Origin of the sequence: Cupriavidus sp. GA3-3, assembly GCF_000389805.1 — a bacterium.
Lineage (GTDB): Bacteria > Pseudomonadota > Gammaproteobacteria > Burkholderiales > Burkholderiaceae > Cupriavidus > Cupriavidus necator_D.
In genome coordinates this window covers 1-115,343 of record NZ_KB944501.1, presented here as the reverse complement: position 1 = coordinate 115,343, position 115,343 = coordinate 1, and the positions used below count along the sequence as shown (strand labels likewise).

The following is a 115,343-nucleotide window of genomic DNA, read 5'->3' as shown; positions in this document are numbered from 1 at the left end:
TGCGCATGGCCGTCGTTGACCAGCTTGATCTGCAGGTCCATCGCCGTGCTCCACAGCACGTCGGCGAAGGCCGCATCGGGCGCGGGCCGCTTGCCGCCCAGCGCCGCGGTCTCGGCCAGGAAGCGCTGGTTCAGCTCGATCGTGTTGAGATCCTGGTAGTGCACGCGGATGCCCGGGTAGCGCGCCTCGAACGCGGCGATCAGCGGCTGCGCCACTTTCAGGTCGGTCGATGCGTAGACCGTGACCATGCCTTCGCGCATGGCGCCGGCGATGGTGGCGTCATACCCGGACGGATACCCCGGCGGCGGCGCCGGGGGCCTAGACTGGGCATGAAGGGGCCACGCGGCCGGCAAGGTGGCGCCGGCCAGCAGCGATGCGCCCAGCAAGCGGCGGCGCTGCCCCGAGGCAGGCGGCTCGCAAGCGCACGGCAGGGACGGCGGGGGTGGACGCGTGGGCACGGTGGTCGGAAACGGAAGAACTGCCTGTGGAAGGGAGCGGGCGCACGGACAACACGCGCCGGGACCAGCGGGGCGGGGTTATTATAGGCGCCCGCGGCGGGCGCGCTCCATCGGTGCAGCCCCCTGTTCTCCGGACGATTTCCGCCGCCGCAACCGAAACATGGACCAAACCGGCAGAGGAGGAGACCGGCATGCGCATCCTGCTGGTGGAGGATGAAATCGAACTGGCACGCTGGGTCGCCCGCGCGCTGGAGCAGGGCGGCTTTGTGATCGAGCATGTCGCCGACGGGCTGCAGGCCGAGGCCCGCCTGCAGGCCGAGGAATACGACGCGGTGCTGCTCGACCTGCGCCTGCCCGGCAAGGACGGGCTGGCCGTGCTCAAGTCCATGCGCGCGCGCGACGACCGCACCCCGGTGCTGATCCTGACCGCGCAGGACACGCTGGACGAACGCGTGCGCGGCCTGAACCTGGGCGCCGACGACTACCTGCCCAAGCCCTTTGCCATTGCCGAGCTGGAAGCGCGGCTGCTGGCGCTGATCCGCCGCAGCCGCGGGCGCGCGCATCCGCGCCTGCAGTGCGGCACGCTGGTGTTCGACGGCGAGACCCGCAGCTTCACGCTGGACGGCGCCCCGCTGGCGCTGACCCCGCGCGAATCGACCCTGCTGGGCGCGCTGCTGGCACGCAGCGGCCAGCCGCTGACCAAGGCGCAGCTGCTCGACAAGGTGTTCTCGCTCGACGCCGATGTCTCGCCCGACGCGATCGAGGTGCTGGTCTACCGGCTGCGCAAGAAGCTGGCCGGGCACGGCGTCACCATCGTCACCCTGCGCGGCTTCGGCTACCTGCTGGAGCCCGAGGCCGGACGCTGAAGATGGCGCGGCGCCATCGCGTCCCGTCCTGGCGCCGCGGCAGCCTGCGCCGGCAACTGCTGTTGCTGCTGGTGCCGGCGCTGGCGGCGATGATGGCGATCGACACCTGGCTCACCTACGGCACCCTGCGCGACGCCGCCAACACGGCTTATGACCGCTCGCTCTATGGCTCGATCCGCGCCATCGACAGTGCCATCGGCATGGCTGGCGACAACGTCCAGCTGACCCTGCCCGATGCCGCCATGGAGATGTTCGAGACCGCGGCGCAGACCCATGTGTTCTACCGCGTGTCGACCGAGCGCGCCGGCCAGGTCGAGACCGTCACCGGCTACGACGACCTGCCGCTTCCTGCCGGCACCCTCGTCAACAACCAGCCGCGCTTCTACGACGCCGAATACCTGGGCGAGTCCGTGCGCATCGCCGCGATGGCGCGGCCGGTATACCGCCCGGACGCGCGCATGCGCGTGATCATCCAGGTGGCCGAGACCGCCGAGCCGCGCACCACGCTGATCGGCACGGTCTGGCGCAGCGCGCTGGCGCGCGACCTGCTGCTGATCCTGCTAAGCGCCGGCATCCTGGTGGGCGGCGTCACCTACGTGCTGCGCCCGCTGGCGCGCGTGCGCGACGACGTGGAAGCGCGCTCGCCGGATGACCTGACACCGCTAACGTTCGAGCGCGTGCCCGCCGAGGTGCGCCCGCTGGTCGACGCGGTCAACCTGCACGTGTCGCGCTCCGCGGCAATGGCGCAGTCGCAGGCCCAGTTCATCGCCGACGCCGCGCACCAGCTGCGCACGCCGCTGGCCATCCTGAAGACCCAGGCCGAATACGCCCAGCGCCAGCTGCGCGCCCCTGACCCCGAGACCGCGCGCCAGGCCGCCGGCGAAGCCGTGGGCGGCATCGTCACCCAGCTGGAACAGGCCGCGCGCCTGACCAACCAGCTGCTGGCGCTGGCGCGGGTACGCCAGCACCACGGCGAAGCCGCCCAGGAAGCCGATGGCATCGGCATCATCGACGCCGTCACCGTGGCCGAGCAGGTGGCACTGGACTACCTGCCGCTGGCGCGCGGCAAGCAGCAGGACTTCGGCTGGGAGCCGGTGCCGGGGCTGAAACTGCCGGTGCGCGCCGACCCCGCGCTGCTGCGCGAGGCGCTGGCCAACCTGGTCCACAACGCGATCCAGTACTCGCCACGCGGCAGCCGCATCACGCTGTCGGCCACGCGCGCCGACCAGACCGCCTGCCTGGTGGTGGAAGACGATGGGCCGGGCATTCCGGCCGAAGAGCGCGAAAAGGTCTTCGCGCGCTTCTACCGGCGCGTTGGCAATGCGGAGCCGGGCTCCGGGCTGGGGCTGGCGATCTCGCGCGAGATGGCGGCGCGGTTTGGCGGCACGGTGGAGCTTGGCGACGGCTTGCAGGGCACCGGCGTGCGCGCGGTGCTGAAGCTGCCCATCGGCGAATAACCCCTAACCATATAACTCCTCCGCCACCGTCGGATGCAGCTGCACCGTGGTCTGCAGGTGCGATTCGCGCACGCCCAGCCGCAATGCCACCGCCAGCGTCTGCACGATCTCGGGCGCGGCGTCGTCCATCAGGTGCGCACCGAGCACGCGCCCGCTGCGCGCGTTCAGCACCAGCTTGAACATCGACTGGTGGGAGTTGCCGGCAAAGCGGTTTTCCAGCGAGACAAAGCGCTTGACCACGGTGCGGATGCGCTCGGGCCTGCCGGCGGCTGCGATCGCCTGGGCCTCGGTCAGGCCCACGGCGCCGATGGCGGGCTCGCAGAACACCGCGGTCGGCACGAAGTCGAAATCGGCGCGTTCGCCGCGCCGGCCGTACAGGCGGTCGGCCAGCCAGCGGCCCTGCGCGGTGGCCACCGGGGTCAGGTGCAGGCCGTCGATGGCGTCGCCGAGCGCGTAGATGCCGCGCACGTTGCTGCGGAACTGGCGGTCCACGCGGATGCCGCCCTTGTCGCCAAAGTCCACGCCAAGCGCCTCCAGCCCGAAGCCCTGCACGTTGGAAATGCGCCCGATCGCCGCCAGCGCGGCCTGCGCGCGCACAGCCTCGGTCTGGCCGGAGCGGTCGGTGGGGCGGTAGCACACTTCAACCGCGCCGTTGGCCTGGCTCAGCAGGTGCACCCTGGCGTTCAGGTGCAGGCGCACGCCGCGCGCGGTCAGTGCCTCGGCCAGCGACCGGGAGATGTCGTGGTCGAAGTGGGGCAGCAGCCGGTCGCCGGCAACGATCAGGTCTACCTTGACGCCGTAGCGCGACAGGATCGAGGCCTGCTCCACGCCGATGTAGCCACCGCCGATGACCGCAATCGAACCCGGCACGGTCTGCCAGGTGAAGACATCGTCTGAACTGGCGGCCAGTTCGCCGCCCGGGACTTCGAGCGCGCGCGGGCGCGCGCCGGTGGCGATCAGGATGCGGCGCGCGTGAATGGTCTCGTCGCCGACGCGCACTTCGTCCTTGCCGGTAACCAGCGCATCGCCGCGCAGGATTTCCACGCCGGATTCGTGCAGGCGCTGGGTGTAGCCCGCGTTCAGCCGCGCAACCTCGGCATTGACGCGCACGATGGCGTCGCGCCAGTCCTCACGCCCACCGGTATGCGACAGGCAGCCCGACAGGATGGCCGACCAGCCGGCGCCGTAGGACAGCATCTTCTTGGGCACGCAGCCGCGGTTGACGCAGGTGCCGCCGATGGCATCGCGCTCGACCAGGATCACGCGTGCGCCGTGCGCGGCGGCACGCCGCGCGCAGGCCACGCCGCCCGAGCCGCCGCCGATCACCACCAGGTCTGCCTTGCGCACCTTGTCATTGCGCCGCGTGCGGCCGTCGCGCACGCGCGGCACCTGCTCCACCGGCGGCGCCGCGCTGACCTCGCGGGCGCGCCGCGGTTCCCTGGCCCCGGCGGGGGTTGTCTGGCGCTTAGTCATCCATGCCTCCTGTCGCGGCACACGGGCCGCATCGACAACAATCAGGCCAGCGCCAGCAAACAAGAAACTAGGCAGCGGGCCGCAGTTCGGTATTCAGGATCGACGGCCACTCGCGCAGGAAAGTTTCCCCGTCGCGGCGGCCCAGTTCGTAGGCGTGAGTCATGGCATCGGGCCGGGTGTAGTCCCAGCTCGAGATCGGCACGCGCTGCGAGGGCTGCAGGTACAGGCGGCGCTGGCCGCCTTGCTCAAGCACGAAACGGCGCGGGCGCGGATACAGCCTTGTCACCAGCACCAGCACATTGCCCGGGGTGGCATCGAGCGCGTCCACGGGCACGTTGTCGACCAGCCCGCCGTCCAGCACCGGGCGGCCGCCGCGGCGCAGCACCGGCGTAAACGGCGGCGTGGAAGCCGACTGCAGCAGCAGGTCGGCCAGCTGCTCGGGCGAATCGCAGTCCTGCGCGCGCACGAACTCCGGCCGGAAGCCCAGCTTGCGCCCCAGCCGCGGGTGCAGCGTCTTGAGCACATGCTTGTCGATGTTGTACGCCAGCAGCCCCGCTGCCACCGCCAGGCGCGGGCCGCTCCAGCGCGGGATATGGGCCACGCCGATGCGGATCTCCGGCGCCTGCTGCAGGTGCGAGAGGCGCCCGTCGGCGAAGATCGTCAGCAGCGCGGTGCGGTAGATGCCGTAATGCGGGAACACGCGCTCATTGCGCAGCAGGTTGCCCCAGTAGGCATTGCGGCGGTTGTTGGACAGGACCTCGCGGTAGTAGTCCATGGTCTGGTGCGAGTCGTGCGCATAGACCATGCACGCCGTCGCCGCGCCGGCCGAGATCGCGGCGATCACGCGCGGGCGCAACTGCAGTTCCGGCGCGACCATGTCCCACCAGCCCGCCTGCCACCAGCAGCGGTTGCCACCGCCGGCAAAGACGACCTGGTCGAAGGGATGGGCGTGGCCGGAAGTCATGGGCGCTGGCGTTGCGAGGGGATCAGAGCAGGGCGTAGGTGGTGGTGGCCTGCACCGCCAGCTTGCCGTCGGTGCCGGTCAGCTCGATCTCGCCGAACACCACGGTCTTGCCCAGCCGCAGCACGTTGGCGCGCACCAGCACGTCGCCGTCGATCACCGGGCGCATGAAATTGGTGGTGAGCGTGACCGTGGTCATCGGGCGGAAGGCGCCCAGCGCGCTGGCCACGGCGACGATCATGGCGGTATCGGCGGCGGACATCAGCACCTGGCCGCAGACCACGCCGCCCGCATGGCGGAACGATTCGCTGAACGGCAGGCGCAGCGTGACGCCCTGGGCATCGACGGCTTCGGCACGCAGGCCGAGCTGGCGCACCCATGGCGCCAGCACGCGCTCCAGCGTGGCGTCGATATCGGTGAGGCTGAATTGCGGTGCGGCTTCGGACATGGCGCTCCTGGTTCTGGCTGGCCGCACCGTAGCCGTCCTGTAACGGACCGCTACTCTGTCTCCTCCGGCGCGACGCGATGTTTGAGGCAATGATACAGGGGGCCGGTGGCCAGCACCACGAAGGCCATCCGGATCACGTGGAACGCGGTCACCAGCGGCACCCCCACCTCCAGCACCTTGGCCGTGATGCACATCTCGGCGATGCCGCCCGGCGTGGTGCCCAGGATCACCGTGGCCGGGTGCGCGCCCGACTGCGCCGACAGCCCCCAGCCCACCAGCGCCGATACCACCAGCGCCAGCACGGTGTAGAGCGCCACGCCCGACAGGAAGCGCGGCGCGGTATGCAGGAACTCGCGCGAGAAGCGCACCCCCAGCGAGACCCCGATCAGCAGCTGGCCGGCACGGCTCATCCAGGTGGGGATGGCCGACAGCTCGATCCCGGACGCGGTCAGCACCGCCGCGGCCAGCAGCGTGCCGATCACGAACGGGTTGGGCATGTTCAGCCGCTTCACCAGCAGCGCCACGCCCAGCGTGATCGCGACCAGCGCCAGCAGCCCCGGGGCGCTGACCACGCGCGGGCCGGGGATATAGGGGTCGAGCCCGTGGATGCCGCCGTACTGGAAGATGGCCGGCACGGTCACCACCACCATCAGCACCCGCAGTGAATGCGCGGCCGCCACCTGGTCAATGCGCGCGCCGTTGCGCTCGGCCAGGTTGGCCATCTCCGAGGCGCCGCCGATGGCGGTGGAGAAGAACGCGGTCTTGAAGGCCACGCCGGTGGTCCGCCGCAGCAGGATGGCACCGCCCGCGCCCAGCACCAGCGCGAACAGCGAGCCGGCAATGATGTAGGGCAGGTATTCCACCAACCGCGCCACCACGTCCGGCGTGAAGTAGAGCCCGAGCGACGCACCAATCACCCACTGGCCCGCGTTGCGGGCCTGCGACGGCGCCCGCAGGTCGGCCCCGGCCATGCGCGCTGCGGCCACGGCCAGCAGCGGGCCGATCATCCACGGCAGCGGGGTATGCAGCGCGGTGCAGAGCAGGGCGGCGGCCAGCCCGAGCGCCAGCGTGGGCAGCGCGGACAGCCAGGGGTTGGAGAAGAGACGCATGGTTCAGCGGCCTGGCACGGAAGCGCCGGCGCCTTGTTGTTTTGGAAAACGAGAGACGAAAGACAAGAGGCCCGCACACCATTGGCGTGCGGGCCTCGCAAAGCTTACCGCAAGATCGCGCGCATCAGGCCGCGTTGTCGGCCTGCGCGTGCGCCGAGGTGCGGGTCGCGTGCCAGCGCAACAGGCGCGGGATCACCACCACCGCCACGGTCAGCGCCAGGATGGTGGCCGAGATCGGCTGGCGCAGGAACAGGGTCCAGTCGCCCTGGCCGATCGACAGCGCATTGCGCAGCTGCTTCTCGGCCATCGGCCCCAGGATCATGCCCACGATCACCGGCGCGGTGGGGAAGTCGAAGCGGCGCATCACCATGCCGAGCAGGCCGACCACGAACAGCAGCAGCAGGTCGAACCACGACTGGCGGATGCCGTAGGCGCCAAGCCCGGCGAAGATCAGGATGCCGCCGTACAGCAGCGGCGTGGGCACCCGCAGCATGCGCACCCACAGCCCGATCGCCGGCAGGTTCAGCACCAGCAGCATGACGTTGCCGATATACAGCGACGCCAGCAGGCCCCACACCAGGTCGCCCGAGGTCTGGAACAGCATCGGGCCCGGCTGCAGGTTGTAGTTCTGGAACGCGGCCAGCAGGATCGCGGTGGTGTTGGAGGTGGGGATGCCCAGCGTCAGCAGCGGGGCCAGCGTCGCGGTCACTGCGGCGTTGTTGGCCGCTTCGGGGCCGGCCACGCCTTCGATCGCGCCGACCTTGCCGAAGTCTTCCTTGTGGTCGGACAGCTTCTTCTCGGTGGCATACGACAGGAAGGTCGGGATCTCGGCGCCGCCGGCGGGGATCAGCCCGAACGGGAAGCCGATGAAGGTGCCGCGGATCCACGCCGGGATCGAGCGCTTCCAGTCCGACTTGTTCATGTGGACCGAGCTGAGCTTGTTGAAGGTGCCCGCCGGCTGTGGGAAGAACGCGTTGAACAGCGCCTCGCCCACCGCGAACAGGCCCACCGCCACCACCACGATGTCGATGCCGTCGTACAGTTCCTGCACGTTCATCGAATAGCGGGTCTGGCCCGACAGCGAATCCATGCCGATCAGGCCGATGCCCAGGCCCAGGAACAGTGCGGTCATGCCGCGCAGCAGCGACGAGCCCAGCACGGCCGAGACCGTGGTGAAGGCCAGCAGCATGATCATGAAGTACTCGCCCGGGCCGAACTGCAGCGCAACGTCCGCCGCCACCGGCGCGAACATCGACAGCATCACCGTGGCGATGGTGCCCGCCACGAACGAGCCGATCGCCGCGGTGGCCAGCGCCGGGCCGGCGCGCCCGTTCTTGGCCATCAGGTTGCCTTCCATGGCTGTGACCATGGTGGAAGACTCGCCCGGCGTGTTCATCAGGATCGAGGTGGTCGAGCCGCCGTACATCGCGCCGTAGTAGATGCCGGCGAACATGATCAGCGCGGCGGTCGGTTCCACCTTGGCGGTCAGCGGCAGCAGCATCGCCACCGTCAGCGCGGGGCCGATGCCCGGCAGCACGCCGATGGCGGTGCCAAGGAAGCAGCCCACCAGGGCCCACATCAGGTTGATCGGCGTGATGGCCACGGCAAAGCCGTGCATCAGCTGGTTCAGGGTATCCATTCGAAGACTCCTTGCTGGACGGGCGGGCGGGCTCAGAAGCCGGCGATGGGCAGCAGCGGCAGGTTGATGCCGAGCAGGAACTCAAACAGCGCCCACATCGGCACCGTGATGCACAGGCCCATCAGCGCGTCGCGCACGATGCGGCGGCTGCCGTAGCCACGCGCCACGCACACCATCAGCAGCGTGGAAGCGATCACGAAGCCAAGCGTGCCGATCAGCGCCATGTTCAGCACCAGGCCCGCGGCCACCCACAGGAAGCCGCCGAAGTTGTGCGGCGCGTTGGGCAGCTCGGCATCTTCTTCCGGCATATTGCGGAAACCGCCGCGCACGCCCTGCCAGGTCAGCAGCGCGCCGCACACGGCCAGGCCGACGGCCACCAGCGTGGGCACGAAGCGCGGCGACAGGCCGGCGTAGCCCTCGTCGCCGGAAATGCCGGACAGCCCGAGGAAGAAAAACAGCGAGAGCGCCAGCACGGCAATGCCGATGGCGAGGTGCGAGGGTTTCATGGAGACTCCTTGGCCTTTGTCGCCAGCATGGGTGCTGGCGTCCGCGACGCTGGCAGGTGCTGCCCGCGCGGCGGCAGGGCCCGGCGACATATGATTATTTGTCTGGTATCGCAGGTGGACACCGGGCCCTGCGCCGTTTTCCTGCCGCCGGGTTCACCGGCGGGATTGGCAGGCACGACAGGTAAAGCAGGTTGATGCGGTACTGCCGGTTTGGGTGCCGCCGGCAGTTCTTACTTGGCCACGCCCAGTTCACGCAGCGAGCCGCCCAGGCGGGCCGATTCGCTGTCAACGAACTTGCCGAACTCGTCGCCAGTCAGCAGGAACGGGGTCCAGTCATTCTTCTGCAGCGTGTCCTTCCAGGCCTGGCTCTCGGTGGCCTTGACCACGGCGTCGATCATGGCCTTGCGCTGCTCGGCGCTGATGCCGGGCGCGCCGTACACGCCGCGCCAGTTATAGATCTCGACGTTCACGCCTTGCTCCTTGAGCGTCGGGATATCGGCGGTGCGGTCCTTGGAGGTCACCGCCAGCGCGCGCATCTTGCCGCTCTTGATGAAGGGCAGGAATTCCGACACGCCGGCGATGCCCACCGTCACGTGGCCGCCCATGATCGAGGCCGAGGCTTCGCCGCCGCCCTGGAACGGCACGTAGTTGATCTTCTTGGGATCGACGCCCGATTCCTTGGCGATCAGGCCGGCCAGGATGTGGTCGATCGAACCCTTGGAGCCGCCGCCCCAGCTGACGCTGCCCGGGTTGGCCTTGAGCTGCGTGGTCAGGTCCTTGACCGACTTGATCGGCGAGCTGGCCGGCACGGTGATGACCATGGTGTCGGCGAACAGGCGCGCGATCGGGGTGGCGTTCTTCAGCGTGACCGGCGGCTTGTTGGTCTCGATCGCGCCCACCATCACCGCGCCCACCACCATCAGCGCATTGGGGTTGCCCTTGTCGGTATTGACGAACTGGGTCAGCGCGATGGTGCCGCCGGCGCCGCCCTTGTTGTCGTATGAAGCGGTCTTGGCCTGGCCCGCGGCAATCATCGCGGCGCCCAGCGAGCGGCCGGTCTGGTCAAAGCCGCCGCCGGGGTTGGCGCCGATCATGACCTTGACGCTATCGAGCGCAAAGGCCGGCGCGGCGGCGAAGGTGGCGGCAACGGCGGCCGATGCCATCACGGCATGGGCCAGGCGGGAATAGGTACGGCGCATAGTGGTCTCCTGGTGTTACCGGGGATACGCCATGCCAGCCTGCTGGCAGCCGCGATCCGACCCGGGCGTTCCGGCTGCCACTGCGTTGCGGGGGACGGGAAGACAGCCTGGCGGACTGCGCGAAAGGCGCAGTGCCGGTGCTTGTCTCCTGTCCGGCGCGGCGGGGCGTGGCCGGGACTGTTCTTGGACTTTTGGTGAACGTCAGACCGGAATTACCGGTCATGGGGCGGATTCTAGGCGGGGGAAACTGTCAAAAGGCTGTCAATCGGGGGCAGAAAGGGTCGGGGTTTACGTGGATGGCGGATTGCAGCGCGGGCGCAGGCCCCTCAACCCGCCGGCTTCGCCTGCTGGCACGGGTCCTTGCGCGCCACCGCCGGCACCACCACGGCCATGTCGAACTCGCCGTCGGCAGGCGGGTTTTCCACATACCCCACGCTGACCACCTGCCCCACGCCCGCCCCCAGCCAGCGCGGCACGCCGATGTCGCGCCGCACGTGGCCGTTGCCGGCGATCAGCACCGCGCCGCGCTGCGCGTAGGGGCGCAGCGTCTGCGCCATCACCGCATCGCGCGCGGCCTGCGCCGCCAGCATCCCGGGCAGCATGGCCTTGGGGAAATTGCCGCAGTGGCCCCGGTCCAGCACCGCCGTCTGCGCGGCCACGAGGTCGCCGGGGAGCGCGTGGGACAGGCCCAGCTGCTGGCGCTCGCCGGCCGGGAACAGGCTGTCCAGTCCGCCGCGCACGATCTTGCCGGCGTCGGCGCGCGACAGGTTGGCCGCCACCAGCGGCAGGTCGTACTGCAGCGCCAGCGCCACCACCGGCCGGTACAGCGGCCATTGCCAGGCACCGCCGCCGGCCTGGGCGATCAGGTAGTCGGCATCGCGCGGGCGCTCGCGGCGGGCGCGCTCGATATCGGGCTGGCGCTCGCGGTCGAACTGTTCCATGGCGATGGCCGGGCGCCAGCCTTGCTCGACGGCGCGCGTCAGCGCGGCCAGGCGCTGCTGCTGCGCGGCGGCGTTGTCGTGGACCTCGCCCAGCAGCACGTAGGACTTGCCGGCGAAGGCGGCGCTGACCGCCTCGGGCGCGGGGCGCGTGGCCGCGCAGCCGGTGGCGAGCACAGCGACAGCGGCGGCCAGCATACCGGCAATGCGCAAACGGAATGACATCACGCAGTTCCTTTCCCTATCTCGTTGTAGTGGCGGGGTTGGCGGCCTGCGCTCCCGCTTGTTGCCCGGGTTGGTGTGATGGTCACGTCATCATTCCGTGACGATGCGCGGGCGTTCCAGCAGGCGGTGCGCGGCGACGTCGAGCGCGTCGGTGTTCGCAACCTTGTGCCGGCGCGCCCACGTCACCAGCACGTAGCCGCGCCCGCTTTCAGGCGGATGGCGCGTGCAGCCACTACATGTCGCTGATGTCCGACCCTGGCCGGCACCTCGAAAGCAAAGAGCCCGCAGCAATGCTGCGGCCTCCTCTTGTCTGCCGGTGCCTCAGCGCTGGTGCACGGTCTCGCCCGGAGCCTTGTCCGGCAGCTTGGTGCCTTCAGAATCAATCTGCAACGGCCCCGTCCCGGAGAACCGGTCCAGTGCGAGGTAGATCACCGGCGTGATAAACAGCGTGATCACCTGCGAGAACAGCAGGCCGCCGACCACGGCCAGGCCCAGCGGCTGGCGCAACTCGGCACCGGCGCCTAAGCCGAGCGCCAGCGGCAGCGCACCCATCACCGCGGCGAAGGTCGTCATCATGATCGGCCGGAAGCGCAGCAGGCACGCCTGCCGGATCGCCTTCGCCGGCGTCATCCCTTGTTCGCGCTGCGCGGCCAGCGCGAAGTCGATCATCATGATCGCGTTCTTCTTGACGATGCCGATCAGCATCAGCACGCCGATCACGGCAATCAGCGACAGCTCGACATTGAAGATGAACAGCGTCAGCAACGCGCCCACCGCCGCCGAAGGCAAACCCGCCAGGATCGTCAGCGGATGAATATAGCTTTCATACAGCACGCCCAGCAGCGTGTAGATCACCGCGATGGCCGCCACCAGCAGCACGATCTGCGTGGCCTGCGACGACTGGAATACCGCCGCGTCGCCGCCCCAGCTGGTGAAGATCGAGCTGGGCATGGCGATCTCCTGCCGGTAGCGGTCGATGCGTGCCGAAGCATCGCCCAGCGCCGCGCCCGGCGCCAGGTTGAACGATACCGTCACCGAAGGCAGCTGCCCCTGGTGGTTGACGGAGATCGGCCCGACCCGGCGCTCGGTGGTGGCGAAGGCTGAGACCGGCACCATCTGGCCGGTCTTGCTGCGCACATAGAGCTTGGAGAACGCGCTCTCGTCGGTGCGGTCGACATCGGCCGCCTGCAGGATCACGTAGTAGTTGTCGATCGGCGTATAGATGGTCGACACCTGCCGCTCGCCGAAGGCCGAGTACAGCGCGGTGCGCACGTCCTGCATCTGCACACCCAGCGCATTGGCCTTGTCGCGGTCGATCGACAGGTGCGCCTCCAGCCCGGACTGCTGCGAATCGCTGGTGACGTCGCGGAAGATCGGATCGGCGCGCATCTTTGCCATCAGCTGGTCGGACGAGTCCTGCAGCTGGCCGGCCTTCACGCTCTGCAATGTGTACTGGTAGCGGCTCTTGCTCTGGCGCCCGCCCAGCTGCAGGTTCTGCACCGGCGCAAAGTACACCGCCAGGCCCGGCACACCGGCAACATCGCGCCGCAGCGACTCGATCACCTTCGGCATCGCTTCGCGCTCGCCGCGCGGCTTCAGTTCGACAAACATGCGCCCGGTGTTGATGGCCGGCGACGGACCGCCGCCGATGGCGACCACGATGCTCTTGACCGCGGGGTTGGCGCGCATGCGCTCGGCGGCGTCGCGCAGGCGTTCCGCCATGGCGTCGAAGGAGATGTCCTGCGGGCCTTCGGCGTTGACGCGGATCTGGCCGATATCCTCTTCGGGGAAGAAGCCCTTGGGAATGGTGACGAACAGCACCGCGGTCAGCACGAAGGTCAGGCCCGCGACCGCCAGCACGGTGCGGCGGTGCGCCAGGCACCAGTCCAGCCCGCGCGCATAGCGGTGCAGCGTGAACTCGAACAGGTTCTCGAACCACTGCGTGGAGCGCATGCCGAAGGTCTGCTTCTGCACGATGGCGGGCTGCGCCGACGCGTGGTCGCCGTAGGCATGGTGCGATTCATCCACCGGCACGTTCTCGGCCGACAGGAAGCGCGCGCACAGCATCGGGATCAGCGTCAGCGACACCAGCGCCGATACCAGGATCGCCAGCGACACCACCGCGGCAAATTCATGGAACAACAGCCCGATCACGCCCGGCATAAAGAAGATCGGGATAAACACCGCCACCAGCGAGATCGAGATCGACAGGATGGTGAAGCCCATCTCGCGCGAACCCACCAGCGCGGCCTTCAGCGGCGCCACGCCTTCCTCGATATGGCGCACGATGTTCTCGAGCATGACGATGGCGTCGTCCACCACCAGGCCCACCGCCAGGGTGATGGCCAGCAGCGAGACGTTGTCCAGGCTGTAGCCGAAGGCCTTCATCAGCGCCACCGTGCCGATCAGCGAGATCGGCAGCGACACCGTGGGGATCAGCGTGGCGGCGGCGCGGCGCAGGAACAGGAAGATCACCATCACCACCAGCGCCACCGTCAGCGCCAGCGTGAACTGCACGTCGTGGATCGATTCGCGGATCGAGCGCGAGCGGTCGTTGACCACCGACACATTGACCGAGCCCGGCATCTGCTGGATCAGGCGGGGCAGGGCGGCGTTGATCGCATCGACCACTGCCACGGTGTTGGCGTCGGGCTGGCGCAGCACGGCCAGCACAATCGAGCGCTCGTTGTTGAGCCAGCTGCCGGTCTTGATGGTCTCGACGCTGTCCTCGACCTCGGCCACGTCAGAGAGCCGCACCAGCGCGCCGCTGGGCTGGCTGGCGACGATGATGTTGCGGAAGGCGTCGGCGCTGGTCAGCTGCCGGTTGGCCTGGATGGTCAGGGTCTGGCGCGCGCTGTCGAGCGTGCCCACCGGCGTGTTGGCGTTGGCGCGATTGAGCGCCGTGGCCAGCTCGTCCAGCGTCAGGCCGCGCGCGGCGAGCGCATCGGGGTGGGCGCGCACGCGCACGGCAAAGCGCTTCTGCCCGAAGATCTGCACCTGCGCCACCCCCGGCAGCGTGGCCAGCGTGGGCGAGATCAGGTTGTCGCCAAAGGCATTGAGGTCGGCCAGGCTCATCGCCGGCGAGTTGATCGCCAGCAGCAGCACCGGCGCGTCGGCCGGGTTGACCTTGCGGTACGACGGCGGCACCGTCATCTCGATCGGCAGCGAACGCTGGGCGCGGAACAGCGCCGCCTGCACGTCGACGGCCGCGTCGTCGATATTGCGGTCGTTGTTGAATTCGATGGTGATGCTGGAGTTGCCGAGCGTGTTCTGCGAGCTGATCACCGTCACGCCGGGGATGGTCGCGAACTGCTTCTCCAGTTGCGTGGCCACCGACGCCGCCATGGTCTCCGGGCTGGCGCCGGGCAGCGTGGCGGTGACCTGGATCACCGGCGAGTTGAAGCTGGGCAGCGCCGCGATCGGGATGGTCGGATACAGCACGATGCCGGCGACCACCACCGCCAGGCACAGCAGCACCGTCATCACCGGACGGCGGATGCAGAGTTCAGACAGCGTCATGGCTCAGTGCCCCGCGGTGGCAGGGGCCGGACGGGCGGCGGCGGCCGAGGCGCCGGCGGCCGGGGCCTCGCGCACCAGCGCGCCGGGGCGCAGGTTCTGCATGCCTTCCACGACTACGCGGGCGCCGGGTTGCACCCCCTCGACCACGGCGGCGGCGGCAGTGGTGGTCACCACCTGCACCGGCACGCGCGCCACCTTGCTGTCGGGCTGGACCACATAGACAAAGCGGCCTTCGGGGCCGGTCACCACCGCCTGCGGCGGCACCGACAGCGCGCCCTTCAGGGTCTGCACCACGGCGTTGACGTTGGCATAGGTGCCCGGCCACAGCCGCTGCTCCTCATTGTCGAACTGCGCCTTGACGCGGATGGTGCCGTACTGCGGATCGACGGTGTTATCCACAAAGGTGATCCTGCCGGTCACCGGGGTCTTGCTGCCGTCGTTGGGCAGCGCGGTGACCTGCACCGGGCCGGCGTGCAGCGCCTCGCGCAGCGCGCCCAGCTGCCGCTCGGGCAGGCTGAAGGTGACGGCAATCGGCTGCACCTGGGCGATGATGACCATCGGCTGGGTGCTGTTGGGCAGCACCAGCGAACCCGGGAAGGCGTTGATCACGCCGGTGCGGCCGCTGATGGTGGCGCGGATGGCGCCGTAGCTGACCGCCACGCGGCTGGCTTCGATCGCGGCCTGGTCGGCGCGCACGGTGGCGGCAAAGCCATCCACCTTGGCCTGGGCGGTGTCGACCGCGCTCCTGGAGATGAAGTTGCGCTGCAGCAGCTCCTGGCTGCGCGCGAGCGTGCGCCGGGCATCGGCCAGGTCGGCCTGGTCGCGCAGCAACTGGGCCTGAGCCTTGGCCAGGTTGGCCTCGTCCATGCGGGTATCGAGCGAGAACAGCAGGTCGCCCGGCCTGACGGTCTGGCCTTCCTTGATATGGACGGTGCGCACGGTGCTGGACACCTGCGGGCGCACCTCGACCGTGGACAGCGCGGTGACATTGCCGTTGGCCGTGACCTGCAGCGGCACGTCGCCCTGCTGCACGCGCGCGGTGGACACCACCACGGCGGCCGGCGCCTTGGGCGCGGGCTTGGGCGCAAACCAGGTACGCCAGGCAAACCAGCCCAGGCCGGCAATGACCAGCACCACGGCCACCACCGCCCACGGCGATACGCGGCCGCGCCCGGTTCCGGTGGCCGCCCTCCAGTTGCTGTCGACGAAGCCCTTGGGCTGGTCGATCCTGTCAGATTTCATATTTGTGTGGACCCTCTGCACCGCGTCTTCGCGCCACTCCCCGTAATCGCCCGGCTGGTTGTGCCCAGATGTTGCCGGTGCGCGTCGCGCAAAGACTCTACTAGTACCGCGCTTCGCCCACCGGAGCCAGCGCCGCGTATTACAGTCCGTTACAGGGTTGCAAGGGTCTGGTAATGCCCGGCACCGGCAAACGCCGTCCGGGCCACAGGGGAGGCCGGAGATGTGTTTAGCGGGGCGCTTGTATGGTTAGACAAACATTATCAGAAAAGCTGCCGCCGGCCATCGCGGCGCCACTGATTGACGCTGTCGACCGACAGTTCGCGTGGCCCGGCCTGCACAACCACGACATCGCCGGCGCGCACTTCTCCCTTCAGCACCACGCTGAGGTAGACCCCGGAGTAGCCGCTCTGGATCATGTCGCGCACCGCGTGGCGGTAGCCTAGCGCGGCATTGAACTTGTAGCAGGGCTTGCGCGGCGACTCCACCCGCAGCAGGGCCGTGCCCACGCGCACGAGGTCGCCGATCCAGAGTTGGGATTCAAGCAGCCCCTCCAGGGTCAGGTTCTCGCCGATGGCGCCAAACGGCAACGGCGGGCCTGACTCAGGCTGCCCGCACGCGCGGCGGCGCGCGTTCCACCACGGGTAGTGCTCGAAGGGATAGGCGTAGACCGCCTTGTCCAGGCCGCCGTGCACGGTCAGGTCACCCTGTTCGTCGCCGGCCAGGCCCAGCGGCTGCACCTGTACCCGCAACGGGTGCAGCAGGGTACTGACAGGGTGCTTGCGAATGCCCGACAGCACCACCGCCTCGGTGCCAGCCCCCGCGACCACCAGCGGGATGGCCTTGCCCAGGCTTACCGCCAGCACGCGCGCAAGGCCCGGCCGAGGTCTGGATTCGCTCACGTGCGCCCCCGCTTCGTGGTTACCCTTCCGGCTGTGGAAAGGGTTGTGGATAAGCTGCGGATATGCCTGAGGATAACGGGGCGGATAACACTGTGGACAAGTGCTTGGTGCGGTCCCTCACAAGGAAGCCGGCGGCGGGGAGCCGCCTCTGGTTTCAGCCTTGCATCACACCTGCTGCGCCGCCTGCGGCCGCTGCCACTGGCAGCCCAGCGCCCGGGCGCGTTGCGATACCGCCAGCGCCACCAGCATCAGCGCCGCCGCGCCCCAGTGCAGCGTATCGGCGCCGGCCAGTGTGTAGATGGCAGCCCCGGCCATGGCGCCGGCGGCCTGGCCCAGGTAGATCGACGAGGAATTGAGCGAGATCGACACCGATGCACGCTCCGGCGCCAGCAGCACCAGCCGCGCCTGCTGCGCGCTGTTGGTGGCAAACCCGCCCGCGCCCCACAGCATGAACAGCAACACCAGCGCAACGCTGCCCAACCCGGCCAGCGGCCACAGCACCATGGCCGTGATCGAGGTCAGCAGCGTGACCTGCACGATCCGGCTGGGCGTGACCCGGTCCATGCGCGACGCCGCCATGGCATTGCCGAATACGCCGCAGGCGCCGTAGGCCAGGAACATCAGGCTGAGCGCGCCACCGCTGATGCCGTAAACGTCGCGCATCAGCGGGGCGATATAGGTGAACACGGTGAACATGCCCGCCGACGAGATCATGGTGGTCAGCACCACCAGCATGATCGGCTTGTGGCGCAGCACCGCGCCCCAGGCCTCGCGCCCGGCCGGCGGCACCTTCAGCCCGCGCGGCAGCGCGCGCCAGACCGCCGCCGACACCAGCAGCGCCAGGGCCCCGACCAGCGCCATGCTGACGCGCCAGCCCAGCGTGCTGGAAATCCACGTGCCCAGCGGCACGCCCACCACGCTGGCAATGCTCCAGCCAAGAAACACAAAGCTGATGGCACGCCCGCGCGTCTGTGCGTTGACCAGCAGCGGCAGCGTGGCGGCGGTCTGGGGCGTATAGATGGCCGCGCCGATCGCGGTCAGGAAGCGGATCGCCATCAGCGCCGCAAAGCTGGGCGCAAACGCGGCGGCCAGGTGCATTACCCCGTAGATCAGCAGCGACCCGGCCAGCAGCAGCCGGCGGTCGATGCGCGAGCCCAGCGTGGCAAACAGCGGGGCGCCGATGCAGGTGGCCAGCGCAAACACCGAGATCAGCTGCCCGGCGCTGGCCGCGCCCAGCCCGAAATCGCCGGCAATGTCGTTCAACATGCCGGTAACGATCATCGCACCGGTGCCAATGACGAAGTTGCCGACGCAGAGCGTCACTAGCCTGGGGTCCATGCCGGCCTTGGGAATTGTGGATTGGCGCAGGGGGGCGCCTTGTTGTTGTCTGGGCTGCCGCGGGCCGTGGCAGGCCGGGCGGTAAGGGAAGTCCCGAGTGTAGCGGTTTCGTGGAATTCGCGTTTCCCGGAGGAAATGCCCGGCCAGATGTGAAACACCCCTGTCCCGCATGGCGGAACAGGGGTGTCGGGGGCGGGCCGTCCGGAGGCAATCCGGCCGCTGGTGACTCAGCGCGTCAGCACCGGCGCCAGCGCCTTCGGGTTGACGATGCAGTCATGGTTGCCGGCCAGCACGTCCAGGATGTTCTGGAACGCGGTGCGGAAGTACAGCTCATAGCTGTCGCGCTCAACATAGCCCAGGTGCGGCGTGCAGATGCAGTTTTCCATGCGCAGCAGCGCGTGGCCCTGCAGGATCGGCTCGGACTCGAACACGTCGATGGCCGCCATGCCCGGGCGGCCCCGGTTCAGCGCGGTGACCAGCGCGTTCTCTTCCAGCAGTTCGGCGCGGCTGGTGTTGACGAACAGCGCCGTGGGCTTCATCCGGGTCAGGTCAGTCATCTTGACGATGCCGCGGGTGTCGTCATTCAGGCGCAGGTGCATCGACAGCACATCGCTGTCGGCAAACAACTGCTCCTTAGATTCGGCCACGCCCAGCCCGTCGGCACGGGCGCCTTCGAGCGACGCCTCGCGGCCCCAGACCAGCACCTTCATGCCAAAGGCGCGGCCGTAGCCAGCCAGCAGCCGGCCGATCTTGCCGTAGCCCCAGATCCCCAGCGTCTGGCCGCGCAGCACCTGCCCAAGGCCGAAATTGGGCGGCATCGTCGTCGATTTCAGCCCCGATTGCTGCCAGGCGCCATGCTTCAGGCTGGCGACGTATTGGGGAATGCGCCGCTGTGCCGCCATGATCAGCGCCCAGGTCAGCTCCGCCGGCGCAACTGGCGAACCCACGCCCTCGAGCACTGCCACGCCACGGTCGGTGGCGGCATCCAGGTCGATATGGCTGCCGGGGCCGGCGCCGACCTTGCCGGTCTGGCTGATCAACTTCAGTTTGGGCAGTTTTTCCAGCAGTTGCCGGGTGATGCGTGTGCGTTCGCGGATCAGAACCACGGCTTCGACGTCTGACAGGCGTGCGGCCAGCTGGCCCACGCCCTTGACGGTGTTGTTGAACACCTTGACGTCGTGCCCCTCCAGCAAACTGAAGCAAGGCAGCTTGCGCACGGCATCCTGGTAATCGTCGAGTACGGCAATCTTCATCGGCAACTCTGGTTATCTAACGGTCTTGTGCCGGTTGGTGCGCGCGGCCACCGAGCAGCGCGCCGGCCAACAGTATTGTTGAGAAATATCGAAAAACCCGCGCCGGCCGGTGGCGGCGATTGTTGCATAGCAAAAAACAGGGGGGTGCGCCAGTGGTATCCTTGCCCGTTCCGGTGCCGCTGCGGATTGTCGGTCGAGCATTGCTCCCGCCACGCGATCGCACCCGGGCAAAGTCCGGCCAGCCCGCGCAGCCACCCCTGCGCGCGCGAAGCGCAACTGTAGCGCAGCCGCAGGGACCGCCGCGACCTTTTGCATAAACGGGGCCGCCGCGGAGTTGTAACGGGATGTGTCGATCCGAGTGTGACCATCACTCCGGGCGTGTGACGGCCCCATCTGCCCGCTGGCCAGGCTTTGCAAGGATTCCTTCCCTTCCTTCCCTTTACGAATCTGGAGTCTGCAGTATGAACCACCCCACGATGCAAGGTACGGCGCCCGTCAATGCGCCGGCCTGGGTCAAGCACCCCAAGCTGGTGGCCTGGGTCGCGGAAATCGCCGCCCTGACCAAGCCTGACAATATCCATTGGTGCGACGGCTCCCAGGAAGAATACGACCGCCTGTGCGAGCAGATGGTCGCCGCCGGCACCATGAAGCGGCTGAACCCGGCCAAGCGCAAGAATTCCTTCCTGGCACTGTCGGACCCCTCGGACGTGGCGCGGGTAGAAGATCGCACCTTTATCTGCTCTGAAAAGCAGGAAGACGCCGGCCCCACCAACAACTGGACCGCACCCGCCGAGATGCGCCAGACGCTGAACGGCCTGTTCGACGGCTGCATGCGCGGCCGCACGCTGTATGTGGTGCCGTTTTCGATGGGCCCGCTGGGTTCGCCGATCGCCCATATTGGCGTGGAACTGTCCGATTCGCCGTATGTGGCGGTCAATATGCGCATCATGACGCGCATGGGCCGCGCGGTGTACGACGTGCTGGGCAGCAACGGCGAGTTCGTGCCGTGCGTGCACACCGTGGGCAAGCCGCTGGCCGCCGGCGAGCAGGACGTGGCCTGGCCGTGCAATCCGACCAAGTACATCGTCCATTTCCCGGAAACGCGCGAGATCTGGTCGTTCGGCTCCGGCTACGGCGGCAACGCGCTGCTGGGCAAGAAGTGCTTTGCACTGCGCATTGCATCGACCATGGGCCGCGATGAAGGCTGGCTGGCCGAGCACATGCTGATCCTTGGCGTGACCTCGCCCGAGGGCAAGAAATACCACGTCGCCGCCGCGTTCCCGTCGGCCTGCGGCAAGACCAACTTCGCCATGCTGATCCCGCCCAAGGGCTTCGAGGGCTGGAAGGTCACCACCATCGGCGACGACATCGCCTGGATCAAGCCGGGCCAGGACGGCCGCCTGTACGCGATCAACCCGGAAGCCGGCTACTTCGGCGTGGCCCCGGGCACCAGCGAGAAGACCAACTACAACGCGATGGCGACGCTGAAGGAAAACGTCATCTTCACCAACGTGGCGCTGACCGACGACGGCGACGTGTGGTGGGAAGGCATGACCAAGGAAGCGCCGGCGCACCTGATCGACTGGCAGGGCAAGGACTGGACCCCGGAAATCGCCAAGGCCACCGGCGCCAAGGCTGCGCACCCGAACGCCCGCTTCACCGCGCCGGCATCGCAGTGCCCGTCGATCGACGACAACTGGGACAACCCGGCCGGCGTACCCATTGATGCGTTTATCTTCGGCGGCCGCCGCTCGACCACCGTGCCGCTGGTGACCGAGGCCCGCAACTGGACCGAAGGCGTCTACATGGCCGCCACCATGGGTTCGGAAACCACCGCCGCGGCCGCCGGCCAGCAGGGCGTGGTGCGCCGCGACCCGTTCGCCATGCTGCCGTTCTGCGGCTACAACATGAGTGATTACTTCGGCCACTGGCTCGAACTCGGCAAGAAGCTGGAAGCCGCGGGCGCGAAACTGCCGAGGATTTACTGCGTCAACTGGTTCCGCAAGGACGCCGACGGCAACTTCGTGTGGCCAGGCTTCGGCGAGAACATGCGCGTGCTGTCGTGGATGATCGACCGCGTGGAAGGCAAGGGGCAAGCCGCCGAGCATATGTTCGGCACTACCCCGCGCTACCAGGACCTGAACTGGAATGGCGTTGACTTCACGCCGGCGCAGTTCGCGCAGGTGACTTCAATCGACCGTGAAGCGTGGCAGCAGGAGCTGGTGCTGCATGATGAGTTGTTCACCAAGCTGCGGCATCGGCTGCCGCAGGCGCTGGCGGATGTGCGGGCGGCGCTGGGCAAGCGGCTGGAAGGCTGATCGCGCCACGGTTCGCGCAGTTCGCAATAAAGACGCCCGTCTCTGCCGAGACGGGCGTTTTTTATCCCGCCTCGCTATCCCCCAGCGTCTCCACTGCGTACTTCACCAACCCCGCCCGCCCCTCGATCCCCAGCTTGCGCTTCAGGTTCAGCCGGTGCGTCTCCACCGTGCGCACCGAAACCCCCAGCTGCGCCGCGATCTCCTTGTTGGCCAGGCCCCGCCCGATGCCGCGCAGGATGTCGCGCTCGCGCGGCGTGAGCGCATCGAGCGGCCCTGCGGCGGGGCTCTGCTCGGCCATGCCGCGCGCAATGCGGGCGCTGTAGAAGACCCGTCCGGCCAGCACGGACTGGATCGCCGCCATCAGCTCGTCGGCGGGCGCGTCCTTGAGCACATAGCCGCGCGCACCCGCACGCACCGCCTGGCGCACGTATTCCAGGTTGTCGTGCATCGACACGATCAGCACCGCCAGTTCCGGATAGCGGTCATGCAGCGCCGCGGCCAGGGCAATGCCGCCCATGCCGCGCATGCCGATATCGGTGATGACCAGGTCGGGCAGCTCGGCGGCACCGGCTCGGTCCAGCCACGCCAGCGCGGCCTCGCCGTCGTCGGCTTCACCGACCACGCGCAGGCCGGGCTGCAGCGCCAGATGCATGCGCATTCCGTCGCGCACCAGCGCATGGTCGTCGATCAGTAATACGCGGGCGGGCACTTCGGCGGAGTCGGCTAGCTGGGTCATGACGGCGAGGGTCCTGCTGAAACGGGATCGTGCGCAATGGCCGCGGGCCTGGCCAGCGGCAGTGAAGCGACCAGCTGGGTGCCGCCCATGCCCGAAACGATGTCGAACTGCCCGCACAGCGCGGCGATGCGCTCGCGCAGGTTGCGCAGTCCGATGCCGCGCTGCGGGTCCTCCTGCATGCGCGCCACGTCGAAGCCATGCCCGTCGTCGCGCACGGTGAGGCGCGTGGCATCGGCATCGAAGGCCAGCGCCACCACGACCCGGCGCGCGCCGGCATGGCGCTCGACGTTGGTCAAGGCTTCCTGGGCGATCCGGAACAGCGCCGTGGCCTGCTCGTCGGGCAGTTCGCGCGGGGTGCCGCTCTGAGTCACCGCAATTTCCAGCCCGCTGCCGCCCTGCATCTCGCGCGCCAGGTGCTGCAGCGCGGCGTACAGGCCCAGGTCGTCGAGCAGGGCGGGGCGCAGGTTGCGCGCCACGCGGCGCACTTCATTGAACACGGTATCGAGCCGGTTCAGCGCCATGCCCAGCACCGGCGCCACCGCGGCGCCTTCGGCCGGGGCCAGGCGCAGGCGGTTGGTGGCGGTTTCCAGCACCAGCTTGACCGACACCAGCAGCTGGCTGATGCCGTCGTGCAGCTCGCGCGAGAGCCGGGCGCGCTCTTCTTCCTGCGACTGCACCACGCGCTGCGCCAGCTGGCGCAGCTTGGCGTCGGCCTCGCGGTGCTCGCTGACGTTCAGCGCCAGGCCGCTGGCGGCGACCAGCAGGATGCTGATGCCGGCAATCACGCCGATCCAGGCCATGGTCTGACGGATATCGGTCTCGGCACGGGCATCGAGCTGGCGCAGCGTGCTTTCCACGTCATCCAGGTAGATGCCGGTGCCCACCATCCAGCCCCATTCGGGCACCGCCACCACATAGCCGAGCTTGGGCGCCAGCTGCTGCGACGAGGGCTTTCTCCACAGGTAGCGCACCGCGCCGCCACCACCCTTGGCTGCGGCAATCAGTTGCTGGATGGTCAGCGCGCCCTGCGGGTCGCGCAGCGTCCACAGGTCCTGGCCGACCAGTTCGGGCTGGCGCGGGTGCATCAGGTTGCGGCCGTGCAGGTCATACAGGAAGAAATAGCCGTCGGGGCCGTAGTCCAGCCGCGCAAGTGCCTCCATCGCGGCCTGCCGGGTGGCGGCGTCGGTGCGCCCGGAGCGCACCAGCGGCGCGATCGCGCTCTGCGCCAGTTCTACGTAGTGGCGCAGCTCGGTTTCCTTGCTCTGCAGGTAGGCGGCCTCGACCAGCGCGCGTTCATGCTGCGCGAGCTGCGTGGCCTGGAAGCGCACGGCAAGTGCGATGCCCAGCATGGCAACCGCAAGTGGCGCCACGGCTAGCAACAGGATCTTCTGGCGGAGTTTCATACGAGTGCGGGGGGACCGGGGGTAAACACCGATGCCGCGCAGGCGGCATGCCACCGTCGATTTGCGTAGTACTACGCAGAAGTGCTGCGTAGTTACGCGCTTGTGCGGGGTTTGGCGGGTGTCAATACTACACGCCGAACGCGCCGCCGCCTTAGTGGCCTGTTCCGCAGGTAACTTGCCAAGAATGAAATCGTCCAGTTGGTCGTCAGGCTAGGCGCGAGGAGGCGCCATAGCCGTAGCTATGGCAACGACGAGCAACGACGCATGGCGGCCAACTGGGCGGTTTCATGGCAAGGTACCTGCGGAACAGGACACGATCAGGGCGCATGCGCGGACGCAGCTGGTGCACCGTCCACACCCGGACGGTGCGTCGCCTGCCTGCAAGACGAGATCCGGAAACGACGACACAACCGGGCGCGCAGCAGCTATCCCAGGAGACACCCTCACCGCCGGATTGCCCCCGCTGCCCGCCCTCGGCGCACCCCCGCTGCCGATCCTGCCAGTTGCCTGTTACCAGTCTTTCGCCGCCGCAGGCTATCCATATCCCGGTCTGAGGAGACCCTTCACTATGAATCGCATCGGAGAACACCTGGTGTGGCTGGCTGTCGCCGTCCTTGGCGCGTTTGCCTTCGGCACTGTCGCGCTGGCGCGCGGCGAGGCCGTCAGCGCGCTGTGGATCGTGGTTGCCGCGCTCTGCATCTACCTGATCGCCTACCGCTACTACAGCCGCTTTATCGCCGACAAGGTGATGCAGCTCGATCCCAAACGGATGACGCCCGCGTGGCGCCATAACGACGGCCTGGACTACGTGCCGACCAACAAGGCGGTGCTGTTCGGCCACCATTTCGCCGCCATCGCCGGCGCCGGCCCGCTGGTCGGCCCGGTGCTGGCCGCGCAGATGGGCTATATGCCGGGCATGCTGTGGCTGCTCGCCGGCGTGGTGTTCGCCGGCGCGGTGCAGGACTTCATGGTGCTGTTCATCTCCACGCGCCGCGACGGCCGCTCGCTGGGCGACCTGGTCAAGTCCGAGATGGGCACGATCCCGGGCATGATCGCGCTGTTCGGCTGCTTCATGATCATGGTCATCATCCTGGCGGTGCTGGCGCTGATCGTGGTGAAGGCGCTGGCCGACTCGCCGTGGGGCACGTTCACCGTGGCGGTGACGATCCCGATCGCGCTGTTCATGGGCATCTATACGCGCTATATCCGCCCGGGCCGCATCGGCGAGGTGTCGGTGATCGGCTTCGTGCTGCTGATGCTGGCCATCATCGGCGGCCAGTACGTACACGAGAGCGCCGTGCTGGCGCCGCTGTTCACCTATGACGGCAAGGCGCTGACGTGGATGCTGATCATCTACGGCTTTATCGCCGCCGTGCTGCCAGTGTGGCTGCTGCTGGCGCCGCGCGACTACTTGTCGACCTTCCTGAAGATCGGCACCATCATCGCGCTGGCGGTCGGCATCCTGATCGTCGCCCCGGACCTGAAGATGCCGGCCTTCACGCAGTTCGCGCAAGGCGGCGGACCGGTGTGGTCGGGCAACCTGTTTCCGTTCCTCTTCATCACCATCGCCTGCGGCGCGGTGTCGGGCTTCCACGCGCTGATCTCGTCGGGCACCACGCCCAAGCTGCTGGAGAACGAGACCCACGCGCGCTTTATCGGCTACGGCGCGATGCTGGCTGAATCGTTCGTCGCGATCATGGCACTGGTAGCCGCCTCGGTGATCGAGCCGGGCGTGTACTTCGCCATGAACAGCCCGGCGGCCGTGATCGGCACCACGCCGGAAGCGGTGGCGCACGCGGTCTCGACCTGGGGCTTCGTGATCACGCCTGACGTGCTGGTGCAGACCGCCAAGGACGTCGGCGAAAACACCATCCTCTCGCGCGCCGGCGGCGCGCCGACGCTGGCCGTGGGCATCGCCCATATCCTGCACCAGGTGGTGGGCGGCCAGGCCATGATGGCGTTCTGGTACCACTTCGCCATCCTGTTCGAGGCGCTGTTCATCCTGACCGCCGTCGACGCGGGCACCCGCGCCGGCCGCTTCATGCTGCAGGACCTGCTGGGCAGCTTTATCCCGTCGATGCGCAAGACCGATTCGCTGGTCGCCAACCTGACCGCCACCGCGCTGTGCGTGGCGGCATGGGGTTACTTCCTGTACCAGGGCGTGGTCGATCCGCTGGGCGGCATCAACACGCTGTGGCCGCTGTTCGGCATCTCCAACCAGATGCTCGCCGCGGTGGCGCTGGTGCTGGGCACCTGCGTGCTGGTCAAAATGAAGCGCGGCCAGTACGCCTGGGTCACGCTGGTGCCGACCGTGTGGCTGCTGATCTGCACGCTGACCGCCGGCTGGCAGAAGCTGTTCCATGCCGACCCCAAGGTCAGCTTCCTGACCCACGCCGCCAAGTTCAGCGCCGCCATTGCCGAAGGCAAGGTGCTGGCCCCGGCCAAGTCGATGGAGCAGATGCACCGCATCGTCTTCAACGACTACCTGGACGCCGGCCTGTGCGCGCTGTTCATGCTGGTGGTGCTGTCGATCGTGTTCTACGGCTTCAAGACCGCGCTGCAGGCGCGCGCCGCGAAGCGCCCGACCGACAAGGAAACGCCGTTCGAGCCGCTGCCGGGCGCCGCCTCGGCCCAGTCCTGATACCGGAGCCCGCCATGCTGGAACAACTCGGAACGATGGGACGCTACCTGGGGCAGTCGCTCAGGCTGATGGTCGGGCTGCCCGACTACCAGACCTACGTGGCCCATATGGAAAGCACCCACCCCGACCGCGAGCCGATGAGCTACGAGGAATTCTTCCGCGAGCGCCAGGAGGCACGCTACGGCGGCGGGCAGGGCAAGTGCTGCTGAGCACACGCTGAACGCCGTCCTCCTGCGGAGGCCGGCGGCATACAAAGCAGACAGGCGATCACTTGATCGCCTGTCTTTTTATCAAGTGTTGCGTGTTTACCGCGCTTTTGTAATGCACGGATACCGTTTCTGTAGCGGGTTACAGGGCTTTACAGGTAGTTACAGCAAGGGTGCGGCTCCTTCTCTACACTTGCGACACATCATGGCAATTCGAGGAAAAAAGATATGACTCGCCATCCCGTTCGCAATCTGACCATTGCCCTCGCCCTGGCGGCCTGCGCGCTGCCGGCCGTCGCGAGTGACATGAACAACGCCCTGGGCGGCGCACTCGGCGGCGTCGCCGGTGCCGCAGTGGGCGGCGCGCTGGGCGGCAGCACCGGCGCAGTGATCGGTGGTGCAGTGGGCGGCGGCGCCGGTGGCGCAGTAACCTCCAACCGCCGCGAGCGCACCGGTGCCATCATCGGCGGCGCGCTGGGCGGCGGTGCCGGCACCGCGGCTGGCAACGCCATGGGCGGCCGCACCGGCGGCCTGATCGGCGCCGGCCTGGGCGGCGGCGCGGGTGCCGCGCTGGGCGGCAATGTCTCGCGCAGCAACTCGTACGACGATGACCACCGCCGCTATTACAAGAGCAGCTACAAGCGCAAGAAGCACAAGCACCATCGCCACCACTACGACGACTAAGAAGTCGTAGTGGTCAGCAAAACGGGCCGTCATGGCCCGTTTTTCATTTGCGGCGTCTGGCATAATCATTCGCCAGTGCTTGCAAAGCCGCCGGATGCAGAAACAAAGAAGCCCGCAACCGGAACCGGTGCGGGGCTTTTTCTCCAATAAAGGCGGAGAGGCTGCAAGGCGCTCCCCCAAGGACCTGTGGAGACCAGGTTTGAAGCAGGCGGGGCCGCACAAGCGGAGGAAGCGGCCCCGGGATCGCGCTGCCAGAGACCGCCGGGGAGGCAGGCCTGAGGCGGCCAGGCGGCCTTACAGCGGCGCGCGATCGGTAGTGGTGTCGTACTTGCCGCCTTCGGTGTAGGTGTCGAACTTGCCGGTGCGGGCGCCATCGACGTATGGATCGAACTTGCCGGTGCGGGCGCCGTCGGTGTACGGATCGAACTTGGCTACCTTGGCGCCGTCGGTGAACACATCGAACTTGCCGTTCTTGGCAAAGGCCGGTGCGGCCGACAGGGCGGCGGCGAGGGTGGCGACAGCGATCAGGGCGTAGCGGTTGGTTTTCATGATTCAGGCTTTCTCTATTGCATGGATGCCTGAGCCGTCACTTCGACGAAAGACTATGTTGCATTGCGGCATCCGATGGCTAGATATTAGGCATTTCCCTCATATCAATAAATATCAGGATCCACAATGATTAGTTTTGATTCGAACAATAAAATAGGCTGATTACGTAAGAATTCAGCGCAGAACCGGGAGACTGTGTCATGGATCGCCTGCAATCGATGCGTGTGTTTTCCAAGGTGGTGGAACTGGGAAGCTTCGCGCGTGCAGCGCAGCAGCTGGAAATGTCCAACGCAGTGGTGACGCGCTACGTGGCCGACCTGGAGAGCCACCTGGGCACGCGCCTGCTCAACCGCACCACCCGCAGCCTGTCGCTGACCGACGCCGGCGAAACCTACCTGCAGCGCTGCCAGCAGATCCTGGAAGACGTGGAAGAAGCCGAAAGCGTGGTCACGGCGCGCAGCCAGTCGCTGTCAGGCACGCTGCGGCTGGTCACCCCGGTGATGTTCGGCCTGCACCTGCTGCCGGAATTGCTGGCGCGCTTCCAGCAGCTGTATCCGGACGTGGTGTTCGACGTGATCCTGTCGGACCGCAACGTCGATATCGTCGAAGAAGGCCGCGACGTGGCCGTGATGCTGTCCGACCTGGGCCTGGGCTCGCACCTGGTGGCGCGCCCGCTGCTGTCGGCCGAAGTGATCCTGTGCGCATCGCCGGGCTATGTGGCGGCGCACGCGCCGATCCGCCATGCCCACGAACTCAGCCACCACCGCTGCATTGCCATGCGCCTGCCCAGCGCCGAGCACGAATGGACGCTGCTGGGCCCGGAAGGCGAGGTGACCGTGCCGATCCGCCCCGGGCTGCTGTGCAGCAATGCCGAGCTGGCCCACCAGGCGGCGCTGGCCGACATGGGCGTGGCCATGCTGTCGTCCTACCTGGCGCGTCCCAATATCGAATCCGGCAAGCTGGTGCATGTGCTGCCGCAATACCAGCTGCCGCGGCGCGATGTCAGCGTGGTCTACCCGAGCCGCAAGTTCTTGCCGACCAAGGTGCGCGCCTTTATCGACTTCCTGCTCGAAGAAGGGCAGGTACGCGGCAAGGAAGCGCAGCCGGCGCCAGCCGCCAGCCACGGCGCGCAAGCCGTGCGCACCTGAGCGGCTACCTAGGCCGATCCACCCAAAGCAAAACGCCCGGCGATGCCGGGCGTTTTGCCGTGACGCGCTGACGCTTACTCGCCGGCGGCCGCCGCGCGCGACTTCTTGGCCGCGGCGGTCTTGGCGGGGGCCTTCTTGGCTGCCGCCTTCTTGGCCGGTGCCTTGGTGGCCGGAGCCTTGGCGGCTGGCGTCTTGGCCGCGGTCTTCGCTGCCGTCTTGGTTGCCGGCGCCGCCTCGGCCGTGCCATTCGATGCCGCCTTGGCCGTGGTCTTCGCCGCCGTCTTGGCGCCCGCCTTGGGCTCGCGCGCCTCGAACTCGAAGCCGATCTTGCCGTCCGGCTGCTTGACCAGGAAGGCCTTGAAGTTGCGGCCGGTGCGCGACGACTTGAACCCCGTCAGCAGGTCGGTCTTGCCGTCGGTGAGCAGCTTGCCGATCTGCTCGCGGCTGATTTCCTGCTGCAGGATGATCTTGCCGGTGGTGAAGTCGCAGCTCTTGGGGCTGGTCGCGCTGTTCTCGCAGACGTACTTCATGCCGTGCTCGAACACCGAGCCGCCGCACTTCGGACAGGTGCCCACCGGCTCCTGGCCGCTGAAGTCGACCGGCTCGCCGTCGTTGTCGTCGTCGTTCTGGCCGAAGTCGAATTCCATCTTGTAATGGCCTTCGTCGTCCTTGCCCAGCTTGAGGATGGCGGCGAACGGACGGCCCATCTTGCTGCGGAAACCCTGCAGCGGACCGATTTCCTTCTTCAGCAGCAGTTCTTCGACCTCATCGATCTCGAACTGGCGCCCGCCCGGGATCTTGCTGATCGAGAACTCGCACGCGGTGCAGGCAAAGCGGCGGTAGTTCTCCTTGACCTGTCCGCCGCATTGCGGGCACGGCGTGTCCAGCGTGGCGTAGTCGCCCGGGATGGTGTCGCTGTCGTATTCCTTGGCGCGCTTGACGATCTGCTGGGTCATCTGCGCGATCTCAAGCATGAACTCGTCGCGCTTCAGGCGCCCGCGCTCGATCTGCGAGAGCTTGTGTTCCCACTCGCCGGTCAGCTCGGCCTGCGTCAGTTCCTGCACGCCCAGGCCGCGCAGCAGCGTCATCAGCTGGAACGCCTTGGCAGTCGGAATCAGCTCGCGGCCTTCGCGCACCAGGTATTTTTCCGTCAGCAGGCCTTCGATGATGGCCGCGCGCGTCGCCGGCGTGCCCAGGCCCTTGCCGGCCATGGCCTCGCGCAGCGCGTCGTCGTCCACCAGCTTGCCGGCGCCTTCCATCGCCGACAGCAGCGTGGCTTCGTTGTAGCGCGCGGGCGGCTTGGTGGTCAGGCCGACGCTCTCGACCTTGTCGGTCTTGACCTTCTCGTCCTTGGCCACCGGCACCAGGTTGGCGGCATCCTTGTCGCCCTGCGCCTCGCGGCCGTAGATCACCAGCCAGCCCGGGTTGACCAGCACCTTGCCTTCGGTCTTGAAGTGGTGGCCGGCGACTTCCGTGATGCGGGTGGTGACCTGGAACTCGGCCGCCGGGAAGAACACCGCCAGGAAGCGGCGCACTACCAGGTCGTACAGCTTCTGCTCCGGTTCGGACAGGTTCTTTGGCGCCTGCAGCGTCGGGATGATGGCGAAGTGGTCGCTGATCTTGCTGTTGTCGAAGATCTTCTTGTTCGGCCTGACCCAGCCCTGCGCCAGAATCTTCTTGGCGTGCGGCAGGTAGTTGGGCGAGCTGTCGGCCAGCATGTCCATGGTCTGCTTGACCGTGTCCAGGTAGTCCTCGGGCAGCGCGCGCGCATCGGTACGCGGGTAGGTCAGGACCTTGTGCTTTTCATACAGCGCCTGCGCCAGGCCGAGCGTGTTCTTGGCCGAGAAGCCGAAGCGCGAGTTGGCCTCGCGCTGCAGCGTGGTCAGGTCGAACAGCGCCGGCGACTGCTGCGTCGACGGCTTGGATTCCTCGGTGACGGTGCCCGGCTTGTCGCGGCAGGCGGCGACGATGCTCTTGGCCTCGGCCTCGCTCCACAGGCGCGATTCGCGCGCCTCGGGATCGAACTCGCTCTTCTTGAACTTGGGGTCGAACCAGCGGCCTTCATACAGGCCGGCGGCGGCGATGAACTCGGCCCGCACTTCCCAGTAGTCGCGCGGCACGAAGTGCTTGATCTTCTCTTCACGCTCCACCACGATCGACAGCGTCGGCGTCTGCACGCGGCCCACGGTGGTCAGGAAGAAGCCACCGCCCTTGCTGTTGAAGGCGGTCATGGCGCGGGTGCCGTTGATGCCGACCAGCCAGTCGGCCTCGGAGCGGCAGCGCGCGGCGTCGGCCAGCGGCAGCATGTCTTCGTCTTCGCGCAGGCTGGCGAAGCCATCGCGGATCGCCTGCTGCGTCATCGACTGCAGCCACAGCCGGCGCACCGGCTGCTTGGCCTTGGCCTGTTGCGCGATCAGCCGGAAGATCAGTTCGCCTTCGCGTCCCGCGTCACAGGCGTTGATCAGGGCGGTGACGTCCTTGCGCTTGATCAGCCGGTTCAGCACCTTCAGGCGCGACTCGGTCTTGGCGATCGGGCGCAGGTCGAAATGCGGCGGGATCACCGGCAGGTTGGCGAAGCTCCACTTGCCGCGCTTGACCTCGTATTCGTCCGGCGCGGCGATCTCGACCAGGTGGCCGACGGCGGAGGACAGCACGTAGTCGTCGCTTTCGAAATACTCGTCGTGCTTGGTAAACCCCCCGAGGGCACGGGCGATATCCGCCGCGACCGACGGTTTTTCCGCGATGATGAGGGCTTTTGACATGGGAAGGGTCCTTGCGAGCTGCATCCGGCAACCCGCGAATTGCACTACAAACGAAGTAATCAGAACGCCGGGGGGCTATGAGGCGCCAATAATAAGCGCGCTTTCAACGGCGGTGCAAGCAAGCCCCGCCGCCGACCCTGTCGCCGCCTAGGCGGCGCTGCTCCCCCCGGCAAGCAACCAGTCCAGCACCTGCGGCACGTCTTCGGCACTCGCCGGCATCGCCGCACCGCGGCTCAGCATGCGTTCCAGCACCTCGATGTGCGGCAGCAGGGTGCCATAGAACTGGGGCGTGCCGCCCGACGCAGACTGCACCAGCAGCGTCGGGAAATTCTCAATATCGATATCGCCAAGCGCATCCGCGTGCGTCTCGATGTCGATCCAGACGAAGCAATCCTCCGGATGGCGCGAGGCCAGCGCGGTCAGCGCCGCCAGGTAGTCCCGGCACGTGCCGCACCACTGCGCGCACAGGCAGGCCACCAGGCGGCCCTGCGGCCGCGCTGCCAGGCACCCGGCAATGGCGCCTGCGTCACGTTCTGGAAAGTAAACGGTCATGGCATCGGAAACATGAGGCGCCCGCGGCACGCGGGCTGCCGGCGATTGTATCGGTATTGCGCTGCGGCTCACCCAAGCCGCCGAAACACGTTTCCCGGTAGACGCTCGGCGTGCCCGGCCAGTTCCAGTTCCAGCAGGCGCGCCGCGACGGCTTCCGGCGGCTGGCCGCTGCGCTCGCACAGCGCATCCAGCGTAACCGGATCGTAGCCGAGAGCGGCCAGCAGGGGGTCGGCGTGGCCGGCAAAGTCAGAAAGATCTGGTTGCTCCGGTACGGACGCGGGAACGCGCGCGGCAGCGGGGCGGGCAGGTGCCGGCAGCAGGTTGATCTCTTCCAGCACATCCTCCACGCGCTCCACCAGCTTCGCTCCCTGGCGGATCAGCAGGTGGCAGCCGGCTGACAGCGGCGCGTGGATCGAGCCCGGCACCGCAAATACCTCGCGCCCCAGGTCGGCCGCCAGCCGTGCGGTTATCAGCGAGCCCGAGCGCGCCGCGGCCTCCACCACCAGCACCCCGCGTGCCAGGGCGGCGATGATACGGTTGCGGCGCGGGAAGTTGGCGGGCAGGCCCTGCATGCCGAGCGGGAACTCGGTGACGATCGCGCCGCGCGCGGCCACTTCGTGGGCCAGCGCCAGGTTCTCGGCCGGATAGACCCGGTCGGCCCCCGTACCCGTAACAGCGACGGTACCGCCGCAACCCTGCAGCCCGCCGGCATGGGCGGCGGCATCGACGCCCAGCGCCAGCCCCGAGACCACCGCCAGCCCCGACTCGGACAGCGCCCGCCCGAAGGCCTGCGCATCGCGCTTGCCCTGCTCGGTGGCGCCACGCGCGCCGACGATGGCCACCGCAGGACGCGCCAGCAGCGCGGGATCGCCCTTGATATATAGCAGCGGCGGCGGGTCGGGCAGGTCGAACAGGCGGGCAGGGTAGGCGTCGTCGCCAAACGTGACCACGTGGTTGCCGGGCGTGCCGAGCCAGCCGAGGGTGTGTTCGACCAGTGCCGGCAGCCCGGTGCCGGGCCTGGCCAGCACCGCGCGGGCGTGTTTCTTGGGGACGACGGACGACAGCGCTGCCACGCTCTGCGCCAGGATCTGCTGCGGCAACCCGAATGCGGTCAGCAGCAGGCGCACCGTGACCGGGCCGACCCCGGGCGCGCAGGCGAGCTGCAGCCACGCCTTCAGCTCGTCGGGATCGCGCGTGGTGAGCTGCCGGGCAGCGCCGGCATGGCAAAGAGAAGCGGCGGCCGCCAGGGCCGCCTGCGATGTCGCCAAGACCGGCTCAGCGCGGCGAGGTCGCCCGGTCGCCGACCGCGATCACGTTGGAGGCGTCGGTGACCAGCGCATACGACACCCCCGGGAACACGCGGAAGACAAAGGCCAGGCCGTAGCGCTCGTCGGGCAGGCGGATGGCGCGGTTGCTGTCGGTCTTGTCGGCGACGGTCTCGCCAGTGCGCGACAGCGCCAGCACATGCCCGGGCTCCACCCCGGCCTGGCTGCCGAGGTTGAGCACCACCACCTGCTTGGCGCCGCCGAACTCGACCCCGCCATAGACCTTGGCCACGCGGCCGTCGAGTTGCGTATCGGGCGCGTGCGGCACATAGCGCGCCGCTTCGCGCGCGGGCTGCGGCATCAGCAGCGTGCCCACGCCCATTTCCTGCCTGGCCTGCGTGACCTGCATGGTCGAGACCGCATCCGGGCCCTGCGCAGCGCGCGCCAGGCGCACGTTGCCTTCGTATTCGGCCTCGTAGCCGAGCACGGCATTGGAGACGGGGTCGCGCACCGGGGTGACCGGACGGTAGGCCTGCCAGTCGCTGCCTTGCGGCGCGTCGGCGGGGATGCCGCGCGCGTAGCCGGTATCGTCGCGGCCAAGGATGACGCGCGACTCGGACACGGCGACGATGCGTGCCGAGGTGGCCAGCGTATCCTGGTCGACCACCAGCGGGCGGATCAGGAAGGGCTCGATATCGGAAGACGCGATGCTCAGGATGGCGGCGCCGTCGGCGGCGTTGCCGCGTATCTGCGGCGACAGGCGCACCGTGCCGCTGCCGGCGGGCGTGGTCGACAGCCAGGCGCGGCCGTCGCGCTGGATCAGGTACAGGATCTGTCCCGGATAGATCAGGTGCGGGTTGCGGATCTGTTGCCGGTTCATGCCCCATAGCTCAGGCCAGCGCCATGGCTGGCGCAGGAAGCGGCCCGAGATCCCCCACAGCGTGTCACCCGTGCGCACGGTGTACTGCGACGGCGCATTGGCAGCCAGGTCTGAAACGGGGATGCCCTGTTGGGCCGTGCGCTGGGCTTCGGCCTGCTGCGCCGGCGTGACCGTCAGGTCCGCAGCCAGGGCCGGAAGCGCGGCCGCCGCAGTGATGCCGGCGGCACTCAGCAACGCATAGGCAAGCTTAGGGATGAACGCGTGCAGCCTGCGGCCCGACGCCGCCTGGTGTTCTTTGGTAAGATCGCGCATTTTCCTGACCGGCCGGTGGTTTCGGCCGGATTGACCCGGGAGAGCGTGCCTGTTTCGGCGCGCCTTGAATTTTTGTACTTGCGCCCCGATTCTGCATGTAAACACCCGCCGCCGCAACGCGGCCCGGTTGCCGGCAGCAGCCGGCGTTGCGCCTGAGCATCATGGCAAAACTCGATATCCTGACCTACCCCGATCCCCGTCTGCACACCGTTGCCAAACCCGTTGCGGCAGTGGACGACCGCATCCGCCAGCTGGTGAAGGACATGGCTGAAACCATGTACGAAGCGCCCGGCATCGGGCTGGCCGCCACGCAGGTCAACGTGCATGAGCAGGTGGTGGTGATCGACGTCTCGGAAACGCGCGACCAGCTCCAGGTCTTTATCAACCCGGAGATCGTCTGGGCCAGCGACAACCGAAAGGTGTGGGAAGAGGGCTGCCTGTCGGTGCCCGAGGTCTATGACCGCGTCGAGCGCCCCGACCGGGTGCGCGTGCGCGCGCTCAACGAGAAGGGCGAGAGCTTCGAGCTCGAAGCAGACGACCTGCTGGCCGTCTGCATCCAGCATGAGATCGATCACCTGCGCGGCAAGGTCTTTGTCGAATACCTGTCGCCGCTCAAGCTCAACCGCATCAAGAGCAAGCTGCAGAAGCGCGAGCGCACCCGCATGTAAGCGGCGCCCTGCCACAAAGATGTAACAGCCCGCCCGGATTCCCGCCGCCAGCGCGCGGCACCCGCGCGGGGTCTGTTATCTTTATGACTTCCGAAGAACAAAAGAACCGGCCGCGATAGCGGCCGGTCCTGTTTCAGGCCACGGAACCTGCCATGTCCCAAGCCAGACCCCTGCGTGTTGCCTTTGCCGGCACGCCCGAGTTCGCGCGCGTCGCGCTGGAAGCCATCCACGCCGCCGGTTTTCCCATCGTGGCGGTGCTGACGCAGCCTGACCGCCCCGCCGGCCGCGGCCTGCAGCTGCACGCCAGCCCGGTGAAGCAGTTCGCCGCCGCCAGCGGCCTTGGGCCAGTGCTGCAGCCGCGCTCGCTGCGCCGCCAGGGCAAGTACCCGGAAGACGCCGCCGCGGCCATCGACGCGCTCGCCGGCACTGCGCCCGACGTGATGGTGGTGGCCGCCTACGGCCTGATCCTGCCGGCCGAGGTGCTGGCCCTGCCGCGCCTGGGCTGCCTGAATATCCACGGCTCGCTGCTGCCGCGCTGGCGCGGCGCGGCGCCGATCCACCGCGCCATCGAGGCGGGCGATGCCGAGACCGGCATCACGCTGATGCAGATGGACGAAGGCCTGGACACCGGCGACATGCTCACGCGCGCGGCCGTGCCGATCGGCCCGGACGACACCACCGGCACGCTGCACGACACGCTGGCCGCGCTGGGCGCGCGCATGACCGTGGCAGCGCTGCAGGAGCTCGCCGCCGGCCGCGCGCTGGCCGCCACGCCGCAGCCGGCCGAAGGCGTCACCTACGCCGAGAAGATCGCCAAGGACGAGGCCCCGCTGGACCTGCGCCGCCCGGCCGCGGCGCTGGCCAACCAGGTGCGCGCGTTCAACCCCTTCCCGGGCGCGACGGTGCAGGTCGGCGATACCGTGATCAAGTGCTGGCAGGCCGTGCCGCTGGCCGCCGCCAGCAGCCTGCCGCATCCGCCCGGCACAGTGCTGGCGGCCGACGCCGCCGGCGTCCTCATCGCCTGCGGCGAGGGCAGCGCACTGCAGGTCACCGAGCTGCAGAAGCCGGGCGGGCGCCGCCAGCCGGCGCAGCAGTTCCTGCAGGCCCTGCCGCTGCCGCCGGGCACGCGCTGCGCGGTACCCGGCAACGGCGCCGCGCAGGCATGATCGGACGGGCCTTGGCCGCACATGGCGGCATAAGTGCCGGCGGCACCGCCCCGGCCGGCGCAAGCGGCCACGGCTCCCCCCTGAAACCGTTGAACAGCCGTTGAATTTTCGGGTATCGCCCCCTATCTAACGGTCATCGCGTCCGCTTTCCCCCGGGACGCGGCTCACGATTACACGGAGATCACCGCAATGTTCAACTGGGTCAAGACCTTCATGCTGATGGCGGCCATCACGGCGCTGTTCATCGTCATCGGCGGCATGATCGGCGGGCGCAGCGGCATGATGATGGCGCTGCTGCTTGCGCTGGGCATGAACTTCTTCTCCTACTGGTTCTCGGACAAGATGGTCCTGCGCATGTACAACGCGCAGGAAGTCGACGCCGGCAGCGCGCCGCAGTTCTACGGCATGGTGCAGGACCTGGCGCAGCGCGCCGGCCTGCCGATGCCGCGCGTGTACCTGATCAACGAAGACGCGCCCAACGCCTTTGCCACCGGCCGCAACCCGGAGCACGCCGCGGTGGCGGCCACCACCGGCATCCTGCGGGTGCTGTCCGAGCGCGAACTGCGCGGCGTGATGGCGCATGAGCTGGCGCACGTGCGCCACCGCGACATCCTGACTTCGACCATCGCCGCCACCATGGCCGGTGCGATCTCGGCGCTGGCCAACATGGCGATGTTCTTCGGCGGCCGCGACGAGAACGGCAACCGCAGCAACCCGATCGCCAGCATTGCCGTGGCAATCCTGGCCCCGCTGGCGGCATCGCTGATCCAGATGGCAATCTCGCGCGCACGTGAATTCGAAGCCGACCGCGGCGGCGCCGAGATCAGCGGCGACCCGCAGGCACTGGCCAGCGCACTGGACAAGATCCACCGCTACGCCCAGGGCATCCCGTTCCAGGCGGCCGAAGAACACCCGGCCACGGCGCAGATGATGATCATGAACCCGCTCTCGGGCGGCGCCATCGCCAATTTGTTCTCGACCCACCCGGCCACCGAGGAGCGCATCGCGCGCCTGATGCAGATGGCCCAGACCGGCACCTATCCCGCCTGAGCGGCCGGAAATCCGGGGCAGGGCCCCCGCACAGGGTAAACTGCCCGCTGTTCCGCATGGACCGGCGGGCTTTTTTTGTGCCCGCGCCGGCCTGCTTCCCGATTCCAACGCCTGACCCGCCGCCTGACCGATATGCGCCTGCCTCCCGATTCGCTTGCCTTCCAGATGCTTGGCGCCGCCGCCGCGGTGCGCGCCGTCAGCGAAGGCACAGCCTTGCCCCAGGCGATCGAGGACGCCGCCGCGCAGCTGCGGCTGGACCGCGTGCAGGATGCCGCCACGCGCGGCGCGCTGCAGGACATCGCCTATCGCACCATGCGCCAGTTCGGTACGGCACGCGCACTGGTGACAAAGCTGGTCACGCGCCCGCCGGGCGCGCAGGTCGATTCGCTGCTGGCGGTGGCGCTGGCGCTGCTGCTGGAACACGCACCGGGCCCGCGCGACAAGCAGGACGGCGCGGACGCCGGCCGCCCGGGCTACAGCACCTTCACCGTGGTCGACCAGGCGGTCAGCGCCGCCGCCTCCGAACCCAAGACTGCGCATGCGCGCGGCCTGGTCAACGCGGTGCTGCGCCGTTTCCTGCGCGAACGCAAGGCGCTGCTGGCCGAGGTCAACCGCGACGAGCAGGCGCGCTGGAACCTGCCGCCGTGGTGGCTGCGCATGCTGCGCGAGGCCTACCCGGACCAGTGGATGGCCCTGGCCGCCAGCGCCAACGTGCGCCCGCCGATGACGGTGCGCGTCAACACCGCGCGCGTGTCCGTGCAGCAGTACCAGACCGATCTTGCCAACGCCGGCCTGGCCGGCCACGTGGTTGGCCCGCAGGCCGTGCGCCTGGTGCGCGCGGTGCCGGTGACGCAGTTGCCGGGCTTTGCCGAAGGCGTGGTCTCGGTGCAGGATGCCGGCGCGCAGCTGGCTGCGCCGCTGCTCGAGGTGGCCGACGGCATGCGCGTGCTGGATGCCTGCGCGGCGCCCGGCGGCAAGACCGGGCACCTGCTGGAACTGGCCGATATTGAAGTCACCGCGGTGGAAAGCGACCCGCAGCGCACCACCCGCATCGCCGAGAACCTGGCGCGCCTGGGCAAGCAAGCCAGGATCGTGGTCGGCGATGCCAGCCGGCCCGCCGACTGGTGGGACGGCCAGCCCTTTGACCGCATCCTGGCTGACGTGCCGTGCTCGGCTTCGGGCATTGTGCGGCGCCATCCCGATATCCGCTGGCTGCGCCGCGAGACCGATATTGCCAAGCTCATCACCGAGCAGCGCCGCATCGTCTCGCAACTGTGGCCGCTGCTCAAACCGGGCGGCATCCTGGTCTATGTCACCTGTTCAATTTTCCCAACGGAAGGCGAGGAGCAGGCGCGCTGGTTTGGTGCGCAGCTGGCAGATGCGATACGATTGCAGGCGCCGGGGCAGCTGCTGCCCGGCACCCATGCCACGCAAGCCGCCGGCGCCAATGGCGAAAAGGACGCCACTGCCGGCACCAGCCTGCCGTCGGATCACGATGGCTTCTTCTACGCCCGCTTCCAGAAACGCGCCTGATCTGATCCGATGCTGAGCACGCCGCGCCTGTCAGACTTCCGCGTCATGGTGGACACGAACGTGGACACTGCCGCGGACTGGGCGTGCCTGCATCTGCGCCCCGGCGGCGCGGGCAGGCGTGGCCTGCTGGCGCGGTGGTGGCTGGCACTGGTGCTGGCGCTCGCCTCGCTACTGTGGCTGCCGCCCGTCGCGCGCGCGCAGGTCATCGAGGCCACCGAGGCGCGCATCGAATTCCAGGACGGCGGCTTCGAGCTTGCCGCCAGCTTCGACTTCGACCTGCCGCCCGCGCTGGAAGACGCATTGCACAAGGGCATCTCCCTCTATTTCGCGGTCGACTTCCAGCTCTCGCGCTCGCGCTGGTACTGGTTCGACGACAAGCCGGTCAACACCACCCGCAGCGTGCGCCTGTCGTACCAGCCGCTGACGCGCCAGTACCGTGTCTCCACCGGCGGCCTGCAGCTGCCGTTCACGCGCCTGAAGGGCGCGCTGCAGTTCATCCAGCGCGTGCGCGGCTGGCGCGTGTTCGAGCGCAATGTGGTCAAGCCGGGCGAGACCTACCACGCGGAAGTGCGCATGCGGCTGGACCTGTCGCAACTGCCCAAGCCGTTCCAGATCAACGCCGTCAACACGCGTGAATGGAACCTGGCCTCCGACTGGCGGCGCTTCGCCTATACGGTGCCGACGGACCTGAACGCAGCGCCGCCGCCGCCGCCGCCCGCAGCGCCGCCGCCCGCGCCGGCCCCAGGCCCCGCATCGCCGGCGCTGCCGGCCTCGCCCGCCGTACCCGCGCCTGCGTCGGCGCCTGCTGCTGCCATTGACTCACGCGGCCTGACCATGCAGACGGTGTCCTACGGACTGTCGCCCGCACTGCTGCTGCAGCCCGCCTCGAGCCAGCCATGAACAACTCGCTGTGGGACAGCCGGTTCCGGCGCGTGCTGTACCGCGTCGTGGCCGGGATCATCGTCTTCCTGGCACTGGTGCTGGTGGGCCTGCTGGCCGGCGCATCGGCCAACACCGAATTCTTCGATCGCTATTTCACGCTGCTGTTCAAGGTGAACCTGGTGATCGGCGCCCTGCTGGTGCTGATCGTGGGTGCGCTGGCGCTGACGCTGTGGCTGCGCTATCGCCGCGGCAAGTTCGGCACGCGGCTGATGACCAAGCTCGCCGTGTTCTTCGGCGTGGTGGGCGTGCTGCCCGGCGTGCTGATCTACCTGGTATCGCTGCAGTTCGTCTCGCGCAGCATCGAGTCCTGGTTCGACGTGCGCGTGGAAACCGCGCTCGAGGCCGGCCTGAACCTGGGCCGCTCCACCATCGACAGCTCGCTCGCCGACCTGCAGGTCAAGGCACGCCTGATGGCCGAGCAGCTCGCCGGCGCCTCCGGCGTGGCCACTTCGCTGCAGCTGAACCGGCTGCGCGAGCAGTATGGCGTCCAGGAAGCCGCCATCTTCACCGGCAGCGGCCGCGTGCTGGCCACGGCGTCCAGCAACTACGCGTCGCTGGTGCCGGACCTGCCTTCGGGCGTGCTGGCCGAACAGGCGCGGCTGGCCGGCGGCTACGCGGCGGTGGAGGGCGGCACCGACCCGTCGGGCGACGGCAGCCCGAGCCCCGAACGCGTCGACAGCAGCCACCTGTACCGGCTGCGCGTGATCATTCCGCTGGGCGCCAGTCCAACCGCGGCACAGGATGACGCCGCAGGCGGCAGCGCCCCGCGCGCGCTGGCCAAGCCGCCGCGCTGGGCCGGCTCCGGCCTGTCCGTGGAGCGCCGCCCGGAGGAATCGCCGTCGAGCGGCTTCGGCCTGGTCGGCGAGACCGTGCGCGAGGAACGCTACCTGCAGGTGCTGCACCCCGTGCCGGCGGTGCTCGCGCGCAATGCCGACGAGGTCCAGCGCGCGTACCAGGAATACCAGGAGAAAGCGCTGGGCCGCACCGGCCTGCGCAAGATGTATATCGGCACGCTGACGCTGACGCTGTTCCTGGCCGTGTTCATCGCGGTGATGCTGGCGCTGCTGCTGGGCGGGCAATTGGCGCGGCCGCTGCTGATGCTGCTGCAGGGGACCAAGGAAGTGGCCGAGGGCGACCTCTCGCCCAAGCGCGAACTGAAAAGCCGCGACGAGCTCGGCATGCTCACGCAGCAGTTCAACCAGATGACGCGACAGCTGGCCGAGGCGCGGCTGGCGGTGGAAGAGAACCGCACCGCGCTCGAGCAATCGAAGGCCTACCTGGAAAGCGTGCTGCAGAACCTGACCGCCGGCGTGCTGGTGTTCGACCGCCGCTTTGTGCTGATTACCGCCAATCCGGGCGCGGAGCGCATCTTCCGCCAGCCGTTCGGCGCGGTGCTGGGCCTGCCGGTTGAGCAGATCCCTGGCATGGGGCCGTTCGGCGAGATCGTGCGCCAGGCCTTCTCGGACCAGAACACCAGCGAGGTGCTGGGCGGCGCCGAGCACTGGCAGAAGCAGATCGAGCTGCCGCAGGGCGAGGAACAGCCGCTTACGCTGCTGGTGCGCGGCGCACGCCTGCCCGGCGGCGAGCGCGATGAGCCCGGCTACGTGATCGTCTTCGACGATATCTCCGATGTGATTTCCGCTCAACGCTCGGTGGCCTGGGGCGAGGTGGCACGGCGCCTTGCGCACGAGATCAAGAACCCGCTGACGCCGATCCAGCTCTCGGCCGAGCGCCTGCAGATGAAGCTCTCGCCCAAGCTCGAAGGCACCGACGCCGATGTGCTCAAGCGTGGCGCGGCCACCATCGTCAACCAGGTGGCCGCGATGAAGCGCATGGTCGATGACTTCCGCGACTACGCGCGCACACCGCCCGCGGTGCTGCAGTCGCTGCAGCTCAACAGCCTGGTGGCGGAAGTGCTGCACCTGTATGGCATCGATGATCCCGCGGTGCACGAGCATCCGGTGATTCATCCGACGCTGGGCACCGCGCTGCCCGAGATCAAGGGCGATCCGACGCAGTTGCGCCAGGTCATCCACAACCTGCTGCAGAACGCACAGGATGCCGCCACCGAGAACGTCGCGGCCGGTAGGGCGGCGCCCCATATCACTCTGAACACCGAGACTGTAGAATACAAAGATTCTGCCGGCGAAAACCGGCAGGCCGTCAAGCTCACCATTGCGGACAATGGTCCCGGTTTTGCGCCACGAATCCTGAGCCGTGCGTTCGAGCCCTACGTGACCACGAAAGCCAAGGGCACGGGCCTGGGGCTCGCGATGGTAAAGAAGATCATTGACGAACACGGCGCGCGAATCGAGATGCGCAATCGCATGGAAGGTGCGGAGATCGTCGGTGCACAGATCTCGATCCTGTTCGTTAAACTGACATAGTCAACAATGGCGTCCGGTCCCGGAACGCTGCGGTGGGGTTAAGAGGGGAAGTATGGCAACGATCCTCGTAGTCGATGACGAAATGGGAATCCGGGAGCTGCTCTCGGAGATCCTCAGCGACGAAGGCCACGTGGTTGAACTCGCGGAGAACGCGCTGCAAGCGCGCGAATACCGCGCGGCGGGTACGCCCGACCTCGTGCTGCTCGATATCTGGATGCCCGATACCGATGGCGTGACCCTGCTCAAGGAATGGTCCGCGCAGGGACAGCTGACGATGCCCGTCATCATGATGTCGGGCCACGCCACCATCGACACGGCGGTCGAGGCGACCAAGATCGGCGCGCTCAATTTCCTTGAGAAGCCGATCGCACTGCAGAAGCTGCTGTCCGCGGTCGAGCAGGGCCTGGCCCGCGGCATCGAACGCCCGCGCAGCAGCTCGGCCACCACCACTGCCCCCGCCACGGTCCCGTCTGCCGAACCCGGTTCGTCAGACATCGTGCCCGAGGCCACTGCCGAGGCCGCCCCCAACGGCAGCCCCGCGCGCGTGCCCGAGGCCGAGATGCAGTTCTCCTTCGACATGCCGCTGCGCGAAGCGCGCGACCTGTTCGAGCGCGCCTACTTCGAATACCACCTGCTGCGCGAACACGGCAGCATGACCCGCGTGGCCGAGAAGACCGGGCTGGAGCGCACCCACCTGTACCGCAAGCTCAAGCAGCTCGGCGTCGAACTGGGCCGCAACAAGCCCGAGCCGGCCGAGCAATGAGGCTGTGACGCACATGACGCTTGACTGACCAAAAAAGTCCAGTTATAGTTTCGCTTCTTTGGCCCGGTAGCTCAGTCGGTAGAGCAGAGGATTGAAAATCCTTGTGTCGGCGGTTCGATTCCGTCCCAGGCCACCAGAACAAGAAAAGCCCGGCTCCCGCAAGAGCCGGGCTTTTTGCTTTGTGGCATCGCATAGGCAGATTTGTGTACAGGCAGCGCTGGGCCCTGTGAACCGGCGTTGGTAACCCGCCGCGAGGTACTGAACCATGTCGACGAAACGCAAAATCCATATCCCATCTGATGCCGAGGACAAGGCGCTGACGCTTGCCGCGCGCGCGGACGCGGACAACCCCCCGCTCACCGCCCGGGAACTGGCCCGCATGCGGCCGGCGCGGGAAATCCTGCCGAGACTGGTAGGGGATAAGATGGCCCTGGTCATGCTGCAGCCCCGCTGCCGGCGTGCTTGACCAACGCGCAACAGCCAACCCAGAAGTAAATATCTTCTACTTGGCAGCCGATATATGTATCTCTACGATGGCCTGACGCGCTGCCGCCCGGCGGCGCGGACCGAGCCGGCCAAGCCGCACCCATAACGCGGACAGCCGGTCCAGGGCTTACTTTCTTACCGGGGGGTCTGATGGATACGTTGATCGGGACAGACAACCGCTGGCCGCCGCAGACTGCGGGCGAAGAGCGCGGATTGTGGAAGAGCACCATGGCCGCGGCCAGCCACGCGCTGGGGGCGGCGGGGCGGGTGCAGCAGGCGGTCTCGCAGACGCTGAAGCTGCAGCACAAGATCCGCGCGCTGCGCGACGAGCTGCACCAGATGGAGGCCGAGCGCGACGTCTACCGCGAGCTGCATGCGCGCACGGTCGAGGAGCTGCACCAGGCGATCGACCGCAGCCCGGCAGAGATCCGGCGGCTGCGTGCGGAGACCGAGGCCATGCAGGTGCGCCACCGCGCCTACAAGCTGCTGGTGCAGCACTACATGCGCCTGGGCACGCCGATCGATCCCGGGGTCTTTGCCGAGCAGCGCAGCCGTGTGCAGCAGCACATCCTGTTCCAGCGCCGCAAGGGCATTCCGGTGGCACAGATCCGCGTCGAGGACATCGCGTTCCTGCTGCGCTGAGGCGCGCTGCAGCCGTCAAGCCATGCGCTTTGCCGCGATGGGCCAGGCTGCACTAACATGGCGGCAGCGATGCATCCCGCACTCGCATCCGACACTGCCAGGCCACCATGTTCGACATCCAGAACTACACCAGCTTCGTGCTCGCCATCCTGGTGTTCCAGCTGATCCCCGGCCCGGGCACGATCGCCATTCTCAACGCCACCGCGCGCAATGGCATGGCGGCCGGCATGGGCGCGGTCTGCGGCACGCTGCTGGGCGACCTTGTGTACATGCTCGCCGCGGTGGCGGGGCTGGCGGCGGTGATGCAGGCCAATCCGCTGCTGTTCCACGGCTTGCAATGGTTCGGTGCCGCGTACCTGTGCTGGATGGGGGTGCAGCTGCTGCGTACACGCTTTGCCGCGGACGCCGGCGTGCCCGAGCCGCGCAAGTCCACGCGCGTATACCTGCGCCAGGGCTTCACGGTGAGCCTGACCAACCCCAAGGTGGTGCTGTTCTTTGTCGCGTTCTTCCCGCTGTTCCTGCGCCCGGATGCGTCGCCGGCCACGCTGGCGGCGATGATGGCCCACGTCACGGTGCTCAGCCTTGCCTACCAGGCGGCGCTGGTGCTGGCGGGCAACGCGGTGGCCAGCCGGCTGCGGGCGCTGCCGTTCGCGCGCACGCTGGCAACGCGACTGGCCGGGATCGCGCTGGTCGGCTTCGGCCTGCGGCTGGCGGCCAGCAACCGGTAACGGCCCGCGGCCAGCGCCGCGATTCGATACCGCGCGTCTGCACACAACAAAGCGGCCACGCATTGACGCGCTCCGTGCACGAACGGAACACTGTCGCGTCCGCGCTCACCGCATGTGCGCGGGCTTGCTACTGAACCGCCACCGTTCGAGGCGTCGTCTCAGGCGACGTTGTCCATCTTGCCGCTGCACGTTTTCCTTACTGCCTTTGCCGCGATCTCGCGGTCGCTCTCGTATCCCGTTCGTTGCTCCGCTTTATCGCTGCCGCGCGCCGTCAACGGAGCGCAGCGATGAGTACGCTCGTACGCCGCCTGGTGGCCGAAGGCCTGGGCACGGCCCTGCTGGTGGCGATCGTGGTGGGCTCCGGCATCCGTGCCGAGCGCCTCGCCGCAGGCGACACCGCGCTGGCGCTGCTGGCCAATTCGCTGGCCACCGGGGCTGGGCTGGTGGCGCTGCTGGTGTCGCTGGGCCCGGTGTCGGGCGGCCATTTCAATCCGGTGGTGAGCCTGTCGGCGCTGCTGCAGGGCACGCTGCCGCCGCGCGATGCGCTGCGCTATGTGCTGGTGCAGGTGGCGGGCGGAGTCTGCGGCGTGCTGGCCGCCCATGCGATGTTCGGCGAGCCGGCGCTGGCCTGGTCGGCCCAGAGCCGCACCGGCGCGGCGATGTGGTGGAGCGAGTGCGTGGCCACCTTCGGCCTGGTCGGCGTGGGCATCGGCACGCTGCGCAGCCGGCCGCAGCTGGTGCCGTTCGTGGTGGCAGGCTATATCACCGCGGGCTACTGGTTCACGTCGTCGACCTCGTTTGCCAACCCGGCGCTGACCATCGCCTGCGCGCTGACCGATACCTTCACCGGGATCCGGCCGCAGGACGTGCCGGGCTTCGTGCTGGCCCAGATCGGCGGCGGGCTGGCTGCCACGCTGCTGTTCCACTGGCTGTGCCGCAAACCCGCTGCGGCCGCCACGGCGCAGGCCGACTGGCGCGCTGCGCCCGCCAGCGCCCCTACCAGCGCCGATTGAGCTGCACGCCGAAGATCGAGCCGCTCGCCTGCGAGGCCCACGCGTCGGCCGGCGCGGTGTAGCCGATGCCGTCGACGTCGCTGGCACGGCTATAGGTGTAGAAGGCGCGCAGGTTGGCATTGCCGGCCGACTTGCCCAGCGTCAGCGTGGGCGCCACGGTCAGCGCGGTGCGCTGGCCGCTGACGCCGAAGCCGGACGAGATCTGGTCGTGCGAGACCTCGAAGTTCAGGCGGAACTGGTTGCTGGCCACGTAAGCAGGACGCAAGCGCGTGGTGGTCCACTGCAGCGTGCCGACCGGCGACCGGTCGAACTGCAGGCTTTGCTCCACCGCGCCGCTCAGCCCTGAACGGCCCCTCCATTCCATCGATTCCGCCACGCGCGTGCGCGACAGCGCCGGTCCCATGCCGGTGTAGCCGGTCATGGCGTTGCGCGATCCCGATCCGAACTGCACCCCGAACCGGTTGGTGCCGTACAGCACGCCTTTCTGCTCATGCAACGCAGACGCCCACCATGCACCGCCGGGGTCCTGCACCAGCGGCTGCGCCTCCACCCGCGTGAAGCCGAGCTGGATCGAACCCTGTTCGTTGGTGTTGATGGGCGCGGTGCGCAGCGAGTGGTAGCTGGGCAGGTTCTGGCCGTTCTGGTCGGCGCGCGCGGTGTACTGGTAGCTCAGGCCGATATCGCCGATCACCTTGGCGTTGTCGATGCCGAAGCGCATCGCCGTGGAATTGGGCGGCAGCAGGCCGGACGACAGCAGGAACGGCGCATTGTCGCGCCGGCCGGCCCACATGGTGGCGCCGTCCAGCACCGCCAGGCCGCTGACGGCGGTATAGAACTGCGGCACCAGGGCGTAGGGATCGATCGCCGCGGGGCGGCCATTGACTGTGGTGGCGTCGGTGCCGCGCGCCTGCGCGATCAGCATCACCTGCGCGCCGCCATCCAGGTCCAGCACCGATTCGCGGATCTTGACCTCGCCGGCGCTGCGGCAGGCCAGGCCGTTGCCGATGCCGGTGGAAAGCGCACCGCCGGGGCAGGCGCGCATGGTGGCCGGGCGTTCCTCGGCCGCGGCGCGGCCGCTGTAGCCGAGGCGCCACACGGAATCCCCGGCGGGGTCGTCGGCGGGCAGCTGCGAGTGCAGTACCGGCGGGGCGTCCGGCGGTATGCCACCGGTGGTGCTGTCCGCCGGCTCGGCGGGCGCCTCGGCCTGGAACTGGCCGAGCCGGGGCGGGAACAGCACCAGTGGCGGCGGCGGCTGGGGTGGCGGTTCAGGCGGTCCGACGAAGCTCGGGTCGGCAGCGGAGCTGGTGCCGGCCAGGGTTGCCGGCGCGCTGCCGTCAGGCTGCACGCCGGGCTGGGCAGCCGGCTCGCCCGTGGTACCTGGCGCCGGTGCCGCTGGCACGGTCACGCTGGCCGCGGGTGCCGCTTCGCCGGCGATCAGCGCCGCCAGTGGATCCTCCGTGCTTGCCGTGGCCGGCGTGGCAGGCTCGGCGGCTTGCGCCGAACCAGCGGTCACCACCGGCGGCACCGCCGGACGCGGTTCGATGCGGGGCGGCGGGGTGATCGCGCTGGTCGTCGCATCCCCGGTCTGCGCGCACGCGACCAGGCCCCACGCGGCCAGCACGGCAAAACCGAGGCGGCGCAGGGGCAGGCCACCGCGTCCGGCAGGGCCGGGACAAAGCGGGATGGCGGGAATCCGACGAGAGACTGGCGGCAATTCGGACAGCAATTCAGTCAAGCAACATCGATGGCCGGAGCAGGCAAGGGCTCCGGAGGCGGGACTGTTTTTTATCAGCCGACCCATTTGACCGCAAGCCGGGTTACAAAATCCATCACACTGTGCGCCGTCTCACAATGCGAAAAACCCCCGGATATGTCGCGATTGACTAGCGAAAACCCGCACTTGCGCGATACCCCGTGGCGAAAGAGCCACCGCTATAATCGGCTGGCTTGTCTTTCGGGTAAGACAGCCCTTTGCCGTGGCCCGCGTCCGGCGCCAGGCATGCTGGGCACGCCGCCGTGCCCGTTCGCAACAGGCACAGCGTTGCGCAAGCCGCTGTACCCCGGCGGCTGGTGCGTCACGGTCCGGCGCGCGGCATCATGCAAGCCGCGAGCCTGCATCCGAATCAATATCTATAAGAGGAGAAGTGGAGATGGAACGTCGTTCCTTTCTGTTGAAAGCGTCGGCCGTGGCCGCCACCGGGGCACTGGCCGCGTGCGGCAAGGGTGAAGAGAAGGCTGCACCTGCCGCCGCCAGCGGGCCGGCAGCGCCGGCCGTGGTCGGCAGCAACCCGGCCGTGGAATGGCGCCTGGCCTCGAGCTTCCCCAAGTCGCTCGACACCATCTTCGGCGGTTCCGAACTGCTGTCGGCCCGCGTAAAGGAACTGACCGACGGCAAGTTCAACATCAAGGTCTTTGCCGCCGGTGAAATCGTGCCGGGCCTGCAGGTGCTGGACGCGGTGCAGAACAACACCGTGCAGATAGGCCACACCGCCGGCTACTACTACTTCGGCAAGAACCCGACGCTGTGCTTTGACACCACGGTGCCGTTCGGCCTGACCGCACGCCAGCAGAACGCCTGGATGATGCAGGGCAACGGCATGAAGCTGATGCGCGAGTTCTTCAAGGAATACAACGTCGTCAATTTCCTGGGCGGCAACACCAATGCACAGATGGGCGGCTGGTTCCGCAAGGAAATCAAGACCGTGGCCGACCTGCAGGGCCTGAAGTACCGCATCGCCGGCTTTGCCGGCGTGGTGCTGTCGCGCCTGGGCGTGGTGCCGCAGCAGATCGCCGGCGGCGACATCTACCCTGCGCTGGAAAAGGGCACCATCGATGCAGCCGAGTGGGTGGGCCCGTACGATGACGAGAAGCTGGGCTTCTACAAGGTGGCGCCGTACTACTACTACCCGGGCTGGTGGGAAGGCAGCGCGCAGCTGTCGTTCTACGCCTCGGCCACCGAGTACGAGAAGCTGCCGGCGCTGTACAAGCGCGCGCTGGAAACCGCCACCATCGAGGCGCACACCAACATGATGGCCAAGTACGACACGGTCAACCCGCAGGCGCTGGCCCGCCTGCTGGAAAACGGCGTCAAGCTGCGCCCGTTCTCCAAGGAGATCATGGAGGCCTGCTTCAAGGCGACCCAGGAATCCTACGCCGACGAAACCGCCAAGAACCCGTCGTTCAAGAAGATCTACGACGACTGGCGCGTGTTCCGCAACAACCAGGCCGCCTGGTTCAACGTGGCCGAGCAGGGCTTCGCGCAGTTCAGCTTCGCGCGCAAGCTGTAAGCGGGACACTGCCCCGGGCCGCACGGGGCTTGCCGCAAACCCCATGTTCCCTCGGGAGCATGGGGTTTTTTGTTGGCCACGGCAGGCGGGCGCCCGCCGGGCGGGGATCGCGCGGCGCCGGTAGAATCGCCGGCATCTACCGGAAATCCCTATGCAACTCGGCATTCTCTACGCCCTCCTGGCCTACATCATCTGGGGGCTGCTCCCGCTCTATATCAAATCGCTGCCCGGCATTGCGCCGCTGGAGATCCTGCTGCACCGGATGGTGTGGTCGCTGGTATTCCTCGGCCTGATCCTGACCTGGCGGCACCAGTGGGCGTGGCTCGGCCGGGTGCTCAGGGACCGGCGCCTGCTGCTGTCGTTCGGCGCCAGCGCGGCGCTGCTGTGCGCCAACTGGTTCCTCTACATCTGGGCGGTGTCGGCCAACCGCGTGGTCGATGCCAGCCTGGGCTACTTCATCAACCCGCTGTTCAGCGTGCTGCTGGGCGTGGTCTTCCTGCACGAGCGGCTGCGCCTGGTGCAATGGCTGTCGATCGCGGTAGCCGCGGCCGGTGTGGCCTGGCTGACGGTGGCGGCAGGCCAGCTGCCGTGGATCGCGCTGGGGCTGGCGGCCAGCTTCGGCGGCTATGGCCTGCTGCGCAAGACCGGCGCGCTGGGTGCGCTGGAAGGGCTGTCGCTGGAGACGCTGCTGCTGTTCCCGCTGGCCGCGGCGGCACTGGCCTGGCTGTTCGCGACCGGCCAGGACAGCTTCACCCACGCAGCGCCGGGTACGCAGTGGCTGCTGCTGCTGGCCGGGCCGGTGACGGCGGTGCCGCTGCTGTTCTTTGCGGCCGGCGCGCGGCGCATTCCGCTGTCGTTGCTGGGCCTGCTGCAGTACACCGGGCCGACGCTGCAGCTGCTGCTGGGCGTGTGGCTGTGGAACGAGCCGTTCCCGGCGCAGAAGCAGGTCGGCTACGCGCTGATCTGGCTATCGCTGGCCTTGTATGCAGCCGAGGGGCTATGGATGAATACGCGGCAGAAGCCCGCTATCATCCAGTCGATCAATGAAACTAACTAAAAATCAACTCATTTCATTTGTCACACGCATAACTGATACGGTGCCTGGCCACCATGTCTGCCCCGCCTGATGCCACCCCCGCAGTCCAGCGCAAGATCATCCATTGCGACTGCGACTGTTTCTACGCCTCGGTCGAGATGCGCGACGACCCCTCGCTGCGCGGCCGCCCGATGGCCGTGGGCGGCTCGCCCGACCGGCGCGGGGTGATTGCCACCTGCAACTATGAAGCGCGCGCCTTTGGCGTGCGTTCGGCGATGCCGTCGGCGCAGGCGCTCAAGCGTTGCCCGGACCTGCTGATCGTGCGCCCGGCGATGGACAAGTACCGCGAGGTCTCGCGCCGGATCTTCGCGATCTATCGCGAATACACCACGCTGGTCGAACCGCTGTCGCTGGACGAAGCCTACCTGGACGTGAGCCTTTGCACCCGCCACGCCGGCAGCGCCACCCGCATCGCCGAGGAAATCCGCCAGCGTGTGCGCGATGAAGTGGGCGTGACGGTATCGGCCGGGGTGGGGCCGAGCAAGTTCGTGGCCAAGATCGCCAGCGACTGGAACAAGCCCGACGGGCTGTTCGTGGTCAAGCCGGCGGCGGTCGATGGCTTTGTCGCCGCGCTGCCGGTGGAACGCATCCACGGCGTAGGCAAGGTCACCGCGGCCAAGCTGCGGCGCCTGGGTGCCGGGACCTGCGGCGACCTGCGGCCGTGGTCGCCGGACCGGCTGCACCGCGAGTTCGGCGTCTTCGGGGCGCGGCTCTACAAGCTGTGCCGCGGGGTCGACGAGCGCGAGGTCACGCCCGAGCGCGAGCGCAAGTCGATCAGCGTGGAAGAGACCTATGCCGACGACCTGCCCGACCTGCAGGCCTGCATGGCCGAGCTGGAACCGCTCATCGCCATGCTGGAAGCCCGCATTGAGCGGGCTCAGGCACACGACACCATCGACAAGCTGACCGTGAAGCTGCGCTTCTCTGACTTCCGCCAGACCACGGTGGAATGCCGCGGCCACGCGCCGGACCGCACCGTCTACGCGCGCCTGCTGGCCGAGGGCCATGCGCGCCGGGGCTTGCCAGTGCGGCTGCTGGGGGTGGGGGTAGGGACCAGCGACCGGGATACGTCGCAGCTGGAACTGTTCGACTGAGCGCAGGATTATTCTAGCGAATAATCAACACCCCTTAAATCATGGTGCATTGATAAATCGCATCAATAGCCAAGCTATTGCAGGTCGTTGCGCATCACCAGCAGCCACGGCATATGCGAATTGGTGACGCCGTCGAGCCGGCCCGAATCGCCCAGCTCGATCTCCTCCATCGACACCGACTGCTGGACATTGCCGCCGATGGCACGCACCACGCGCGTGGCCGGATCCACGCCGACCACGATGTCGCAGTGCATAGGGGTGGTGCCGAAGCCGATTTCGGCGATGTCCTCCAGATAGCGGTCGCGTCCGCGCCCGGCGCAGATGATGTCGCCGGGCCGGGGCATGGCGGGGACGGGCTCGATATGGAAGGCTGGCCTGGGCAGGATGCCGTCGCGGGCATCGACCACGTACATCGAGTGCGACTGCCCGGTCAGGAACTGGCGCTCGTCCAGCCCCGCCTTGCGCAGCACCCATGAGATAAACACCGCCGACCAGGCCCAGGATCCCTGCGTCACCTGCCGGCAGCCGGGCGCTTCGCCGACGATGCCCCAGTAGCGGCGCGCCAGCGAGCAGCCCAGGGGCGTGGCTTCCATGCCGGTGCCGTCCGGAAAGGACAGGCAGCTGGCGGCCGGTGGCGGATTGCCGTTGGTCTTGGATTCGGTATCGGTGGTGGCGGCAGCGGGTGCCCCGGCCTCCGCGGGGGACGGTGGCTGGGCCTCCGGGATCTCTGGCAGTGGCGCAGGCAGTTCCGGTGCGGGCACCGGGCTGTAGGTGACGCAGGAGGTGTCATCCCGGCCCAGCCGCACCACCTGCCCGCCCCAGCGGGCCCATTCCTGCGTGGCGATCTCGACGATGCGTTCGCGCGGCGTGGCGCCCGGGCGCGTCACCGGCCTTTCGGTGTCGGGCAGCGCGCGCGCCTGCGGCCGCACCGGCTCGCTGACGGTGGTGCAGGCACTCAGCAGTGCCAGCGCCACGGCAACACAGGCCGCGCGCATGGTGCCTGCAGCCTGTGGAGAAAGCTGTGGAACCGGCTGTGGAAAGCGCTGTGCATAACGCTGTGGAGATCTGCGGCGCGGCGGACGGGCAAGCATGGAGGCCCCATGTGGCACGGCACCCGGTCCGGCCTGTCACGGCCACGGCTGGACGCCTGTTGGAAGACTTCGCGCGCGATCGCTCCGGCGACGGATTCAGCGATGCGGCGGATACTGCAGAAAATCAGCTTACCGCTGTGGATAACGTCCCCCGCCTGGCGCTCGCCTGCGCCCTCGGGCACCGGGCGGCGGCATGGCGGGGTCTGACAATTCGGGCCCTGCAGTGCAGCCCGTCAGGCTCACTGGTTGACAGCGTCCTTGAACTTCTGGCCAGCCTTGAACTTCACGGTCTTGGCTGCTTCGACCTTGATTTCTTCGCCGGTACGCGGGTTGCGCGCCATGCGCTCGCCACGCTCGCCCTTGCTGAACGTGCCAAAGCCGATGAGGCTCAGCGTTTCGCCCTTGGCCACGGCGTCCATGATGGCCGACAGGGTCACGTTCAGTGCCTGTTCCGCCTTGGACTTGGTCAGACCGTCCACCCCGGCTGCGATAGCGTCGATCAGTTCGGTTTTCGTCATGCTTCACTCCGTATCGAGTTGATAAAACACAGGCGTCCGCATGCCGGGCGGCCTGACTGGCACCGCTCCGGCAAAGACACCGCGGGCCACATGATACCGTGTCGGACAAGGCGCACCGGGAACAGATTGTTACCTGGCAGGTTCCGCGAGGCCGCGCCAGGCTGGGCTTCGCGGCAAATCGACGCAGCTGGGTACAGCCATCGCAAGCCGCGGAAGGTGACGAAAGCGTCCTAAGCTGACAGGCAGGGCCCCCAGGTCGCGCAGGCGAGATAGCGGGCGGGCCGCGTACCTAGCCTCTCACCCATCCCTCGCCAGAGGCCCTCAGAGGCCCTCTGTGCACGCGCAGGCGCATTGGACAGGGCTGGAGAGCGAGTGACGGCCAGAAACGCTTGCAGGCGCTCTGGCAGCCTCGGAGGCGCAGACTGCACTATGTTGCATGTTGTCGGATCATTGGGCTGGCGGCGAACCGAGCCGCTATTCGGCGCATGCATGGCACCTTGCCGGGGCGGTTTACGGGCCAGCTCCAGATCCTGCGGGCGGCGTATACGCGCAAGTCGGTGTGGTTGGGCGTATACGCCCGAGGTATACGCCGAATCTTCAAATCCAAAACCACAAAGCTTCGCGCTATCGCGACGTTTACAGTCCCGGCCATTTGGATGACGCCTTGGGGGCATTCTTTTGCTGACGCCGTTGGTTCGTTCTTTCGGTTTACCTTTTTCTTTCATGTATACAAATAGTAGTAGTAAGTAAACACCCGCCCCCGCTGTGGAAAACCACGTAAACGTCTTTCGGTTCAACGGTTTACGTAAACGAGAAGTGGTCGTATCCAATGTTGGTCGAGGTGGATGACTCAGCCATCCGGAGGAGGCCAGTGCCGCAAGCCCTCCGACTTATGCCTGAGGCATCCCCATGCCAGCCCCAGGCAGCCCACATCCAATCCGCGTGCTTGTCCACAGTTCGAGGCGGGGTTATCCACACGCGGGGACGTAAACGGGCGTCGCGGCTGAGGCGGAAATGGGGTGCCGTATACGTGTCAATCGCAACCAGGGCGTATACGGTGAGGTCGCCGGAAAGGGGGGTTACGTATACGTGTCACGGTTGCACCGGTATCATCCCCGATCGCGCCGGAACGGCCGGCACAGCGGGCCACTCAGGCAAACAGGCGACGAGCACGGAAAGGCAAATGGCGGACAAGGCAAAGCGCAAGGCAGCGGACGAGGGCAAGAAGAAGACGGCGAGCGACCGGATCGAGGTGCGCCAGTCAGGCGTGCACGGCAAGGGCGTCTATGCGATCGGCCAGATCGCCGAAGGCGAACGCGTGATCGAGTACAAGGGCGAGCACATTTCGTGGAAGAAGGCGCTGGAGCGCCATCCGCACGATCCCAGCGATCCCAACCACACTTTCTACTTCAGCCTGGACGACGGCAGCGTCATCGACGCCAAGTACGGCGGCAACCGCGCGCGCTGGATCAACCACGCCTGCGAACCCAACTGCGAAGCGCGCGAGAAAAAGGGCCGCGTCTTCATCCACGCGCTGCGCGACATTGCCGAGGGCGAGGAGTTGTTCTACGATTACGGCCTGGTCATCGACGCGCGCTATACCGCCAAGCTGAAGAAGGAGTTCGAGTGCCGCTGCGGCAGCCCGCAATGCCGCGGCACCATGCTGGCACCGAAAGAAAAGAAGAAGAAGGCCAAGTAAGGCGCGCGTCCCAACCCGCGCCTCCGCCAGCGCAGCGGCGGGTTCAGGCCACCGATCCTGGCGGTTCGCAGGGGATCCGGATCACGAAGCGCATGGTCGGCCGCCGTTCGGGCGCGCCGTCCGCGGCCGGGGTATCGCCGGCCGCACCTGGAACCGGCGGCACGTCCTCGATGCGGATGGTGCCCTGGTGCAGCGTCACGATCTCATGGACGATGGCCAGCCCCAGCCCGGCGCCGCCGCTATGGGCCGCCCGCCCGCCGCCCGGCTCAGGGGCGCGGTCGCCGCGGAAGAAGCGCTTGAAGACTTCCTCGCGCCGCTGCGGCGGGATGCCGGGGCCGTTGTCTTCCACCATCACCACCGCCATGCCGCGGTGACCCATGGCCTCGCCGCCGGCGCGCACCGTGATGCGCCCGCCCGCGGGCACGTACTTCACCGCGTTGTCGATCAGGTTGGACAGGGCCTCGCGCATCAGCAGCCGGTTGCCGCGCACCACCGCGGGCGCGCTGCCGGTGAAGGTGGGGCCGGGCAGGATCTCGAAGCCCAGGTCGATGCGTTGCGCCAGCGCCTGCGGCACCCACTCGGCGCCGATCTCGAAGGCCAGCTCGGCCAGGTCGAAGTGTTCCACCGGCCCGAGACGCTCCAGCGACAGCCCCGGCTCGGCGCGCGCCAGCGACAGCAACTGGTTGGACAGCCGCACCGCGCGGTCGGCGGCGGTCTGCACCTCGCGCAGCGCATGCCGGGCAACTTCCAGCGAATCGGCTTCCTGGGCCCGGTCGGCATGCAGCTTGACCGCGGTCAGCGGGGTGCGCAGCTGGTGCGCGGCATCGGCAATGAACTTGCGTTGCGCGTCGAGCGCGTCGCGCAGCCGCGCCAGCAGTGCATTGAGGCCGCGGATCAGCGGCGCCACCTCGGCCGGCACCTGGGTCTCGTCGAGCGCGGCGAGTGAGCGGGCAGTCTGCCGGTTGAGCTTGTCGGCCAGGATCTGCAGCGGCACCAGCTCTTCCTTGAGCACGTGCGACAGGATCAGGCTGCCGACCAGCAGCAGCAGGATCAGCGGCACCGACACCGACAGCAGGATCTCGTTGGCGGCGGTCTCGCGCCGGTCCAGCAGCTCCGCCACCTCCACCACGATCGGCCCGCGCGCGGGTTTGCCGGCCTCGCTGGTGCCGAGTTCGTCCACTGCGGCGCTGGGCAGCATCACCGGCAGCCGCACCGCGCGCACCTGGCGCCCGCTGAACCAGGCGTAGAACAGGCGCGCATCGTGCAGCGTGGTCTGGCCGGTGCCGTAGCCCAGCCAGGTGTCCATGCCGCCGATCAGCCCGTCGGGGCCATGGATGCGCCAGTAGATGCGGTCGGTGCCCTCGGCCTCGACCAGCGTCTGCGCGATCATCGGGATGTCGTGCTCCAGGCGCGGGCCGGCAATGCGGATCTGCTGGGCGATGTTGTTGGCCACGCCATACAGCGCGCGGTCGAACACCTGCGTGGTGTAGTGCGCCGCCAGCCAGTACGACAGCGAGCCGCTGGTCAGCACCAGTGCAAACAGCGGCGTGGCCAGAGCGCGCAGCAGGTGCGCGCGCAGGCTGATGTTGGAGCCGGGGCGGGACGCCTGGCGCGTCGCCGCGGGGGTGTCGCCGGCGGCGTCAGCGGTGGCGGAGGCCGGGGGCACGTTCCGCGTTGCGATGCGGGAGGCCGTGCGCCAGGAAACCCGGGAGGAGGTGCGGGAGCGAGGCCACATTGCCGGCTAGGCCGAAGGGCAGGGCCGCGTGTCGGATGACCGTGGCGGCCGGAGCGGTTTCATTGTCCGGCGCGGATCTGCAGCAGGTAGCCGAAGCCGCGCACGGTGACGATCTCGACATCGCTGTCCTCGAGCTTCTTGCGCACGCGGTGCACATAGACCTCGATCGCGGTGTCGCCCACGGTGTCGCCGCCTTCGCCGGCGGGGTGGGCAAAGGTGGCCAGGTGGTCCTGCAGCTGCGCCTTGCTGACCACGCGGCCCTGGCGCTGCAGCAGCAGTTCCAGCACCGCGAACTCGCGCGGCGACAGCTCCAGCGGGCGGGCGTCGATAAACATGCGGCGGTCGTTGCCCGACAGCCGCAGGCGCCCCAGGCGCACGTCGCGCTCGGGGGCGGCCTCGCCCTGCTGGCTGCGGCGCAGCAGCACGCGCACGCGCGCTTCCAGCTCGGGCAGGGCGAACGGTTTGATCAGGTAGTCGTCGGCGCCGGCGTTCAGGCCCGAGAGCTTGTCTTCCAGCTCGTCGCGCGCGGTCAGGATGATGACCGGGGTGGTGCGGTTGCGGGCGCGGTAGCGCGCCAGCAGGGTCATGCCGTCGATGCCGGGCAGGCCCAGGTCGAGGATGACCAGGTCGTGCTGCTCGCGCAGCAGGTGTTCGGTGGCATAGACGCCGTCGTGGACGACGCGCATCTGGTGGCCAGCGCGGGACAGGCCGGCTTCGACGCCGCTGGCAATCTGGCGGTCGTCCTCGATCAGCAGGATACGCATGGCGGCAGCTCGGGCAGGAAGTTGGGCATGGCTGGAGAGAAGGCCTCTTGGCGCACACGGGAGGTGCGGGCCTGCCGCAGATTGTACTAGGCGCGGGCCTCCGCTTCCTTACGGATTGCCTACAGCGGCCCGATCCGGCGCTGCCGCCGCGCCCGCGCTTAGTCGGTCACCGCGTCGGCGGCGCGCTCGATGAAGTGGGCCAGGTCGATATCGCGCTGGGTCAGGCCGTTGGCATCGTGCGTGGACAGCGTGATGTCGACCCGGTTGTAGACGTTGAACCATTCCGGGTGGTGGTCGGCCTTCTCGGCCTGGATCGCCACGCGGGTCATGAAGCCGAAGGCGGCATTGAAGTCATGGAAGGTGAAGCGCTTGAAGATCGCGTCGCGGTCCGGGACGGTGGTCCAGCCGGGCAGGTCTGCCAGCAGCGTGGCACGGGCTTGCGGGGAAAGCGGAGTCATAGGGGGCTCGATCTGGTCGTAACGAAAACGAAGGCCGCAAATCAATGCGGACAGCCGGCCCGCCCGCGCCGTGGCGGCGGGCATGCCGGCATTGTTTCACAAAGCGGGAAGCGGGGCAGGGCGCCCCGGGTTTGCCGGCAAGGGGCCGGATCAGATGTCTTCGGTATCGGCCCAGCCTTCGCGGGTGCCGACATTGAGCACCTGGTCGCCCGGGGCCACGTCGCCCGCGCCCAGCGTCGGCTGCGCGCGCAGTTCTTCGTACAGCGGCGCAAAGTCCGGCCGGGTGGCGTCGAACAGCTGTTCGAAGCTGTCGATCACGAAGTAGGTCTTCTGGAAGGTGTCGATGCGGTAGCGCGTGCGCATGATGCGGCGCACATCGAAGCCGATCCGGTTGGGGCTGGCCGAATCCAGGCTGTAGATCGACTCGCCCTGGCTCGACAGGATGCCCGCTCCGTAGATGCGCAGGCCCTGCGCGGTGCGGATCAGACCGAATTCAACCGTGTACCAGTACAGCCGCGACAGCATGTCCAGCGCGCCCAGCCCGTTCGCCTTCAGGCCGCCCTTGCCGTAGGCCTCCATATAGTCGGCAAAGACCGGGTTGATCAGCAGCGGCACATGGCCGAACACGTCGTGGAAGCAGTCCGGCTCCTGCAGGTAGTCCAGCTGCTCGGGCTTGCGCATCCACCAGCTGGCCGGGAAGCGGCGGTTGGCCAGGTGCTCGAAGAACACCTGGTCCGGCACCAGGCCGGGCACGGCCACGACCTGCCAGCCGGTGGCGCGCATCAGGGTTTCATTGAGCTGGTCGAAATCGGGGACGCGGTCCTTGTCCATGCCCAGCGTGGCCAGGCCCTGCAGGAATTCATCGCTGACACGGCCCTGCAGCATCGCGGCCTGGCGCTCGTACAGCTTGCGCCAGATGGCGTGGTCGGTGCTGGTGTAGCGGTGCACCGGCTGGGCGATGGTGAAGTCCGGGCGCAGTTCCTGGCCGGACAGCAGGCCGGCGTCGAACTGTTCCTTGAGCTTGTCGGTCAGGGTGCCCTGGAAGGCGCCGGGGGCTTCGGTGGCCGTGGCGATGGACATAGGTGCGCGTCTCCTTGTAATGCGTGCTTGCTGCATCGGTGGCAGCATCAATGCGGATTTACTGCGTAGTTTAGACATCCAGGCGCGCAGAAAGGCCGCAAAATCCGCTTGTATTGGTGTTGTGACGCATATAATGTGCATTATTCAACTGAAGAATGCGGGATTTGTGTATGACTGCCTCCGGCGTCTCCCTGGACCCCTTCGACCTCGCGCTGCTGGCCGTCCTGCAGGCCGACGGCCGCACCACCCACCAGCAGCTGGCCGAACGCGTGCACCTGTCGCCCAGCCAGGTCGGGCGCCGGCTGGCGCGGCTGGAAGCCGACGGCGTCATCACCGGCTACCGCGTCAACCTGTCATCGCAGGCGCTGGGCCTGGGGGTGATGGTCTTTATCAGCGTCAAGCTGGCCCACCATGCCGACACCATCATCGAACGCTTCCGCGAAGAGATCCTGCTGCTGGAAGAGGTGCAGGAGTGCTATTCGGTGGCCGGCGAGGCTGACTACCTGATCCGCGTGGTCGTGCCCGACCTGCCCACGCTGGCCGAATTCACCATGAAGCGGCTGATGCGGGTGCCGGGCGTGGAAAGCGTGCGTTCGAACATCGTGCTGACCGCGATCAAGTGCGACGGCCCGCTGCCGCTGTCGCACCTGCGCTGAATCTTTTCCTGCGGCGCGTTGCAGGTTTGCGTGCCGGTCTTGCGCTCCTGTGGCGTGCGTGTCACCCTCGCCGGGTGCCGCAAACGTGGCGGGAACGGAGGATGGCAGGATGAAGGGAATCGTCGCCCGAGCCGATCGGGGTCTTGGCAGGATGCCAATGCAATTGCATGCGCGGCGCGCAGTCCTGGCCCTGGTGGCCACGCTTGGAATCCTGGCAGCGGGCGGCGCGCAGGCCGCGCAGGTGACGCGCTTCTCCCCTGAAGGCACGGTCGGGCAGGTGCGGCAGGTGGCGATCCGCTTTGACGAGGCCATGGTGCCGATGGGCGACGTCCAGGCCACCGCGCCCGCGGCGGTTTCCTGCATCGGTGCCGGCACCGGCGGGCAGGCCCGCTGGATCGATGCGAAGAACTGGGTCTATGACTTTGCCAGCGACCTGCCGCCGGGCGTGCGCTGCACCGTGCGCATGCGCACCGGCCTGCGCAGCGTGGCCGGCACCGCCTATGCCGGCAAGCCGGAGTACCGTTTCGAGACCGGCGGCCCGACGGTCGTGTCCAGCCGGCCTGCGGGCGGCGAGATCGAGGAAGACCAGGTCTTTGCGCTGCGCTTCAATGGCGCCGCCACCGCGGCCTCGGTGCGCGAGCACGCCTGGTGCCAGGCGCAGGGGCTGGGCGAGCGCATCCCGGTGCGCTTGCTCGCCGGCAAGGAGCGCGATGCCGTGCTCGACGCCATCCACTGGGAACGCATCGCCAAGCAGGCGCCCGATGCCGTGCACCTGCTTGCCTGTCAGCAGCGGCTGCCGGCCGCGGCGCGGGTGCAACTGGTGCTGGGCGCGGGCATTGCCACGCCCTCCGGCGTGGCCACGCGCGACGAGCGCCGCTTTGACTACACCGTGCGCGAACCCTTCACCGCCAGCTTCAGCTGCGAGCGTGAACACGCGCAGTCGCCGTGCACGCCGCTGCGGCCGATGTCGGTCAGCTTCTCCTCGCCGGTGCCGCGCAAGCTGGCCGAGAGCGTGGTGCTGAAGACGCCGTCCGGCCCGCGCGCGCCGCAGTTCGATCCCGACCTGGCGCCGGACGCCAGCGTCAGCGCGCTGACCTTTGCCGCGCCGTTCGCGGAGAAGGCCCAGTTCACCATCGAAGTGCCGCGCAACCTGAAGGACGACAGCGGCCGCACGCTGGCCAATGCCGACCTGTTCCCGCTCAAGGTGGCCACGGCATCGATGCCGCCGCTGGCCAAGTTTGCCGCGGCGCCGTTTGGCGTGGTGGAACGCTTCGGCGAGCTGCCGCGCGGCAAGGCGCCGGCCGACTACCCGCCGCTGCTGCCGGTGACGCTGCGTAACGTCGAGGCTGACCTCGCCGTGCGCGGCGTGCAGGCCAGGGCCGGCACCGTGATGAAGCTGCGCGTGGACGACGACACTGCCGTGATGCAGTGGTTTGGCCTGGTGCGCCGCATGCATGAGGCCAGCTATACCCGGGCCGAGCTCGACGCCGTGCTGGCGGGCCGCTCCCCGTATCGAGTCAACAACCCGCGCAATGCCGTGTCGATCGAGACGCGCTCGGTGTCCCTGCTCGAGCGCGCCCCCGGCGTGCAGAAGCTGGCCGTGCCCAAGCCTTCGGGCGATGCGCCGCGGCCGTTCGAGGTGGTGGGCATCCCGCTGCCGGAACCGGGCTTCCATGTGGTGGAGATCGCCTCGCCGATGCTGGGCGAGTCGCTGCTGGGCAAGCGTGCGCCGATGTACGTGCGCACCGCGGCGCTGGTTACCAACCTGGGCGTGCATTTCAAGCTCGGCCGCAGCGCCGGCAATGAAGACGATGGCAGCCGCAGCGGGCTGGCCTGGGTCACCGCACTGGACGACGGCAAGCCGGTTGCCGATGCCGCCGTGACGGTGCGCGACTGCAGCGGCCGCCTGCTGGGCGAAGGGCGTACCGATGCCAGCGGCGTGGTGCGCTTTGCCAGCCTGGCGGCGGCGCCCGAGGGCGCCTGCGAGCAGAACGGGCTGTCGGGCTATTTCGTCTCGGCCCGCATCGGCGTCGGCCACCCGCAGGCACGCGGCAAGGCCGACATGGCCTTCGTGATGTCGGACTGGAACCGCGGCATCGAGAGCTGGCGCTTCAATGTGCCGACCGACACCGGCACCGCACCCACGGTGCGCGCCCACACCATCTTCGACCGCACGCTGCTGCGCGCCGGCGAGACCGTGTCGATGAAGCATGTGATCCGCGCCGAGACCGCGCAGGGCTTTGCCCTGCCGCCGGCCAGCCGACCGCTCCCCACGCGCGTGGTGATCCGCCATGAAGGCAGTGGCCAGACCTACGAGCTGCCGCTGCAATGGCGCCAGACCGCGACCGGCGGGCGCAGCGCGGAAAGCACCTTCCAGGTGCCGGCGGCGGCCAAGCTGGGGGTCTACAGCGTCGAGCTGGAAACGCAGAAGGGTGAAGGCGCGCAGGACAATGGCGGTGCGCGCGGCTACACCAGTGGCAGTTTCCGGGTCGAGGCATTCCGCTTGCCGGTGCTGGCCGGCACGCTACAGGTGGCAGGCAAGGCGGGGCCCGTGGTGGCGCCTGCCGAACTGCCGGTCGGCGTGGAGATCCACTACCTCTCCGGCGGCGGTGCGGCCGGGCTGCCCGTGCGTGTGTCCGCGCTGGTGCGCGACAAGTACGTCAGCTTCCCCGGCTATGACGAGTTCTCGTTCAACCCGCCGCGCGCGCAGCGCGAAAGCGCCAGCGGCGACGAGGAGATGGATGAGGACGAGCAGGGCGATGCCAGTGCCGACAGCCAGAAGCTGGTTGCCGACAAGCTGCCGGTGACGCTCGACAAGAACGGCAACGGCACCGTCACGCTGCGCAAGCTGCCCAAGATTGAAGCCCCGCGCGACCTGCTGCTCGAAGCCGGCTTTGCCGACCCCAACGGCGAGATCCAGACGCTGCGCCAGACCGTGCCGGTGTGGCCGGCGGCGGTGGTGGCCGGCATCCGCACCGATGGCTGGGTCTCGGTCAAGCAGAAGCTGGCCGTGCACGGCGTGGTGCTGGACGTCAACGGCAAGCCGGTGGCGGATGCGCCGGTCAAGATCAACGCGCGGGCACGCATCACCACCTCGGCGCGCAAGCGCGTGGTGGGCGGCTTCTACCGCTATGACAACCGCTCCGAGACGCGCGACCTCGGCACCGTGTGCGAGACCCGCACCGATGCGCAGGGCCGTGCGCGCTGCGACGTGGCGCTGGAGCAGGCCGGCCAGATCGAACTGGTGGCGAGCGCGCGCGACAAGGACGGGCGCACCGCGCAGGCGGCCTCGACGGTCTGGGTCACGCGCCAGGGCGAGCTCTGGTTCGGCGGCGAGAACCATGACCGCATCGACCTGCTGCCGGAGAAGAAGTCCTACGCGCCGGGCGACACCGCCGTGTTCCAGGTGCGCATGCCGTTCCGCCATGCCACCGCGCTGGTGGCGGTGGAGCGCGAGGGCATCTACCAGACCCAGGTGGTGGAACTGCATGGCAGCGATCCCACCGTGCGCGTGCAGGTGAAGCCGGAGTGGGGGCCCAACGTCTACGTGTCGGTGCTGGCCTTGCGCGGGCGCCTGCATGAGGTGCCCTGGTATTCGTTCTTCACCTGGGGCTGGCGCCAGCCGGGCGAGTGGTGGCGCGCGTTCCGCAGCGAGGGCCGCGAATACGCCGCGCCGACCGCGCTGGTGGACCTGTCCAAGCCGGCCTTCCGGCTGGGGCTCGCCGAGATCCGCGTCGGCAATGCGGGCCACCGGCTCGACGTTACCGTGACGCCGGACAAGGCCAGCTATCCGGTGCGCGGCAAGGCGCGCGTGGCGATCCAGGTGAAGCTGCCAGACGGCAAGCCCGCCGCCAACGGCGAAGTGGCGCTGGCCGCGGTGGACCAGGCCTTGCTGGAACTGATGCCCAACACCAGCTGGGATCTGCTCGATGCGATGCTGCAGCGGCGCGGCTACGGCGTGGAAACGTCGACCGCGCAGATGGAGATCATCGGGCGCCGCCACTACGGGCGCAAGGCGGTGCCGGCGGGCGGCGGCGGCGGCAAGAGTCCCACGCGCGAGCTGTTCGACACGCTGCTGGTATGGAACCCGCGCGTGCAGCTCGACGCCGAGGGCCGCGCCAGCATCGAGGTGCCGCTCAACGATTCGCTGACCAGCTTCCGCATCGTCGCGGTGGCGGACCTTGGCCTCGGCCGCTTCGGCACGGGCAGCGCCACCATCGCCGCCACGCAGGACCTGCAGGTGATTTCCGGCCTGCCGCTGCTGGTGCGCGAGGACGACCGCTACCGAGCCATGTTCACGCTGCGCAATACCACCAGGCGCGCGATGACGGTGCAGGCCAGCGCGCGCGGCACGCTGCTCGGCAATGAGGCCAGCCTGCCGGCGCAGACCGTGCAGATCCCTGCCGGCGAAGCGCGCGAGATCGGCTGGGACGTGACCGCGCCAGCGTTGCTGGCGTACTCACGCAGCGGCACCGTGATGTGGGAAGTGCAGGCGAGCGAGCAGGGCACGGGGGGCGCGGCCGACCGCATCAAGGTGTCGCAGCAGATCGTGCCGGCGGTGCCGGTGACAGTGCAGCAGGCCACGCTGGCGCAGGTGTCGCCGTCGCTGTCGGTGCCGCTCAAGGCACCGCCGGGCGCGCTGGCGGATCCTGCGGGCAAGGTGCGCGGCGGGCTGCAGGTGAACTTCCAGTCGTCGCTGGCGGGCGGCATGCCGGGCGTGCGCGAGTGGTTCCGCAACTACCCGTTCACCTGCCTGGAGCAGCGCGCATCGAAGGCCATCGGCCTGAACGACACCGCCGCGTGGGACGCGCTGATGACGCAGCTGCCGTCCTACCTCGATGCCAACGGGCTGGCCTCGTACTTCCCGCTGAACGCCGACGGCGACTTCGGCAGCGAAGTGCTGACCGCCTACCTGCTGGCGGTCACCGACGAGGCCGCGCGCGCCGGGCTGGCGCTGCGCATCCCCGACGCGCAGCGCACGCGGATGGAGCGCGGGCTGACCGACTTCGTCGAAGGCCGCATCCGCCGCGACAGCTGGGCCCCGGTGGCCGGAACGCAGTACCTGGACGCGCGCAAGCTGGCCGCGCTCGAGGCGCTGTCGCGCACCGGCCATGCGCAGGCGCGCATGCTGGGCTCGATCCAGATCCTGCCGGCGCAGTGGCCGACCTCGGCGCTGCTGGACTGGACCCTGCTGCTCACGCGCATGCAGGACATCCCGCAGCGCGAGCAACGCCTGGCCGAGGCGCAGCAGCTGCTGCGCTCGCGCCTGACGGTGCAGGGCACGCGCCTGGCGTTCTCCACCGAGCGCAACGACAACTGGTGGTGGATGATGGCCGGCGGCGACACCAATGCCGCGCGCCTGCTGGCGCTGGCGTCGGAACTGCCGGGCTGGAAGGAAGATGCGCCGCAACTGGCCACCGGGCTGCTGGGCCGACAGGTGCATGGTGCCTGGGGCACCACCACTGCCAACGCGTGGGGCATGCTGGCGGTGACGCGCTTCTCGCAGGCGTTCGAGAAGACCCCGGTGGCGGGCACCACGCGGGCGAGCGTGAGCAATGCGGCCGACGCCTCGCGCAGTTTCGACTGGGCGCGCGCGCAGCGCACCGACGGTATGGCTCAGGGCAGCGTCGAGCTGCCGTGGCCGACCGGCGCCGACGGCGGCACGCTGCAGGTGGAGCACGCCGGCGCCGGCCAACCGTGGGCCACGGTGCAGGCGCTGGCGGCGGTGCCGGTGACCGCGCCGCTGGCCGCGGGCTACCGCATCAAGCGCACCGTGACGCCGCAGGAGCAGGCGGTGCAGGGCAAGTGGTCGCGCGGCGATGTGTACCGCGTCAAGCTGGAGATCGATGCGCAGGCCGACATGACCTGGGTGGTGGTCAGCGATCCGGTGCCTGCCGGCGCCACCATCCTCGGCAGCGGCCTGGGCCGTGACTCCACGATCGCCACGCGCGGCGAGCGGCGCAAGGGCGCGGCCTGGCCGGCCTACACCGAGCGCACGCCGCAGGCCTACCGCGAGTACTTCGGCTACCTGCCCAAGGGCACGGTATCGGTCGAATACACGGTGCGGCTGAACAACGCCGGCGACTTCGCGCTGCCGCCCACGCGCGTGGAAGCGCTGTACGCGCCCGACGTGTTCGGTGTGGCGCCCAATGCGCGGCTGGCGGTGGGGGCGCGCCCATGAGCTGGCTGGCAATGATGATGCCGGCACGCGTGCGCGAGTGGTGGCTCGCGGGCACGCTGGCCGGCATCATCTACGGCGCGCTGCTGGTGCAGGTGGCGATCGAGCTGCCTGAAGGCGCGCCGCTGACCGGGCATATCGCCATGCAGCCCGCGTGGAAGACCGCGATGGCGCTGCTGCTGGCACGCGCCGCGTGGTTCCACCGGCCGCTGGTTGAGCGCCGCTGGCTGGTCACTGCGCTGCTGTTCTCGGCCCTGGGCGACCTCCTGCTGGCGCTGCCGACGCTGACGTTTTCGTTCATGGGCGGGCTTGGCGCCTTTTTGCTCGCGCACCTGGCCTACCTGCGCGTACTGGTGCCGCTGGCGGGCGACACGCGTCCGCACCGGCTGATTGCGTGCGGCGCCATGCTGGGCGTGGCGGGCACCATGCTGGGCCGCTTCTGGCCCAATATGGGCCCGCTGACGGTGCCGGTGGCGGTATACGTGGGCGTGCTTGCGGCGATGGCCTGCAGCGCGCTGGTGGCGCGCCTGCCCACGCCGCTGGCGGCGCTGGGGGCGCTGTGCTTTGCCGCATCGGACATGATGATCGGCATCGCGCGCTTCCTGGTGCCGTTCGAATCTTTCCAGCTTGGCATCTGGTGGACCTACGCCGCGGCCCAGGTGCTGCTGGTGGCGGGCATCGTGGCGGGACGCGAGCAGGCATGAAGCAGCGCTGTATTCGCATGGTGCTGGCGACGGCGTTGATCTGGTCCGCGCCGGCCATGGCGCTGCCGTCCTTCGAGCAAGTCCGTACCGACTGGCGCAGTGCCGACGTGGTGGTGCTGGACCGCCACGGCGATACCGTGGGCCGCGTGCGCGACGACTTCCGCGCGCGCCGCGGCGACTGGGTCGCGCTGGCCGATACCTCGCCCGCGCTGCGCACTGCCATCGTGCTGTCGGAGGACCGGCGCTTCTATGCCCACAGCGGGGTCGACTGGCAGGGCGTGGCGGCCGCGGCCTGGGCCAACCTGTGGAACACACGCACGCGCGGCGCCTCGACGCTGACCATGCAGCTGGCGGGCCTGCTCGATGAGGACCTGCGCCGGCCGGGCGCGCCGGGGCAGGGCCGCAGCTTGACGCAGAAGCTGGGGCAGGCCGCCGGTGCGGCGGCGCTGGAGCGCAGCTGGAGCAAGGACCAGATCCTGGAGGGCTACCTGAACCTGGTGCCGTTCCGCGGCGAGCTGGTGGGCCTGTCTGCGATGTCGCAGGTGCTGTTCGGCAAGTACCCCGAAGGGCTCAACGCGAGGGAATCGGCCCTGGCGGTGGCGCTGGTGCGCGCGCCCAATGCCAAGGCCGCCCAGGTGGCAAGCCGCGCCTGCGGCATCCTGCGCGAGATGCGCCTGCCGCGCGAGTGTGAAGGCCTGGAAGGCTTTGCGCAACTGGCGCTGCTGCGCACCGGGCCGGTCGCACAGCGCGCCGCGGCCGCCACGCCATCGGCGTCGTCGCCGCAGCTGGCACCGCACCTGGCACGGCGCCTGGTCGGCGAAGCGCGCTCGCAACTGGCCGCGGGCGTACCCATGCCTGCGCGCATCGCGTCCACGCTCGATGCCCGCCTGCAGCGCGAGGCTGCCACCAGCCTGGACCGGCACCTGCGCGAACTGGCCGGGCGCAATGTCGAGGACGGCGCGGTGGTGGTGATCGACAATGCCAGCGGCGACGTGCTGGCCTATGTGGGCTCGTCGGGCACGCTGTCAGGCGCCGCGCAGGTGGACCACGCGGCGGCGCTGCGGCAGGCGGGCTCGACGCTCAAGCCCTTCCTGTACGAGCAGGCGCTGGAAGAGAAGCGGCTGACCGCGGCTTCGCTGCTGGACGACCGGCCGGTGAACCTGCCGGTCGGCGGCGGGCTCTACGTGCCGCAGAACTACGACCACCGCTATGCCGGCTGGGTCAGCCTGCGCGCGGCGCTGGCCGCGTCGCTGAACGTGCCCGCAGTGCGCACGCTGGTGATGGTGACCCCGCACCGCTTCCACAAGCGGCTGGTGGCGTTGGGGCTGCCGTTGACCGAGGCCGGCGACTACTACGGGTTCAGCCTGGCGCTGGGCAGCGCCGACGTGTCGCTGCTGGCGCTGACCAATGCGTACCGGGCACTGGCCAATGGCGGGCGCTACGCGCCGCCACGGCTGCGGGAAGGGGCGCCGCCAGCCGCATCGATGACAGTGGTGATGCAACCAGGCGCCAGCTACGTGATTGCCGACATCCTGTCGGACCGCCATGCGCGCGCGCGCACCTTCGGCCTGGACAGCCCGCTCACCACGCGCTTCTGGACCGCGGTGAAGACCGGCACCAGCAAGGACATGCGCGACAACTGGTGCATCGGCTGGTCGCAGCACTACACCGTGGGCGTGTGGGTGGGCAATGCCAGCGGCGCCAGCATGCACGAGGTCTCGGGCGTATCGGGCGCAGCGCCGGTCTGGCACGACATCATGGAAGCGCTGCACCGCACGCGCGCCAGCCACGCGCCCGCCATGCCCGACGGCGTGCAGCGCGTGGCGCTGAGCTTCGACGACGGCCTGGAGCCGGCGCGCGATGAAGTCTTTCTGGCCGGCACGGCGATCCGGCGCGTCAGCGTGAGCGCACCCGCCGCGCGCCCGACCGCACCCGTGATCGCCAATCCCGCCGACGGCACCGTGTTTGCGCTGGACCCCGACATGCCGCCCGCGGCGCAGCGGGTCTGGTTCCATGCCGAGGGCGTGGCCGGCCAGACCGCGCGCACGGTCAGCTGGCGCATGGACGGCAAGCCGCTGGGGCGCGGCGGCGAGGTGGCATGGCTGCCGTGGCCGGGGCGGCACCAGGTGGAGCTGCTCGATGCGTCTGGCAAGGTGGTGGACCGCATCGGCATCGAGGTGCGTGGCGCGTCAGTGCGCGCGCCGGTGCCAGCGGCCAAACGCTGAGGCCGCTGGCGCTCTGTGCGCAATAATGGCGCTTCGCAACGTCTTGCCGGAGCCAGCGCATGTCCCTCGTCCCCCTCGATGCCGCCAGCACCGCGGCGCGCCTGCCGTATCCCGAACTGGCGCAAGCCATCGCCGACATGCTGGCCGAGCTGCGCGACGGCACCGCCATGGCGCCGCCGCGCATTGCGCTGCCGGTGGGCGATGCGCAAGGCGGCGAAGGCACGCTGCTAGTGATGCCCGCGCGCAACCGCGGCCTGGTGATGACCAAGAACATCACCGTCCATCCCGGCAACCCGCAGCGCGGGCTGCCCAATATCCTCGGCGAGGTGGTGGTGGCCGACGCGCACACCGGCGTGCGCATCGCCATGCTCGACGGCCCCACGGTGACGGGACGGCGCACCGCGGCCGTGTCGCTGCTGGCGGCGCAGTGCTTTGCCGCGCGCAAGGATTGCGAGTTGCTGATCGTCGGCGCCGGCGTGCAGGCGCTGACGCACCTGGAGGCCTTCGTGGCCGGGCTGGGCGTGCGCAAGGTGTGGCTGCATTCGCGCACGCGCGACAAGGCCGAGGCACTGGCCGCGCACGCGCGCACGCTGGGCGTGGAAGCGCAGGTAGCCGAGTCGGTCGCTGCAGTATTGCCTCGTGTATCGATGGTGGTCACGGTCACGTCCAGCCGCAGCCCGGTGCTGCCGGACCTGGACAGCGGCCTCTGGCGCGACGATCACTTCATTGCCGCGGTCGGTGCGTTCCGGCCCGACATGTGCGAACTGCCGCCGGCGCTGTGCCATGCGGCCGCGGATAGCGGGCGGCTGCTGGCCGATACCCTGTTCGGGATCGAGGACGAAGCCGGCGACCTGCTGCAGGCCGGCATCGACTGGGCCGACGTGCAGCCGTTCGAGACCGCGATCCTGCAGGCCGATGCCATCCGTGCGCGGGCCGGCAGCCCGCTGGTGTTCAAGAGCGTGGGCTACGCGCTGTGGGACCTGGCGGCCTGCGTGCTGGCCAGCCGCGGGTGACTACCCCGCGCCATCGCGGGCACGCAGCCAGTCGCTGAAAAGCTCGCGCGCCGGTGCCAGGAAGCCGGCGATCGGTTCGCTGCGGTCGCTGGCATACCAGTGGCAGTAGCAGCCGTGGATGGTCGCCACCATCAGGCGCGCCATCGGCGCGGGCAGTGGGCGCCCGGGGGCGGACAGCGCATCGACCAGGTCCTGCACATGCGCGTCCCAGCTGCGGCGGATCTCCTCGCGCACGCTGGGCGGCACGCTGCCTGAGAACAGCAAGGCCAGCACGACACCCTTGGCTTCCGGATTGGCCGTGAAATAGTCGGCCACCCGGTCGAAGGCGTTTTCCAGCCGCCGCGCCGCGGTCTTGCCCCGGTGCGGCTCCGTGCCGAGCTCCTCGCCGATATCCCGGAACAGGCTGGTTGCGGCCTCCGCCAGCAGCATTTCCTTGCTGCCGAAATGCCACAACAGGCTGCTCTTGGCCACGCCGGCCTCGGCGGAAATCTGGTCGAGGGTCACCTCGGCGTAGCCGTGTGCGCTGATCAGTCCGCGCGTCACGGCAAGGACGCGTTCCCGGGTTTCCAGGCCGCGGCGGTTCTTGGTGACGGAGGCTGGAGGCTTTTGTGCGGCCGGGCGGGTCGGTGGCATGGGCGGGGGCGGAAGACAGGTGGTGCCGGCAGCAATTTATGAGTATTCGGGCCGGATGCCTATTTGACAGCGGCCGGGGTCTGCCAGCAAACTCCAGTATTGTACTGAACGTTCAGCACAATTACGGAAGTGTTGCAGGCCGGATACGGACATCCGGCCCAGGATTTCCAGGAGACCAGGATGTCGTACCCGACTGCCATTGCCGCAGCCGCCGCCGCGCTGGCTGCAGCCGCCATCAGCCTTGCCGGCACCGCCGGCGCCGCACCTGCCCCGGCCACCGCGGGCAATCCCGCCACCGATGCCACCGCCCGTGCCAATGCGGCCGTGCTGCAACAGCTGCCGTTCCAGGACCGGCGTGACTTCGAGGCCGCGCGCCGTGGCTTTATCGGCACGCTGGATAACACCGAGATCCGCGATGCCAAGGGCAATGTGGTTTGGGCGCTGGCCCCCTATGGCTTCCTCAAGCAAGACCGGGCGCCGGCCACCGTGAACCCCAGCCTGTGGCGCCAGGCGCAGCTGAACATGCACAACGGGCTGTTCCAGGTGACGGATCGGATCTACCAGATCCGTGGCTTCGATATCGCCAACATGACGATCATCGAGGGCGATACCGGCCTGATCGTGATCGACCCGCTGACAGCGATGGAGACCTCGCGCGCCGGCCTCGACCTGTACTTCAAGCACCGGCCCAGGAAGCCCGTGGTCGCGGTGATCTATACGCACAGCCATGGCGACCACTTCGGTGGGGTCAAGGGCGTCGTCAGCGAAGACGACGTCAAGGCCGGGCGGGTCAAGGTGCTGGCCCCGGAAGGTTTCATGGAAGAGGCCGTCAGCGAGAACGTCTTCGCCGGCAACGCCATGAGCCGGCGCGCGCAGTACATGTATGGCTTCAACCTGCCGCGCTCGGCAACCGGGCAGGTGGATGCGGGGCTGGGCAAGGGGGTGGCGCACGGCACGCTGACGCTGATCCCGCCGACGGACCTGATCCACAAGACCGGCGAGACGCGCACCATCGATGGTGTGCAGATCGAATTCCTGATGGCGCCGGGCACCGAGGCCCCGGCCGAGATGCTGATGTACTTCCCGCAGTGGAAGGCACTGTGCGCCGCCGAGGACGCCACCCACAACCTGCACAACCTGTACACCATCCGCGGCGCCCAGGTGCGCGACGCCAACCAGTGGTGGCGCGCGCTGGACGAGACCATCGACCGCTTCGGCGGCCGCACCGAGGTCCTGTTCGCCCAGCACCACTGGCCTACCTGGGGCCGCCAGGACATCGTCACTTACCTGGGCAAGCAGCGCGACGGCTACAAGTACATCCATGACCAGTCGCTGCGGCTGGCCAACATGGGCTATGTGCCGGCCGAGATCGCCGAGCGCGTGAAGCTGCCGCCGTCGCTGGCCGCCGAATGGCATCTGCGCGACTACTACGGCACCGTCAGCCACAACGCCAAGGCGGTATACCAGCGCTACCTCGGCTGGTATGACGCCAACCCTGCCAACCTGAACCCGCTGCCGCCGGAAGAGGCGGGCAAGCGCTATGTCGAATTCATGGGCGGCGCGGCGCGCGTGCTGGAGCAGGCGCGCGCGGCGTATGCGCGTGGCGAATACCGCTGGGTGGCCGAGGTGGTCAAGCACGTGGTCTTTGCCGATCCGTCCAACCAGGCTGCCCGCCGGCTGGAAGCCGACGCGTTGGAGCAGCTCGGCTACCAGGCCGAATCCTCGACCTGGCGCAATGCCTACCTGACCGGTGCTGCCGAACTGCGCAGCGGCCCGCCCCAGGCCGGCCGCCGCGCCGGCAGCCCGGACGTGCTGCGCGCCATGACCGACACCATGTTCCTGGACTACCTGGCGATCAGCCTGAACGGCGACCGCGCCGCGGGCAAGACGCTGGCGCTGAACTGGGTACAGCCGGACACCGGCAAGCGCTTTGCGCTGACGGTGGAGAACGGCGTGTTCCATTACAAGCCCGACGCGCAGCACGCGTCCCCGCAGGCCACGCTGACCATGCCGCGCGCCGTGCTGATGGGCGTGCTGGCCGGCCAGACCACACTGCAGGCCGAGACCCAGGCGGGCCGCGCCCGTGTGGACGGCGACCCGCAGGCGCTGGCGACGTGGACGGCGCTGATGGACAAGTCCGAGCCGAACTTCAGTATCGTGACGCCCTGACCGCACCGGGATGGGGCAGGCGCGCGGCCATTGTTGCGCACCTGCCCCATAAAACCTCTTTTACCTGAGGGTTTTTTCCTGCGCACGGCATAAACCGTTGTGCGGATGCCTCGGTGAACGGCCCTGAGAGCCGCTCCCATGCTGGTTTCTTAGTGGTTAACCCTCCCTTTAGGGGGCGTCCTCTACGAATCAGTGTCATCGGTGAAACAGTCGTGCTCCGGCTGGCCGGATAATGCACACGGCAGTAACCGAAAGAGGAGTAAGAGGATTATGAAATCGACCTATAAGAAGATGCTGGCGGCAGGCGCTGTCATGGCGCTGGCCGGAGCCGCACACGCGCAGTCCGCCGGCAGCAATATCGTCAGTCTGGGCTGGTTCCGCGTGATGCCGAACAGCTCCGCCGATCCGCTGACTGTCGACAGCATCAACGGCCGCCCGGTCGGCATGACCCGGCCGAACACCGGCGCGGAGATCGAATCTGCCGACACGCTGGGCCTGGCCTTCACGCACTTCTTCACCGACAACATCTCCGGTGAAATCGTCGCGGGCATTCCGCCCAAGCATGACGTCAAGGGCACCGGCAACTATGCCCAGTATGGCAAGCTCGGTTCGGTCAAGCAGTGGAGCCCGGCGCTGTTGGTCAAGTACCACTTCTTCGACGCCAAGACCAGGTTCCGTCCCTATGTCGGCATCGGCGTGAACTACACCTGGTTCACCGACGAGACCATCACCAACCAGAACTTCGTGAACCGCGAGTTCTTGCCGGGTGCGCGCATGACCGCCAGCGCCAAGCCGTCGTGGAACCCGGTCTTCAACATCGGCGCCAACTACGCCATCAACGACAACTGGTTCGTCGGCCTGTCGGTCTCGTACGTGCCGCTGTCGACCCGCGCGTCCTTCACCACCCAGGCGGGCCCGGTAACGATCCAGTCACACACCAAGATCAAGATCGATCCGGTGGTGACCTTCCTGAACGTGGGCTACCGCTTCTGAGCGCGGCACACTGACGGCAGAAAGGGCACCCGGGGGTGCCCTTTCTTGTTGGCGCCGGCTGCGGTGGCCAGCTTACGCCACCGACTTGACCGGATAGCCGGCCTCTTCGATGGCATCGCGCAGGGCCTCTGGGTCGGCGCTGCTCTCGACGCGTACGGCCTGGGCGGGCACATCCGCGCTGACACGCGCGGCCGGGTCAACCGCCTGTACGGCACGCGTGATGGCGCCCACGCAGTGGTTGCACGACATGCCTTCGACCTGGAACTGGATCATGGTGGGACTCTCCTGAACGGGATGAGACGGGCGGCGGGTGCCGCGACAGATGCAGTTTGAACCTTCCCATGGTGGGAAGCGCAAGAGGAATTTGTTGGCGCCGATGTGACGGTAACACCCTGTGCATCCGGCCTTGACCTTCCAATGATGGTAAGGTCCATGATGCTGACATCGACACTGTGGATGACTCAGAACCCATGCCAAATTCCAGCGCTGTGCTCGCTTCACAACCTGTCCGGCCGGCTGACCGGCCGGCCGACGAAATGCCCGAATGGCGCCTGCCGGTCGACGGCATGACCTGCGCCTCATGCGTGCGCCGCGTGGAGAACGCGCTGGCCCGGGTGCCGGGCGTGCGCGACGTGGCCGTCAACCTGGCAACTGAAGCCGCAACGCTGCGCGCCGACTCGGGCGCGGTGCTGCCGCCCGCCGCCCGTGCCGTGGCCGATGCCGGCTACACGGTGCCGCAGGACACCATCGAGCTGAATATTGCCGACATGACCTGCGCCTCATGCGTGTCCCGGGTCGAAAAGGCGCTGCGCGCCGTGCCGGGCGTGATGGAGGCGCAGGTCAACCTGGCGACCGAGCGCGCCAGCGTCACGCTGCTGCGCGGCGCGGCGGATACTGCGGCGCTGGTGGCCGCGGTCGCGCGCGCCGGCTATGGTGCGACGCCGGTGGCCGATGCCGCATCGCAGGCGCCGCGGGCCGCGCAGGGCACTGCCTTCTGGGACGGCCCCTGGCCGGTGGCGATCTCGGCGGCGCTGTCGCTGCCGCTGGTGGCACCCATGGTGCTGGAATGGCTCGGCGTGCACTGGATGCTGCCGGCATGGGTGCAGTGGCTGCTGGCCACGCCGGTGCAGTTCGTGTTCGGCTGGCGCTTCTACAAGGCTGGCTGGAAGGCGGTGCGCGCCGGCGCCGGCAATATGGATTTGCTGGTGGCGCTGGGCACGACGGCGGCCTATGGGCTGTCGCTGTGGCTGATGTGGCGCACGCCGGCCGACGCCATGCCGCACCTGTACTTCGAAAGCGCGGCGGTGGTGATCACGCTGGTGCGCCTGGGCAAGTGGCTGGAGACCCGCGCCAAGCGCCAGACCGCCGATGCCATCCGCGCGCTCGCGGCGCTGCGTCCCGATACTGCCCGCGTGCGCCGCGGCGGCGTGGAGCAGAGCGTGCCGCTGGCGGCGGTGCGCGTGGGCGACGAGGTGGTGGTGCGCCCCGGCGAGCGCATCCCGGTGGACGCCGAGGTGATCGAAGGCAACAGCCACGCGGACGAATCGATGCTGACCGGTGAAAGCGTGCCGGTGCCGAAGAAGCCCGGCGACCGCATCACCGGCGGCGCCATCAATTTCGAAGGGCTGCTGGTTGCGCGCACCGAGGCGGTGGGCGCCGAGACCGTGCTGGCACGCATCATCCGCATGGTCGAGCACGCACAGGCGGCCAAGGCGCCGATCCAGCGCATGGTCGACCAGGTCAGCGCGGTGTTCGTGCCGGTGGTGCTGGGCATCGCGCTGCTGACGGTGCTGGGCTGGGGCCTCTTTGCCGGCGACTGGGAAACCGCATTGCTCAACGCGGTGGCGGTGCTGGTGATCGCCTGCCCGTGCGCGCTGGGCCTGGCCACGCCCACGGCAATCATGGCCGGCACCGGCGCCGGCGCGCGCGCCGGCATCCTGATCAAGGATGCCGAGGCACTGGAGGTGGCGCACCGCGTCAGCGTGGTGGCATTCGACAAGACCGGCACGCTCACGGTCGGCAAGCCGGAAGTGGTGGCGCTGCATGCGGCCGATCCCGCCGATGCCGACGGCAGCGCGCTGCTGGCGCGGCTGGCCGCGCTGCAGGCCGGCAGCGAGCATCCGCTGGCCCGCGCCGTGCTGGCCGCAGCGCAGGCGCGCGGCATTGCCGCGCCGCAGGCCACGGAAGTGCAGGCCCTGCCAGGCCGCGGCATTGCCGGCGTGGTGGACGGCCAGGCGCTGCAACTGGGCAGCGAGCGCCTGCGTGAAGCGCTGGGCGCAGCGGCAGGCACGCTGGCAACGCTGGCGGAGCAGTTGCGCGCGGACGGCCGTACCGTGTCGTGGCTGGTCGAAACCACGCTGCCGCGCGTGGCCGGGCTGGTCGCGTTCGGCGATGCCATCAAGCCGGGCGCGCCGGCGGCGATCGCCAGGCTGCGCGCGGCCGGTGTGCGCACCGTGATGCTGACCGGCGACAATGCCGGCGCGGCGGCGCGCGTGGCGCAGGCGCTGGGGCTGGACGACGTGCAGGCCGAGGTGCTGCCCGAGGACAAGGCTGCCCGGGTGCAGGCGCTGGGGCGCGATGGCGCGGTGGTGGCGATGGTGGGCGACGGCATCAACGATGCGCCGGCGCTGGCGGCGGCGGATGTGGGCATTGCCATGTCGACCGGCACCGACGTGGCCATGCACGCCGCCGGCATCACGCTGATGCGCGGCGACCCGGCGCTGGTGGCCGATGCGCTGGCGGTCTCGCACCGCACCGTGCGCAAGATCCGGCAGAACCTGTTCTGGGCTTTTTTCTACAACGTGGTAGGCATTCCGCTGGCAGCGGCCGGGTTGCTGAATCCGGTGGTGGCGGGTGCGGCGATGGCTTTCTCCAGTGTCAGCGTGGTCAGCAATGCGCTGCTGCTGCGCCGCTGGCGTCCGCAGGCCGGGGCTGCCACGGCACAGGGAGGCGAGCGATGAATATCGGCGAAGCGGCGCAGGCGTCGGGCGTGTCGGCCAAGATGATCCGGCACTATGAATCGATCGGTCTGGTGGCGGCACCGCCGCGCACCGAGGGCGGCTACCGTCGCTATGACGAACGCGCGGTGCACAACTTGCGCTTCGTGCGGCGCGCCCGTAATCTGGGATTCTCGCTCGACGAAATCCGCAACCTGCTGTCGCTTTGGCATGACCGCGGCCGCGCCAGTGCCGACGTCAAGGCGCTGACGCTGCGGCATGTGGCCGACCTTGAGCTGCGCATCGCTGAACTGGCCGCCATGCGCGACACGCTGCGCGAGCTGGCGCAGCACTGCAGCGGCGACGATCGGCCGGATTGCCCGATCCTCGCCGATATGGCGCAGCCGGAAGCGCAGGGCAGGCTTGCCTGCCACGGTTGAGCGGGACAGAGTGCAAGGCAGGCAGCAGGCAGCACCACAAAGAATAACGACAGCCGGCGCCAGCCTTTTGCTGGCGCTCCGTGCCGGGAGGAGACTTGCGCGAATGGAACAACCGATGACGGACGATCCTGCTATTGCCGGTGTTGCCGGCATGCCTGCCGATACCCCAGCCGGCACGCACGCGCCGGTACAGAGCCGCCAGCGCATGCGCGACGGCACCGAGCTGCTGCTGCGCACCTGGCAGCCCGATCCGGCGCGCTTTGCCGAGCCGCTCGGCTCGGTGCTGCTGGTGCATGGGCTTGCCGAGCATGCCGGACGCTACCAGCATGTGGCCGATGTGCTGTGCGGGCTGGGCCTGCGCGTGCGCGCGCACGACCTGCGCGGCCATGGCGCCAGCGGCGGCGCGCGCATGGTGGCGGACCATCAGGATGCCTACCTCGACGACCTCGCCGAGATCTACGATGCCGCGGTGCCGGGCTGGAACGAGTTGCCGATCCTGCTCGGCCACAGCATGGGCGGGATGATCGCGGCGCGCTTTGCCACCGCGCGCGTGCGCCCGGTGCGCGCGCTGGTGCTGTCCTCGCCTGCGCTGGCGCTGCGCCTGTCGGGCCCGATGCTGGCGCTGCACCGCGTGCTGCTGGCGCTGGCGCCGCGGCTGCGCGTGCCCAATCCGATCGATGCGCGGCTCTTGTCGCACGATCCCGCCGTGGTGGCCGCCTACCGCTCAGACCCGCTGGTGCAGACCACCATCACCGCCAGCGTACTGGAGAGCTTTATCCGCGGCATGGCGCAGGCGCAGGCCGATGCCGCGCTGCTGGAGGCCCCCATGCTGATGCTGGTCGGCGGCGCCGACCGCGTGGTGGACCCGGCCGGCAGCCGCAGCTTCTTCGACCACGCGCCGCCGGAGTTGCGCGAACAGGTCTGGTTCGAGCACGGCTACCACGAGATCTTCAATGAAGCGCAGCCGCTGCGCGGCGAAGTGTTCGCGGCGCTGACCGGCTGGCTGCAGCGTCACCTGCAGCAGCAGGGACACTAAGTCCGGAACACCGACTCGGCCACGCCGAACACTGCCGCGACGACCGGGTCGTCGCGGCGCGTGGCCAGGCATACCAGCGTCAGCTCGGTCTGCACCGAGACCCCTTCAACGATCACCAGCCCGTGCGCATGCGATTCGCGCAGCGCGATCGCGTCGCGCACCAGCGACAGCCCCACGCCGGAGCGCACCAGGTCCAGCATCGAAGCCTCCTGGTCGACATGCGCCACCTTGGGCACGCCGGCCGGGTCGACGCCGGCCTGCGCAAAGCGCGCGGACAAGAGCCGGTTGTGCGCCGATTCGGGCGGCGTCCAGATCCACGGCAGCGTTGCCAGCTGCGCCCATGAGCGCAGCGCGGTGCGCTCTTTCCAGCCCTTGGGTGCCACCACATAGTAGGAGAACGGCGTCAGCGTCAGCGCATGGAAGCCGGCGTCAGGCGGCTGGCCCAGGTAGAAGCCCACGTCGAGCGCGCCGCTGCGTACCTGTTGCAGCACCCAGCCCGACATGCCGTGGCGCAGTTCTGTGCCGATCTGCGGGTGGCGTTCCACCAGCGTGCGCAGCATCGGGCCCAGCCGCGTGAATTCCGGATCGAGGATGGTGCCGATCGCCAGCCGGCCGCGCACGGTGTGATGCATCGCGCTGACGGTGTGCTGCAGGTCGCCCACGCCGTCGAGGATGCGTTCGGCCAGCGGCAGCAGTGCGGCGCCGTCGGCGGTCAGCGTCAGGCCCGCGGCAGTGCGCTCGAACAGCCGGATGCGCCACGCCGATTGCAGCGCCTTCAACTGCAGGCTGACTGCAGGCTGGGTCAGGTGCAGCCGCTGCGCGGCGCGGGTCAGGTTGCCCTCGCGCGCGACGGCAACGAAGGCGCGCAGGTGGTGGAGGTCCAAGGCAGTGTCGGGGCGAAAGGTGGCGCAGGGGCGAGGCGTGGTGCGGCGCAATATTTTGCGCGGCTTATATTGCGATTGACGATAAATCATTGGACGGGGCCGCGCAACTGCACCAAGCTTGCGCTCAATACGGCCCGGCACGCCTTGTGCGGCGCGGCATCGATGCCAGTGCGAGACTGGCGGATGTTTGCGCCAGCGTCTTCACCAGACGCAAAGATCGGGCGAGCCGCATGCCGTCAGCGACCCAGCATTCAGGAGCGGAAGTGGAAGACATCCTTGCAGAAGCCAGCGCGGTGCAGACCATCATCGGCCATAGCATCGCAGGCCGGCAGACACGCGGCGCATCGCAGCGTCTGGCCGATATCTATAACCCCGCCACCGGCGAAGTCGCAGCACGCGTGGCGCTCGGCACCACCCAGGACGTGGCCGACGCCGTTGCCGCCGCCCATGCGGCATTCCCCGCCTGGGCCGACACCCCGCCGCTGCGCCGCGCGCGCATCCTGTTCAAGTTCAAGGAACTGCTCGACCAGCACCACGACGACCTGGCCGCGCTGATCACGCGCGAGCACGGCAAGGTGTTCTCGGACGCCAGGGGCGAAGTCACGCGCGGCATCGAGGTGGTGGAATTTGCCTGCGGCATCCCCAGCCTGCTCAAGACCGACTTCACCGACAACATCGGCGGCGGCATCGATAACTGGAACCTGCGCCAGCCGCTGGGCGTGGTGGCCGGCATCACGCCGTTCAACTTCCCGGTGATGGTGCCGATGTGGATGTTCCCGGTGGCGCTGGCGTGCGGCAATACCTTCGTGCTGAAGCCGTCGGAACGTGATCCGTCGCCGAGCCTGCTGATTGCCGACCTGCTGCGCCAGGCTGGTTTGCCCGATGGCGTGTTCAATGTCGTGCAGGGCGACAAGGAAGCGGTCGATGCACTGCTGGCGCATCCGGATGTGCAGGCGCTGTCGTTCGTCGGTTCGACGCCGATTGCCGAGTACATCTATACGGAGGGCACCAAGCACGGCAAGCGCGTGCAGGCATTGGGCGGCGCCAAGAACCACCTGGTGGTGATGCCCGATGCCGATCTCGACCAGGCGGTCGATGCGCTGATCGGTGCCGCGTATGGTTCTGCCGGCGAACGCTGCATGGCGATCTCGGTCGCCGTGGCCGTGGGCGATGTCGCTGACAAGCTCGTGCCGCGCCTCGCCGAACGTGCGAGCTCGCTGAAGATCCGCAACGGCATGGAGTCCGACGCCGAAATGGGTCCGCTGGTAACCGCTGCGCACAAGGCGAAGGTGGAGGGCTATATCGCCAAGGGCGTGGAAGAGGGCGCGACGCTGGTCACCGACGGCCGCGGCCACAAGGTTGATGGCCATGAGAACGGCTTCTATGTCGGCGGCACGCTGTTCGACAACGTCAAGCCCGATATGACGATCTACAAGGAAGAGATCTTCGGTCCGGTGTTGTCGGTGGTGCGTGTGCATGACTTTGCCGAAGCGGTGTCGCTGATCAATGCGCATGAATTCGGCAACGGCGTGTCGTGCTACACCAGCGACGGCGGCATCGCGCGTGCGTTCGCGCGGCAGATCCAGATCGGCATGGTCGGCATCAATGTGCCGATCCCGGTGCCGATGGCGTGGCATTCTTTCGGTGGCTGGAAGCGATCGCTGTTCGGCGACCATCACGCCTATGGCGAAGAGGGTGTGCGCTTCTACACGCGCTACAAGAGCGTGATGCAGCGTTGGCCGGATTCGATCGCCAAGGGCGCCGAGTTCACCATGCCGGTGGCGAAATAAGCGGCAACTATGATGACAAGAACAGCGATGGAGACATTCGACTACATCATCGTGGGGGCCGGTTCGGCAGGCTGTGTCCTGGCCAACCGCCTGACGCAGGATGCGGACGTCAGCGTGCTGCTGCTGGAGGCCGGCGGCAAGGACGACTACCACTGGATCCATATCCCGGTGGGCTACCTGTACTGCATCGGCAACCCGCGCACCGACTGGCTCTATCGCACCGAGGCCGAGGCCGGCCTGAACGGCCGCTCACTCGGCTATCCGCGCGGGCGCGTGCTGGGCGGTTGCTCGTCGATCAACGGCATGATCTATATGCGCGGCCAGCGCGAGGATTATGACGAGTGGGCGCGGCTCACCGGTGATGCTGGCTGGCGCTGGGACAATGTGCTGCCGTTGTTCAAGCGCAGCGAGGACCACCACCGCGGCCCGAGCGAATTCCATGGCGCCGGCGGCGAATGGCGCGTGGAAGGCCAGCGCCTGCGCTGGGACATCCTGGAGCGCTTTGCCGATGCCGCCGAAGAGGCGGGGATTCCGCGCACGGAGGACTTCAACCGCGGCGACAACTTCGGCGTCGGCTATTTCGAAGTGAACCAGCGCCGCGGCATCCGCTGGAACACGGCCAAGGCCTTCCTGCGGCGTGCGTCGGAGCGTCCCAACCTGACCATTGTCACCGGGGCGCAGGTGAGCGGGCTGACCTTCGACGGGCGCCGCTGCACCGGCGTGAACTATATCGGCGGCGGCCGGCCGCACACGGTGGCGGCCACGCAGGAAGTGATCCTCGCCGCGGGCGCGGTCAATACGCCGCAGCTGCTGGAGCTGTCGGGCATCGGCCAGGCCGAGCGCCTGCAAGCGCTGGGTATCCCGGTGCGCCATGCGCTCGCCGGCGTGGGCGAGAACCTGCAGGACCACCTGCAACTGCGCTCGGTGGTGAAGGTCAGCGGCGTGCGCACGCTCAACACGCGCGCCGCGAGCCTGTGGGGCAAGTTCTGCATCGGCGTGCAGTACGCCTTCAACCAGAGCGGGCCGATGAGCATGGCGCCGTCGCAGCTGGGTGCCTTTGCGCGCTCGGACCCGGCGCAGGCGCGGCCGAACGTGGAGTACCACGTGCAACCCTTGTCGCTGGACAAGTTCGGCGACCCGCTGCATGCGTTCAACGCCTTTACCGCGAGTGCCTGCAACCTGCGGCCGACCTCGCGCGGCAGCGTGCATGTCGGCAGCGCGGATTTCCGCCAGGCGCCGGTGATCGCGCCCAATTACCTGGCGACCGACGAGGATCGGAAAGTCGCGGCCGACTCCATCCGGCTCACGCGCCGCATCGTGGCGTCGCCGGCGCTGGCACCGTTCCAGCCCGAGGAATGGCTGCCGGGCCCGGCATTCCAGACCGACGAACAGCTGGCCGAAGCGGCCGGCAATATCGGCACCACCATCTTCCATCCGGTGGGCACCTGCAAGATGGGCCGCGCCGACGACCCGATGGCCGTGGTCGACCATCGCCTGCGCGTGCTGGGTATCGATGGCCTGCGCGTGGTCGATGCCTCGGTGATGCCGCTGATCACATCGGGCAACACCAATTCGCCGACCATCATGATCGCCGAGCGCGCCAGCGACCTGATCCGCGAAGACCGCCGGCAGGGCCTGGCGGCGGCGGAAGTATTGGTGCAACCGGCGCCGGCGGCAGCCGCTGCAGGCGCCTGACATGAGCGCGCCACGGGTCGCGGGCGGGGCCGTGACCGAGTGGCGCAGCCTGCTCATGTGCGCTTGCAAAAAAACTGACACTTGGTTCATGTTTCATAGTGCAAACCCCGATGTTTTGCGATGCAACAGGCGCACACAATAGACGCCTCACAGAGTGCGTCGGCAGCACATCGAAGCCATCGCCGCAACCTGCGCGGGAGCCGCCCCGCACCAATACAGAAAGCCGCAGGCAGGGCCGCAAGCACGGCCAGCCTGGCGGAACAAGCGGCAGCAAGGGCCTACAAGGCCGGTTCGGACCATTGTCAGTGCCGGGCATCACCCCGGCAGTTCAGCAAGAGGGCGGGCAGGAGACATGAACCAGCAGGAAACCATCCTGGAAACGCGGAACCTCACCAAGGAGTTCAAGGGGTTCACGGCGGTGAGCGACGTCAACCTGCAGGTGCGCCGCGGGTCGATCCATGCGTTGATCGGGCCCAACGGCGCGGGCAAGACGACTTGCTTCAACCTGCTCACCAAGTTCCTGGAGCCGACCACCGGCACCATCCTTTTCAACGGCATCGACATCACCCGTGAAAAGCCCGCGCAGATCGCGCGGCGCGGCGTGATCCGTTCGTTCCAGATCTCGGCGGTATTCCCGCACCTGACGGTGATGGAGAACGTGCGCATCGGGCTGCAGCGCCAGCTTGGCACGGCGTACCAGTTCTGGCGCAGCGAGCGCTCGCTGGACGTGCTTAATGACCGCGCCATGGAGCTGCTAGAGCAGGTCGGCCTGACCGAGTTCGCGCAGACGCTGACGGTGAACCTGCCGTACGGCCGCAAGCGCGCGCTGGAGATCGCCACCACGCTGGCGATGGAGCCCGAGCTGATGCTGCTCGACGAGCCCACGCAGGGCATGGGCCACGAAGACGTGGACCGCGTCACGCAGCTGATCAGGAAGGTCTCGGCGGGCCGCACCATCCTGATGGTGGAACACAACATGAGCGTGGTCTCGTCGATCGCTGACAAGATCACCGTGCTGCAGCGTGGCGCGATCCTGGCCGAAGGCCCGTATGCCGAAGTGTCCAGGGACCCGCGCGTGATGGAGGCCTACATGGGCACCGTCGACGCGGAACTGCAGGGCGCGCACTGAGAGGGCCGGGGAACGATATGACTTCATTGAACACACCCGCGCTCGAGATCAAGGACCTGCACGCCTGGTACGGCGAATCGCACATCCTTCACGGCGTGGATTTGACCGTGAACCGCGGCGAAGTGGTCACGCTGCTGGGCCGCAACGGCGCTGGCCGCACCACCACGCTGCGCGCGATCATGGGACTGACCGGCGCGCGCAAGGGCTCGATCAAGGTCAATGGCCACGAGACCATCAGCCTGCCCACGCACAAGATCGCGCACTACGGCATTGGCTATTGCCCCGAAGAGCGGGCGATCTTCTCCAGCCTCTCATGCGAAGAGAACCTGATGCTGCCGCCGGTGCTGAAGGGCGCCGACACCAGCAAGGGCATGAGCGAAACCGATATCTACGAGATGTTCCCGAACCTGAAGGAGCGCCGCCAGAGCCAGGGCACGCGTCTTTCCGGCGGCGAGCAGCAGATGCTGGCGGTCGGGCGCATCCTGCGCACCGGCGCCAACCTGCTGCTGCTCGATGAAATCTCGGAAGGGTTGGCACCGGTGATCGTGCAGGCGCTTGCGCGCATGATCCTGATGCTCAAGCAGAAGGGGTACACGGTGGTGATGGTGGAGCAGAACTTCCGCTTTGCCGCGCCGCTGGCTGACCGCTTCTACGTGATGGAGCACGGCAGCATCGTCGAGCGCTTCGCGGCCAATGAGCTGGAGGCCAAGATGCCGGTGCTGCACGAACTGCTCGGGGTCTGATCCGCACGGATCATGGGTTGATGTTTGGCAGGAACGGGTGGCGCGCACGCCGCCGCAAATCAGGAGACATAGACATGAAAAAGACTCGGCTCGCGGCCGCGATGGCGGCCATTGCCATGGGTGCGGTTTCCTTCAGCGCCGTTGCCCAGGTGTCCGGTGACACCGTGAAGATCGGCTACATCACCGACATGTCGGGCCTGTACGCCGACATCGACGGCCCCGGCGGCCTGGAAGCCATCAAGATGGCGGTCGAGGACCGCGGCGGCAAGGTGCTGGGCAAGCCCATCGAGATTGTCTCTGCCGACCACCAGAACAAGGCCGACATCGCCGCCTCGAAGGCGCGCGAATGGATGGACCAGCAGGGCCTGGACCTGCTGCTGGGCGGCACCAACTCGGGCACCGCGCTGGCGATGAACAAGGTGGCTTCGGAGAAGAAGCGCGTCTACATCAACATCGGCGCCGGCACCGCGCGCCTGACCAACGAAGAGTGCTCGCCGTACACGGTGCACTACGCCTATGACACGGTGGCGCTGGCCAAGGGCACCGGCAGCGCGGTGGTCAAGCAGGGCGGCAAGTCGTGGTTCTTCCTGACCGCCGACTACGCCTTCGGCCATTCGCTGGAAAGCGATACCGCGGCGGTGGTCAAGGCCAGCGGTGGCACGGTGGCGGGCCAGGTGCGCCATCCGCTGTCGGCATCGGACTTCTCGTCGTTCCTGCTGCAGGCGCAGTCGTCCAAGGCGCAGATCCTGGGCCTGGCCAACGCCGGCGGCGACACCATCAATGCGATCAAGGCGGCCAAGGAATTCGGCATCACCAAGTCGATGAAGATCGCCGGCCTGCTGATGTTCATCAACGATGTGCACAGCCTCGGGTTGAAGAACACCGAAGGCCTGCTGATGACCGACAGCTGGTACTGGGACATGAACGACGACACCCGCAAGTTCGCCAACCGCTTCTTCGGCAAGATGAAGAAGATGCCGAGCAGCCTGCAGGCCGCGGACTACTCGGCGGCCAGCACCTACCTGAAGGCGGTGGAAGCGGCCAAGACCGACGATCCGGACAAGGTCATGGCCGAGTTGAAGAAGATGAAGATCAACGACTTCTATACCAAGGGCTATATCCGCCAGGACGGCCGTGGCATCCACGACATGTACCTGATGCAGGTGAAGACCGCGGCAGAGTCGAAGAAGCCGTGGGACTACCTGAAGGTGGTCGCGACCATTCCGGGCGACCAGGCCTTCACCACGGTGGCCGAGTCGAAGTGCGCAATGCTGAAGAAGTAAGCTGATGTGAGATCTGCCGGCGGCGCGCCACCTGCGTGCCGCCGGCATCGGACGCGGTTCCTTGCTGCGGTGTTCGCCAACGGTGTTCGCCGCAGCGTTCGCATTACCTGGCACCAACCGCAGCAATTCCCGCCATACAACGGCGGTATCAACGGCACTCCGCGATGGACATCTTCGGAATCCCCTTGCCGGCCATGCTTTCCCAGCTATTGCTGGGGCTGGTCAACGGCGCCTTCTATGCGATGCTGAGCCTGGGCCTGGCGGTTATCTTCGGCCTGCTCAACGTCATCAATTTCGCGCACGGCGCGCTCTTCATGCTGGGCGCTGTGCTGGCCTGGATGGGCATGGAGTACGCCGGGCTGAACTACTGGATCATGCTGCTGCTGTCGCCGCTGGTCGTCGCCGCACTGGGCGTGGTGATCGAGAAGACCATGCTGCGCTGGATCTACAAGCTCGACCATATCTACGGCCTGCTGCTGACGCTGGGCATCACGCTGGTGATCGAGGGCATCTTCCGCTCGATCTACGGCGTCTCCGGGCTGCCGTACTCGACGCCGGATGCGCTGCAGGGCGCGACCGACCTGGGCTTCATGATCCTGCCGAACTACCGCGCGTGGGTCGTGGTGGCGTCGCTGGTGGTGTGCTTTGCCACCTGGTACGTGATCGAGAAGACCAAGCTGGGCGCCTACCTGCGCGCCGGCACCGAGAACCCCAAGATGGTCGAGGCCTTCGGCGTCAACGTGCCGCTGATGGTGACCCTGACCTACGGCTTCGGCGTGGCGCTGGCCGCGTTTGCCGGGGTGCTGGCCGCGCCGGTGATCCAGATCTCGCCGCTGATGGGCCAGAACCTGATCATCATCGTGTTCGCGGTGGTGGTGATCGGCGGCATGGGCTCGATCATGGGCTCGATCCTGACCGGCCTGGGGCTGGGCGTGGTCGAGGGGCTGACCAAGGTGTTTTATCCGGAAGCGTCGTCGACCGTGGTGTTCTTCATCATGGTGATCGTGCTGCTGCTGCGCCCGGCCGGGCTGTTCGGGAAGGAGAAGTGATGAGCGCACCCTCCACATCATCGACGCCATCCACGGTGGCGGCCAACGCGGGCAACGCAGGAAAGGGACAAGGCGTGCAGAAGAAACTGTTGTACGGATTGCTGCTGCTGGCACTGGTGGCCGCGCCGCTGGCAGGTGCGTATCCGGTGTTCGTGCTCAAGGTGCTGTGCTTCGCGTTGTTTGCGTGCGCCTTCAACCTGCTGATCGGTTATACCGGGCTGCTGTCGTTCGGCCATGCGGCCTTCTTCGGCGGCGCTGGCTACGCGGCCGGCCATGCCATGAAGGTCTGGGGCGTGACCCCGGAAATCGGCCTGATCCTGGGCACCGGTGCGGGCGCGCTGATCGGCTACGTGGTGGGCTCGCTGGCCATCCGCCGGCAGGGCATCTACTTCTCGATGATCACGCTGGCGCTGGCGCAGATGCTGTTCTTTATCTGCCTGCAGGCGCCGTTCACCGGTGGCGAGGACGGCCTGCAGGGCATCCCGCGCGGCAAGCTGTTCGGTGTGCTGCCGCTGTCGGACGACCTGACGCTGTACTACGTCGCGCTGGCGATCATCGTGGCCGCCTTTGCGCTGATCGTGCGCACGGTGCATTCGCCGTTCGGCCAGATTCTGAAGGCGATCAAGGAGAACGAGCCGCGCGCGATCTCGCTGGGCTATGACGTCGACCGCTTCAAGCTGACCGCCTTCGTGCTGTCGGCGGCGCTGTCGGGGCTGGCCGGCTCAATCAAGGCGCTGGTGCTGGGCTTCGAGACGCTGACCGACGTGCACTGGTCGATGTCCGGCTCGGTCATCCTGATGACACTGGTCGGCGGCCTGGGCACATTGTCGGGCCCGATTGTCGGTGCCTTCGTGGTGGTCGCGCTGGAGAACAAGCTGGGCGACATCGGCAACTTCCTGGCGTCGGTCACCGGCATCTCCTGGTTCGGCACGCTGGGCGAGTCGGTGACGATGGTGACCGGCGTGATCTTCGTGATCTGCGTGCTGACTTTCCGCCGTGGCATCATGGGCGAGCTGCTGGCGCGCTTCGGGGGCCACTCGGGCAAGCGGGAGTAACCCGGCAGGAGTGACCGCGGGTCGACATGCCCGATTCTGGGGCTAGGGTTTTTTCTAGCTTGTCCTCGATGCACCGCTTCGTTACATTCCATATACGGTTTTCGCAGGTTAAATGGAGGCGGAAGCGAGGAGACGACAGGCGCGCACCCGGTGTCGGGTAGCAGCGTTATAAATAAAGGGCGTTGCCGGGTGATCCTCGGCAACGCTTTTTTCATTTGGGCCTCCCAATCGCTCCTGTGGCGCTTTCGCCCCATCATGGGGCATCCAGGCTGCACCGGCATCACCTGGCTACCCTCCACATGCGACAATGCGGGCGCTCTCATTGCCCGCCATGCCTGCCGCACCTGATTCCCCCGACTCCCCAGCCGTTCCGGATCATCCCGACGCGCCCGCGCCGCAGGGTTTGGTACGCCTCGGACTGGGCGCCGACGCAGCCACGCTGGAAGCCTGGCTGGCTAAGGTGCAGCCACTGCCGGTGCCCGCCGCGCGCGCGCGGCGGCTGATGCTGGACGAGCTGCTGGCCCAGTCCGGTCGCGGCATCTGCCTGCTGGTGGATGATGCGCAGGCTCCGCACGATCTGCTGGCGTGCCTGCCGGTGGCGCTGCTCCCGAGCCTCGAGCTTGCCGGGCTGGCCGCTTGCGGCATGGAGTGGTGGGTACGGCCCGGGCTGGACGGCGGGGCCCGCCGCGCCTGCCTTGAGGCCTGTTGTGCCACGCTGGCCGACTGGGGCCGCGCGCACGGTATCCGTCACGCGCTGCTGGCGCCGGGGCTGGCGGCAGGGCAAGGCGGCGCGCCGCCGGGCTTCAGCCCGCATGGCAACGGCATGTGGCACCGCAGCCTGGTGCCTGCGGCCAAGGTGCTGGGCTGAACTGATACCGCCCGGCAGCGCGCCGGCCCGCCCGCACCGATCTCCTCCGATCCTATCCCTTTTCGCTTTCCTGCTTCCTGCAATGACGGAATTCGCATTCCTGGCGGTTGCCGCCTTTCTCGCCGGCCTGATTGACGCGGTCGCCGGCGGCGGCGGCCTGGTACAGATCCCGGCGATGTTCTCGGCCTATCCTAATGTCGCGCCGGCCACGCTGCTGGGCACCAACAAGATGGGCTCGATCGCGGGCACCGCCAACGCGGCGCTGCGCTACGGCCGCAGCGTGCGCATCTACTGGGGAGCGACCGCGCCCGCAGTGGTGGCGGCCCTTGTCTTCTCGATGGCCGGTGCCTGGGCGCTGACCAAGATTCCGGCCGAACCGCTGCGCAAGGCGTTGCCATTCGTGCTGGTGGTGTTGCTGGTCTACACCGTGGCCAAGAAGGACCTGGGTACGGAACACGCGCCGACGCTGTCGGGGTCGCGCGAGCGCGTCGCGGCGCTGCTGGCCGGTGCCGCCATCGGCTTCTATGACGGCGTGTTCGGCCCGGGTACCGGCAGCTTCCTGATGATCGCGTTCGTGCGGGTGTTCGGCTATGACTTCCTGCACGCGGCGGCCTCGACCAAGGTGGTCAACCTTGCCACCAACCTGGCGGCGCTGCTGTTGCTGGCCAGCAAGGGCCATATCTGGTGGCAACTGGGCCTGGTGATGGCAGTGGCCAACATCGCCGGCAGCCAGGTGGGCAGCAAGCTGGCCCTGCGCCACGGCAGCGCCTTCGTGCGCAAGGTGTTTATCGTGGTGGTGAGCGCGCTGATCCTGAAGACCGCCTGGGACGCGTTCCTGCGCTGACGGCGAAGCCGGGCGGCGCTCGCGATGCGGGTTAATCCTCCCTTTTCGCGCCAAGTCGCTGTGCTAGACTCGATCCGAATTCCCGACCGCACGGTCGGTGAATAGCCGGATCGCGCCGATCCGGGGGAGTGGTGCGGACGGGGAAACTGGGGAGCGGCCTTGCGTCGTTCCTGGCTGTAGCGCAGGTGCCGGCGATGTGCCTGTGTTGACCCGAGGGGTCGATCAAGGCCCACTGAACCGGATGGAATGCGCACCCGCTGGGCTGCGCCTCATCCAGTTCAGTGGACCAGGGCATCCGCCGGTGGACGCCGGACGGATGCCTTTCCGTTTCAGGAACCGAGGAGACAAGATGGATTTCAAGCGCGCCAGCCTGCTGGCAATCGCTGCGGCGAGCCTGGTTGCCGGTGCAGCCCAGGCACAGGTCAAGGTCGGGGTGACGGTGTCGGCCACGGGTCCGGCGGCATCGCTGGGTATTCCGGAGAAGAACACCTTCACGCTGATGCCCAAGGAAATCGCGGGCAAGAAGATCGAGTACATCGTGCTGGACGATGCCTCCGACACCACCACCGCGGTCAAGAACACCCGCAAGCTGATCAGCGAAGACAAGGTTGACGTGGTGGTGGGTTCCACCGTGACGCCGAACTCGCTGGCGATGGTGGACGTGGTGGCCGAGAACGATACGCCGATGATCACCATGGCCGCCTCGGCCCGCATCATCGAGCCGATGGATGCCAAGCGCGCCTGGGTCTTCAAGACGCCGCAGAATGACTCGCACATGGCGACCGCCATTGCCGAGCACATGACCAACAACAACGTGAAGACGGTGGCCTTCATCGGCTTCGCGGACGCCTATGGCGACAGCTGGGCGCAGGAGTTCGCCAAGGTGGCGGAGCTGCGCAAGATCAAGGTGGTCGCCAACGAGCGCTTTGCCCGTACCGATACCTCGGTCACCGGCCAGGTGCTGAAGATGATGAGCGCCAATGCCGACGCCGTGCTGATCGCAGGCTCGGGTACGCCCGCGGCGCTGCCGGCCAAGACGCTCAAGGAGCGTGGTTTCAAGGGCAAGATTTACCAGACCCACGGTGTGGCCAATGCCGACTTCCTGCGCGTGTGCGGCAAGGATTGCGAAGGCACGTTCCTGCCGGCCGGGCCGCTGCTGGTGGCTGAGCAATTGCCGGACAGCAATCCGGTGAAGAAGCCGGCCATGTCCTACAAGACTTCTTACGAGAAGGCCTTCGGTGGCCAGGTCTCGACCTTCGGCGGTCATGCCTGGGATGCGGGGCTGATCCTGCAGCATGCCATCCCTGAGGCGCTGAAGAAGGGCCAGCCGGGTACCAAGGAATTCCGCAAGGCATTGCGGGATGCGATGGAGCAGACCAAGAATCTGCCGGTTTCGCATGGGATCATGAACATGAGTGCTACCGACCACCTTGGCTTTGATCAGAGGGCACGGGTGATGGTGCAGATTGTTGATGGGAAGTGGAAGTTGTTGACTAAGTGAGGGTCGGGGGGCGGCGTGGCGCTATGCGGTTGGGTGTCGCCCTTGGCAAGTGCTGCTGTTTCGCCGGCTTAGCCGGCGAGTCACTTTCTGTCCGAGCGACAGAAAGTAACCAAAGAACGCGTCGCCTATGCGGCTGGCAATAAATTGCACGGTGTTGGTGGTTCGCACGGTGGTGCTTGCCGTTCTGGCGTGGTTGCCCGTTCGACCCTGCTACGCCATGTGAGTCAGGGATAGTGCCTTCGATAACCCACTATTGAACAATCCCCATGCAGGGCGTAGGCCGCCTGCTGCAAACGGCATCGCCTGGACGCCTACGGCTGCTGCGCCGGCTCAAAGTGCGCTGACGGTCATTGGGCGCTTGCGCGAAACGCTACGCCTGCCAAGAGCGACAACCAACCGCATGGCAACAATGCGAAACGCTCACGCCGCCATACACACCTCTCGTTAGGGCTTGCCTGTATTTCCACATTAGGCAATCCGTTTACTATTGCGTAAATCCCGAAGCACACAGCACCCTGTCGGCCCCCATATGATGCAGGCAGGTATTTCCAAGAGACGGGGAGACAATGGACTTATCAATCGCTGCCATCCTGGCCCAGGACGGCATCACCTCGGGCGCGATCTACGCGCTGCTGGCACTGGCCCTGGTGCTGGTGTTCTCGGTGACCCGGGTCATCTTCATCCCGCAAGGGGAGTTTGTTGCCTACGGCGCGCTGACGCTGGCGGCGATGCAGGCCGGTCACGCGCCGCAGACCAGCTGGCTGCTGCTGGCGATGGGGGCGCTGACCTTCATCTATGAAACCGTCACGGTGCTGCGCAGCGCCGAGTTGCGCCGCACGCTGGGCCAGCGGCTGGCGGTGCTGGCAGGCAAATACCTGGTGTTCCCGCTCGCGGTGCACTGGCTGGCGCAGCAGTATGGCGCGCAGCCGCTGCCGATGCTGGCGCAGATCGCGCTGACGCTGCTGATCATCATCCCGCTGGGGCCGATGCTGTACCGGCTGGCCTACCAGCCGCTGGCCGAGGCCAGCACGCTGGTGCTGCTGATCGTCTCGGTCGGCGTGCACTTTGCGCTGGTGGGGCTGGGCCTGGTGATGTTCGGGGCGGAGGGTTCGCGCACCAATGCGTTCTCGGATGCGCGCTTCGACGTGGGGGCGCTCAGCATCTCGGGCCAGAGCCTGTGGATCGTGGGCGTGTCGGCGCTGCTGATCGGCGCGCTGTACTTCTATTTCGAGCGCACGCTGCAGGGCAAGGCGCTGCGCGCGACCGCGGTAAACCGGCTGGGCGCGCGCCTGGTCGGTATCGGCACCACGCAGGCGGGGCGGCTGTCGTTCACGCTGGCCGCGGCGATGGGCGCGCTGTGCGGCATCCTGATCGCGCCGCTGACCACCGTGTACTACGAGTCGGGCTTCCTGGTGGGCCTGAAGGGCTTTGTCGGCGCCATTGTCGGCGGGCTGGTGAGCTACCCCGTGGCGGCGCTCGGTGCGCTGCTGGTGGGCCTGCTTGAATCCTATTCGTCCTTCTGGGCCAGCGCGTTCAAGGAGGTCATCGTCTTCACACTGATCATTCCGGTGCTGCTGTGGCGCTCGCTGACGAGCAAGCATGTCGAGGAGGAGGAATAAGCCATGACCATGCTGACCGACAAGCAGGCGCGGGTGGCCAGTGCCGAGGCAGGCAGCCGTGCGCGGCTGAACCGCAACCGGGTCCTGGTGCTGGCTTTCATTGTGGTGCTGGTGTTGCTGCCGGCGCTGCCGACACCGGAGTTCTGGATCACGCTGGGCAATTACATCGGCCTGTACAGCATCGTGGCGATCGGGCTGGTGCTGCTGACCGGGGTGGGCGGCATGACCTCGTTCGGGCAGGCCGCGTTCGTGGGGCTGGGCGCGTACAGCACTGCGTACCTGACCACGCAGTTCGGGCTGTCGCCCTGGTTCGGGCTGATGGTGGGGCTGGTGATCACGATGGCATCGGCCTATGTGATCGGGCTGATCACGATGCGCATGTCCGGCCACTACCTGCCGCTGGCGACCATTGCCTGGGGCCTGTCGCTGTTCTTCCTGTTTGGCAACCTGGAGTTCCTGGGCAAGTATGACGGCCTGAACGGGATCCCGGTGCTGTCGCTCTTCGGCATCGAGCTGCAGTCGGGCCGCTCGATGTTCTACCTGATCTGGGCGGTGGTGCTGCTGGCCGTGCTGGCGATGCAGAACCTGCTGAACTCGCGCCCGGGGCGCGCCATCCGCGCGCTCAAGGGCGGTGGCGTGATGGCCGAGGCCATGGGTGTGAACACCGCATGGATGAAAGTGGTGATCTTCGTGGTGGCGGCGGTTTTGGCGTGCGTGTCGGGCTTCCTGTACGCGCACCTGCAGCGCGCGGTGAACCCGACGCCGTTCGGCCTGAACTACGGCATCGAGTACCTGTTCATGGCCGTGGTCGGCGGCGTGGGCCATGTGTGGGGCGCGGTGCTGGGCGCGGGCATCCTGACCATCCTGAAGGATGTGCTGCAGGGCGTGCTGCCCAAGCTGCTCGGTGCCAACGGCAACTTCGAGATCATCGTCTTCGGCGTGCTGCTGGTATTGCTGCTGCAATACGCGCGCGATGGCATCTGGCCGTTCCTGCGGCGTCTGGTGCCTTCTGGTCCACCGGTGCTGGCGCCGGCGCAGGCTGAGGCCCTGGCCGTGCGCCAGAAGCCCGAGGCGGGCGACCTGATTCTGGATGTGCGCGCCGCGCGCAAGGAGTTCGGCGGGCTGGTGGCGGTGAACGATGTCAGCTTCCAGGTGCGCGCGGGCGAGATCATCGGGCTGATCGGTCCCAATGGCGCGGGCAAGTCCACCACCTTCAACCTGGTGACGGGCGTGCTGCCGGTCACGCGTGGGGAGGTGCGTTACCGCGGTGAAGTGATCTCGGGCCTGCCGTCGCGCGAGATCGTCAAGCGCGGCATCGGCCGCACCTTCCAGCATGTGCACCTGCTGCCGACCATGACGGTGCTGGAGAACGTGGCCATAGGCGCGCACCTGCGCGGTGATTTCCGCGCCCAGGGCGGCGTCTCGGCAGCGATCCTGCGCATGAACAAGGCCGAGGAAGAGAAGCTGCTGTTCGAGGCGAAGCGCCAGCTTGAACGCGTGGGCCTGGCCGATTGCATGTACATGGAAGCCGGCAGCCTCGCGCTGGGCCAGCAGCGGATTCTTGAAATCGCGCGTGCGCTTTGCTGCGACCCGGCGCTGCTGCTGCTCGACGAGCCGGCAGCGGGCCTGCGCTACAAGGAGAAGCAGGCGCTGGCCGAGCTGCTGCGCAAGCTCAAGGGCGAGGGCATGAGCGTGCTGCTGGTCGAGCACGACATGGATTTCGTGATGAACCTGACCGACCGGCTGGTGGTGATGGAATTCGGCACGCGCATTGCCGAGGGCGTGCCCGAGGAAGTGCAGAAGAACCCCGCAGTGCTGGAAGCCTACCTGGGTGGCGTGGAGTAAGGACCGGACATGAGCCTGATTCTCGAAGTGAAGGACCTCCACGTCCGCTACGGCAAGGTGGAAGCGGTGCACGGCGCCAACCTGAAGGTGGAGGCCGGCAAGATCGTCACGGTGATCGGCCCCAACGGTGCCGGCAAGTCGACCATGCTCAATGCGGTCATGGGTGCGCTGCCGGTGACGGGGTCGTCGAGCGGCTCGGTCAACTACCTCGGCCACGACATGGCCGGCATCCCGGTGGAAGGGCGCGTTGCGCGCGGCATGTGCCTGGTGCCGGAGAAGCGCGAGCTGTTTGCGTCGATGACGGTGGAAGACAACCTGCAGCTGGGTGCCTTTCGCCGCAAGCGCGCCGGCGAGAAGAACTACCTGGACCAGATGGACGTGGTCTACGACCTGTTCCCACGCCTGCGCGAGCGTGCCCGCCAGGACGCCGGCACGCTCTCCGGGGGCGAGCGCCAGATGCTGGCGGTGGGCCGCGCGCTGATGGCCAAGCCGCAGCTGCTGATGCTGGACGAGCCCAGCCTTGGCCTGGCGCCGCTGATCGTGAAGGAGATCTTCCACATCATCAGCAATCTGCGCCAGACCGGCGTGGCCACGCTGCTGATCGAGCAGAACGCACGCGCTGCGCTGCAGGTGGCGGACTACGGCTATGTGATCGAGACCGGGGATATGGCGATGGAAGGGCTGGCCGACGAACTGGCGGCGAATCCGAAGGTGATCGAAACCTATCTTGGATTGGCAAAAAAGGCGGCTTAACCCGCCCGGTTTTCGCCAGAGGAATGAGGGTCTGCGGATGCAGGCCCTTTTCTATTGGTGGTGTGAATAACTTTGGGGATAACCCAATTCAGAGGCGCTTCGGGCGGATGTCGCTATCGGTGCGCTGATGTAGGTACGCAAATATCTACTGGGGTAATTTTTAGCAATCAAATTTACCGGATAACATCCATACAGATAATAATTTTAGGAATTTTATCTGTGGGATGAATGTATCTTTGCATAATTTTTTCCATGTTAGTCATCCGGCGAATAAAGTGTTGGTGCCGCTGCCTGTATCCTTCGCTGCGGTTTCCAGCAGCCAATCCCGGAAGCAGTTCAGCGCCGGATGATCGCGCCGTTCCTTCGGCGCACACAGGAAATAGCCCCGTTGCAGCGTAATTGGCAGGTCAAACGGCGCCGTTACGCGTCCGGCGGCAATTTCGTCGCGCACCAGGCAACGCTGCAGCACGGCGACGCCGATGTCGGCGCGCACCGCCTGGATCAGGATCGAGACCTGGTCGAACGCTGTGGATAACCTTGGCGCAGCGTTGGGTACGCCGGCGGCCTGCAGCCAGTTTTGCCAGTTCGCCGGTGCGGTGGTGTGGTAGAGCAGGGGCTCGTCCAGCAGCTCCGCAGGAGACTGCCAGCGGCCGGCCTCGCGCCGTGCCCGGGCGCGGTCCGGATGGCAGACCGGCACCAATTCACGTCCCACCACATAGTCGGCCTGCAGGCCGGGCCATTTGCCGGCTTCACCCGCCAGGATGGCGGCGTCGGGGGAGGGGCCGGAGAGGTCCTCGTCGCGCTGGTACGGGACGAAGTCCAGCCGGATTTCCGGATGGCGGCGATGGAAGTCCGGCAGGCGCGGCACCAGCCAGACGCTGGCCAGCGTGGGCACGACGGACAGCGTCAGGTGGTGCCGGCGGTTGCCGGCGCGCAGGGTGGCGCTGGCATGCTCGATCGTGGCCAGCGGCTCGGCCACGGCCTCAAGCAATTTCCGGCCGGCATCTGTCAGCACCAGCCGGTGGGCATTGCGCTGTAGCAGCGGCTGCCCGAAATGCGCTTCCAGCCGCGCGATGGCGCGGCTGATGGCACCCTGGGTCACGCACAGTTCGTCCGCCGCACGCGTGAAGCTGCCCAGCCGCGCCGCGGTGGCAAAGGCGTGCAATTCAGACATCGATGGGGAATGCAGCCGCATGGCGGGGGAGGGGAGGAAGGGCGGGACGGCTGCCGGAGCGGCCGCTGCAGGATGATCTTTGGTAATGCAAACGTGCAATATAGTCGTTTGTGCCCGCCCGGTAAACGGCTGACACTCGTCCGGTTCATGCACAAAACCAACAGGAGAATCCCCGTGATCCGAGCCAGGATGTCCCGCCGCCAGCTGCTGCTGTCCGGTACCGCCGCCGCTGCCACGCTGGCCTTTGCCGGCAACGCGTTCGCGCAAGCCAATTACCCGACGCGCCCGATCCGTCTGATCGTGCCGTTCGCGGCGGGTGGCTCCACCGACCTGTCGGCGCGCCTGGTGGCAGAGTTTGCCGGCCGCGAGCTGGGCCAGTCGATCGTGGTCGAGAACAAGGGCGGCGCCGGCGGCTCGCTGGGCATGGAGCAGGTGGCCAACGCCGCGCCCGATGGCTACACCATCGGCATGGCCACGGTCAGCACGCATGGTTCCAACCCGGCGGTGTACCCGAAGCTGAAGTACGACCCGATCAAGGACTTTGCCCCGATCACCAACGTGGTGTCGATGCCGAGCGTATTCACGGTGCATCCGAGCGTGCCGGCGAAAACCATGCAGGAGTTTATTGCCTTAGCCAAGGCCAATCCGGGGAAGTATTCAGTTGCCTCGCCGGGCACAGGGACCCTCGGCCACGTAAATCTTGAGAACTTCCAGATGCTGGCGAAGATCCAGCTGCTGCATGTGCCGTACAAGGGCGCCGGCCTTGGACTCAATGACGCGGTGGCAGGGCAGGTCAATGCAATCTCGGACAACCTGGCCTCTGCGCTGCCTCACGTGAAATCGGGCCGCCTGCGCGCGCTGGCGGTGCTTGGCGCCACGCGCTCGCCGCAGTTGCCAAACGTACCCACCTATGCAGAACTGGGCTACAAGGAGATGGGCGACGGCGGTTGGTTCGGCATCGTCGCGCCTGCGAATACGCCGCCCGCCATCGTCGCCAGGCTGAACCAGGCGATCCACAAGGCCATGCAGAACCCCGAGTTCAAGCGCAAGGTGGAAGAATCCGGCGGCACGCTGGTGCCGACTACGCCGGAGCAGTTCAAGGCGCAGATCCAGCAGGCGATGGCGCGCTACGCCCGCGTGGCCAAGGCTGCCGATATCAAGCTGGACTGAGGCATGGCGGAGGCAATCAACCAAGCTGCGGTACTGCCGCCGGTCATCGTACGCCTGCCGGAAGGGGAGGCGCTGCCGCTGGTATGCGACTCGCCGCACAGCGGTACCGAGTACCCGGCTGACTTCGGTGCGGCGATCCCGGCCGCGCGCCTGCGTGGCGGCGAGGATACCCACGTCGATGCCTTGTGGGAGGCCGTGCCCGCAGCAGGTGGTACGCTGCTGGCGGCCACTTTCCCGCGGGTCTATATCGACCCGAACCGGATGCCCGACGACATCGACCCGGCCCAGCTCGACGGCACCTGGCCGACGGCATTGGCCCCGGGGCCGAAGACGCGGCTGGGCTTCGGCCTGATCTGGAGCCGGGTCGACGCCAGCACGCCGATCTATGACCGCCGCCTGTCCGTGACGGAAGTGCGGGCCCGTATAGACCGCTACTACCGGCCATACCATGCGGCGCTGGCCGAGGCCGTGGAGGGCGCCCACCAGCGCTTTGGCGCGCTCTGGCACCTGAACCTGCACTCCATGCCCAACAACGCCTACGAGCGGCTCAAGATCGCCAGCCCGCATCCGCTGGCGGACTTTGTGCTGGGCGACCGTGACGGCACCACCTGCGAGCCGGGACTGGTCGACCTGGTCGAACGGGAACTGCGCGGCATGGGTTACACGGTGGCTCGCAACGACCCGTACAAGGGCGTGCAGCTGATCGCGCAGATTGGCCGGCCGGCCGAGCGGCGCAATAGCCTGCAGATCGAAATCCGGCGGCCGCTGTATATGGACGAGGTGACGCGCGAGCGCAATGCCGGGTTCGCCACCTTGCAGCGCGATCTTGACAAGCTGACCCAGCAGGTTACGGGCTATATCCGCGCGCAGCTTTGAGGCGCTTGTTCCACGTGAAACATCAGGCCGGGCCATGTGCCCGGCCTTTTTGTTTCACGTGGAACATAACGTCGCTTTCGAGCGACTCGCCGGGTATCGCCAACGCCATGTTTCACGTGAAACATGGTTACCATCGGAAGGCGGCTAGTCGATTGCCGCTATAATTTCGCATTCCCGTATTTTCCCGCCAGCCTCCCGGAGGAGGTGTCCCATGCTTTACCCAAAAGAATTCGACGTCATCGTCGTCGGCGGTGGCCATGCCGGCACTGAAGCTGCACTCGCCGCGGCCCGTATGGGCTGCCAGACGCTGCTGCTGACTCACAACATCGAGACGCTGGGCCAGATGAGCTGCAACCCGTCCATCGGCGGCATCGGCAAGGGGCACCTGGTCAAGGAAGTGGACGCCATGGGCGGTGCCATGGCCGCCGCCACGGACGAGTCCGGCATTCAGTTCCGCATCCTGAACTCGAGCAAGGGCCCTGCGGTGCGCGCCACGCGCGCCCAGGCTGATCGCGTGCTGTACCGCAAGGCCATCCGTACAAGGCTGGAGAACCAGCCGAACCTGATGCTGTTCCAGCAGGCGGTGGACGACCTGATGGTGGAGGGCGATCGCGTAGTCGGCGCCATGACCCAGGTGGGCATCGCCTTCCGCGCCCGCGCGGTGGTGCTGACCGCCGGTACCTTCCTGGACGGCAAGATCCACGTCGGGCTAGACAACTACACCGGCGGCCGCGCCGGCGACCCGGCAGCAGTGTCACTGTCGGCACGCCTGAAGGACCTGAAGCTGCCGCAAGGCCGCCTGAAGACCGGCACGCCGCCGCGCATCGACGGCCGCACCATCGATTTCTCGGTGATGGAAGAGCAGCCCGGCGACCTGGATCCGGTGCCGGTGTTCTCCTTCCTGGGTCGTCCGGAGCAGCACCCGCAACAGCTGCCGTGCTGGATCACCCATACCAACAGCCGTACCCACGACATCATTCGTGGCGGGCTGGACCGCTCGCCGATGTACACCGGCGTGATCGAAGGGGTAGGGCCGCGCTACTGCCCCAGCATCGAGGACAAGATCCATCGCTTTGCCACCAAGGAAAGCCACCAGATCTTCCTGGAGCCCGAAGGCCTGACCACCAACGAGTTCTACCCCAATGGGATCTCGACCAGCTTGCCGTTCGACGTGCAGCTGGAACTCGTGCACTCGATCCGCGGGATGGAGAACGCGCATATCCTGCGCCCCGGCTATGCGATCGAGTATGACTACTTCGATCCGCGCGGGCTGAAGGCATCGCTGGAGAGCAAGGCCATCAGCGGCCTGTTCTTTGCGGGACAGATCAATGGCACCACCGGCTATGAAGAAGCCGCCGCGCAGGGCCTGCTGGCCGGCATCAATGCTGGCTGCTATGTGCGCGAACGCGATGCGTGGACGCCGCGCCGCGACCAGGCCTACCTGGGTGTGCTGGTCGACGACCTGATTACTCGCGGTGTGACCGAGCCGTACCGCATGTTCACCAGCCGCGCGGAATTCCGCCTGAGCCTGCGGGAAGACAACGCCGATATGCGGCTGACTGAGGTTGGCCGTGAACTGGGCGTGGTCGACGATGCGCGTTGGGATGCCTTCAACCGCAAGCGCGACGCTGTTTCACGTGAAACAGAGCGCCTGAAGAGCACATGGGTGAACCCCGCGATGCTTCCGGGCGAAGACGCCGTGCCGCTGCTGGGCAAGCCGATCGAGCGCGAGTACAGCCTGGCCGACCTGCTGCGCCGGCCAGAAGTCCGCTATGAGGCACTGATGGCGCTGCAGGGTGGCCGCCATGCCCCGGAAACGCCGTTGGACGCCGAGCCGATGCTGGCAGAGCAGATCCGCGAGCAGATCGAGATCGGCATCAAGTACCACGGCTATATCGCCCGCCAGGCGGCGGAGGTCGACAAGCTGGAAGCCAACGAGTCGACGCGCCTGCCGGAAGGGCTGGACTACACCGAAGTGCGTGGCCTGGGCTTCGAGGTCAGCCAGAAGCTGAACCAGCATCGTCCGGAAACGCTGGGCCAGGCCTCGCGCATTTCCGGCGTGACGCCGGCCGCGATCTCGCTGCTGCTGGTGCACCTGAAGAAGAAGGGGCTGGGGCGCACGCGCGCTGAGTCGGGCGCGCCTTCGGGCAACTCTGAAGAGGCTGCTTGAGTGCCCGGTCCGCGACACACCATGACCGACGACGCCACGCAGCGCCGTCGCCTTGAAGCCGGTCTGGCCCAGATCGGACTGGCGCTGGCGCCGGCCCAGATCGACACCTTGTTTGCCTACCTGGCGCTACTGCGCAAATGGAACGGCGTCTACAACCTGACCGCAATCCGCCACCCCGATGAGATGCTTACGCATCACATGCTGGACTCGCTCGCCGCCGTGCCGGCACTGGCCGAAGCCGCGCGTGCCGCAGAGGTAGGCACGCCGGCGCGGGGCAGGGTATTGGACGTGGGCTCGGGCGGCGGCATGCCCGGCCTGCCGCTGGCCATCGCCTGTCCCGACGTGTCGGTGCTGATGGTGGACATCGTGCAGAAGAAGACCGCCTTCCTGACCCAGTGCCGTGCGCAACTCGGGCTCTCCAATGCCGCGGCGCATTGGGGGCCGGTGGAGAAGCTCGACGATGCCAGCGGCTTTGCCGTGATCACCTCGCGCGCGTTTGCGGAATTGACTGATTTCGTGAACCTGGCGGGCCAGCTCCTTGCACCGCACGGCAAGCTGATCGCCATGAAGGGGGTTTATCCACAGGCCGAGCTGGACCGCATGGAAGCTGCCGGGCTGATGGCGCAATGGCAGGTCGATGCGGTTCCCCGCATCACCGTGCCCGGGCTGGATGCCGAGCGCCACTTGGTGGTGCTGTCGCGGCGCGCAAGCGCCCACGCATGACGTACGCCGCGGCGCTGCGTGCAGCGCCGCGAACTGCCAGCCCCGCGCTGGCCGGATGAATTGAAGCAGGAGCCTCAGTAGCTTATGGCCAAGGTATTCGTGATCGCAAACCAGAAGGGCGGGGTAGGCAAGACCACCACCACGGTGAACCTCGCCGCCGGCCTGGCCGCGCAGGACCAGCGCGTGCTGCTGGTCGACCTGGACCCGCAGGGCAATGCCTCGATGGGTTCGGGCATCGACAAGCAGGCGCTGGAGCACAGCGTGTACCAGGTGCTGGTCGGCCTGGCCAGCATCAAGCAGGCGCGCCAGCGTTCCGAGACCGGCAGGTACGATGTGCTGCCCGCCAACCGCGAACTGGCCGGTGCGGAAGTGGAACTGGTCGAGCTGGACCAGCGCGAGCGCCGCCTCAGGCAGGCCATCGCAGAGGTCAATGACGAATATGATTTCGTGCTGATCGACTGCCCGCCGTCGCTGTCGCTGCTGACGCTGAATGGCCTGTGCGCCGCGCATGGCGTGATCGTGCCGATGCAGTGCGAGTATTTCGCACTGGAAGGGCTGTCGGATCTGGTCAACACCATCAAGCAGGTGCACGCCAACCTGAATCGCGACCTGCAGGTGATCGGCCTGCTGCGTGTCATGTTCGATCCGCGCGTCACGCTGCAGCAGCAGGTGTCGGCGCAGCTGGAATCGCACTTCGGTGAAAAGGTCTTCAAGACCCTGATCCCGCGCAATGTGCGGCTGGCCGAGGCACCGTCCTATGGCATGCCGGGCGTGGCGTTCGATCCGTCATCGAAGGGCGCCAAGGCGTACCTGGATTTCGGCGCCGAGATGATCGCGCGCGTCAGGCAGCTGGGCTGAAGGAGAGGGCAAGCATGAGCACTGCAAAGAAAAAGGGCCTGGGCCGCGGCCTTGAAGCGTTGCTGGGCGGGCCGGCCGAAATCGTTGAATCGGTGAAGCAGGAGGGTGCGCCCACCGTGCTGCGCCTGAACCAATTGCAGCCGGGCAAGTACCAGCCGCGCACGCGCATGGATGAAGGCGCGCTGCAGGAACTGGCCGCCAGCATCCGCGCGCAGGGCCTGATGCAGCCGATCCTGGTGCGCCGCGTGGCCGAGCCGGACCGCTATGAAATCATCGCGGGCGAGCGGCGCTTCCGCGCGTCCAAGCTCGCCGGCCTGGACAAGGTGCCGGTGCTGGTGAAGGACGTGGCCGATGAAGCCGCGGCCGCGATGGCGCTGATCGAGAACATCCAGCGCGAAGACCTGAATCCGCTGGAAGAAGCGCAGGGCATCATGCGCCTGATCCGCGAATTCAGTTTCACGCATGAGCAGGCGGCCGAGTCGGTCGGCCGTTCGCGCAGCGCGGTGTCGAACCTGCTGCGCCTGCTGAACCTGGCCGCACCGGTGCAGACCATGCTGATGGCGGGCGACCTCGACATGGGCCACGCGCGCGCGCTGCTGGCGGTGGACGGCGCCAACCAGATCACGCTGGCCAACCAGATCGTGAACAAGCGGCTGTCTGTGCGCGAGACCGAGAAGCTGGTGGCATCCACGCTCAAGCCGTTCGACCTGAAGTCGCTCAAGCAGAAGGGCGCCAACAACGTGCGCGACGTGGCACGGCTGGAAGAAGAACTGTCCGATGCGCTGGGCCTGGCGGTGCAGATCAAGCTGGGCGCGCGCGGCAAGGGCCAGCTCACCATCCACTTCAGCGACAACGACGCGCTTGAAGGCGTGCTCGTGCGGCTGCGCGAATCGACTGAAAAGCAGAAGGTCGCCTGAGGCAGGGTGCCAAGGCGCGCGTAACTTTGCGTGCGCAATTCGGTGCGATTAACGGCCATTGCGGCGATGACTGTTGCGTGTACGCTGCAGTGTCCGTTCCTGGGACCGGTATACGTACGGCGTACCCGGTAATCCCTCATCATGCGCAGGGTTCGCTGCGCAATCCAATTACGTCAAACATTATTGCTGCGCAATTTTTGTGAAGCCATCATGGCATCGTGATGGCAACCGTTGTGCGCAACACACTGCAAGCTAAATGTAAGCAGATTGACGCGAATCAGTAGTTCCCCTTAAAATCGTGCGGTTTGAATTCTGGTCGGGCCGAAAAGTTCCGGCCTGGAATAAGGCGAGCAGTAGTGGTTCAAGACCGTCAGCAGCGAGGCGCCGGGTCCCGTCAGGAAGATGACTGGGACGACTGGAAAGAAGGCGCAGACCGTGAGGAAGAGGCTGTCGATCCGCTGTCGCACGCCGAGGCGGTGACGCTGTTTGGTGAGCGCGCGTTGCGCCCTTCGCGCATGACCCCGGGCAAGGTTGTCCTGGCGCAGGTGATGGTCACCCTGCTGTCGGCACTGTGCTGGGCGCTGTTCGCGAAAGAGGCCGGCCCGTATGGCTGGTCGGCGCTGTTCGGCGGCATGGTGTGCTTCGTGCCGAGCGGGTTCTTCGCGTTCCGCCTGTGGCTGGCGCGCGACCGGGCTTCGGTCGGCGGACTGGTCCTGGGCGAGGCGATCAAGGTCTTTGGCACGGCGGCTCTGCTGGTGCTGGTGGTGGTGCTGTACCGGGATCTGCGTTGGGTGCCGATGCTGGTCACGTTCCTGCTGGCGCTAAAGACATATTTGGTGGTGGCTCTGGTGATCCGCTAGGCCAGCCGCACGAAGGCGGTGCCTCATCCGGAAATGGGGCACCAAGACGGAATATCAAGATTTGCCGTGCCGGTTTCACAGTGGTGACACCGGACACGGCCAAGGTTGGACCCCGCTTGCATTGCGGTGACCGGCGAATCCGCCGAAGGCAATGCAAGTTGCGTACCGGGCGTTGGCCAGACAGTGGCGGCGCGCGGCCTGAAGATTTCGCAATATACCGTTCGTATCGACATGTCTGATGCTACCCAAGGCGCCGAACACGCGCTGACACCCTCCGGCTATATCGCCGAACACTTGCAGAACTTGAACTCGGTCGGCGGCAAGCAAGCGTCGGTGGTCGATTTCTCCGTGATCAACTACGACACGGTGTTCTGGTCCGTGCTGTGCGGCGCCATCGCCGTGCTGTTCCTGTACGCCGCCGCGCGCCGCGTCACCGCCGGCGTGCCGGGCCGCTTCCAGGCCTTCGTCGAGATGATCGTCGAGATGGTCGATGACCAGGCCAAGGGCATCATCCACGGCGACCGTTCGTGGATCGCGCCGCTGGCGCTGATGGTGTTCTGCTGGATCACCATGATGAACGCGATCGACCTGATCCCGGTGGACTGGGTCAACGGCCTGAATCAAGTCCTCGGCATCTTCCACCTGCACATCCCCCACCACCGTGCAGTGGCCACGGCCGACCTGAACGGCACGCTGGGCATGTCGTGCTCGGTGCTGGTGCTGATGATCTACTACAGCTTCAAGATCAAGGGCACGGGCGGCTTCATGCACGAACTGTTCTCGGCCCCGTTCGGCGCCAAGTGGTATCTGGCCCCGTTCAACCTGGTCCTGAACCTGATCGAATTCCTGGCCAAGGCCGTTTCGCTCGGCATGCGATTGTTCGGCAACATGTACGCCGGCGAACTCGTGTTCCTGCTGATCGCGCTGCTGGGTTCGATCTGGACGTTCGGCGCCGACCTGTCCGCGCTGGGCTTTGTCGGCCACGTGCTGGCCGGCGCGGTATGGGCGATCTTCCACATCCTGATCGTCCTGCTCCAGGCCTTCATCTTCATGATGCTGACGCTGGTGTACATCGGCCAGGCTCACGATCACCACTGATTTTCGGTTTTTTGGTTTTTTGGTTTTTTGGTTCTAAGTCTCTCTAAATTAAAGGAGTCGTCATGCAAGAATTTCTCGCCAACATCCAGGGTCTGACCGCCATCGGTATCGGCATCATCATCGGCCTGGGCGCTATCGGCGCCTGCCTGGGTATCGCCCTGATGGGTGGCAAGTACATCGAAGCCTGCGCACGTCAGCCCGAGCTGATGAACCCGCTGCAAACCAAGATGTTCCTGCTGGCTGGCCTGATCGACGCGGCATTCCTGATCGGCGTGGGCGTTGCAATGCTGTTCGCCTTCGCCAACCCGCTGCTGGCTGTCATCAAGTAATTCTTTTCGGTCTGCATGATGCTGACGGGCGGCGCGGGCCACCAGCCTGGCCGCCTTTTGTGCATTTATCTGTAGTTTGATTACCGAAAGGAACACACCATGAATCTGAACGCAACGTTTTTTGCGCAGATGGTCGTGTTCTTCATCCTGTGGTGGGTTGTTGCCAAATTCATTTGGCCGCCGCTGGTGAAGGCGCTCGACGAACGCGCAAAGAAGATCGCCGATGGCCTCGCCGCTGCCGAGAAGGGCAAGGCCGAGCTCGAACTCGCCAACAAGCGTGTGGACCAGGCTATGGCCGAAGCCCGCACCGAGGGTGCACAACGCGTCGCTGACGCCGAGAAGCGCGCCCAGCTGACGGCAGACGAGATCAAGCAAAACGCCCAGGCAGAAGCCGCACGCATCATTGCCCAGGCCAAGGCCGAAGCAGAACAGCAGGTTACCCGCGCACGCGAAGCACTGCGTGACCAGGTTGCCGTGCTGGCCGTCAAGGGTGCCGAGCAGATCCTCAAGCGTGAAGTGAACGCGCAGGTCCACACCGACCTGCTCAATCAACTCAAGGCTGAGCTCTAATCATGGCTGAAACCGCAACCATTGCCCGTCCCTACGCTGAGGCGCTGTTCCGCGTCGCCAGCGAATCGAGCGCAGGCAACCTGGGTGCATGGTCCGAGCTGGTGTCGGAGATGGGGCAGGTTGCTGCCAATCCCGACATGAAGGCGGTAGCCGGCGATCCGAACGTTCCCGGCGACAAGCTGGCCGAACTGTTCCTGTCGGTGCTGAAGTCCCCGCTGAATGACGAGGCTCGCCGCTTCGTCAAGCTGCTGGTGGATAACGGCCGCCTGACGGTGATGCCGGAAATCGCCGAGCAGTTCCATGTGCTCAAGAACGCCCGCGAAGGGTCGTCGGATGTCGAGATCACCAGCGCATTCCCGCTGGAAGGTTCGCAGTTGAACGACCTGGTCGCTGCACTCGAACGCAAGTTCGGCCGCAAGCTGTACGCGCAGGTGGCGGTGGACCCGTCCCTGATCGGCGGCGTGAGCGTCAAGGTCGGCGACGAAGTGCTCGACACCTCCGTGCGTTCGCGCCTGGCTGCCATGCAAGCCACGCTGACCGCCTGACCGCACCGGCCGACGGATTGAAGAATTAGGAGCATTGTGATGCAACTGAACCCCTCAGAAATCAGCGAGCTGATCAAGTCCCGCATCTCGGGCCTTGGCGCTGAAGCTGAAGTGCGCAATACCGGCACGGTGATCTCCGTGACCGATGGCATCTGCCGCGTGCATGGCCTGTCCGGCGTGATGCAGGGCGAGATGCTGGAATTCCCCGGCAACACCTTCGGCCTCGCGCTGAACCTCGAGCGCGACTCGGTCGGCGCCGTGGTGCTGGGTGAGTACGAACATATTTCCGAAGGCGACACGGTCAAGTGCACCGGCCGCATTCTGGAAGTGCCGGTGGGCAAGGAACTGCTGGGCCGCGTGGTGAACACGCTGGGCCAGCCGATCGACGGCAAGGGCCCGATCAACGCCAAGGAAACGGACGTGATCGAGAAGGTCGCCCCGGGCGTGATCGCGCGTCAGTCGGTGAGCCAGCCGGTGCAGACCGGCCTGAAGTCGATCGACGCGATGGTGCCGATCGGCCGTGGCCAGCGTGAGCTGATCATTGGCGACCGCCAGACCGGCAAGACCGCCGTCGCTGTCGACGCCATCATCAACCAGAAGGGCAAGGGCGTCTTCTGCGTCTACGTGGCAGTCGGCCAGAAGGCTTCGACGATCGCCAACGTGGTGCGCAAGCTGGAAGAGCACGGCGCGATGGAATACACCGTCGTCGTGGCCGCCGCCGCTTCGGACTCGGCCGCCATGCAGTACCTGGCACCGTACGCCGGCTGCACCATGGGCGAGTACTTCCGCGACCGCGGCGAAGACGCGCTGATCGTCTATGACGACCTGACCAAGCAAGCCTGGGCCTACCGCCAGGTGTCGCTGCTGCTGCGCCGCCCGCCGGGCCGCGAAGCCTACCCGGGCGACGTGTTCTACCTGCACTCGCGCCTGCTGGAGCGTGCTGCCCGCGTGAACGCCGACTACGTCGAGAAGTTCACCAACGGCGCCGTCAAGGGCAAGACCGGTTCGCTGACCGCGCTGCCGGTGATCGAAACGCAGGCCGGCGACGTGTCCGCGTTCGTTCCGACCAACGTGATCTCGATCACGGATGGCCAGATCTTCCTGGAAACCGACCTGTTCAACGCTGGTATCCGCCCCGCTATCAACGCCGGTATCTCGGTGTCGCGCGTCGGTGGTGCAGCCCAGACCAAGGTGGTGAAGAACCTGTCCGGCGGTATCCGTACCGACCTGGCCCAGTATCGTGAGCTGGCTGCGTTCGCGCAGTTCGCCTCGGACCTGGACGATGCCACCCGCAAGCAGCTCGAACGCGGCCGCCGCGTGACCGAACTGCTCAAGCAGCCGCAATACCAGCCGCTGCAAGTGTGGCAGCTGGCCGCGTCGCTGTTCGCCGCCAACAACGGCTTCCTCGACAACGTGGAAGTGAAGGACATTCTGCCGTTCGAGAAGGGCCTGCACGACCATCTGAAGACCAAGTACGCCGATCTCATCAACCGCATCGAAGAGACCAAGCAGCTCTCGAAGGAAGATGAAGCCGCCCTGCGTGCCGCTGTCGAGGATTTCAAGAAGTCCGCCGCGTTCTAACCGCGTGATTCCACGACACCGCCGCCGCGCCTGGCTCACGCCGGCGCGGCGCTGGTTCGGATGGAGAGGAAGATATGGCCGGAACGAAAGAGATTCGAACCAAGATCAAGAGCGTGCAGAACACGCGCAAGATCACCAAGGCGATGGAGATGGTCGCCGCGTCCAAGATGCGCAAGGCGCAGGAGCGGATGCGCAGTGCCCGTCCCTACGCCGAGAAGGTGCGCAACATTGCGGCGCACCTGGCTACGGCCAACCCCGAGTTCAAGCACCCGTTCATGCAGGAACGCGAAGTCAAGCGCGTCGGCATGATCGTGGTCACGACCGACAAGGGGCTGTGTGGCGGCCTGAACACGAACGTGTTGCGCGCCGTCACCAATGAACTGAAGACCCTGCAGGGCCGCGGCGTGGACGTGCAAGCCACCGCCATCGGCACCAAGGGCATGCAGTTCCTGGGCCGCGTCGGTGCCAAGGTGATCTCGCACGTGGTGCACCTCGGTGACACCCCGCATCTGGAAAAGCTGATCGGCGCGATCAAGGTCCAGCTCGATGCCTTCACCAATGGTGAGGTCGACGCGGTGTACCTGGCGTACACCAAGTTCATCAATACGATGAAGCAGGAACCGATGGTCGAGCAGCTGCTGCCGCTCGCCGCCGACAAGCTGGTTCAGACCGAAGAAGAGAAGCGCGCCTACTCGTGGGATTACATCTACGAGCCCGACGCCCAGACCGTAGTGGAAGAGCTGCTCGTCCGCTACGTCGAGGCGCTGGTGTACCAGGCCGTGGCCGAGAACATGGCGTCCGAGCAATCGGCGCGCATGGTGGCCATGAAGGCTGCGTCCGACAACGCCAAAAACGTGATCGGCGAACTGCAACTGGTCTACAACAAGACCCGTCAGGCCGCGATTACCAAGGAACTGTCGGAAATCGTCAGCGGCGCAGCTGCGGTCTAAGGCGTCACGAATTCAAGCTATCGGAGATACGAAATGAGTATCGGAAATATTGTGCAGTGTATTGGCGCCGTGGTGGACATCGAGTTCCCCCGTGACGCAATGCCGAAGGTGTACGACGCGCTCGTGCTGGAAGACTCCGGCGACGCCTCGTTCGCCGAAAAGGGCCTGACCTTCGAAGTCCAGCAACAGCTCGGTGACGGCGTGGTGCGTACCATTGCCCTGGGCTCGTCGGACGGTCTGCGCCGCGGTATGGAAGTGAAGAGCACCGGCGCCCCGATTTCGGTGCCGGTCGGTCACGGCACGCTGGGCCGCATCATGGACGTGCTGGGTCGCCCGATCGACGAAGCCGGCCCGATCGCCTCGGACGAGCTGCGCGCGATTCACCAGAAGGCCCCGAAGTTCGACGAACTGTCGCCGTCGGTTGACCTGCTGGAAACCGGCATCAAGGTGATCGACCTGGTCTGCCCGTTCGCAAAGGGCGGCAAGGTGGGCCTGTTCGGTGGCGCCGGCGTGGGCAAGACCGTCAACATGATGGAGCTCATCAACAACATCGCCAAGCAGCACAGCGGTCTGTCGGTGTTCGCCGGCGTGGGCGAGCGTACCCGTGAAGGGAACGACTTCTACCACGAAATGAAGGACTCGAACGTGCTCGACAAGGTGGCCATGGTGTTCGGCCAGATGAACGAGCCGCCGGGCAACCGTCTGCGCGTGGCGCTGACCGGCCTGACCATGGCCGAGCGCTTCCGTGACGAAGGCCGTGACATCCTGTTCTTCGTGGACAACATCTACCGCTACACGCTGGCCGGTACCGAAGTGTCCGCACTGCTGGGCCGTATGCCTTCCGCCGTGGGCTACCAGCCGACGCTGGCAGAAGAAATGGGCAAGCTGCAGGAACGTATTACGTCGACCAAGACTGGCTCGATCACGTCGATCCAGGCCGTGTACGTGCCTGCGGATGACTTGACCGACCCGTCGCCGGCAACCACCTTCCTGCACCTGGACTCGACCGTGGTGCTGTCGCGTGACATCGCTGCACTGGGTATCTACCCCGCAGTGGATCCGCTGGACTCGACCTCGCGCCAGCTGGACCCGCAGGTTGTCGGCACGGAACACTACGAAGTGGCCCGCCGCGTTCAGCAGACCCTGCAGCGCTACAAGGAACTGCGCGACATCATCGCGATTCTGGGCATGGACGAACTGTCGCCGGAAGACAAGCTGGCAGTGAACCGCGCTCGTAAGATCCAGCGTTTCCTGTCGCAGCCGTTCCACGTGGCGGAAGTGTTCACGGGTTCGCCGGGCAAGTACGTGCCGCTGAAGGAAACCATCCGCGGCTTCAAGATGCTGGTGGACGGCGAGTGCGATCACCTGCCCGAGCAGGCGTTCTACATGGTCGGCTCGATCGACGAAGCCTTCGAAAAGGCCAAGAAGCTCCAGTAAGCCTTGCTCATCACTCCCGCCTGGCGGTGGGAGTGATGGCCGGCCACCCCTGCGTGTCCGGCCGCCTGAGCAAAGCGATTGGAGAAAGGATCTGATATGGCAACCATTCTTGTAGACGTCGTCAGCGCGGAAGCGTCGATCTTCTCCGGCCAGGCGAAGTTCGTGGCGCTGCCGGGCGAGTCGGGTGAACTGGGCATTCTGCCGGGCCACACGCCGCTGATCACGCGCATCCAGCCGGGTGCGGTGCGGATCGAGAAGGAAGACGGCAGCGAAGAGTTCGTGTTCGTTGCCGGCGGCATTCTCGAAGTCCAGCCCAAGCACGTCACCGTGCTGGCCGACACCGCTATCCGCGGTGGCGACCTGGACGAAGCCAAGGCGCAGGAAGCCAAGCGTGCTGCCGAAGAGCTGATGCAGAACCAGAGCAGCGATCTGGATCTGGCACGCGCTCAGAGCGAGCTCGCCGTGGCGGCTGCCCAACTGGCTGCCATCGCCCGCCTGCGTCGTAAGAAGTAAGCAATTAGTGGCTTGTCGCGCTGTTGTTTTTCTGGCGCGACAATGAAAAAAGGCAGCCGCATGGCTGCCTTTTTCTTGGGCGTGGCGATATGCTTTTATCCCGCCTGGACAAAAAAAAGCGCGCGGGCCGGGGAGGCTCCGCGCGGACGGGAAAATCCCTTCGAGGGGTCAATTCGAAGGAACGGGTTCGGTCCAGGTCGACAATCAAGGCGCAACGGATATCCAATATCCGACCAGAGGCCGCAAAGGCCACGCGCTGCAACGGTCTGCCTGGTGCTCCGGTCCAGCGGCGATCTGCTGGATCGGAAAATCGGGTTACTGCTTCAAAAGGCTTTCTTCACCACGCCCCTTTAAGTCTGCACAGCCTTATTTACTGGGGCGCCACACGCCGGACACCGGGTGTGTCAATGTATTGTGGGGGAAACTCCCCGGCATGGCAGTAACAAAATGTATCGTTTTGCAAGAAGTTGAAAGCCAGAGGCGCCGGGATCTGGCGTGTTCGGCATATTTTCACGCGTTCACGTCACGTTAGCCGCAGAAACGTGTCGTTGTATTATCTTTGATGACGCGATTTCCATGTTCGCTCCCCCACCAATCCCTGCGTGACAATTCCGGTTACGATTCAGGACGTCTGTGGCCTTCGCGTTGCGTTTTTGCATGTCCGCGGGCCCGCCCTTGTCCACCCGGAGACGCGATGCGCCCTGAGATGCAGCAAGCCATACAAGCCATGCTGGCGATGAAGACCGTGGCCGTGGTCGGCCTGTCCGACCGCCCGGAGCGTCCCAGTCATGAGGTTGCGGAATTCCTGCAGGACCATGGCTTCCGGATCGTGCCGGTCAATCCGCGTCATGCCGGCGAACGCATTCTGGGCGAGACCTGCCACGCCACGCTGCGCGAAGCCGCCGACGCTGCCGCGGCAGCAGGCAGCCCCATCGCGTGGGTCGACATCTTCCGCCGTGCCGAGGAAACGCCGGGCGTGGTCGATGAGGCCATCGCCATTGGCGCACAGGGTGTCTGGCTGCAGCTGGGCATCGTCAACGACCACGCCGTGCGCCGCGCTGCCGATGCCGGCCTGCTGGCGGTGCAGGATTGCTGCAGCAAGGTCGAGCTGACGCGCCAGCTCGGGCTGGACTGATTCCCGCCCCGGCACCCTTTCTTTTTCCGCTTTCCCATCAGTCGCCAACCATGGCCATCGATCCGCAACTGCTTGCCTATTACCGCCGCCTGGCGGAGCGCTATGCCAATGCGCCCGCGCCTGCCGACATTCCCGCGCAGCGGGCCCGCTTTGCCGAGATCGCGGCGGCGTCGCTGTTGCCGGATCCGGCAGGCATCACGGTGCAGGACCTGGAGCTTGCGCTCTCCGGCCGCTCGCTGGGCGCCAGGCTGTTCCGCCCGGCCGGCGAGACCGCGCCGCGGCTGGTGGTCTACTTCCACGGTGGCGGCTGGGTGATCGGCTCGCCGCAGACGCACCATACGGTTGCAGCGTTGCTTGCGGCCGACACGGGCTGCGCGGTGGCCAGCGTCGACTACCGCCTCGCACCCGAGCACGCGTTCCCGGCTCCCTGCGACGATGCCTCCGAGGCAGTGCAGTGGTTCGCCGGTGAACGTCAGGCACTCGGGCTGGCGACCGATTTCCTGGCCGTGGCGGGCGACAGCGCCGGCGGCCACCTGGCGGCGCAGGCAGCGCAGCAGCTCAACGGCGGCGGCGCGGTGCAGGTCGATGCGCAACTGCTGATCTATCCGGTGACGGCACCGGTGCTCAGCACCGAAAGCTACCGCGCCTTTGCCGACGGTCCCGGCCTGACGCGTGACGAGATGGCCTGGTTCTGGACCCAGTTCATCGGCGCCGAGGCCCTGGCGGAGGGCACCGCCCACCCCGACCACCGCGTGCACCTGATGGCCGCGCCGCTGGTGCGCCCGCCCGCCACCGTGCTGATGGTGGCCGCGCACGACGTGCTGCGCGACGACGGCCTGGCCTATGCCGACTTCCTGGTGCGCCACGACGCCCTGGTGGTCACCATCGAGGCCAGTGGCATGACCCACGGCTTCGCACGGCTGCAGCCCGATGCCGAACGCGCGCGCGAATGGATGCGGCGTGCCGCAGCGGCCTTCACCGGGATGATCGACGACGTCTGAGCGGCATCCAGCCGCGGCCATCCCTTAGAATGGCGGTCTTACGAGGATGACCATGACCGCACTGCAGAACGATACCTTCCTGCGCGCGCTGCGCCGCCAGCCGACCGAATACACGCCGCTGTGGCTGATGCGCCAGGCGGGCCGCTACCTGCCCGAGTACAACGCCACGCGCGCCCGCGCCGGCAGCTTCCTCGGGCTGGCCAAGAACCCGGCCTACGCCACGGAAGTGACACTGCAGCCGCTGGACCGCTATCCGCTGGACGCGGCGATTCTCTTTTCCGACATCCTGACCGTGCCCGACGCGATGGGCCTGGGCCTGTCGTTCGCGCAGGGCGAGGGCCCGCGCTTTGCCCATCCGCTGCGCACCGAAGCCGACGTGCAGAAACTGGCCGTGCCGGACATGGCGTCGCTGCAGTATGTCTTTGACGCGGTAAGCGAAATCCGCCGCGCACTGGTCCAGGACGGCCGCCAGCGCGTGCCGCTGATCGGATTTTCCGGCAGCCCCTGGACGCTGGCCTGCTACATGGTCGAAGGCGGCGGCTCGGACGACTTCCGCACGGTCAAGGCGATGATGTACGGCCGCCCGGACCTGATGCACCGCATTCTCGAGATCAACGCCCAGGCGGTGACCGAATACCTGAATGCCCAGATCGAAGCCGGCGCGCAGGCCGTGATGATTTTCGACACCTGGGGCGGGGCGCTTGCCGACGGCATGTACCAGGCGTTCTCGCTGGCCTATATGCGCCGGGTGCTGGCCGGCCTGAAGCGCGAGCACGATGGCCAACAGGTGCCCGCGATCGTCTTTACCAAAGGCGGCGGCCTGTGGCTCGAGGCGCTGGCTGACACCGGCGCCGACGCGATCGGGTTGGACTGGACCGTCAACCTGGCCGAAGCGCGCCGCCGCACCGGCGGGCGCGTGGCGCTGCAGGGCAATATCGACCCGACCGTGCTGTTCGCCCCTGAGGCCGCGATCCGCGAGCAGGTGCGCGGCGTGCTGGACAGCTATGCCGCCGCCGGGGGCAGTGATGGCCACGTATTCAACCTTGGCCACGGCATCTCGCAGTTCACGCCGCCGGATAACGTCTCGGTGCTGGTGGATGAAGTGCATCGCCACAGCCGCAAGCTGCGCGCCGGGCAGAAGTGACGATGACAGTATGCGGCCGGCCTGGCTGCTGCTGCGGTGCCCTGCGCTGCAGCGCACCGGCGCCCCAGCGTACCCAGTGCTGCGGGAGCCGCGCCGCCGGACCCTGTCAAGTTAACTTTTTTGCCAGCATTCGCCAAAAAGGTGCTCGGACTTGACTGGCGGTACTTGACTTATGCACACCGATAGGTTTGCCGCAGTGCGGAACAGGGTTATTCCCTAACCTATCCGGGGGATGTTTGCAAGCCCTTGATTTTTAAGGATTTGGAAGAATTGCAAAGGAAGGCCCGATGCCGGTGGATCCCTTGTTTCGCGGGGCTTCCCGGCCAGCCAGTGCGACTTTTCAACAAAGTTATCCACAGGGGCGGTGGAATTAGTGGAAAACCAGTCATCTATCATCGACTTAGGGCCACATTTGAAGTTTTACTTTAAGTTGATGTTGCGCCGCACACTAGATTTCCACTCTTATTGCGCCAGGCGCCCGTTGCACAAAGGTTGCGCAACTGCGGTGCACCAGGAAGGGCCGCATGGCGCCAGCTAGCGGCGCGCTTCCGGTGGTCGAGGACAGCACGGCGATGGGCGCCGTGATGCCGACCGCCGCCGCGCAGTCAGTCATCCGGGTCGCGCTGGACACCCCCGCCGACGACTGCTTCGACTATCTCGCCACGCCCGAGGTCGCCCCGGGTGACCTGGTGGTGGTGCCGTTCGGTCGCCGCAGCATGGTCGGCGTGGCGGTGGCGTACGCCGACAGCTCCGATGTGCCCGCCGACCGGCTACGCCCGGTGGCGCAGCGCCTGGAATGGATGCCGCCGCTGCAGCCCGACTGGATCGGGCTGGCCGCCTTTGCCGCGCGCTACTACCAGCGCCGCCTGGGCGAAGTGATGCTGCCGGCCTTGCCGCCGGCCTTGCGCGAGGCCGAGGGCTGGCCGGGCCTGGCCCAGCGTGCCCGCACCGACGAATACCGCCTGCTGCCCGGGCATGCAGAGGCCCTGCTGGCCGCCGTGCCGCCACGCGCACGCAGCGTGCGCGCCCTGGCACAGGCGCTGGCCGAGCGCGCCGCCGCGGCCG

At 67.4% G+C, this 115,343-nt stretch carries 95 protein-coding genes, 1 tRNA gene and 1 pseudogene (1 of these 97 running past the window's edge); 65 read left to right on the top strand and 32 right to left on the bottom strand.

All coding sequences use genetic code 11. From position 1 onward, the window contains the following. On the bottom strand, window positions 1-353 hold the beginning of the coding sequence (locus C265_RS24665; protein WP_011616279.1) for an ABC transporter substrate-binding protein. It extends 742 nt beyond the left edge of the window; only the first 353 of its 1,095 coding nucleotides appear in the window; it begins with the start codon at window positions 351-353; its stop codon lies off the left edge, out of view. Between the two features lie 296 nt (window positions 354-649). Between C265_RS24665 and C265_RS24660 the strand changes: the two genes are divergently transcribed. Together C265_RS24660 and C265_RS24655 are read left to right on the top strand one after the other, a co-directional pair. Then, window positions 650-1,324 carry a response regulator gene (locus C265_RS24660; RefSeq protein WP_010811352.1) on the top strand — a complete coding sequence of 225 codons (675 nt, stop codon included), beginning with the start codon at window positions 650-652 and terminating at the stop codon, window positions 1,322-1,324. A 2-nt stretch (window positions 1,325-1,326) separates the two neighbouring features. Further along, a complete protein-coding gene (locus tag C265_RS24655) occupies window positions 1,327-2,781 on the top strand; it encodes a sensor histidine kinase (protein WP_010811351.1) in 1,455 nt (484 codons plus the stop codon). 3 nt (window positions 2,782-2,784) lie between these two features. Here the strand turns inward: C265_RS24655 and C265_RS24650 are convergent, their stop codons facing one another. From C265_RS24650 to C265_RS24590, 13 genes are all read right to left on the bottom strand, one after another. Next, the gene (locus C265_RS24650) at window positions 2,785-4,254 is read right to left on the bottom strand and encodes an NAD(P)/FAD-dependent oxidoreductase (RefSeq protein WP_010811350.1); all 1,470 of its coding nucleotides are present in this window, start codon (window positions 4,252-4,254) and stop codon (window positions 2,785-2,787) included. A 67-nt stretch (window positions 4,255-4,321) separates the two neighbouring features. Beyond that, window positions 4,322-5,218, bottom strand: a complete 897-nt coding sequence (locus C265_RS24645; RefSeq protein WP_010811349.1) for a patatin-like phospholipase family protein — start codon at window positions 5,216-5,218, stop codon at window positions 4,322-4,324. Between the two features lie 22 nt (window positions 5,219-5,240). After that, window positions 5,241-5,663, bottom strand: coding sequence for a PaaI family thioesterase (locus tag C265_RS24640; protein WP_010811348.1), 423 nt, complete (start codon window positions 5,661-5,663; stop codon window positions 5,241-5,243). Between the two features lie 50 nt (window positions 5,664-5,713). Continuing rightward, window positions 5,714-6,772: an AbrB family transcriptional regulator gene (locus C265_RS24635; protein WP_010811347.1), complete on the bottom strand. Its 1,059-nt coding sequence runs from the start codon at window positions 6,770-6,772 to the stop codon at window positions 5,714-5,716. A 124-nt stretch (window positions 6,773-6,896) separates the two neighbouring features. Then, entirely contained in the window at window positions 6,897-8,411 is a 1,515-nt protein-coding gene (locus tag C265_RS24630; RefSeq protein ID WP_010811346.1) for a tripartite tricarboxylate transporter permease, read from the bottom strand. Window positions 8,412-8,443: 32 nt separating this feature from the next. Then, window positions 8,444-8,917 carry a tripartite tricarboxylate transporter TctB family protein gene (locus tag C265_RS24625; RefSeq protein ID WP_010811345.1) on the bottom strand — a complete coding sequence of 158 codons (474 nt, stop codon included), beginning with the start codon at window positions 8,915-8,917 and terminating at the stop codon, window positions 8,444-8,446. Between the two features lie 230 nt (window positions 8,918-9,147). Beyond that, window positions 9,148-10,116 (bottom strand): tripartite tricarboxylate transporter substrate binding protein, encoded by a 969-nt coding sequence (locus C265_RS24620; protein ID WP_010811344.1) that lies wholly within the window; start codon window positions 10,114-10,116, stop codon window positions 9,148-9,150. Window positions 10,117-10,442: 326 nt separating this feature from the next. After that, complete coding sequence (locus C265_RS24615; protein WP_010811343.1) at window positions 10,443-11,279, bottom strand: ChaN family lipoprotein; 837 nt, start codon at window positions 11,277-11,279, stop codon at window positions 10,443-10,445. Between the two features lie 321 nt (window positions 11,280-11,600). Next, complete coding sequence (locus tag C265_RS24610) at window positions 11,601-14,798, bottom strand: efflux RND transporter permease subunit (protein ID WP_010811342.1); 3,198 nt, start codon at window positions 14,796-14,798, stop codon at window positions 11,601-11,603. 3 nt (window positions 14,799-14,801) lie between these two features. Further along, window positions 14,802-16,040, bottom strand: a complete 1,239-nt coding sequence (locus C265_RS24605; RefSeq protein ID WP_010811341.1) for an efflux RND transporter periplasmic adaptor subunit — start codon at window positions 16,038-16,040, stop codon at window positions 14,802-14,804. 260 nt (window positions 16,041-16,300) lie between these two features. Then, on the bottom strand, window positions 16,301-16,939 hold the full coding sequence (locus C265_RS24600; RefSeq protein ID WP_011616272.1) for an MOSC domain-containing protein: 639 nt from the start codon (window positions 16,937-16,939) through the stop codon (window positions 16,301-16,303). Between the two features lie 165 nt (window positions 16,940-17,104). After that, window positions 17,105-18,277, bottom strand: coding sequence for an MFS transporter (locus C265_RS24595; RefSeq protein WP_037025245.1), 1,173 nt, complete (start codon window positions 18,275-18,277; stop codon window positions 17,105-17,107). A gap of 227 nt (window positions 18,278-18,504) precedes the next feature. After that, window positions 18,505-19,530 (bottom strand): D-2-hydroxyacid dehydrogenase family protein, encoded by a 1,026-nt coding sequence (locus tag C265_RS24590; protein ID WP_010811338.1) that lies wholly within the window; start codon window positions 19,528-19,530, stop codon window positions 18,505-18,507. Window positions 19,531-19,991: 461 nt separating this feature from the next. Between C265_RS24590 and C265_RS24585 the strand changes: the two genes are divergently transcribed. Next, window positions 19,992-21,848, top strand: coding sequence for a phosphoenolpyruvate carboxykinase (GTP) (locus C265_RS24585; protein WP_010811337.1), 1,857 nt, complete (start codon window positions 19,992-19,994; stop codon window positions 21,846-21,848). Window positions 21,849-21,909: 61 nt separating this feature from the next. On the opposite strand, the gene C265_RS24580 is transcribed toward C265_RS24585, so the two are convergent. Beyond that, entirely contained in the window at window positions 21,910-22,584 is a 675-nt protein-coding gene (locus C265_RS24580) for a response regulator transcription factor (protein ID WP_010811336.1), read from the bottom strand. After that, window positions 22,581-23,987, bottom strand: a complete 1,407-nt coding sequence (locus C265_RS24575) for a cache domain-containing protein (protein ID WP_010811335.1) — start codon at window positions 23,985-23,987, stop codon at window positions 22,581-22,583. The genes C265_RS24580 and C265_RS24575 overlap by 4 nt, the downstream gene beginning before the upstream one ends. Before the next feature lie 568 nt (window positions 23,988-24,555). Between C265_RS24575 and C265_RS24570 the strand changes: the two genes are divergently transcribed. From C265_RS24570 to C265_RS24560, 3 genes are all read left to right on the top strand, one after another. Next, window positions 24,556-26,628: a carbon starvation CstA family protein gene (locus C265_RS24570; protein ID WP_010811334.1), complete on the top strand. Its 2,073-nt coding sequence runs from the start codon at window positions 24,556-24,558 to the stop codon at window positions 26,626-26,628. 14 nt (window positions 26,629-26,642) lie between these two features. Beyond that, window positions 26,643-26,837, top strand: coding sequence for a YbdD/YjiX family protein (locus tag C265_RS24565; protein ID WP_010811333.1), 195 nt, complete (start codon window positions 26,643-26,645; stop codon window positions 26,835-26,837). A 225-nt stretch (window positions 26,838-27,062) separates the two neighbouring features. Further along, window positions 27,063-27,518, top strand: coding sequence for a hypothetical protein (locus tag C265_RS24560; RefSeq protein ID WP_010811332.1), 456 nt, complete (start codon window positions 27,063-27,065; stop codon window positions 27,516-27,518). 294 nt (window positions 27,519-27,812) lie between these two features. On the opposite strand, the gene C265_RS24555 is transcribed toward C265_RS24560, so the two are convergent. Further along, window positions 27,813-28,067 (bottom strand): hypothetical protein, encoded by a 255-nt coding sequence (locus C265_RS24555; RefSeq protein ID WP_010811331.1) that lies wholly within the window; start codon window positions 28,065-28,067, stop codon window positions 27,813-27,815. A 200-nt stretch (window positions 28,068-28,267) separates the two neighbouring features. Here C265_RS24555 and C265_RS24550 point away from each other — a divergent pair, with 200 nt between their 5' ends. Next, on the top strand, window positions 28,268-29,215 hold the full coding sequence (locus C265_RS24550) for a LysR family transcriptional regulator (protein ID WP_010811330.1): 948 nt from the start codon (window positions 28,268-28,270) through the stop codon (window positions 29,213-29,215). A gap of 74 nt (window positions 29,216-29,289) precedes the next feature. Here C265_RS24550 and C265_RS24545 read toward each other — a convergent pair whose 3' ends face one another. The 4 genes from C265_RS24545 to C265_RS24530 all read right to left on the bottom strand — a co-directional run bounded on the left by C265_RS24545 (window position 29,290) and on the right by C265_RS24530 (window position 34,986). Next, the gene (locus C265_RS24545; RefSeq protein ID WP_010811329.1) at window positions 29,290-31,977 is read right to left on the bottom strand and encodes a DNA topoisomerase III; all 2,688 of its coding nucleotides are present in this window, start codon (window positions 31,975-31,977) and stop codon (window positions 29,290-29,292) included. A 147-nt stretch (window positions 31,978-32,124) separates the two neighbouring features. Further along, complete coding sequence (locus tag C265_RS24540; protein ID WP_010811328.1) at window positions 32,125-32,529, bottom strand: thioredoxin family protein; 405 nt, start codon at window positions 32,527-32,529, stop codon at window positions 32,125-32,127. Between the two features lie 68 nt (window positions 32,530-32,597). Continuing rightward, window positions 32,598-33,797 (bottom strand): DNA-processing protein DprA, encoded by a 1,200-nt coding sequence (gene dprA / locus C265_RS24535; RefSeq protein ID WP_010811327.1) that lies wholly within the window; start codon window positions 33,795-33,797, stop codon window positions 32,598-32,600. Window positions 33,798-33,804: 7 nt separating this feature from the next. Next, a complete protein-coding gene (locus C265_RS24530) occupies window positions 33,805-34,986 on the bottom strand; it encodes a LysM peptidoglycan-binding domain-containing protein (RefSeq protein ID WP_010811326.1) in 1,182 nt (393 codons plus the stop codon). A gap of 161 nt (window positions 34,987-35,147) precedes the next feature. Here C265_RS24530 and def point away from each other — a divergent pair, with 161 nt between their 5' ends. From def to C265_RS24470, 12 genes are all read left to right on the top strand, one after another. After that, window positions 35,148-35,654 (top strand): peptide deformylase, encoded by a 507-nt coding sequence (def, locus tag C265_RS24525; RefSeq protein ID WP_010811325.1) that lies wholly within the window; start codon window positions 35,148-35,150, stop codon window positions 35,652-35,654. A gap of 152 nt (window positions 35,655-35,806) precedes the next feature. Next, window positions 35,807-36,820 (top strand): methionyl-tRNA formyltransferase, encoded by a 1,014-nt coding sequence (gene fmt / locus C265_RS24520; protein WP_010811324.1) that lies wholly within the window; start codon window positions 35,807-35,809, stop codon window positions 36,818-36,820. A 189-nt stretch (window positions 36,821-37,009) separates the two neighbouring features. Then, a complete protein-coding gene (htpX, locus tag C265_RS24515; protein ID WP_010811323.1) occupies window positions 37,010-37,870 on the top strand; it encodes a zinc metalloprotease HtpX in 861 nt (286 codons plus the stop codon). A 132-nt stretch (window positions 37,871-38,002) separates the two neighbouring features. Further along, the gene (gene rsmB / locus C265_RS24510; protein WP_010811322.1) at window positions 38,003-39,403 is read left to right on the top strand and encodes a 16S rRNA (cytosine(967)-C(5))-methyltransferase RsmB; all 1,401 of its coding nucleotides are present in this window, start codon (window positions 38,003-38,005) and stop codon (window positions 39,401-39,403) included. A 9-nt stretch (window positions 39,404-39,412) separates the two neighbouring features. Then, window positions 39,413-40,303: a DUF4390 domain-containing protein gene (locus tag C265_RS24505; protein WP_010811321.1), complete on the top strand. Its 891-nt coding sequence runs from the start codon at window positions 39,413-39,415 to the stop codon at window positions 40,301-40,303. Then, complete coding sequence (locus tag C265_RS24500; RefSeq protein ID WP_010811320.1) at window positions 40,300-42,732, top strand: PAS domain-containing sensor histidine kinase; 2,433 nt, start codon at window positions 40,300-40,302, stop codon at window positions 42,730-42,732. Before C265_RS24505 ends, C265_RS24500 begins: the two co-directional genes overlap by 4 nt. A 52-nt stretch (window positions 42,733-42,784) precedes the next feature. Next, complete coding sequence (locus C265_RS24495) at window positions 42,785-43,495, top strand: response regulator (protein ID WP_010811319.1); 711 nt, start codon at window positions 42,785-42,787, stop codon at window positions 43,493-43,495. Window positions 43,496-43,555: 60 nt separating this feature from the next. Then, window positions 43,556-43,631 (top strand) — tRNA-Phe (locus tag C265_RS24490). 129 nt (window positions 43,632-43,760) lie between these two features. Continuing rightward, the gene (locus C265_RS24485) at window positions 43,761-43,961 is read left to right on the top strand and encodes a hypothetical protein (RefSeq protein WP_010811318.1); all 201 of its coding nucleotides are present in this window, start codon (window positions 43,761-43,763) and stop codon (window positions 43,959-43,961) included. A gap of 170 nt (window positions 43,962-44,131) precedes the next feature. After that, the gene (locus C265_RS24480; RefSeq protein ID WP_011616259.1) at window positions 44,132-44,623 is read left to right on the top strand and encodes a hypothetical protein; all 492 of its coding nucleotides are present in this window, start codon (window positions 44,132-44,134) and stop codon (window positions 44,621-44,623) included. 107 nt (window positions 44,624-44,730) lie between these two features. Continuing rightward, entirely contained in the window at window positions 44,731-45,351 is a 621-nt protein-coding gene (locus C265_RS24475; protein ID WP_010811316.1) for a LysE family translocator, read from the top strand. Between the two features lie 287 nt (window positions 45,352-45,638). Further along, entirely contained in the window at window positions 45,639-46,364 is a 726-nt protein-coding gene (locus C265_RS24470) for an MIP/aquaporin family protein (protein WP_010811315.1), read from the top strand. On the opposite strand, the gene C265_RS24465 is transcribed toward C265_RS24470, so the two are convergent. Continuing rightward, a complete protein-coding gene (locus C265_RS24465) occupies window positions 46,348-48,165 on the bottom strand; it encodes a carbohydrate porin (protein ID WP_234788164.1) in 1,818 nt (605 codons plus the stop codon). The genes C265_RS24470 and C265_RS24465 overlap by 17 nt on opposite strands. Before the next feature lie 349 nt (window positions 48,166-48,514). On the opposite strand from C265_RS24465, the gene C265_RS24460 reads away from it, so the two are divergent. The 3 genes from C265_RS24460 to dinB all read left to right on the top strand — a co-directional run bounded on the left by C265_RS24460 (window position 48,515) and on the right by dinB (window position 51,841). Further along, window positions 48,515-49,651, top strand: a complete 1,137-nt coding sequence (locus tag C265_RS24460; RefSeq protein WP_010811313.1) for a TRAP transporter substrate-binding protein — start codon at window positions 48,515-48,517, stop codon at window positions 49,649-49,651. Between the two features lie 151 nt (window positions 49,652-49,802). Further along, window positions 49,803-50,708 carry an EamA family transporter RarD gene (gene rarD, locus C265_RS24455; RefSeq protein WP_010811312.1) on the top strand — a complete coding sequence of 302 codons (906 nt, stop codon included), beginning with the start codon at window positions 49,803-49,805 and terminating at the stop codon, window positions 50,706-50,708. 53 nt (window positions 50,709-50,761) lie between these two features. Further along, on the top strand, window positions 50,762-51,841 hold the full coding sequence (gene dinB / locus C265_RS24450) for a DNA polymerase IV (protein ID WP_010811311.1): 1,080 nt from the start codon (window positions 50,762-50,764) through the stop codon (window positions 51,839-51,841). A 74-nt stretch (window positions 51,842-51,915) separates the two neighbouring features. Here the strand turns inward: dinB and C265_RS24445 are convergent, their stop codons facing one another. Both C265_RS24445 and C265_RS24440 read right to left on the bottom strand, forming a co-directional pair. Further along, window positions 51,916-52,932: a DUF2272 domain-containing protein gene (locus C265_RS24445; RefSeq protein WP_011616254.1), complete on the bottom strand. Its 1,017-nt coding sequence runs from the start codon at window positions 52,930-52,932 to the stop codon at window positions 51,916-51,918. 239 nt (window positions 52,933-53,171) lie between these two features. After that, complete coding sequence (locus C265_RS24440; protein WP_010811309.1) at window positions 53,172-53,450, bottom strand: HU family DNA-binding protein; 279 nt, start codon at window positions 53,448-53,450, stop codon at window positions 53,172-53,174. 1,183 nt (window positions 53,451-54,633) lie between these two features. Between C265_RS24440 and C265_RS24435 the strand changes: the two genes are divergently transcribed. Beyond that, window positions 54,634-55,149 carry an SET domain-containing protein gene (locus C265_RS24435; protein WP_010811308.1) on the top strand — a complete coding sequence of 172 codons (516 nt, stop codon included), beginning with the start codon at window positions 54,634-54,636 and terminating at the stop codon, window positions 55,147-55,149. 43 nt (window positions 55,150-55,192) lie between these two features. Here the strand turns inward: C265_RS24435 and C265_RS24430 are convergent, their stop codons facing one another. The 4 genes from C265_RS24430 to phhA form a co-directional block, all read right to left on the bottom strand. Next, the gene (locus C265_RS24430; protein WP_010811307.1) at window positions 55,193-56,815 is read right to left on the bottom strand and encodes a sensor histidine kinase; all 1,623 of its coding nucleotides are present in this window, start codon (window positions 56,813-56,815) and stop codon (window positions 55,193-55,195) included. 128 nt (window positions 56,816-56,943) lie between these two features. After that, the gene (locus C265_RS24425; protein ID WP_010811306.1) at window positions 56,944-57,648 is read right to left on the bottom strand and encodes a response regulator transcription factor; all 705 of its coding nucleotides are present in this window, start codon (window positions 57,646-57,648) and stop codon (window positions 56,944-56,946) included. A 158-nt stretch (window positions 57,649-57,806) separates the two neighbouring features. Next, window positions 57,807-58,106: a 4a-hydroxytetrahydrobiopterin dehydratase gene (locus C265_RS24420; protein WP_010811305.1), complete on the bottom strand. Its 300-nt coding sequence runs from the start codon at window positions 58,104-58,106 to the stop codon at window positions 57,807-57,809. A 150-nt stretch (window positions 58,107-58,256) separates the two neighbouring features. Then, on the bottom strand, window positions 58,257-59,186 hold the full coding sequence (phhA, locus tag C265_RS24415; RefSeq protein ID WP_010811304.1) for a phenylalanine 4-monooxygenase: 930 nt from the start codon (window positions 59,184-59,186) through the stop codon (window positions 58,257-58,259). A gap of 170 nt (window positions 59,187-59,356) precedes the next feature. Between phhA and C265_RS24410 the strand changes: the two genes are divergently transcribed. From C265_RS24410 to C265_RS24390, 5 genes are all read left to right on the top strand, one after another. Next, complete coding sequence (locus C265_RS24410) at window positions 59,357-59,842, top strand: Lrp/AsnC family transcriptional regulator (RefSeq protein WP_010811303.1); 486 nt, start codon at window positions 59,357-59,359, stop codon at window positions 59,840-59,842. A 109-nt stretch (window positions 59,843-59,951) separates the two neighbouring features. Then, complete coding sequence (locus tag C265_RS24405) at window positions 59,952-66,023, top strand: MG2 domain-containing protein (RefSeq protein ID WP_037025238.1); 6,072 nt, start codon at window positions 59,952-59,954, stop codon at window positions 66,021-66,023. After that, window positions 66,020-66,724, top strand: a complete 705-nt coding sequence (locus C265_RS24400; RefSeq protein WP_011616248.1) for a lysoplasmalogenase — start codon at window positions 66,020-66,022, stop codon at window positions 66,722-66,724. Before C265_RS24405 ends, C265_RS24400 begins: the two co-directional genes overlap by 4 nt. After that, entirely contained in the window at window positions 66,721-68,949 is a 2,229-nt protein-coding gene (gene pbpC / locus C265_RS24395) for a penicillin-binding protein 1C (RefSeq protein ID WP_010811300.1), read from the top strand. The genes C265_RS24400 and pbpC overlap by 4 nt, the downstream gene beginning before the upstream one ends. Before the next feature lie 59 nt (window positions 68,950-69,008). Further along, complete coding sequence (locus tag C265_RS24390; RefSeq protein ID WP_010811299.1) at window positions 69,009-69,962, top strand: delta(1)-pyrroline-2-carboxylate reductase family protein; 954 nt, start codon at window positions 69,009-69,011, stop codon at window positions 69,960-69,962. Here C265_RS24390 and C265_RS24385 read toward each other — a convergent pair whose 3' ends face one another. Continuing rightward, window positions 69,963-70,595: a TetR/AcrR family transcriptional regulator gene (locus C265_RS24385; protein WP_037025237.1), complete on the bottom strand. Its 633-nt coding sequence runs from the start codon at window positions 70,593-70,595 to the stop codon at window positions 69,963-69,965. It lies immediately after the preceding gene. Between the two features lie 180 nt (window positions 70,596-70,775). Between C265_RS24385 and C265_RS24380 the strand changes: the two genes are divergently transcribed. Beyond that, complete coding sequence (locus C265_RS24380; RefSeq protein ID WP_010811297.1) at window positions 70,776-72,764, top strand: alkyl/aryl-sulfatase; 1,989 nt, start codon at window positions 70,776-70,778, stop codon at window positions 72,762-72,764. A 270-nt stretch (window positions 72,765-73,034) separates the two neighbouring features. After that, entirely contained in the window at window positions 73,035-73,757 is a 723-nt protein-coding gene (locus C265_RS24375) for an OmpW family protein (protein ID WP_010811296.1), read from the top strand. 72 nt (window positions 73,758-73,829) lie between these two features. Here the strand turns inward: C265_RS24375 and C265_RS24370 are convergent, their stop codons facing one another. Further along, the gene (locus C265_RS24370) at window positions 73,830-74,030 is read right to left on the bottom strand and encodes a heavy-metal-associated domain-containing protein (protein ID WP_010811295.1); all 201 of its coding nucleotides are present in this window, start codon (window positions 74,028-74,030) and stop codon (window positions 73,830-73,832) included. Between the two features lie 197 nt (window positions 74,031-74,227). On the opposite strand from C265_RS24370, the gene C265_RS24365 reads away from it, so the two are divergent. From C265_RS24365 to C265_RS24355, 3 genes are all read left to right on the top strand, one after another. Next, window positions 74,228-76,717, top strand: a complete 2,490-nt coding sequence (locus C265_RS24365; RefSeq protein WP_037025234.1) for a heavy metal translocating P-type ATPase — start codon at window positions 74,228-74,230, stop codon at window positions 76,715-76,717. Then, complete coding sequence (gene cueR, locus C265_RS24360) at window positions 76,714-77,133, top strand: Cu(I)-responsive transcriptional regulator (RefSeq protein WP_010811293.1); 420 nt, start codon at window positions 76,714-76,716, stop codon at window positions 77,131-77,133. The genes C265_RS24365 and cueR overlap by 4 nt, the downstream gene beginning before the upstream one ends. Before the next feature lie 103 nt (window positions 77,134-77,236). After that, the gene (locus tag C265_RS24355; RefSeq protein ID WP_010811292.1) at window positions 77,237-78,169 is read left to right on the top strand and encodes an alpha/beta hydrolase; all 933 of its coding nucleotides are present in this window, start codon (window positions 77,237-77,239) and stop codon (window positions 78,167-78,169) included. On the opposite strand, the gene C265_RS24350 is transcribed toward C265_RS24355, so the two are convergent. After that, entirely contained in the window at window positions 78,166-79,053 is an 888-nt protein-coding gene (locus C265_RS24350; protein ID WP_010811291.1) for a LysR family transcriptional regulator, read from the bottom strand. The two genes, C265_RS24355 and C265_RS24350, sit on opposite strands and share 4 nt — an antisense overlap. 230 nt (window positions 79,054-79,283) lie before the next feature. Between C265_RS24350 and C265_RS24345 the strand changes: the two genes are divergently transcribed. The 13 genes from C265_RS24345 (at window position 79,284) to C265_RS24285 (ending at window position 95,227) form a co-directional block, all read left to right on the top strand. Next, complete coding sequence (locus C265_RS24345) at window positions 79,284-80,843, top strand: CoA-acylating methylmalonate-semialdehyde dehydrogenase (protein ID WP_246840249.1); 1,560 nt, start codon at window positions 79,284-79,286, stop codon at window positions 80,841-80,843. Window positions 80,844-80,870: 27 nt separating this feature from the next. Continuing rightward, window positions 80,871-82,538 (top strand): GMC family oxidoreductase, encoded by a 1,668-nt coding sequence (locus C265_RS24340; protein ID WP_010811289.1) that lies wholly within the window; start codon window positions 80,871-80,873, stop codon window positions 82,536-82,538. 352 nt (window positions 82,539-82,890) lie between these two features. Then, window positions 82,891-83,667 (top strand): ABC transporter ATP-binding protein, encoded by a 777-nt coding sequence (locus tag C265_RS24335; RefSeq protein WP_010811288.1) that lies wholly within the window; start codon window positions 82,891-82,893, stop codon window positions 83,665-83,667. A 17-nt stretch (window positions 83,668-83,684) separates the two neighbouring features. Beyond that, entirely contained in the window at window positions 83,685-84,410 is a 726-nt protein-coding gene (locus C265_RS24330) for an ABC transporter ATP-binding protein (protein ID WP_011616239.1), read from the top strand. 74 nt (window positions 84,411-84,484) lie between these two features. Continuing rightward, window positions 84,485-85,693: an ABC transporter substrate-binding protein gene (locus C265_RS24325; protein ID WP_010811286.1), complete on the top strand. Its 1,209-nt coding sequence runs from the start codon at window positions 84,485-84,487 to the stop codon at window positions 85,691-85,693. A 164-nt stretch (window positions 85,694-85,857) separates the two neighbouring features. Then, window positions 85,858-86,742: a branched-chain amino acid ABC transporter permease gene (locus C265_RS24320; protein ID WP_010811285.1), complete on the top strand. Its 885-nt coding sequence runs from the start codon at window positions 85,858-85,860 to the stop codon at window positions 86,740-86,742. Next, entirely contained in the window at window positions 86,742-87,797 is a 1,056-nt protein-coding gene (locus C265_RS24315) for a branched-chain amino acid ABC transporter permease (protein ID WP_010811284.1), read from the top strand. Before C265_RS24320 ends, C265_RS24315 begins: the two co-directional genes overlap by 1 nt. A gap of 331 nt (window positions 87,798-88,128) precedes the next feature. Further along, complete coding sequence (locus C265_RS24310) at window positions 88,129-88,665, top strand: hypothetical protein (RefSeq protein WP_037025232.1); 537 nt, start codon at window positions 88,129-88,131, stop codon at window positions 88,663-88,665. Between the two features lie 82 nt (window positions 88,666-88,747). Continuing rightward, window positions 88,748-89,509, top strand: a complete 762-nt coding sequence (locus C265_RS24305) for a TSUP family transporter (protein WP_010811282.1) — start codon at window positions 88,748-88,750, stop codon at window positions 89,507-89,509. Between the two features lie 349 nt (window positions 89,510-89,858). After that, a complete protein-coding gene (locus tag C265_RS24300; protein WP_010811281.1) occupies window positions 89,859-91,010 on the top strand; it encodes an ABC transporter substrate-binding protein in 1,152 nt (383 codons plus the stop codon). A gap of 566 nt (window positions 91,011-91,576) precedes the next feature. Then, on the top strand, window positions 91,577-92,629 hold the full coding sequence (locus C265_RS24295) for a branched-chain amino acid ABC transporter permease (RefSeq protein ID WP_010811280.1): 1,053 nt from the start codon (window positions 91,577-91,579) through the stop codon (window positions 92,627-92,629). A 3-nt stretch (window positions 92,630-92,632) separates the two neighbouring features. Next, entirely contained in the window at window positions 92,633-94,474 is a 1,842-nt protein-coding gene (locus C265_RS24290; RefSeq protein ID WP_010811279.1) for an ATP-binding cassette domain-containing protein, read from the top strand. A gap of 9 nt (window positions 94,475-94,483) precedes the next feature. Continuing rightward, complete coding sequence (locus C265_RS24285; RefSeq protein WP_010811278.1) at window positions 94,484-95,227, top strand: ABC transporter ATP-binding protein; 744 nt, start codon at window positions 94,484-94,486, stop codon at window positions 95,225-95,227. Window positions 95,228-95,486: 259 nt separating this feature from the next. Here C265_RS24285 and C265_RS24280 read toward each other — a convergent pair whose 3' ends face one another. After that, the gene (locus C265_RS24280) at window positions 95,487-96,422 is read right to left on the bottom strand and encodes a LysR substrate-binding domain-containing protein (protein WP_037025231.1); all 936 of its coding nucleotides are present in this window, start codon (window positions 96,420-96,422) and stop codon (window positions 95,487-95,489) included. Between the two features lie 168 nt (window positions 96,423-96,590). Between C265_RS24280 and C265_RS24275 the strand changes: the two genes are divergently transcribed. The 19 genes and pseudogenes from C265_RS24275 to C265_RS24185 all read left to right on the top strand — a co-directional run. Then, window positions 96,591-97,571, top strand: a complete 981-nt coding sequence (locus C265_RS24275; RefSeq protein ID WP_010811276.1) for a tripartite tricarboxylate transporter substrate binding protein BugE — start codon at window positions 96,591-96,593, stop codon at window positions 97,569-97,571. Window positions 97,572-97,574: 3 nt separating this feature from the next. Then, a complete protein-coding gene (locus C265_RS24270) occupies window positions 97,575-98,447 on the top strand; it encodes an N-formylglutamate amidohydrolase (protein WP_010811275.1) in 873 nt (290 codons plus the stop codon). Between the two features lie 211 nt (window positions 98,448-98,658). Beyond that, on the top strand, window positions 98,659-100,617 hold the full coding sequence (gene mnmG, locus C265_RS24265) for a tRNA uridine-5-carboxymethylaminomethyl(34) synthesis enzyme MnmG (RefSeq protein ID WP_010811274.1): 1,959 nt from the start codon (window positions 98,659-98,661) through the stop codon (window positions 100,615-100,617). Between the two features lie 21 nt (window positions 100,618-100,638). Continuing rightward, window positions 100,639-101,340, top strand: coding sequence for a 16S rRNA (guanine(527)-N(7))-methyltransferase RsmG (gene rsmG / locus C265_RS24260; protein ID WP_010811273.1), 702 nt, complete (start codon window positions 100,639-100,641; stop codon window positions 101,338-101,340). A gap of 84 nt (window positions 101,341-101,424) precedes the next feature. Next, on the top strand, window positions 101,425-102,198 hold the full coding sequence (locus C265_RS24255; RefSeq protein ID WP_010811272.1) for a ParA family protein: 774 nt from the start codon (window positions 101,425-101,427) through the stop codon (window positions 102,196-102,198). 14 nt (window positions 102,199-102,212) lie between these two features. After that, window positions 102,213-103,115: a ParB/RepB/Spo0J family partition protein gene (locus tag C265_RS24250; RefSeq protein ID WP_010811271.1), complete on the top strand. Its 903-nt coding sequence runs from the start codon at window positions 102,213-102,215 to the stop codon at window positions 103,113-103,115. A 356-nt stretch (window positions 103,116-103,471) separates the two neighbouring features. Further along, complete coding sequence (locus C265_RS24245) at window positions 103,472-103,975, top strand: ATP synthase subunit I (protein WP_010811270.1); 504 nt, start codon at window positions 103,472-103,474, stop codon at window positions 103,973-103,975. A 231-nt stretch (window positions 103,976-104,206) separates the two neighbouring features. Beyond that, entirely contained in the window at window positions 104,207-105,073 is an 867-nt protein-coding gene (gene atpB / locus C265_RS24240) for a F0F1 ATP synthase subunit A (RefSeq protein ID WP_037025280.1), read from the top strand. A 62-nt stretch (window positions 105,074-105,135) separates the two neighbouring features. Continuing rightward, complete coding sequence (gene atpE / locus C265_RS24235; RefSeq protein ID WP_010811268.1) at window positions 105,136-105,402, top strand: F0F1 ATP synthase subunit C; 267 nt, start codon at window positions 105,136-105,138, stop codon at window positions 105,400-105,402. Window positions 105,403-105,501: 99 nt separating this feature from the next. Then, a complete protein-coding gene (locus C265_RS24230) occupies window positions 105,502-105,972 on the top strand; it encodes a F0F1 ATP synthase subunit B (protein WP_010811267.1) in 471 nt (156 codons plus the stop codon). A gap of 2 nt (window positions 105,973-105,974) precedes the next feature. Beyond that, window positions 105,975-106,517 (top strand): F0F1 ATP synthase subunit delta, encoded by a 543-nt coding sequence (locus C265_RS24225; RefSeq protein WP_010811266.1) that lies wholly within the window; start codon window positions 105,975-105,977, stop codon window positions 106,515-106,517. A gap of 39 nt (window positions 106,518-106,556) precedes the next feature. Beyond that, window positions 106,557-108,098: a F0F1 ATP synthase subunit alpha gene (atpA, locus tag C265_RS24220; protein ID WP_010811265.1), complete on the top strand. Its 1,542-nt coding sequence runs from the start codon at window positions 106,557-106,559 to the stop codon at window positions 108,096-108,098. A gap of 74 nt (window positions 108,099-108,172) precedes the next feature. Further along, entirely contained in the window at window positions 108,173-109,048 is an 876-nt protein-coding gene (atpG, locus tag C265_RS24215) for a F0F1 ATP synthase subunit gamma (protein WP_010811264.1), read from the top strand. Between the two features lie 33 nt (window positions 109,049-109,081). After that, entirely contained in the window at window positions 109,082-110,485 is a 1,404-nt protein-coding gene (gene atpD, locus C265_RS24210; protein ID WP_010811263.1) for a F0F1 ATP synthase subunit beta, read from the top strand. 96 nt (window positions 110,486-110,581) lie between these two features. After that, entirely contained in the window at window positions 110,582-110,998 is a 417-nt protein-coding gene (locus C265_RS24205; protein ID WP_010811262.1) for a F0F1 ATP synthase subunit epsilon, read from the top strand. Window positions 110,999-111,692: 694 nt separating this feature from the next. Then, complete coding sequence (locus C265_RS24200) at window positions 111,693-112,133, top strand: CoA-binding protein (protein WP_010811261.1); 441 nt, start codon at window positions 111,693-111,695, stop codon at window positions 112,131-112,133. Window positions 112,134-112,183: 50 nt separating this feature from the next. After that, the gene (locus C265_RS24195; RefSeq protein ID WP_010811260.1) at window positions 112,184-113,134 is read left to right on the top strand and encodes an alpha/beta hydrolase; all 951 of its coding nucleotides are present in this window, start codon (window positions 112,184-112,186) and stop codon (window positions 113,132-113,134) included. 52 nt (window positions 113,135-113,186) lie between these two features. Then, entirely contained in the window at window positions 113,187-114,278 is a 1,092-nt protein-coding gene (hemE, locus tag C265_RS24190; RefSeq protein WP_010811259.1) for a uroporphyrinogen decarboxylase, read from the top strand. Between the two features lie 524 nt (window positions 114,279-114,802). Beyond that, window positions 114,803-115,343, top strand: a pseudogene (locus tag C265_RS24185) (primosomal protein N'); the annotation flags it as partial.

Excerpts from the sequence above, each read along its gene's own strand:
- C265_RS24660 (WP_010811352.1), top strand. The coding sequence starts at position 650 with ATGCGCATCCTGCTGGTGGAGGATGAAATCGAACTGGCACGCTGGGTC.
- C265_RS24655 (WP_010811351.1), top strand. The coding sequence starts at position 1,327 with ATGGCGCGGCGCCATCGCGTCCCGTCCTGGCGCCGCGGCAGCCTGCGC.
- C265_RS24650 (WP_010811350.1), bottom strand. The coding sequence starts at position 4,254 with ATGACTAAGCGCCAGACAACCCCCGCCGGGGCCAGGGAACCGCGGCGC.
- C265_RS24645 (WP_010811349.1), bottom strand. The coding sequence starts at position 5,218 with ATGACTTCCGGCCACGCCCATCCCTTCGACCAGGTCGTCTTTGCCGGC.
- C265_RS24640 (WP_010811348.1), bottom strand. The coding sequence starts at position 5,663 with ATGTCCGAAGCCGCACCGCAATTCAGCCTCACCGATATCGACGCCACG.
- C265_RS24635 (WP_010811347.1), bottom strand. The coding sequence starts at position 6,772 with ATGCGTCTCTTCTCCAACCCCTGGCTGTCCGCGCTGCCCACGCTGGCG.
- C265_RS24630 (WP_010811346.1), bottom strand. The coding sequence starts at position 8,411 with ATGGATACCCTGAACCAGCTGATGCACGGCTTTGCCGTGGCCATCACG.
- C265_RS24625 (WP_010811345.1), bottom strand. The coding sequence starts at position 8,917 with ATGAAACCCTCGCACCTCGCCATCGGCATTGCCGTGCTGGCGCTCTCG.
- C265_RS24620 (WP_010811344.1), bottom strand. The coding sequence starts at position 10,116 with ATGCGCCGTACCTATTCCCGCCTGGCCCATGCCGTGATGGCATCGGCC.
- C265_RS24615 (WP_010811343.1), bottom strand. The coding sequence starts at position 11,279 with ATGTCATTCCGTTTGCGCATTGCCGGTATGCTGGCCGCCGCTGTCGCT.
- C265_RS24610 (WP_010811342.1), bottom strand. The coding sequence starts at position 14,798 with ATGACGCTGTCTGAACTCTGCATCCGCCGTCCGGTGATGACGGTGCTG.
- C265_RS24605 (WP_010811341.1), bottom strand. The coding sequence starts at position 16,040 with ATGAAATCTGACAGGATCGACCAGCCCAAGGGCTTCGTCGACAGCAAC.
- C265_RS24595 (WP_037025245.1), bottom strand. The coding sequence starts at position 18,277 with ATGGACCCCAGGCTAGTGACGCTCTGCGTCGGCAACTTCGTCATTGGC.
- C265_RS24590 (WP_010811338.1), bottom strand. The coding sequence starts at position 19,530 with ATGAAGATTGCCGTACTCGACGATTACCAGGATGCCGTGCGCAAGCTG.
- C265_RS24585 (WP_010811337.1), top strand. The coding sequence starts at position 19,992 with ATGAACCACCCCACGATGCAAGGTACGGCGCCCGTCAATGCGCCGGCC.
- C265_RS24580 (WP_010811336.1), bottom strand. The coding sequence starts at position 22,584 with ATGACCCAGCTAGCCGACTCCGCCGAAGTGCCCGCCCGCGTATTACTG.
- C265_RS24575 (WP_010811335.1), bottom strand. The coding sequence starts at position 23,987 with ATGAAACTCCGCCAGAAGATCCTGTTGCTAGCCGTGGCGCCACTTGCG.
- C265_RS24570 (WP_010811334.1), top strand. The coding sequence starts at position 24,556 with ATGAATCGCATCGGAGAACACCTGGTGTGGCTGGCTGTCGCCGTCCTT.
- C265_RS24565 (WP_010811333.1), top strand. The coding sequence starts at position 26,643 with ATGCTGGAACAACTCGGAACGATGGGACGCTACCTGGGGCAGTCGCTC.
- C265_RS24560 (WP_010811332.1), top strand. The coding sequence starts at position 27,063 with ATGACTCGCCATCCCGTTCGCAATCTGACCATTGCCCTCGCCCTGGCG.
- C265_RS24555 (WP_010811331.1), bottom strand. The coding sequence starts at position 28,067 with ATGAAAACCAACCGCTACGCCCTGATCGCTGTCGCCACCCTCGCCGCC.
- C265_RS24550 (WP_010811330.1), top strand. The coding sequence starts at position 28,268 with ATGGATCGCCTGCAATCGATGCGTGTGTTTTCCAAGGTGGTGGAACTG.
- C265_RS24545 (WP_010811329.1), bottom strand. The coding sequence starts at position 31,977 with ATGTCAAAAGCCCTCATCATCGCGGAAAAACCGTCGGTCGCGGCGGAT.
- C265_RS24540 (WP_010811328.1), bottom strand. The coding sequence starts at position 32,529 with ATGACCGTTTACTTTCCAGAACGTGACGCAGGCGCCATTGCCGGGTGC.
- C265_RS24530 (WP_010811326.1), bottom strand. The coding sequence starts at position 34,986 with ATGCGCGATCTTACCAAAGAACACCAGGCGGCGTCGGGCCGCAGGCTG.
- def (WP_010811325.1), top strand. The coding sequence starts at position 35,148 with ATGGCAAAACTCGATATCCTGACCTACCCCGATCCCCGTCTGCACACC.
- fmt (WP_010811324.1), top strand. The coding sequence starts at position 35,807 with ATGTCCCAAGCCAGACCCCTGCGTGTTGCCTTTGCCGGCACGCCCGAG.
- htpX (WP_010811323.1), top strand. The coding sequence starts at position 37,010 with ATGTTCAACTGGGTCAAGACCTTCATGCTGATGGCGGCCATCACGGCG.
- rsmB (WP_010811322.1), top strand. The coding sequence starts at position 38,003 with ATGCGCCTGCCTCCCGATTCGCTTGCCTTCCAGATGCTTGGCGCCGCC.
- C265_RS24505 (WP_010811321.1), top strand. The coding sequence starts at position 39,413 with ATGCTGAGCACGCCGCGCCTGTCAGACTTCCGCGTCATGGTGGACACG.
- C265_RS24500 (WP_010811320.1), top strand. The coding sequence starts at position 40,300 with ATGAACAACTCGCTGTGGGACAGCCGGTTCCGGCGCGTGCTGTACCGC.
- C265_RS24495 (WP_010811319.1), top strand. The coding sequence starts at position 42,785 with ATGGCAACGATCCTCGTAGTCGATGACGAAATGGGAATCCGGGAGCTG.
- C265_RS24485 (WP_010811318.1), top strand. The coding sequence starts at position 43,761 with ATGTCGACGAAACGCAAAATCCATATCCCATCTGATGCCGAGGACAAG.
- C265_RS24480 (WP_011616259.1), top strand. The coding sequence starts at position 44,132 with ATGGATACGTTGATCGGGACAGACAACCGCTGGCCGCCGCAGACTGCG.
- C265_RS24475 (WP_010811316.1), top strand. The coding sequence starts at position 44,731 with ATGTTCGACATCCAGAACTACACCAGCTTCGTGCTCGCCATCCTGGTG.
- C265_RS24470 (WP_010811315.1), top strand. The coding sequence starts at position 45,639 with ATGAGTACGCTCGTACGCCGCCTGGTGGCCGAAGGCCTGGGCACGGCC.
- C265_RS24465 (WP_234788164.1), bottom strand. The coding sequence starts at position 48,165 with ATGGGTCGGCTGATAAAAAACAGTCCCGCCTCCGGAGCCCTTGCCTGC.
- C265_RS24460 (WP_010811313.1), top strand. The coding sequence starts at position 48,515 with ATGGAACGTCGTTCCTTTCTGTTGAAAGCGTCGGCCGTGGCCGCCACC.
- rarD (WP_010811312.1), top strand. The coding sequence starts at position 49,803 with ATGCAACTCGGCATTCTCTACGCCCTCCTGGCCTACATCATCTGGGGG.
- dinB (WP_010811311.1), top strand. The coding sequence starts at position 50,762 with ATGTCTGCCCCGCCTGATGCCACCCCCGCAGTCCAGCGCAAGATCATC.
- C265_RS24445 (WP_011616254.1), bottom strand. The coding sequence starts at position 52,932 with ATGCTTGCCCGTCCGCCGCGCCGCAGATCTCCACAGCGTTATGCACAG.
- C265_RS24440 (WP_010811309.1), bottom strand. The coding sequence starts at position 53,450 with ATGACGAAAACCGAACTGATCGACGCTATCGCAGCCGGGGTGGACGGT.
- C265_RS24435 (WP_010811308.1), top strand. The coding sequence starts at position 54,634 with ATGGCGGACAAGGCAAAGCGCAAGGCAGCGGACGAGGGCAAGAAGAAG.
- C265_RS24425 (WP_010811306.1), bottom strand. The coding sequence starts at position 57,648 with ATGCGTATCCTGCTGATCGAGGACGACCGCCAGATTGCCAGCGGCGTC.
- C265_RS24420 (WP_010811305.1), bottom strand. The coding sequence starts at position 58,106 with ATGACTCCGCTTTCCCCGCAAGCCCGTGCCACGCTGCTGGCAGACCTG.
- phhA (WP_010811304.1), bottom strand. The coding sequence starts at position 59,186 with ATGTCCATCGCCACGGCCACCGAAGCCCCCGGCGCCTTCCAGGGCACC.
- C265_RS24410 (WP_010811303.1), top strand. The coding sequence starts at position 59,357 with ATGACTGCCTCCGGCGTCTCCCTGGACCCCTTCGACCTCGCGCTGCTG.
- C265_RS24405 (WP_037025238.1), top strand. The coding sequence starts at position 59,952 with ATGAAGGGAATCGTCGCCCGAGCCGATCGGGGTCTTGGCAGGATGCCA.
- C265_RS24400 (WP_011616248.1), top strand. The coding sequence starts at position 66,020 with ATGAGCTGGCTGGCAATGATGATGCCGGCACGCGTGCGCGAGTGGTGG.
- pbpC (WP_010811300.1), top strand. The coding sequence starts at position 66,721 with ATGAAGCAGCGCTGTATTCGCATGGTGCTGGCGACGGCGTTGATCTGG.
- C265_RS24390 (WP_010811299.1), top strand. The coding sequence starts at position 69,009 with ATGTCCCTCGTCCCCCTCGATGCCGCCAGCACCGCGGCGCGCCTGCCG.
- C265_RS24385 (WP_037025237.1), bottom strand. The coding sequence starts at position 70,595 with ATGCCACCGACCCGCCCGGCCGCACAAAAGCCTCCAGCCTCCGTCACC.
- C265_RS24380 (WP_010811297.1), top strand. The coding sequence starts at position 70,776 with ATGTCGTACCCGACTGCCATTGCCGCAGCCGCCGCCGCGCTGGCTGCA.
- C265_RS24375 (WP_010811296.1), top strand. The coding sequence starts at position 73,035 with ATGAAATCGACCTATAAGAAGATGCTGGCGGCAGGCGCTGTCATGGCG.
- C265_RS24370 (WP_010811295.1), bottom strand. The coding sequence starts at position 74,030 with ATGATCCAGTTCCAGGTCGAAGGCATGTCGTGCAACCACTGCGTGGGC.
- C265_RS24365 (WP_037025234.1), top strand. The coding sequence starts at position 74,228 with ATGCCAAATTCCAGCGCTGTGCTCGCTTCACAACCTGTCCGGCCGGCT.
- cueR (WP_010811293.1), top strand. The coding sequence starts at position 76,714 with ATGAATATCGGCGAAGCGGCGCAGGCGTCGGGCGTGTCGGCCAAGATG.
- C265_RS24355 (WP_010811292.1), top strand. The coding sequence starts at position 77,237 with ATGGAACAACCGATGACGGACGATCCTGCTATTGCCGGTGTTGCCGGC.
- C265_RS24345 (WP_246840249.1), top strand. The coding sequence starts at position 79,284 with ATGCCGTCAGCGACCCAGCATTCAGGAGCGGAAGTGGAAGACATCCTT.
- C265_RS24340 (WP_010811289.1), top strand. The coding sequence starts at position 80,871 with ATGGAGACATTCGACTACATCATCGTGGGGGCCGGTTCGGCAGGCTGT.
- C265_RS24335 (WP_010811288.1), top strand. The coding sequence starts at position 82,891 with ATGAACCAGCAGGAAACCATCCTGGAAACGCGGAACCTCACCAAGGAG.
- C265_RS24330 (WP_011616239.1), top strand. The coding sequence starts at position 83,685 with ATGACTTCATTGAACACACCCGCGCTCGAGATCAAGGACCTGCACGCC.
- C265_RS24325 (WP_010811286.1), top strand. The coding sequence starts at position 84,485 with ATGAAAAAGACTCGGCTCGCGGCCGCGATGGCGGCCATTGCCATGGGT.
- C265_RS24320 (WP_010811285.1), top strand. The coding sequence starts at position 85,858 with ATGGACATCTTCGGAATCCCCTTGCCGGCCATGCTTTCCCAGCTATTG.
- C265_RS24315 (WP_010811284.1), top strand. The coding sequence starts at position 86,742 with ATGAGCGCACCCTCCACATCATCGACGCCATCCACGGTGGCGGCCAAC.
- C265_RS24310 (WP_037025232.1), top strand. The coding sequence starts at position 88,129 with ATGCCTGCCGCACCTGATTCCCCCGACTCCCCAGCCGTTCCGGATCAT.
- C265_RS24305 (WP_010811282.1), top strand. The coding sequence starts at position 88,748 with ATGACGGAATTCGCATTCCTGGCGGTTGCCGCCTTTCTCGCCGGCCTG.
- C265_RS24300 (WP_010811281.1), top strand. The coding sequence starts at position 89,859 with ATGGATTTCAAGCGCGCCAGCCTGCTGGCAATCGCTGCGGCGAGCCTG.
- C265_RS24295 (WP_010811280.1), top strand. The coding sequence starts at position 91,577 with ATGGACTTATCAATCGCTGCCATCCTGGCCCAGGACGGCATCACCTCG.
- C265_RS24290 (WP_010811279.1), top strand. The coding sequence starts at position 92,633 with ATGACCATGCTGACCGACAAGCAGGCGCGGGTGGCCAGTGCCGAGGCA.
- C265_RS24285 (WP_010811278.1), top strand. The coding sequence starts at position 94,484 with ATGAGCCTGATTCTCGAAGTGAAGGACCTCCACGTCCGCTACGGCAAG.
- C265_RS24280 (WP_037025231.1), bottom strand. The coding sequence starts at position 96,422 with ATGCGGCTGCATTCCCCATCGATGTCTGAATTGCACGCCTTTGCCACC.
- C265_RS24275 (WP_010811276.1), top strand. The coding sequence starts at position 96,591 with ATGTCCCGCCGCCAGCTGCTGCTGTCCGGTACCGCCGCCGCTGCCACG.
- C265_RS24270 (WP_010811275.1), top strand. The coding sequence starts at position 97,575 with ATGGCGGAGGCAATCAACCAAGCTGCGGTACTGCCGCCGGTCATCGTA.
- mnmG (WP_010811274.1), top strand. The coding sequence starts at position 98,659 with ATGCTTTACCCAAAAGAATTCGACGTCATCGTCGTCGGCGGTGGCCAT.
- rsmG (WP_010811273.1), top strand. The coding sequence starts at position 100,639 with ATGACCGACGACGCCACGCAGCGCCGTCGCCTTGAAGCCGGTCTGGCC.
- C265_RS24255 (WP_010811272.1), top strand. The coding sequence starts at position 101,425 with ATGGCCAAGGTATTCGTGATCGCAAACCAGAAGGGCGGGGTAGGCAAG.
- C265_RS24250 (WP_010811271.1), top strand. The coding sequence starts at position 102,213 with ATGAGCACTGCAAAGAAAAAGGGCCTGGGCCGCGGCCTTGAAGCGTTG.
- atpB (WP_037025280.1), top strand. The coding sequence starts at position 104,207 with ATGTCTGATGCTACCCAAGGCGCCGAACACGCGCTGACACCCTCCGGC.
- atpE (WP_010811268.1), top strand. The coding sequence starts at position 105,136 with ATGCAAGAATTTCTCGCCAACATCCAGGGTCTGACCGCCATCGGTATC.
- C265_RS24230 (WP_010811267.1), top strand. The coding sequence starts at position 105,502 with ATGAATCTGAACGCAACGTTTTTTGCGCAGATGGTCGTGTTCTTCATC.
- C265_RS24225 (WP_010811266.1), top strand. The coding sequence starts at position 105,975 with ATGGCTGAAACCGCAACCATTGCCCGTCCCTACGCTGAGGCGCTGTTC.
- atpA (WP_010811265.1), top strand. The coding sequence starts at position 106,557 with ATGCAACTGAACCCCTCAGAAATCAGCGAGCTGATCAAGTCCCGCATC.
- atpG (WP_010811264.1), top strand. The coding sequence starts at position 108,173 with ATGGCCGGAACGAAAGAGATTCGAACCAAGATCAAGAGCGTGCAGAAC.
- atpD (WP_010811263.1), top strand. The coding sequence starts at position 109,082 with ATGAGTATCGGAAATATTGTGCAGTGTATTGGCGCCGTGGTGGACATC.
- C265_RS24205 (WP_010811262.1), top strand. The coding sequence starts at position 110,582 with ATGGCAACCATTCTTGTAGACGTCGTCAGCGCGGAAGCGTCGATCTTC.
- C265_RS24200 (WP_010811261.1), top strand. The coding sequence starts at position 111,693 with ATGCGCCCTGAGATGCAGCAAGCCATACAAGCCATGCTGGCGATGAAG.
- C265_RS24195 (WP_010811260.1), top strand. The coding sequence starts at position 112,184 with ATGGCCATCGATCCGCAACTGCTTGCCTATTACCGCCGCCTGGCGGAG.
- hemE (WP_010811259.1), top strand. The coding sequence starts at position 113,187 with ATGACCGCACTGCAGAACGATACCTTCCTGCGCGCGCTGCGCCGCCAG.